Here is a 98,752-nt window from a genome sequence, read left to right as displayed (position 1 = left end):
GCATACGCGCTGCGAGTCCTTGGCCAGTCATACGCCGAGCACCCCGCCTACCAGCAGGAATGGCGCCCATAGCCCTTCAAGGAGACAGGCCCTAGGTGAACGGGGACGAGTTCCGTGTCTTCGGCCAAGACGGCACCGGCGGTTACGCGGCGTTCTGGCTGGTTCGGCCGGGTAGGGAGCTCGCGCAGCAGCCCGTCGTTTTCCTGGGCTCAGAAGGTGAGACAGGAGTCGTCGCCCGCGACATGGGTGCCTTCCTGTGGCTGCTGGCCGACAGCTTCGGTCCATGGGAGGCCGCTACTTCGGATGAGCCCGAGCCCGATTGGGCTCCGCAGGTCAATCGTGACCTGGCTGCTATCGCAGAGCGATTTGCTCCGGGCCACCGTGCGTCGGCCGCAGCGATCATCGCGCAGACTACGGGCGAGTTCCCTGACTTCGATGACACCATCATGAAGCTTTGCCGTTGAACCCGAACTGATGCCCTCGCTGCGGAGCCTGGCGAGGACATCAGACTGGTGTCAGCGGCGTCGGCTGCGCTCTTCGGGCCTCCTGCCCACTGATGTGGCCGCCGGGCGTGGCCTGTCGGACGTGGACATCGTTCCGCTGGTGGTGCTCCGGCTGCGAGCCGCTTGCGTCCGCCGGTTCGGCTGAGCGGTGATGCGCCAGTTGAGGACCTCGGCGGGGCGCTCCGCGCTGTCGAGCTCTCGCTGGGTGCCCACCTCCGCCAGGAGACGTCGGGGATTGTGGCCGGCGGTCTCGGCCTGGGCGAGGGTTGTGGTCAGGACAGTCCAAGTGGGGTCGGCGAGGATTCGGTCGGCGTGATCGGGGAGGGCCGCACGAACGTCCTGCTCGTAGCGGCTGGCAGTCGCGGCTCGTGGTGCACGGCGGGCCAGGTCCGCCAAGACGGGTGCGGCGGCCTGCCGGTAGCCGGCCTGGAGGTGGCGGAAGGCTTTTTCGGCCGCTGCGGCTTGCTGTTGGTGGCCGCGCTGCTCGTGCCACTTAGCGGCGGCGCGGGCCAAGTGCACGGTGGCGAAGAGCAGGGCGATGGCGAGTCCGCCGGGCTCATTGGAGGCGTAGGCGAGTTCCTTGGCGGCCTGGCTCAGGGCGGTAGCGGCCTGGTGATCCGCGCGGGTGGCGGATCGGCGGGCTCGGTTGAACGTCGAGGCGGCTGCGCGTAGCTCTGCTCGATGCGGGCCCGGTGTGGCGCTGGCGATGTTGTAGAGGGTGTCGCCGAAGGCGGCGAGGTGGGCTTGGGCAGCAGCATCATCGTCGGAGTCGAGGACGATGTGCGCCGTCTGTATCGCGGTGATGGTGTGCTGCCACGGCTCGGCAGGATCTGCCGCGACCCCGGGCCGGTCGGTCACCTCCTGGTCGGGGAGTCGTTCGCGGAGGCGGTTGATGGAGAGGTCGGGGGCGAGCTTCGAGCCGCCGTACCAGACGGGTTCGCCGGCGCTGTTGGTGTCGCCGGGTGCGGCAAGGCTGTAGCCGATCACGTCGCCAGTCTCGGGGCCGAGGCGCGTCTTGACCTTGATGCTGAGGGACTGCAGCACGGTGAAGTAGTCGGCCTCGGTGTGTACGGCAGCGGCGACCGAGTATGCCCGCTCGCGCAGCCACTGCCGTGCTGTCACCGTCTGTCCGTGGCGCTCGGCCTTGGCGCGTTCGGCGCCGGTCGGGGTGCGGGGCGCGGTGAGGTCGCCGGACTTCAGGCGGCGTAGGCCGAACTCGGTCTCGATCCTGCGGCACTCGGCCTGGGCTCGTCGGCCGTCCTGGTGGGTGCGTGGGCGGCGTCCGTCGGCGCGGACGGTGGTGGCCATGATGTGGATGTGGTCGTCAGCGTGACGTACCGCGATCCATCGGCATGCCCTCTCGTCGCCTTCGGGGGCGATTCCGGTGGCGTGCACCACGCGGCGGGCGACTTCGGCCCATTCGGTGTCGGTGAGGTAGCGGTCGCCGGGCGCGGTGCGGACCGGGCAGTGCCAGACGTGCTGGGTTGGTTTCTTGCCGCCCAGCTCGCGGGTGCGCAGGTCGACGTGGGCGTCGAGCCGCTTGGCGAGCTGGGAGTAGGTGGCCTCGGGTGCGCGGCCGGGGTCCGGGGCGCCGGCCAAGTCCCATGCGGCGACGATGTGAGGGTCGGTGTGTTCGTCCCGGCGGCCGGGGCCGAAGAGGTAGGCGATCAGCCCGCGGGTGTCGGAGCCGGTGGAGACGTCAGGAACCATGCGCGGTGCCTCCCGCCAAGAGCTGGTCTATCAGCCGGTAGCAGATCTCGGCGGCTTGCTCGACACGGTCCAGCACCGCCTCGGCGCGCTCGGGCACGGTCCCTCGGTGGATGGCCACAGTGATCTGGTTGAGGTTCCTGCCGATGCGGTCGAGTGCGACGGTGTGTGCCTCGACGGCCTCGATCACCGGGCGGAGGGGATCGTCCTCCGGGCTGCCGGCCAGCCCGGCCTTGCCCTGGGCGACGGCGAGGGCAGCGTCGCCGACGAAGCCGGCGAACTTCTGACCGCGCTGGTGAGCGGCGGCGCTGATCACACCGACCGCTGTCCGCGTGAAGCGGATGGTCTTCTCCTGGTCGCGCTTCTCCACCGTGCGCTTGCGGTTCATCAGCGCAGGCAGGACGGGGGCATCGAGATCCCGCCAGGAGGGCTGCTCGACGGGCGTCGGGACGTCGGTCGACGGCTGAGTGCTCGGGGCGACGGAGTCGACTGCCGGCGGGCAGATGGTCTCGGCTGCAGCCTCCTCCAGCTCGGGCGCCCCCTGGCGCCCGGCCTTCTCCTCCGCCACCCCTGGGGCGGGGGCAAGCGCGGACGAAGCCTCGTTAGAGGCTCGTTCGCTCCAGCTTGCTGCTGGTCGTCGGGTGAGCCTGAACAGCTTCCTGCGGCGGCGGGAGGTGGTGTCGTCGTCGTTCGATTCGGGCATGGTGGTGCTCCGTCAGTCGTGAGGGGTGGTGTCGTCGCATCCGTCGCGTGGCTGGTCAGCACAGGTACGGAGAGGGCCGCAGGTACGGATCGATCCGTAACGGCGAGGAGATCCGTCCCCGCGCTGACCTGCGCAGGGACGGATGCGACGGATTGATGCGGACCTGGTGTCAGCGAGTGGTCCTGGGCCCCGCGGGCCCTCCCGGCGGGCCGGTGGGCAGCGTCCCGGACGGAGGGGCGGGTGGCCTGCCCTGGGCCGGACGTGCCGTGATCTCGGCGGTGGGTACCGAGGCGGCGGCAGGGCAGTAGCGGGCCCAGGCATCCACGAACTGGTTACGTGCGTACGCCTTGGCCTGCCTGCCGTTCTCGAACCGTTGGTTGGCCGGGCTGATGCCGAAGTCACGCAGCAGATTCGCCAGGTGGTAAGCGTTGAGCCCCTTCGTGCCGTACTCGGCCCACGGTGCCTCAGCGTCCTGGATGAGCACGGCGAGCAGGTCCTGGCTGCGCAGAGCCTCCCTGCCGCCCTCCTGATCGAAGACACGGCGGATGTCGCGCAACAGTCGCGTCTTCAACGTCGTCTGCTCGTCCTGGACCACCTCGTTGCGCGTCATCGCCAGACAGGCCGCTCGTGCCCGCGCGGGCCAGTGGCCGCCGGCGAGATCGGCGACGATGACGAGCGGCTCCCATGTGTCGGCGGCGCGGTCCTCGACGGGCATCTTCGGCACCGCACCCGCGACGGTGCCGCGCAGCGGGACCAGCCAGTTGGCAAGCCGGTCGCGCAGCGTGTGCAGTGCCGGCACGGAGTACCGCGAGCGGAACGGGGTGATCCGCTCGCCCGGCTTTCGCTTCTGCATGCGGATCACGATCGCGCGGTCCATGATCGTGTCCGGCAGATCGCCGATACCGGCCAACGCGGCCATGGCGAAGGTGGGGAACGCGGTCGGCTTGTGCTCCGGCCCGGAGATCCGCCAAGCGGGTCGGTTTCGCTGGTGCCCGGCGTTCAGCAGGCCGCGCAGGTCCTCCTTGTCGCCCACCTTGGGGCCGAAGATGGTGTCGGCCTCGTCCACCAGCAGCGTCGGCGGATTCTTGCCGATGACTCGGAAGACGACCGCCGGGGAGGTGTTCACCGTCATCATCGGCTGATGGACCGTCTCGTAGAGAACGTCCAGGAGGCGCGACTTGCCGCACCCCTTGGTCGGCCCGACCACCGCCAGCCGTGGCGCGTGCTGGAGGCCAGGCTGGATGTGGGAGGCAGCGACCCAGAGGGTGACGGCGGTCAGGGCCTCGTCGCTCGGCAGCACGACGTACCGACCGATCGCCGTGCGGAGGTCGTCCAGCAGCGCGGTACCTGCACCTGCCGTGCTACCACCGTCAGTGGCTTCTGGTGCGTCGGGAGCGGCGTCGTCTGCGCTGTCGGGCACGATGGCCGGGGTGCTGGCCTCTGCAGACTGCGTATCCAGCGTGTTCCGATTCGGAACGCCGGTTGAGGCGTCGGCAGTGGCTCCTGCGGAGTCGTGTTGCTGTTCCGTCCGCTCACGGTTCCGGGGCAGACCCTGGCCCGGGACTGCGATCGGTGGCCAGACGGCACTGGATGCGTTCGAGGTGGCGGGGGACGTAGGGTCCTTCATAGACGTTCCTCTCGGGTGAGGGGCGAGACGGGCAAGGTCTCGCCCCTCACGGGTTCGTTCGTTCAGGGATGGGCGACGTGCAGGGGAATCTCCGGCCCTCGGCGTTGGCGCGCCGGGGGCCGTTGCTGTGTCTGGGCCCGTCGGTGGCTCATGAGGCCAGGCCCCAGTCCTCTCCGCCGTCGATCAGCGCGCGCTCGTAGCGCAGCAGTTCGGACTCGGGGTAGAGCACCCGCTTACCGATCTTGATGCCGCGCGGCCCCTTCTCCAGATGGCGCCAGTAGCGGACGGTGCTCTCGGCGGTGCGGTAGCGCTCGGCTACCTCGGCGGTGGTCAGGTATCGCATGCGTTCCCATTCGGCTAGGTGTTGATTCGATCTGCATAACCAGTACCTCATGATCGGCGGTTAGCCAAACCGGGAAGGCTATGTTTCAGTTTGGATAGCTACGGTCGCGATGGAGGTTCGATGGCAAGCGAGAAGGCCGGGGGCGGCGAAGTGCCGCTGCTCTACAGCGAAGGCAACGTGGCGGGCCGCGTGGCCCTGGAGCGCGAGGTCAGAGGGTGGAGCACGACCGAACTGGCCGAACGCGTGACCAGAGCCGGCGTGAAGATGAACCAGACGGCCGTGTGGCGCATCGAGAACGGCTCACCCCGCCGTCGGATCAACCTCGACGAGGCGCTCGCCTTCTCCCGCGTCTTCGAACTGCCCCTCGAAGAGCTCATGTCACCGCCCTTGGAAGGGCTCGACATCGACAGCCGACGACTCGTCCAGGAAGCCGTCGAAGCGTTCTACGAAACTCGCGACGCCCGCGACCGCCTGCACCGCGCCGTGGTCGCCGTCGCCGACCACATCAAGGCCCACCCCGACAGCTCACGCGCGATCAACGAACAGTGCCTCCGCCTCATGGGCGACGAGCGGGACGCTCGCACCCTCACCAGCGACATCGAGGACGGCGGCCACTACTGACAACCAGCACAAAGGAGAAGCCACTTGGCGAACATCCAGAAGCGACCCAACGGCAAATGGCGCGCCCGCTACCGCGACCTCGACGGCAAGGAACACGCCCGCCACTTCGACCGCAAGATCGACGCCCAGCGTTGGCTCGACGAGGTCACGACCAGCGTGGTCACCGGGCAGTACGTCGACCCGCGCTCGGCGAAGAAGCCCTTCAAGGAGTACGCGGAAGAGTGGCGGGCCAGCCAGCCGCACCGGCCGTCGACGGCCAAGGCCGTAGCCCAGCACCTGCGTTGCTACGCCTATCCCGTCTGGGAGAAGCGGGCACTCGGCGCGATCAAGCCCGGTGACGTGCAGAGCTGGATCACCAGCCTGACGACCACCCACAAGCTCGCCGCGAGCACTTCCCGCACCGTCTTCAACACGGTCAACGCCGTCTTCCGGGCAGCGGTCCGCGACCGAATGATTCCGCACAACCCCTGCACCGACGCGAAGCTGCCCTCAGTTCCGAGGAAGAAGGTCGTACCCCTGGCCGTCGAGCAGGTGCGGACGCTGGCCGAGGAGATACCCGGCCGCTACAAGGGCCTGGTCCTGCTGGGCGCATGCACGGGGCTCCGCCCCGGCGAGCTCTTCGGCCTCCAGCTCCGGCACCTGGACCTGCTGCACGCCACCGTCTCGGTCGAGCAGCAGATCCAGCAGACCGCCAAGCACGGCGTGTACGTCTGCCCGCCCAAAACCGCTCGCTCGCACCGCACGGTCCCGCTCCCCCGCATAGCGGTGGACGCGATGAAGACCCACCTGCGGCACTTCCCCGCCGATGGGCCCGAGAGCTGGATCTTCACGGCGCCGCAAGGCGGGCCCGTGGTCTACACGCACTTCATGGGCGGGTCCTGGCGGCCCGCCTGCGCGAAGGCCGACATACCGAAGGGCACAGGACCCCACGCCCTCCGGCATCACTACGCCAGCGTGCTGATCAAGCACGGCGAGTCCGTGAAGACGGTCTCCGAGCGTCTCGGCCACACCAACGCGGCCATGACGCTGAACATCTACACCCACCTGTGGCCCGACTCCGAGGAGCGGACTCGGGCCGCCGTCGACAAGGCGTACGCGGGCCAGTCCGCCGACGCCCGACCGCAGGTCGACGAAGCGGCGTAGCCGCTCCCCTGTGTGCCGGATAAATCCAGCACGCTGCGGACTCTGTGCGGACCGCAAAGGCCGCCCAACCCGCTCCGTCGCAGGTCAGACGGCCTTTCGCCGAACGGATTACACGTTGAAGCGGAACTCCACCACGTCGCCGTCCTGCATGACGTACTCCTTGCCCTCCATGCGGGCCTTGCCGGCCGCGCGGGCGTCGGCCACCGAGCCGGTCTCCACCAGGTCGGCGAAGGAGATGACCTCGGCCTTGATGAAGCCCTTCTGGAAGTCGGTGTGGATGACACCGGCCGCCTCGGGGGCCGTCGCGCCCTGCTTGATCGTCCAGGCGCGGGACTCCTTGGGGCCGGCCGTCAGGTAGGTCTGGAGGCCCAGGGTCGCGAAGCCCACGCGGGCGAGGGTCGCCAGGCCCGGCTCCTCGGCGCCGACCGACTGGAGGAGCTCCATGGCGTCCTCCTCGTCCAGCTCTGCCAGGTCCTGCTCCAGCTTCGCGTTCAGGAAGATCGCCTCGGCCGGGGCGACCAGGGCGCTCTGCTCCGCCTTGAACGCGTCGTCCGTCAGCTCGTCCTCGTCCACGTTGAAGACGTAGAGGAACGGCTTGGTGGTGAGCAGGTGCAGGTCGTGGAGGAGCTCCGCCTTCTCCGAGCCCTGCACGATGCCCTGCGAGAAGAGCGTGTCGCCCTTCTCCAGGATCGCCTGCGCGGCCTCGACCGCGGCGACCTTGGGCGCCGTGTCCTTCTTGATCCGCATCTCCTTCTGGAGGCGCGGCAGGACCTTCTCGATCGTCTGGAGGTCCGCGAGGATCAGCTCCGTGTTGATCGTCTCGATGTCGTCCTTCGGCGAGACCTTGCCGTCGACGTGCACGACGTTCTCGTCCTTGAAGGCGCGGATGACCTGGCAGATCGCGTCCGACTCGCGGATGTTCGCGAGGAACTTGTTGCCGAGGCCCTCGCCCTCGCTCGCGCCGCGGACGATGCCCGCGATGTCGACGAAGTCGACCGTGGCCGGGAGGACCCGCTGCGAGGAGAAGATCTCCGCGAGCTTGGTGAGCCGGGAGTCGGGGACGCCGACGACGCCGACGTTGGGCTCGATCGTGGCGAACGGGTAGTTGGCCGCCAGCACGTCGTTCTTGGTCAGGGCGTTGAACAGGGTCGACTTGCCGACATTCGGCAGACCGACGATTCCGATCGTGAGCGACACGGTGGCGACTTCCTGAAGTGTGGATGGTGGGCCGATCCCCCAGTTTACGGGCGGGCCGAACCGGCCAGTGACGCCGACCTTCGGTCGTTCTCGGGGGCAAGGTCACCCAAAGGGCGTGTCCCGGACCCGGTTCCCGCCCCTTCCCGACCTACGTTGGTGGAGTGGAGCAGCACAGGACAAGTCAGCCGCAAGGCCGCCGACGGCCGCAAACCCCCGCCACGCCGCCCGTCGCCCCGCCCGGCGCGCTCGTGGAGGGCGCGGCCGTGTACCGGGTGACCGGCCGGACCCGGAGAGGCCCCGACGGCCCCCGCGTCCAGCGCGCCGGGGCCCCCGGCGATGCTGCCGGGAAGCCCTCGGGCCGGCCCGTGCCGCCCGTCGTCCTCGCGCTGCGGCGCCTGCCCCAGCCGCGGCTGACCGGCCTCGGCGCCGGGCTCTTCGCCTCCGCCGTCATGCTGACGCTCGGCTTCCTCGACCGGCTGCTCCTCGACGGCTCCCCCGTCGTCTACGGGCTGCTGTTCCTGCCGGTCAGCGCCCTGACGGCGCTCTGGGTCCGGACCGCCGACCTGGTCACCGCCCCCATCTGCGTCCCCATCGCCTTCGCCGTCGGCGTCGTCCCCATCGCGGGCGGCACGGGCGGTTTCGGCGGCCAGGCGATGGCCGTCGTGACCGCCCTCGCCGTGCACGCCGGCTGGCTGTACGGCGGCACCCTCGTCGCGGGGCTCATCGCCAGCGTGCGGAAGGTGCGGGAGATGGGCCGCCGCCAGCACCACGTCCGGTCCTCGGGCTCCCCGGCCGGGCCGACCGCCGGAGGCTCCGGGACCCCGTCGGGTGCCGGCGAGGCGCCCGGCCCCGGCGGACGTACCCCCGGCTCGGGCCGGACTCCCCGCCGCCGCCCCGTCGCCTAGGACACGGCCTGCCCGGCCCGTCCCCTACGCCGTGCCCGCCGCCATCCCCGCCCCCACGATGCCCGCGTTGTTCTGGAGTTCCGCCGGGACGATCTCCGCCCTGATGCCGTCGATCAGCGGCAGGAACTTGTCCGCCTTGCGGCTCACCCCGCCGCCGATGATGAAGAGCTCCGGCGAGAACAGCATCTCCACGTGCGCCAGGTACTTCCGTACGCGCTTCGCCCAGTGCTCCCAGCTGAGGTCCTCGTCCTCCTTGGCCTTCGTCGACGCCCTCGTCTCCGCGTCGTGGCCCTTGAGCTCCAGGTGGCCCAGCTCGGTGTTCGGCACGAGGCGGCCGTCGACGAAGAGGGCCGAGCCGATGCCCGTGCCGAGGGTCAGCATGATGACGGTGCCCTTGCGGCCGCGGCCGGCGCCGAAGGTCATCTCGGCGACGCCCGCCGCGTCTGCGTCGTTCAGGACGGTCACCGGGAGGCCGCCGAGGCGCTCGCTCAGGAGGGTGCCCGCGTCCACGTCGATCCACGACTTGTCGACGTTCGCCGCCGTGCGGATCGTCGAGCCGGTGACCACGCCCGGGAAGGTCACGCCCACCGGTCCCGTCCAGCCGAAGTGCTCCACGACCTCCGCGACGCACCCCGCCACACCGTCCGGTGTGGCGGGGTGCGGGGTCAGTACCTTGTGGCGCTCCTCGGTGAGCGCGCCCCGTTCCAGGTCCACGGGGGCGCCCTTGATGCCCGAACCGCCGATGTCCACTCCGAAGACGTTCATGGAATCCACGGTACGGGCTGGGGTGCCCGGTTACTCCTTGGCGGACGCGGCGGGCTCGGTGGGCTCGCCCGCGCCGAGCTTCTCGGCCACGGCCCGCAGGTCCTTGTTGCGGAGTTCCTTGGGCAGCGAGAAGGTCAGGGACTCGTCGGCCGTCTTGACGATCTCCACGTCGGCGTAGCCGCGCTCGGCGAGCCACTCCAGGACCTCCTGCACGAGGACGTCCGGGACGGAGGCGCCGGAGGAGAGGCCGACGCTCGTGACGCCCTCCAGCCAGGCCTCGTCGATCTCGCTGGCGAAGTCGACCAGGTGGGCGGCGGGGACGCCGGCCTGCTTGGCGACCTCGACCATGCGGATCGAGTTCGAGGAGTTCTTCGAGCCGACGACGATGACGAGCTCGGCCTGACCGGCCAGCTCCTTGATCGCGATCTGACGGTTCTGCGTGGCGTAGCAGATGTCGTCCGACGGCGGGGAGATCAGCTGCGGGAACTTCTCCTTCAGCGCGTCGACCGTCTCCATCGTCTCGTCGACCGAGAGCGTGGTCTGGGAGAGCCAGACGACGCGGGACGGGTCGCGGACCTCGATCTTGGCGACGTCGCCGGGGCCGTCGACCAGCTGGATGTGGTCGGGGGCCTCGCCGGAGGTGCCGATGACCTCCTCGTGGCCCTCGTGGCCGATGAGGAGGATGTCGAAGTCCTCGTTGGCGAAGCGGACGGCTTCCTTGTGGACCTTGGTGACCAGCGGGCAGGTGGCGTCGATGGTCGCGAGCCGGCCCTGGCGGGCCTCCTCGTGGACGGTCGGGGCGACGCCGTGCGCGGAGAACATCACGATGTTGCCCGGCGGCACCTCGGTCGCCTGGTCGACGAAGATGGCGCCCTTCCGCTCCAGGGTCTGGACGACGTACTTGTTGTGGACGATCTCGTGCCGTACGTAGATCGGGGCCCCGTACTGCTCCAGGGCCTTCTCCACCGCGATCACGGCACGGTCCACGCCCGCGCAGTAGCCGCGGGGAGCGGCGAGCAGGACACGCTTCGGGCGGTTCGTCGCGGAGGCGGAATCGGGCGTCGACGCGGGCGTTGCAGTCATGCGTCCCATCGTAAGGCCGCGTCGGTGAGCGGTTTGATCGGTGCCGTGGCCGAAACTGTCGCCATGGCCGAGGAATCGCAGGTGGCGGCGCGCGGGGAAGACGCGGAACACACGGGACTCCGACGGAACCTCGGGTTCCGGGACCTCGTCGTCTACGGACTGCTCTTCATCGCCCCCATGGCGCCCGTCGGCGTCTTCGGCACGCTGGACGCGAAGTCCGGCGGCGCGGTCGCGCTCGTGTACGTCGTGGCCACGGTCGCCATGGCGTTCACGGCCTTCAGCTACGCGCAGATGGTCCGGGTCGCGCCCCAGGCCGGGTCCGTCTTCACGTACGCGCGCAAGGGCCTCGGCGAGGGGCCGGGGTTCATCGCCGGCTGGATGGCGATGCTCGACTACCTGCTGATCCCGGCGGTCGCCTACCTCTTCGCGGGCATCGCGATGGAGGCGCTGGTCCCGGAGGTCGACCGGTGGGTGTGGACCGGGATCGCCGTCGTCCTCACGACGCTGCTCAACCTCTGGGGTGTACGGGCGGCGGCCCGGGTCGGCTTCGCCGTGCTGGCGATGGAGATCGTCGTCCTGCTCGTCTTCGTCGTCTCGGCGGTCGTGGCGCTCGCGGAGGACGGGGCGCGGCGGGACTGGTGGTCGCCGGTGACCGGCGACCTGTCGTTCTCCCTGGCCGCCGTGATCGGCGCGGTGTCCGTGGCCGTCCTGTCCTACCTGGGCTTCGACGCGATCGCCTCCTTCGCCGAGGAGGTCACGGGCGGTTCGGCGAAGGTGGCGCGGGCGCTGATGTTCTGCCTGGCCCTCGCGGGTGTCCTGTTCATCGCGCAGACCTGGCTGGTGGCGCTGCTCGAACCGGTCTCCTCGGCCGAGCTCGCGGCCGATCCGGGGAGGCAGGGGTCGGCCTTCTACGACGCCGTCGAGAGCGGGGTGGGCGGCTGGCTGCACGACCTCGTGGCCGTGTCGAAGGCGATCGGCGCGGCGTTCGCCGCGCTCGCGGGGCAGGCGGCGGGCGGCCGGCTCCTCTTCGCGATGGGCCGCGACCGGCGCCTGCCGCATCTGCTCGCGCGGACCGACGGGGGCGTGCCGCGGGTGGCGCTCCTGGTGTCGGCGACGGTGACGATGATCGCGGCGGTGTGGGCGGCGCGCCGGGACGACGGTCTCGACCACCTGGTGTCGGTGGTCGACGTGGGCGCGCTGACGGCCTTCGTCCTGCTGCACGCGAGCGTGGTGGGCTGGTTCGCGGTACGGCGGGCGGAAGGGCCGCCGCACTGGCTGAAGCACGTGGTGCTGCCCGTGGCCGGTGCCGCGATCCTGGTGGCGGTCATCGTGGAGGCCTCGGTGGAGGCGCAGGTGGTGGGTGTCGTGTGGCTGGGCGTGGGACTGGTCGTCCTGGCGGTCCAGGGAGCCACGAGGACCCCGGCGGGACGCTGAGCTGCGGGCGGAGGGCCGTGGTGGGGGGTGTCCTCGGGAGCCTCGGGCGGGGGCGAGCGCGGGGCCGGTGGTGGGGATCGCCGAGCGGTCTCGTCGTACCGAGGTGCCGTGGCGGGCCTGCGAAGCACCGTCCGGAAGCCCACCCGCCCCACCCGGGACGCCCGACGGCGACGCCGTGGCGGGCCGCACGAGGACCCTCCGGAAGCCCACCGCCCCCTCGCCGAAGGGCCGACGGCGGCCCGTCCGGTCGTCCTCGGGCCCGGGTTCCCCGGCTCGCGGCGGCGTACACGCACCCCTGACGTTGTCGTACCGCGCGGCTACGCTCGGTCCATGGCTCTGACTACGTCCGCCGAAGCACCGCTTCCCGTCGGTGAGGTCTCCCGCCTGATCGGGGGCTGGATCGACCGGCTCGGGGCGATCTGGGTCGAGGGGCAGATCACGCAGCTGTCCCGGCGTCCCGGCGCCGGGGTCGTCTTCCTGACCCTGCGCGACCCGTCGCACGACATCTCCATCGGCGTCACCTGCTACCGGCAGGTCTTCGACGCCGTCGCGGACATCGTCTCGGAGGGCGCGCGGGTCGTCGTGCGCGCCAAGCCCGAGTGGTACGCGCCGCGCGGCCAGCTGTCGCTGCGGGCGGCCGAGATCAAGCCCGTCGGGATCGGCGAGCTGCTCGCCCGCTTGGAGCAGCTCAAGCGCAGCCTGGCCTCCGAGGGTCTGTTCGCGCTCGACCGGAAGAAGCCGCTGCCGTTCCTGCCGCACCGCATCGGGCTGGTCTGCGGCCGCGCCTCGGCCGCGGAGCGAGACGTCCTGGAGAACGCGCGCCGGCGCTGGCCCGCCGTCGCCTTCGAGGTGCGGAACGTGGCGGTGCAGGGCGTGAAGGCCGTCCCGCAGGTCGTCCAGGCGGTCAAGGAGCTCGACGCGCACGCGGACGTCGACGTGATCATCGTCGCCCGGGGCGGCGGCAGCGTGGAGGACCTGCTGCCGTTCTCGGACGAGCAGCTCGTCCGCGCCGTCGCCGACTGCCGTACGCCGGTGGTCTCGGCCATCGGGCACGAGCCCGACTCCCCGCTCCTCGACCTGGTGGCCGATCTCCGCGCCTCGACGCCGACGGACGCGGCCAAGAAGGTCGTCCCGGACGTCGGCGAGGAGCTGGACCGGGTGCGGGGGCTGCGGGACCGCGCCCTGCGGACCGTACGGGGACTCCTCGACCGGGAGGAGCGCGGCCTCGCGCACGCCCTCGCCCGGCCCGTGATGGAGCATCCGCAGCGCATGGTCGAGGTCCGCGAGGACGAGGTCGCCGCGCTGCTCGCCCGCAGCCGCCGGGTCCTCGGGCATCTGCTGGACCGGGCGGACTCCGAGCTGTCGCACACCCGGGCGCGGGTCAGGGCGCTCTCGCCCGCCGCGACGATGGAGCGGGGGTACGCGGTGCTCCAGCGGGCGGACGGATCGGTGGTCCGTTCCCCCGAGGAGGTCGCGGCCGACGAGGAGCTGCGGGCCCGCGTCGCGGAGGGCGAGTTCGCGGTGCGGCGCGTGGCCGACCCGGCCTGAGCGGGGCCGGCGGTCCGCCCGGGAGCACGACGGGCAGGCGAGGCCCCGCGGGATGGGCACGGCTCGCGGGACCCACGGCACGCGGACCCCACCGATCGCGCCCGTCGCGCCGATCACGCAGGACACGGAACGCGCGGAACGCGCGGACCACGCAGGATTCGAGAGAACCGGTCACGGAGGGTGGAGCGGCACATGGCAGCGGGAACGGACGAGGCGGCGCTCGGTTACGAGCAGGCGCGGGACGAGCTGATCGAGGTCGTCCGGCGGCTCGAAGCGGGCGGAACGTCCCTGGAGGAGTCCCTGGCGCTCTGGGAGCGTGGCGAGGAGCTGGCGAAGGTCTGCCGGCGCCGGCTGGAGGGCGCGCGGGCCCGGCTGGACGCCTCGCTGGCGGCCGAGCGGGCCGCCGAGGAGGCGGAGGGCGCCCCGGGCGGCGACGAGGACGAGTAGCCCGCCGCCGGGCGCGGCCGCCGGCCCGCGGCGCCGGTCCGCACCCGCCGATCGGGACCGCCGGCCCGCGGCGGCCCGGCGGGAGGCGTAGACTGCGAGTGAAGCGGATCACTATCCGGATGGATTGGTTGAACTTTCACCAATCTTCGGCGTACTGTCGGGACATCGCTTGATTCCCCTACGAGCGAGCCCCCTTTGCAGTCCGGAAGGTACGCAGCATGTCTCTCGTTCTCGACGCCGCCGCTCAGGATCTCCTTTTCCGCGAGGCCCGCACCGCCAACACGTTCACCGACGAGCCGGTGACCGACGAGCAGGTCCAGGCGATCTACGACCTGGTGAAGTACGGCCCGACCGCCTTCAACCAGACCCCGCTGCGCATCACCCTGGTCCGCTCCCCCGAGGCCCGCGAGCGCCTGGTCAAGCACATGGCCGAGGGCAACCGCCCCAAGACCGCCACGGCCCCGCTCGTCGCGATCCTCTCCGCCGACAACGAGTTCCACGAGGACCTCCCGGCCCTGCTCCCGCACTTCCCGCAGGCCAAGGACATGTTCTTCGCCGAGCGTCCGGTCCGCGAGCAGTCCGCCGTCCTGAACGCCGCCCTCCAGGCCGCGTACTTCATCGTGGGCGTCCGCGCCGCCGGTCTGGCCGCGGGCCCGATGACCGGCCTGGACTTCGCCGGCGTCCAGAAGGAGTTCCTGGACGACGACCACACCCCGCTGATGGTCGTCAACATCGGCAAGCCGGGCGAGGACGCCTGGTTCCCGCGCTCCCCGCGCCTCTCCTTCGACGAGGTCATCACCACCGTCTGAGCCCGAAGGCAGCACAGGGAAGGCCCCGCACTCCACGAGTGCGGGGCCTTCCCGACGTTCGCCACGGGGCACGGGTCACGTCCGGACCGGCGCGTCCGGCCCCGGCTCCGGACCGGCATACAGACGTCCGGCCCGGACGGACCGGACGGACGGACCGGACAGACCGGGCCGGTCAGACCTTCTTCGACTGCAGCGAGGCCGCCATCTCCGTGAGGCGCTCGAACGACGCCGTGCCGGTCACCACCGTCGTCGCCCCGCCGTCGACGCGGACGAGCGCGTCGTACTTCGGGCCCTCCCAGCGCTGCCACACCTGGCCGGCCACCGTCTCCGTCTTCCCGGTGTCCTTGGCCCGCTGGGTGACGTCCGGCACGAAGGTCTTAGGCGCCGCCGTCGACTGGTGGATCGCCACGTACTGGGTGTCCGGCGAGAGGAAACCGAGCTGCCAGGCGTCGGAGTTCTCGCGCTTGTACGAGACGACCGTCGCCTTCCAGCCCTCGCCGAGGCCCTCGGGGGCGAGCACCGGGTACGGTGCCGCCCGCTGAGCCGTCAGGAGCTCGACCCGGTAGTCCTTCGCCTTGACCGGTTCGGCGCTCTCATCATGCGGAATGAAGAGATACATCACTCCCGCGGCGACCAAGATCACCCCGAGGGACTGGATCATCCCGCGTACCGTCTGTCTGCCTCGCATACCTGCCACGCGCACCATGGTCGCATCAAGGGTCCGTGCTCATACGTGGGCCCCTCTGCTCATTTTGTCGACGTACCGATAGAGTCGCAGCACCCTCCCTTAACCGGCCGTCGCCGTACAGAAAGGTGCGTTCCGATGACCGAGCAGCAGAATCTGCCGCCCGAGCTCGTGGTCTCCCCCGAGGCTCCCGACCGCAACCTCGCCCTTGAGCTGGTCCGCGTCACCGAGGCCGCCGCCATGGCCGCCGGCCGCTGGGTCGGCCGCGGCGACAAGATCGGCGCGGACGGCGCGGCGGTCAACGCCATGCGCACCCTGATCTCCACCGTCTCGATGAACGGCGTCGTCGTCATCGGCGAGGGCGAGAAGGACGAGGCGCCCATGCTCTTCAACGGCGAGCGGGTCGGCGACGGCACCGGCGCCGAGGTCGACATCGCCGTCGACCCGATCGACGGCACCACGCTGAACGCCAAGGGCATGCCGAACGCGATCGCCGTCCTGGCCGCCGCCGACCGCGGCTCCATGTTCGACCCGTCCGCGGTCTTCTACATGGACAAGCTGGTCACCGGCCCCGAGGCCGCCGACTTCGTCGACATCAACGCCCCCGTCTCGGTCAACATCCGCCGGGTCGCCAAGGCGAAGAACTCCTCGCCCGAGGACATCACGGTCGTGATCCTGGACCGCCCCCGTCACGAGGGCATCGTCAAGGAGATCCGCGAGACCGGCGCCCGCATCAAGTTCATCTCGGACGGCGACGTCGCCGGTTCGATCATGGCCGTCCGCGAGGGCACCGGCGTCGACATGCTCATGGGCATCGGCGGCACCCCCGAGGGCATCATCTCCGCCTGCGCCATCAAGTGCCTCGGCGGTGTCATCCAGGGCAAGCTGTGGCCCAAGGACGACGCGGAGCGCCAGAAGGCGCTCGACGCGGGCCACGACCTCGACCGGGTGCTCTCCACGAACGACCTGGTCGGCGGCGACAACGTCTTCTTCGTCGCGACCGGCATCACCGACGGCGAGCTGCTCCGCGGGGTGCGCTACCGCGCCGAGACCGCGACCACGCAGTCGCTCGTCATGCGCTCGAAGTCCGGCACGATTCGCCAGATCGACTCCACGCACCGGCTCTCGAAGCTGCGCGCCTACAGCAAGATCGACTTCGACCGGGCGAAGTGACCGCCGCCCCACCGGGGGCCGGCACGAAGAGGGGCGCCCCCATGTGCGGTGGGGGCGCCCCTTCCCGTACGGAACGACGGCGGTGTGGACCGGCGGGCGGACCCGCGCTCCCGTCGGGCGCGGAGGCTTTGCTCGCCGTCAGCCCGCCCGTGCGGTGAGGTCGTGCTCGGCGTCGGCCGGCCCGGGTGCGCCCGGCCGTCAGCCGGCCTGGGCGATGCGGTCGGCCGCGGCCGCCTTGCGCAGCTCCACCTCGCGACGCCGGCGGCGGGCCAGGGCGACGCGGCGCTCGGCCGCCGTGAGCCCGCCCCACACTCCGTACGGCTCGGGCTGGAGCAGTGCGTGCTCGCGGCACTCGACCATCACGGGACAGCGGCCGCAGACCCGCTTGGCCGCCGCTTCCCGGGCGAGCCGCGCGGCGGTCGGCTCCTTGGAGGGGGCGAAGAACAGCCCGGCCTCGTCCCGGCGGCACACCGCCTCCGCGTGCCATGGACCGGCCTCGTCCTCCCGTGCAGGGGCGCGCTGGGGGGGCACGGCGGCGACCTGGAGGGGCTGATGCGGCAGTTGCAGCACGGTCTACTCCTGACGACGGCTTCGCGAGCGAGCGGCGATGCACGAGCCCTACCCGCTGTGCGCGCGCCTATGCACTGCGTGCCCCGTCGTTCCCGCTCTCCGGAGACCCGAGGACGAATTCCGGTCACCCCGGGCCGACGGGCCTCTCCGGCGCCCGGTCACCCCCGTCGGCGGGCCTTCCCGTCGTCCGGTCAGCCCACGTCCGCGGGCTTCTCGGGCGCCCGGTCACCCCCTGTCGGCGGGCTTCTCGGGCGCCCGGTCACCCCCTGTCGGCGGGCCTCTTCCGGCGCCCCGGTCCGGGTCAGTGACCGAGGTGTTTGCGCATCCTGTCCTGGAGGTCGGTGATCCACTTTCCGCGCTTGGGCCTCGCCTCGACGTTCCCGAAGACCGAGTAACCGTTGATCACGACGACCGGGGCCTGCGGGTCGACGCCCTCCAGGGTCACGACCTCGAAGTTGCCGAAGATCCCGCTGCCGTTGCCCCGCAGGCTGATGTTCTCCGGGACCCGCACCTCCACGTTCCCGAAGATCGACGTGGCGTTGATGGTGGTCAGCCGCTGCGCGAAGATCGCCTCGGTCAGGTCGATCTCGATGTTCCCGAAGAGCGCGAACGCGTTCGTCCGGCGGCTCACCCGCCAGCGGCCCTTGCGGGTGGTACTGGAGAAGATCGCGACGAGGTTCGCCGGGGGGCCGTCGACGTCGTCCGGGCCGTACCCGTAGTCCGGGGCCGGCTCCTGCCGGGTCCGGGCGCCGGGCAGGTCGCGGACGATCGGCTCCAGCTCCCCGACGGTCTTCGCCCGGTACACCGAGTCGATGCGGTCCGAGTGCTCCTCGGCGTCGATCCGCCCCTCGGCCAGGGCGTCCCTGAGGATGTCCGCGATCCGGTCCCGGTCCGCGTCCGAGGCTCGCAGCGAGCCCTGCGGGTCGGCGAAGGCGGTCTCCGCGGGGGCGGGCTCGGCGGGTGCGGCCTGCCGATGCGGCTCCGGCTGCTTTTCGGGTTCGGGCTTCTTTTCGAGGTCCACGCCGCCAGCCTAGCGAAACGCGATAGATCGCGACCAGAGGGCGGGGCCGTGACCGGTGGACGAAGGCCGCGAACCCGGAAGCGCGAAGGGCCGGTTGGCGCCGCACCCCGGCCACGCCGGGCGGGCCGCCCCCGGCCCCTCCGGCCACCGCCGGGCCACACCCCGAGGCGGCACGGGCACCGCCCCCGCCCCGCGGAGACGCGCCACTCCGGCGGGGTGCCCGCGCCAAGTGAGCCTTACCTCACAGGACCGCGCCGGGGCCCGCGTTCTACGCTGGAGGGCGCACTGCCAACGGAGGCGGTGCGCCGTCTTGCCGAGTGAGGAATGGCCCCCATGCCAGAGTTTGCGTACTCCGATCTGCTCCCCCTGGGAGAGGACACCACGCCCTACCGCCTGGTGACCTCCGAAGGTGTCTCCACCTTCGAGGCCGACGGCCGTACGTTCCTCAAGGTCGAGCCGGAGGCGCTGCGCACGCTGGCCGCCGAGGCGATCCACGACATCCAGCACTTCCTGCGCCCGGCCCACCTGGCCCAGCTGCGCCGGATCATCGACGACCCCGAGGCCTCGTCGAACGACAAGTTCGTCGCGCTCGACCTCCTCAAGAACGCGAACATCGCCGCCGCCGGCGTCCTGCCCATGTGCCAGGACACGGGCACCGCGATCGTCATGGGCAAGCGCGGCCAGAACGTGCTGACCTCCGGCCGCGACGAGGAGGCCCTGTCCAAGGGCATCTACGACGCGTACACCAAGCTCAACCTGCGGTACTCGCAGATGGCCCCGGTCACCATGTGGGAGGAGAAGAACACCGGCTCGAACCTGCCCGCGCAGATCGAGCTGTACGCGACCGACGGCGGCGCGTACAAGTTCCTCTTCATGGCCAAGGGCGGCGGCTCCGCCAACAAGTCCTTCCTCTACCAGGAGACGAAGGCGGTCCTCAACGAGGCCTCCATGATGAAGTTCCTGGAGGAGAAGATCCGCTCGCTGGGCACGGCCGCCTGCCCGCCGTACCACCTGGCGATCGTCGTCGGCGGCACCTCCGCCGAGTTCGCCCTGAAGACCGCGAAGTACGCCTCCGCGCACTACCTGGACGAGCTGCCAGCCGAGGGCGACGCCGTCACCGGCCACGGCTTCCGCGACAAGGAGCTGGAGGAGAAGGTCTTCGAGCTCACCCAGAAGATCGGCATCGGCGCCCAGTTCGGCGGCAAGTACTTCTGCCACGACGTGCGCGTCGTCCGCCTCCCCCGCCACGGCGCCTCGCTGCCCGTCGCGATCGCCGTGTCCTGCTCGGCCGACCGCCAGGCCGTCGCGAAGATCACCGCCGAGGGCGTCTTCCTGGAGCAGCTGGAGACCGACCCGGCGCGCTTCCTGCCGGAGACCGAGGACTCCCACCTGGACGAGGCCGGCGACGTCGTCACCATCGACCTCAACCAGCCGATGGACGACATCCTCGCCGAACTGACCAAGTACCCGGTGAAGACCCGCCTCTCGCTCAACGGCCCGCTGGTCGTGGCGCGCGACATCGCGCACGCCAAGATCAAGGAGCGCCTGGACGCGGGCGAGGAGATGCCGCAGTACCTGAAGGACCACCCGGTCTACTACGCGGGCCCGGCGAAGACCCCCGAGGGCTACGCCTCCGGCTCCTTCGGCCCGACGACGGCCGGCCGGATGGACTCCTACGTGGAGCAGTTCCAGGCGGCGGGCGGTTCGAAGGTGATGCTGGCCAAGGGCAACCGCTCGCAGCAGGTCACGAACGCCTGCGGCAGCCACGGCGGCTTCTACCTCGGCTCGATCGGCGGCCCGGCGGCCCGGCTCGCGCAGGACTGCATCAAGAAGGTCGAGGTCGTCGAGTACGAGGAGCTCGGCATGGAGGCCGTCTGGAAGATCGAGGTCGAGGACTTCCCGGCGTTCATCGTGGTGGACGACAAGGGCAACGACTTCTTCCAGAACCCGGCCCCCGAGCCGACGTTCACCCACATCCCGGTGCGGGGTCCCGGCCTGGGCTGACCGGCCGGTCCGCGGGGTTCCGGCCCCCTCCCGCCCGCCGACATGTGACGCGCCCTCCGGTCCTCGCGGACCGGGGGGCTTCGTCGCCCGCTCAGAAAGTCGCTACCGACCGGTAGCCATCTCGTTGCCTACTGTCCAGTATTGAGCGCGAGCATGCCAAAGTCCTGAGCTGGTCGACCAAGGAGCCCCCCATGCCGCTCACGCCCGTCCGCAGGCGCGCCGCCGCCGGAACCACCGCCACGCTCGCCCTGACCGCCCTCCTCGTCGTCGGCCCCGCGCCCGCCGCCTCCGCCTCCGACCCGGACGGCCACAGCACGTCGACCGCGGCGCTCAAGGACGTCGACTACACGACCTGGCGCCGGGACGTGGCGGCCGTGGTGGCGCAGGCCCGCCCGTACATCCAGGAGCGGTCCGAGGACGTCGGCGAGGAGCGGCAGGCGATCGTCCTCGACATCGACAACAGCTCGCTGGAGACGGACTTCCACCCCTTCTGGGAGCTGCCGACCCCGGCCATCCCCGAGGTGCGGACCCTCGTCCGCGAGGCCCACGACCGCGGCGTCGACGTCTTCTTCGTCACCGCCCGCCCGGGGATCATCCACTCCCTCACCGACTGGAACCTCAAGCAGGCCGGCTACCCGGTCGACGGACTGTACGTGCGCTCGATCCCCGACCTGTTCGCCGAGGTCGGCGCGTACAAGACGGCGCAGCGTGCCAAGATCGAGGCCAAGGGGTACACGATCATCGCGAACATCGGCAACAACACCACCGACCTGGTCGGCGGCCACGCCGAGCGCACCTACAAGCTCCCGGACTACGGCGGCAAGCTCTCCTGACCCGGCGGTCGCCGCCGCCCCCGCCGGACGGGACCCCCGGCGGGGGCGGCCGTCCGGGCGGCCTCCGGCCCGCAACTACCCTGACGTGTATGAGACATCCCGTCCGGCCCCCGGCCGCGGCGACCCTGGCGGCGGCGCTGCTGCTCGCCGGCTGCGCCGACGCGGAGCCGATGCCCGAGATCGCACAGGGCCCCCGCCCCACCGCCGCACCCGCGACGAAGGCGCCCGCGGCCGCCCCGACACGGACCGTTGGCGGTCCCGGCTCCGCCTGCGCCCTGCCCGTCTCCTTCGCGGTGGCGGCGCAGTGGGCGCCGGAGGCGGTCGAGGCCCCCGAGGACTCGGAGTTCGCGGCGCTCACCCGGCAGGGACCGGCCACCGTGCGCTGCGAGGTGGACGCCAAGCCGGCCGGCCACGTGGGGTTCCTGCGGGTGTGGACGGCCGGAAAGGGGTCGGCCAGGGCCGCCCTCGAAGGATTCGTGGCGGCGGAGCGGAGCGCCTCCGCGGTCGCCTACCGGGAGAGCCGGTCCGGCGCGGGCCCCGTCACCGAGGTGACGTACACCGTCCGTGACGAGACGGCGGAGGAGTCGAAGGAGGAGCGCGCCTTCGCCGTCCCGACGCCTGGGGGGACGGTGTTCGTGCACCTCGGCGGGCTCGACACCGAGGAGCACCGGGCGATGCTCCCCGCCTACGAACTGGCCATGACCACGCTCAAGCCCCTCTGATCCCGCACCCGTCGGGCCGGGGCGGACGCGCCGGTCGGCAGGTCGTCGCGTACCTGCGCCGCGGCCCCCGTCCGGGTCGGCGGACGGGGGCCGCGGTCCTCGCGGGCGGTGCGCCGGCTACGCGAACTTCTGGTTCGCCGAGCCGTCGCAGTTCTGGAGCCTGATCGGCTGCTTCGCCGCGCTCTGGGTGAGGCAGAGGCCGGTCGCCTCGGCCGGGCGGATCGTGGCGCCGTCGCGCACGAACCGCTGGTTGGCGCCGCCGTGGCAGTTCCACAGGGCCAGCGCCCTGCCCGCCTGGTAGCCGGACCCGGGGACGTCGAGGCAGCGGTCCTGGGTCAGCTCGGTGTGGACGGTGCGGCGGGTGGAGTCGTACCACCAGCCCTGGTTGCGGCCGCCGTGGCAGTCCCAGCCGAGGACGGCGGTGCCGTTGGACGAGGTGGCCGCGTCGACGTCGAGGCAGTTGCCCGTCGCCCCGTTCCTCAGCGGCTTGTAGGCGTCGTCCCAGGCGAGCGGGAAGAGCGTCGGGGTGCCCGAGGAGTTCACGTCCGCGCAGCTTCCCTCACGCAGGCCGGAGGCGTAGATCTGGGTGAGGCAGGAGGCGAAGGCGGCGTGGCCGCGCGCGTTGGGGTGGAAGGACTGCCGTACGGAGTTCTCGTCCGGGGTCCCGGGCTTGGAGAGGTCGATGTAGAGGCCGCGGGCCCAGGCGTCCTCCATGCAGACCTCGTGGCCGTGGAAGAGCCGCGAGTTGTCGAGGTAGACGGCGCCGGTGGAGGCGGCGGCCGCGCGCATCCCGCGCTCGAAGGCGGGGACGGCGGTGTTGCGGCCCCAGACGGTGTCGGAGTCGTAGCCGAGTCCGCCGCAGATCAGCTTCCCGGGGAAGTTCGGGTTGTCGCGGAAGTCGGGGCCGATGGGGCTGGGGTAGCCCATGAGGACGAGCTTGTAGTCGCCGTCGGCGTACCCGGCGTCGCGCATCACGGTCCTGAGGTCGCGGACGGTCTGCTCGACCTTGGGGACGAGCGCGTCGACGCGGGCCTGCCAGCCGCCCGCGTACTTGGGCTCGCAGGCGCCCTGGAGCAGCAGGTAGCGCGTGACGCAGTCGGTCATGACCGGCCCGAACTGCAGGTCGTCGTTGGCGCCGGCGACGAGTGTGATCATCTTGATCCGGGTGTTGCGCGCCTTGACGGCCAGGTTGTCGCTCTGGACGAGCTCGTCGGCGTACTGCTTCGAGCCGCCGATCCGGATGTTTCCGGTGTACGCGCCGGAGCAGGACACGTTGAACGTGAGGTCCGCGGGGATTCCGGTGCGGTGGATGGCGGCCTCGGGCGAGCGGTGGCACCAGTTGGTGGGACCGTTGGTCGGGGACTCGTAGGTGCCGACGCCCTCGCCGGAGATCTCGCTGTCGCCGAGCGAGATCAGGCCGGTCTTCCGCTGGGCGGGCGGGCGCTCCTCGGGGCTGCCGTAGATCTTGACGGCCTCGGCGGCGCGGACGGCTTCGAGGGCGGGCGGGAGCGGGACGGCGGCGGTCACCGCCGCGGTGCCGGCGGCCGGGCCGGCCGCTCCGGCGGGTGCGGCGGCGGTCATCGTGCCGAGCGCGGCGGCGGCCGCGGCGACGACGGCCATGGGCCACCGGAGTCTGTACCTGGTGCGCGTCATTGCGCCTCCTGGAAGTGGGGTTACCCACGGTTTTTACTGGCCGGTACGCCCGATGGGAATACATCGAACAAGACAAGTGCTCATCTTTTATAGGAGGTTGAGGAACATGAACGACACAGACCAGGCCGGCGGCCACCGGATCGAACACGACTCGATGGGCGAGGTGCGGGTGCCCGCGCACGCCAAGTGGCGGGCCCAGACCCAGCGGGCCGTGGAGAACTTCCCGGTCTCCGGGCAGCGCCTGGAGCGCGCCCACATCGAGGCCCTCGCCCTGATCAAGGCCGCCGCCGCCCGGGTCAACGCCGAGCTCGGCGTGATCGACGGGGACCGCGCCGAGGCGATCGCCTCGGCTGCCGCCGAGGTCGCGGAGGGGCGCTGGGACGAGCACTTCCCGGTGGACGTCTTCCAGACCGGCTCCGGCACCTCGTCCAACATGAACACCAACGAGGTGATCGCCACCCTCGCCACCGAGCGGCTCCCCGAGGGCCGCGAGGTGCACCCCAACGACCACGTGAACGCCTCGCAGTCCTCCAACGATGTCTTCCCGTCCTCGATCCACATCGCGGCCACCGGAGCCGTCACCCGCGACCTGATCCCCGCCCTGGAGCACCTGGCCGCCTCCCTTGAGCGAAAATCGGCCGAATTCGCGTCGGTGGTGAAGTCCGGCCGCACCCACCTCATGGACGCCACGCCGGTCACCCTCGGCCAGGAGTTCGGCGGCTACGCCGCCCAGGTCGCGTACGGCGTCGAGCGGCTGCGGTCGGCGCTCCCCCGGCTCGCCGAACTCCCGCTGGGCGGTACAGCGGTGGGCACCGGCATCAACACCCCGGCCGGCTTCTCCGCGGCCGTCATCGCGGAGGTCGCCCGCACCACCGGACTGCCGCTGACCGAGGCCCGCGACCACTTCGAGGCGCAGGGCGCCCGGGACGCCCTGGTGGAGACGTCCGGGCAGCTCCGGACGATCGCGGTCTCCCTCACCAAGATCTCCAACGATCTGCGCTGGATGGCCAGCGGCCCCCGCACGGGCCTCGCCGAGATCAACCTCCCCGACCTCCAGCCCGGCTCGTCGATCATGCCGGGCAAGGTCAACCCGGTGATCCCCGAGGCGGTCCTCATGGTCGCCGCGCAGGTGACCGGAAACGACACCACGGTCGCGGTCGCGGGCGCGGCCGGGAACTTCGAGCTCAACGTGATGCTCCCGGTGATGGCCAAGAACCTCCTGGAGTCCGTCCGGCTCCTCGCCAACGCCTCCCGGCTGCTCGCCGACCGCACGGTCGACGGGATCACGGCCAACGCCGAGCGGGCCCGCGAGTACGCCGAGTCGTCGCCGTCCGTGGTCACCCCGCTGAACAAGTACATCGGGTACGAGGAGGCCGCCAAGGTCGCGAAGAGGTCGCTGGCCGAGCGCAGGACCATCCGCGAGGTGGTGCTGGACTCCGGGTACGTGGAGCGCGGCGACCTGACCGTGGCGCAGCTGGACGAGGCCCTGGACGTGCTGCGGATGACCCGCCCGTGAGGTCCCGCGCGGGGCACGCGCGCGCGTGTCCCGCGTACCCGGGTGACTCATCCGTGATCCAGGCCGCTGCGGCCGTGGGAGCGCGCCCCTAAGATCTGCGCATGACAGGATCGGTCGGCTCCCAGCATTGGGCGCCGGGGGAGCACATCCTCTGGCGCTACCGCGGCAACGGCACCGGAGAGGTGCACATCTGCCGGCCGGTGACGGTCGTCCAGGACACCCCTGACCTCCTCGCGGTCTGGATGGCCCCCGGCACGGAGTGCGTCCGCCCGGTGCTCGCCGACGGCACGGCCGTCCACGAGGAGCCGCTCGCCACCCGCTACACCGCGCCGCGCACCACGGAGCGCGCGCGGTGGTCCGGCAGCGGCGTCCTGAAGCTGGCGAGACCCGGCGAGGCCTGGTCGGTGTGGCTGTTCTGGGAGCGCGGCTGGCGCTTCCGCAGCTGGTACGTGAACCTGGAGGAGCCCCGGGTCCGGTGGTCCGGCGGCATCGACTCCGAGGACCACTTCCTCGACATCTCCGTCTACCCGGACCGCAGCTGGCTGTGGCGGGACGAGGACGAGTTCGCGCAGGCGCAGCGCTCCGGGCTGATGGGCCCGGAGCAGGCCGCCCGGGTGCGCGGCGCCGGGCGCCGGGCGGTGGACCGCATCAGGGCGTGGGGGGCGCCGTTCTCGGACGGCTGGGAGGACTGGCGGCCGGATCCGGGATGGCGGGTTCCGGAGCTGCCGGCCGACTGGGACCGCACTCCGGCGCACACGGCACCGTGAGACCCTTGATGCGCCCCCGGGGTTCAAACGTAGGATCGTCCTCCGCACGGCAGAGGCGGACCGGACGGCACGTCAGACCGCCCGAGCGGCACATCAACGACCGAACGCAGCGCAGGACCTGACCAGAAGTCATCCACGAGGGGGAGAGCAGTGCCGGACGTCTGCCCGGGTGTTCCGACCCCCGCTGGTGCCGCCGCTCGCGGAGCCCGCAGATCCGCCGCGCACAAGGGGTTTAGCCCCGCCGAAGGCGCGGCATCGGCGAGAAGAGCGAGTGCATCGCACCACCGGCCCGGACGGACGGAACCCCACGCGTGACGGAGCATCCCACCTCCCACGAAGGCCGGCAGCCCCTGGCTGCCCGGTCGCAGGAACGCGCGCGCCCTCGCCAGGAGGCAGCGGCCGGCCTGCCCTCCGACGTGCCCGCCCAGCCCGGCGGGCCGGCGGTCCCGGCCGCGGCGGGCCCCGGCGCGGACGCGCCCGTGCCGCCGCCGACCGCCCCGCCGGGCGGTCCTGGCACGATGGCCCTCGCCGTGTCGGCGCAGCTTCCGGGCGGCGGCCGCGGCGGGGACACCGTCGCGCGGCGCGAGGGCGAGAAGCTCCGGTTCGTCGGGGCGGCGACACGGCGGATCGCGCGCGGCATCGACCTGGACGAGATCGTGCTCGGCCTGTGCCGGGCGACCGTGCCGACCTTCTCGGACGAGATCCTGGTGTACCTCCGCGACCCGCTGCCGGTGGGCGACGAGCGTCCGGTGGCGCCGTTCGTGCTGCGGCTGCGCCGTACGGACCGGCTGCGGTTAAGCGATCTGGAGGGCGAGGAGCTCGTGCTCGTGCCCGATCCGGACCCGACCCCCGCGGCCGAACTCTGCGAGGTGCGGTCCGGTGGGGCGCTGGCCGAGGTGCTGCGCGGGGTGCGGCCGGTGTTCGGCGACTCCGCGGCCGCCAAGACGGCGCTGACCGAACTGCTCGGCCCGGAGCATCCGTTGCCCGGCGGGCTGCGGGCGGTCCTCGCGCCGCTGCGCGGCCGGCGCCGGGTGATCGGCGCCGCCGTGTTCCTGCGGCGGCCGGAGCGGGCCGGTTTCGAGCCGAACGACCTTCTCGTCGCGGCGCAGTTGGCCACGCACACGGCGCTCGGCATCGACAAGGCCGTCCTGTACGGGCGTGAGGCGTACATCGCGGACGAGCTCCAGCGGACGATGCTGCCGGACTCGCTGCCGCAGCCGACCGGCGTCAAGCTCGCCTCGCGCTACCTGCCGGCGGCCGAGACGGCCCGGGTGGGCGGCGACTGGTACGACGCGATCCCGCTGCCGGGCAGCCGGGTGGCGCTGGTCGTCGGCGACGTCATGGGCCACTCGATGACCTCGGCGGCGATCATGGGGCAGCTGCGCACGACCGCGCAGACCCTGGCAGGGCTCGACCTGCCGCCGCAGGAGGTCCTGCACCATCTGGACGAGCAGGCGCAGCGGCTCGGCGAGAACCGGATGGCGACCTGCATGTACGCGGTGTACGACCCGGTCTCGCACCGGATCACCGTGGCGAACGCCGGCCATCCGCCGCCGATACTGCTGCACCTGGGCGGCCGCGCCGAGGTCCTGCGGGTGCCTCCGGGCGCCCCGATCGGGGTGGGCGGGGTGGACTTCGAGGCGGTCGAGCTGGACGCCCCGGCCGGTGCCACGCTGCTGCTGTACACGGACGGTCTGGTGGAGTCCCGGCTGCGGGACGTGTGGACCGGGATCGAGCAGCTGCGGGAGCGCCTCGCGGCGACCGCGCAGCTGACCGGGCCGGACCACTCGCCGCCGCTGGAGGCGCTCTGCGACGACGTCCTGGACATGCTGGGGCCCGGCGACCGGGACGACGACATCGCGCTGCTGGCGGCGCGGTTCGACGGGATCGCGCCGAGCGACGTGGCGTACTGGTTCCTCGACCCGGAGGACGCGGCTCCGGGGCGGGCCCGGAGGCTCGCCCGGCGGGCGCTCGCGCGCTGGGGCCTGGAGGAGCTGACGGACTCGGTCGAGCTGCTGATCAGCGAGGTCGTGACCAACGCCGTGCGGTACGCGGAGCGGCCGGTGACGCTGCGGCTGCTGCGGACGGACGTGCTGCGCTGCGAGGTCGGCGACGACTCGCCGCAGCTGCCGCGGCAGCGGCGGGCGCGGGAGACCGACGAGGGCGGGCGCGGCCTGTTCCTGGTGAACCGGCTGGCGCGGCGGTGGGGGGCGACCCGGCTCTCGGGCGGCAAGGTGGTCTGGTTCGAGCTGGCCACGCCGAGCCACTCGTAGCGGCGCCGGGCGGTAGGCAGCCCGCCGGGCCGTTCGCGGCGGCCCCGGGCGGTACGTGGCAGACCCGGGCCGTTCGCGGCGCCGGGTCGTACGCAGCCCGCCGGGCCGTTCGTAGCGGCCCCGGGCGGTCCTCGGCCCGTCGGGCCGCGGCGGACGTGCGGAAGGGCCGGACCCCTGAGGGGGTCCGGCCCTTCGCCGGTCGGTGGCCGCGGTGCTACCGCCGCGGGCCGTCGGTGCCCTGGCTGCCGCCCGGGTCGGGCGGTTCGATGGACGGCGGCGGTGACGGCTCGTCGGTGACCGGCGGGGCGGTCGTGGGCTCCGGCGGCGTCGTGGCCGGGTCGCGCGTCGGCTCGGCCGGCGTGGTGGCCGTGGAGGTCGGCGGGGGCGTCGGGTCCGGGGACCGCGTCGTCGGCTCCTCCGTGGGCTCCTCGGTCGGCTCCTCGGTCGGCTCGGTGCTGCCGCTGGGCGACGGATCCGGGCCGATGTCGCCCGCGCCCTCGGTCTCCAGGTCGAAGGAGGCGTCGGAGCCGCCGCCGAGGGCGCGCTCGGTGTAGTCGCCCCAGATCTGGGCCGGCGTGCGTCCGCCGTTGGCGCGGCCCTCGTTGATGGTGTTGGTGAGGGTGACCTGGTTGCCCTTGGCGTCCTCGCCGAAGAGAGCGACCGCGGTGACGAGTTCGGGGGTGTAGCCGACGAACCAGGCGGAGCGGTTGTTCTCGGAGGTGCCGGTCTTGCCCGCGGCCTCGTAGTCGCCGGCGGCACGGAAGCCGGAGCCGTTCTGGACGACGCCCGTCATGGCCTTGGTGACGGTGTCGGCCGCCTTGCGGCTGATGACCTGTTCGCCGATCCCCTTGGCGGGGGAGAGCGTGCGGTCCCGGTGCTCGGCGGCCTTCACGAGGGTCGGAATGACCTTCTTGCCGTGGTTGTCGAGGGTGGCGTAGACGCCGGCCATGTCCATCGTGGAGGCGCCCATGGTGCCGAGCGACATGGCGGGGGTCTCGCCGAAGTCCGCGCCGTCCTTCATGCCGAGGGAGAGGGCGGTCTTCTTGGTCCTGGCGGGGCCGACGTCGACGATCATCTGCGCGAAGACGGAGTTGATCGAGCTGTTGGTGCCCTTCTGGACGGTGACGGGGCCGTAGCTCCGGTCGTCCTCGTTCTCCGGGGAGAAGGGGATGTCGCTGCCGACGACCTCGCGCCGGCTGGTGCCGTCGTAGACCGTGCCGAGGGCGATCTCCCGGCCGTCCTGGGTGACGGAGCGGTTGTCGAGCGCGGAGGCGAGGACGATCGGCTTGAAGGTGGAGGCGGGCTGGTAGTCGCGGCGGGTCGCGTTGGACGTCCAGTGCTCGGTGGCGCCGACGCCGCCGTACAGGGCGACGACGTCCCCGGTCTTGGGGTCGACGGAGGTGGCGCCCGCCTGGACGGTCGCGTCCTTCTTGTCGCCCTTGCGGTCGAGCTTGGCCTCCAGCTGCCGGTCGACGGCCTTGACGAGGGCCTTCTGCCGCTTCTCGTCGATGGAGAGCGTGATGGTCCAGCCGCCGGCCTTGATGTCCTCCTCGCTGACGCCCTGGCGCATCAGCTCCTGGTTGGCGGCCTCGACGATGTAGCCGGTCTGGCCCTCCATGCCGGGGAGCGGCTTGGGCTTCTGCGGGACGGGGAACTTCATGCCGGCCCGCTCGGACGGGGAGAGCCAGCCCTCGCCGACCATGTTGTCGAGGACGTAGTTCCACCGCTCCTCGACGAGCTTGCGGCCGGTGCTGCTGGCGGAGGTCCAGTCGTACTGGTTGGGCGCCTGGAGCAGCGAGGCGAGGTAGGCGCCCTGGGCGGTGGTGAGGCGGGTGGCGTCGACGCCGTAGTACGAGCGGGCCGCCGCCTGTATGCCGTAGGCGCTGCGGCCGTAGTAGCTGGTGTTCATGTACCCGGCGAGGATCTCGCTCTTGGTCGACTGCCGGTCGACCTTGATGGCGATGACCATCTCCTTGAGCTTGCGCGTCGCGGTCTGGTCCTGGCTCAGGTAGAAGTTCTTGACGTACTGCTGGGTGATGGTCGAACCACCCTGCTTGCCCTTGCCGGTGATGGTGGACCAGGCGGCGCGCGTGGTGCCCTTGATGTCGACGCCGTTGTCCTTGTAGAAGGTCTTGTTCTCCGCGGCGACGAAGGCCTTCTGGACCTGCGCGGGGATCCGGTCGAGGCCGACGATCTCGCGGTTGATCCGGCCGGTGCGGGCGAGGACCTTGCCGTTGGAGTACTTGTAGATGTTGCTCTGCATCGTCGCCTCGGCGTTGGCCGTCGGCACCGGGACCATGAGGTAGACGACGTACAGGGCGCCCATGGCGAGCAGGCAGGCCACGAAGAAGGTGCCCAGGAGCTTCTTCCAGGTGAAGAGGCGGCGCAGGCCGCGTTTCTTCGCCTTGCTCTTGTCCGGTCCGCCCATGTGTCGTGTCGCTCCGCTCGTCGTGTGTCCCGGCGTGCCTCGGCCCGTGTCCCCGCGCCGGATCGGGTCAGCTAGCCAGCTAACACCGACGATGCAGACAAAGAACAACCGATCACGCCTTTTCCGGACGTGAGAATCAGCACCCATGCCCAGAGGAACCGACGCGCGGACGGGGCCGATGGTTGCGTGAGGGGATGGTTCCGCTTCGTGTCGGGTTCTCCCCGGCGCACGACACACGGCTATACACCGTAGGTATACATCCCGTGTACAGTGGCCGCCATGTCCATCGGTCACACCCTCCTGGGGCTCCTGGAGTCCGGCCCGCGCCACGGTTACGACCTCAAGCGCGCCTTCGACGAGAAGTTCGGCCACGACCGGCCGCTGCACTACGGCCAGGTCTACTCGACCATGTCCCGGCTCCTGAAGAACGGCCTCGTCGTCGTCGACGGCATCGAGGCGGGCGGCGGCCCGGAGCGGAAGCGGTACGCCATCACCGAGGCGGGCATCACCGATGTCGCCCAGTGGCTCGCCACCCCCGAGAAGCCCGAGCCCTACCTCCAGTCGACGCTCTACACCAAGGTCGTCCTGGCCCTGCTCACCGGCCGCGGCGCCGAAGGGCTCCTCGACACCCAGCGGGCCGAGCACCTGCGCCTGATGCGCGAGCTCACCCGGCGCAAGCGGGACGGCGACCTCGCCGACCAGCTCATCTGCGACCACGCCCTCTTCCACCTGGAGGCGGACCTGCGCTGGCTGGAGCTGACCGCCGCCCGCCTCGACCGGCTCGCCGAGGAGGTCCGCCGATGACCTCCGCCCCGCTCCTCACGGCCACCGGCCTCGACAAGGCCTACGGCCCCACCACGGCACTGGCCGGCGCCTCCTTCGCGCTCCGGGCCGGCGAGGTCGTGGCCGTCATGGGCCCCTCGGGCTCCGGGAAGTCGACCCTGCTGCACTGCCTCGCCGGAATCGTGCGCCCCGACGCGGGCGTCATCACCTACGACGGACGCGAGCTGACCGCCCTGTCCGACACGGCACGCAGCTCCCTGCGCCGCACCGACTTCGGATTCGTCTTCCAGTTCGGCCAGCTCGTCCCCGAGCTGACCTGCGTCGAGAACGTCGCCCTCCCCCTCCGCCTCAACGGCGAGAAGCGCAGGGCAGCCGAGGCGCGGGCCACCGAGTGGCTGGCCCGCCTGGAGATCGACGACACCGCGCACAAGCGCCCCGGCGAGATATCCGGCGGTCAGGGCCAGCGCGTCGCCGTCGCCCGCGCGCTCGTCACCGCCCCGCGGGTGATCTTCGCCGACGAACCGACCGGCGCCCTCGACTCCCTCAACGGCGAGCGGGTCATGCGACTCCTCACCGACGCCTCCCGGGACACCGGCGCCGCCGTCGTCCTCGTCACCCACGAGGCCCGCGTCGCCGCCTACTCGGACCGCGAGATCGTCGTGCGCGACGGAGCGGTGCGGGACGCGGAGTGGGCGGCATGACGCTCCGCACCCGGCTCCGCGACCTGGCGCTCGGCGCGCGGTTCTCGGTCGCCGGAGGCCGGTCGGGCCGCCTGCGCACCCTGCTCACCGCGACCGGGGTCGGCTTCGGCGTGGCCCTGCTGCTGCTCGCCTCCTCCCTGCCGAACATGCTCTTCCAGCGGGAGGTCCGCGAGTCCGTCCGCGCCGTCGACGGCAGCGGGCGGGTCGACGCGCCGCGCCCCGACTCCTTCCTCCACCTCGGCAGGACCACGATCTACCGCGACGACGTGGTCAGCGGCCTGCTGCTGCGGCCGGAGGGCGACCGCCCGGCGGTCCCGCCGGGCGCCGCGGCGTTCCCCGCGCGCGGCGAGATGCTGGTCTCCCCCGCGCTCCGCGAGCTGCTCGACTCCCCCGAGGGCGCCCTCCTCAAGGAGCGCCTCCCCTACCGGATCGGCGGGACCATCGGACCGGAGGGCCTCATCGGGCCCGCCGAGCTGCGGTACGTCGCCCACGTCGGCTTCCTCACCACCGACAACTACGACGGGCGCGGCGTGCGCTACGGCTGGTCGGTGCCCGAGGAACCGATGAACGCGTTCCTGATCCTGCTCGTCGTCGTCGCCTGCGTCGTCCTGCTGCTACCGGTCCTCGTCTTCATCGCCACCGCCGTCCGCTTCGGCGGCGAGCAGCGCGACCGGCGCCTCGCGGCCCTCCGCCTCGTCGGCGCCGACACCGCCATGATCCGGCGGATCGCGGCCGGCGAGTCCCTCGCGGGCTCGCTGCTGGGCCTCCTCGTGGGCATCGGACTGTTCGCGGCGGCCCGCCGGTTCGCCGGGGCGTTCACCATCTGGGACGTCAACGCGTACCCCGCCGACGTCGTGCCGATGACCGCGCTCGCCGCGCTCGCCCTCGTCGCCGTCCCGGTCTCCTCCGTGGTGGTCACCCTCGTCGCGATGCGCGGAGTGGTCGTCGAGCCGCTCGGGGTGGTCCGGACCTCCACCCCCCGCCGCCGGCGCCTCTGGTGGCGCCTGCTGCTCCTCGCGGCGGGCGCCGCCCTGCTCGTCCCGCTCATGGGCGACGTGCGGGTGACCGAGGCGAGCATCGACACCGTGGGCGTGGCGGCCGGCACCACCCTCGCCCTGATCGGCCTGACGACGCTGCTCCCGTGGCTCGTGGAGGCCGGGGTGAAGCGGCTGCACGCCGGACCCGTGGCCTGGCAGCTGGCCGTCCGCCGGCTCCAGCTGAGCAGCGGCACGGCGGCCCGCGCCGTCAGCGGCATCGTCGTCGCGGCGACGGGCGCGATCGCGCTCCAGATGCTCTTCCAGGCGATGGAGAACGACTTCACCCGGGGCACGGGCCAGGACGTGTCCCGCGCGGAGATCGTCGTCGGTGTCGACGCCGGATCCGCCGACGCGGCGCGCGGGACGATCGCCCGCTTCGAGCGGACCGAGGGCGTCCGGGACGTCGTCGGGATCGTCGAGTCGCACGTGTGGCGCCCCGGGCCCCTCAAGCAGGGCGAGGGGTACGCCCCGATGAGCGCGCTCAGGGTCGGCGACTGCGCCTCCCTCGCCGAGTTCGCCACACTGCCCTCCTGCAAGGACGGCGACGTGTTCGTCCTCCTGGCGCACGGCGCACAGGGCAGCCCCGACGACTCCTTCGTCACGAGGGCGGCCCGACCGGGCGCCGCGGTCGCGCTGCGCGACCCGCATCCGCACCCGAGCGAGCCGCAGCGCGCCGGGGACGGCCCGCCGCCGCAGTGGCGGATCCCTGCCACGGCGCGGGTCGTGGACTCCCGCCCGGACCCGACAGGCATGCACCAGTACGGGGTCCTCGCCACCCCGACGGCGATCGACGCCGCCCGGCTCGACGATCCCGACGCGCAGGCCATGGTCCGGCTCGACCCCGCCGTGCCCGACGCCGCCGACCACGTGCGGAACACCGCGGAGGAGATCGACCCGACGTCCTGGGTCCGCACCCTCGCGGAGACCGAGCGGGACGCCGCGTTCGGCAGCGTCCGCACCGGCATCCTGGTCGGCTCCACCCTGACGATGCTGCTGGTGGCGGCCTCCCTGCTGGTCGCGACCCTGGAGCAGCTCAGGGACCGCAGGCGGCTGCTGTCCTCGCTGGTCGCCTTCGGCACCCGGCGGTCCACCCTGAGCTGGTCGGTGCTCTGGCAGACGGCGGTGCCGATCACCGTCGGCCTGGTCCTGTCGGTCGTGGGCGGGACCGGCCTGGGGGTGGTGCTGCTGGGGATGGGCGGTCAGCAGGTCCGGGACTGGTGGGCCTTCCTGCCCGTCGTCGGGATCGGTCTCGGTCTGATCGCGGCCGTGACGCTGCTGAGCATGCCCGTCCTCTGGCGCCTGATGCGGGCGGACGGGCTGCGCACGGAGTAACCCTCCGGGCGGATGTACGAGCAGGGGGCGGCGGTTCCCGATACCGGGGGGTATCGGGAGCCGCCGTCCGCCGTGCCGGCCCGGCGCGCGGGCGGGTTCCCGGGAACCGCCCCGCGCGTACGGGCGCTCAGCCGTCGCCGTCCAGCACCCGTACGGGCAGTCCGCGCATCGCCCCGCGCAGTTCCGTCGCGAGTTCCTCGAACTCGGCGTGCCGGGCCGCGCCGGTGCGCATGGCGAGGGCGATCCGCCGGGCGGGCGCCGGTTCGGTGAAGAGCCCCGTCCACAGGGCGTTGTTGCGGGCGGTCTCGACGGTGACCGCGGTGCGCGGCAGCAGGGTCACCCCCAGTCCGCCGGCCACCAGCTGCACGAGGGTGGAGAGCCCCGCCGCGGTGGTGGTGACCTCGGCGCCGTCCGCGCGCCCGGCCTCGCGGCAGATGTCGAGCGCCTGGTCGCGCAGGCAGTGCCCCTCGTCGAGGAGCAGCAGCCGCAGTTCCCTGAGGGCCTCGCGCGGGATGTCGTCCCGGCCGGCGAGCGGATGGCCCTGCGGGGTGACCAGGACGAAGTCCTCGTCGAAGAGGGGCAGTTCGGTGACCCCGGGGACGCCGAGGGGCACGGCGAGGAGCAGCAGGTCGAGGCGTCCGGCCGCCAGCCCCTCCAGCAGCGAGGAGGTCTGCTCCTCGTGGACCTGGAGGTCGAGGTCCGGGTAGCGGCGGTGGACCAGCCGCAGCACCGTGGGCAGCAGGTAGGGGGCGACCGTCGGGATCACCCCGAGCCGCAGCACCCCGGTGAACGGGGCCTGGGCCGCCTCCGCCTCCTCCATCAGCTCCGAGACCGCGCCGAGGACCCCCCGGGCGCGGACGGCGAGCCGCTCCCCCGCCGGCGAGAGCAGCACCTTCCGCGTCGTACGCTCGAGGAGTTGGACACCGAGTGCCTCTTCGAGTGCCGAAACCGCGCCCGAGAGGGCGGGTTGGCTCATGCCGATGGCGGCCGCCGCGTCGCGGAAGTGCAGATGCTCGGCCACCGCCGCGAAGGCTCTGAGCTGGGAGAGGCTGGGTTGTTTCACACGTCGTGCCGGGATCACTGATAACCACCTTCGATCAACACGACCCACTCTAGCTATTTCACTGATCAATGCACTCCGTGCCATGCTGTGAGCCGTCCAACCCCCACGGAAGACCTCAAAAGGGACCCTTCCTGTTCGCAAGGAGAGCGCGTGCTCACTGTCGGTGACAAGTTCCCCGCCTACGACCTGACCGCCTGCGTGTCGCTGGAGAGCGGCAAGGAGTTCGAGCAGATCGACCACAAGGCCTACGAGGGCAAGTGGCGCGTGGTGTTCTTCTGGCCGAAGGACTTCACCTTCGTCTGCCCCACCGAGATCGCCGCGTTCGGCAAGCTGAACGACGAGTTCGCGGACCGCGACGCCCAGATCCTCGGCGTCTCCGGCGACTCCGAGTTCGTCCACCACGCCTGGCGCAAGGACCACGCCGACCTGCGTGACCTGCCCTTCCCGATGCTGGCCGACTCGAAGCACGAGCTCATGAGCGACTGCGGCGTCCGCGGCGAGGACGGCTTCGCCCAGCGTGCCGTCTTCATCGTCGACCCGAACAACGAGATCCAGTTCACCATGGTGACCGCCGGCTCCGTCGGCCGTAACCCCAAGGAGGTCCTGCGGGTCCTCGACGCCCTGCAGACCGACGAGCTGTGCCCCTGCAACTGGAACAAGGGCGAGGGCACCCTCGACGCGGCCGCGCTCCTGTCGGGCGAGTGATCTGACATGGCTCTCGACGAACTGAAGTCCGCCATACCGGACTTCGCCAAGGACCTGAAGCTGAACCTCGGTTCGGTCATCGGCAACAGCGAGCTGCCCCAGCAGCAGCTCTGGGGCACCGTCCTCGCCTGCGCGATCGCCTCGCGCTCGCCGAAGGTCCTCAAGGAGCTGGAGCCCGAGGCCCAGGCCAACCTGAAGCCCGAGGCGTACCAGGCGGCCAAGTCCGCCGCCGCGATCATGGCGATGAACAACGTCTTCTACCGGACCCGTCACCTGCTGTCGGACCCCGAGTACGGGACGATGCGCGCCGGTCTGCGGATGAACGTCATCGGCAACCCGGGCGTCGAGAAGGTCGACTTCGAGCTGTGGTCGCTGGCGGTGTCCGCGATCAACGGCTGCGGCCAGTGCCTCGACTCGCACGAGCAGGTGCTGCGCCAGGCCGGTGTCGACCGCGCCACGATCCAGGAGGCCGTCAAGATCGCCGCGGTGATCCAGGCGGTCGGCGTCACCCTCGACGCGGAAGCGGTCCTCGCCTCCGCCGAGTAGGACGTCACGGTACGGAGAAGGGCCCCGGGGCTGCGCGCCCCGGGGCCCTTCCGGCGTGTCCGGGGGGTCGCTCCCCCAGCGCGGTCACTCCTTGAGCCGGGCCATGAGGGCGAGCGCGTCCTGGGACATCGGGACGTCGATCCCGGACAGGTCGGGCTGCTCGACGGCGCCGCGCACCGGGTTCCCGTTCTCGTCGTAGGGCACCTGCCAGAACAGCTGCAACCGGATCTCGGCCTGGCCGTCGAGGACCCAGAGCGTCCCGCCCTGCTCGCTCGCGTCGTCGAACCAGGCCTGTTCGCCGATCCCGTCGATCCTCCGCAGGACGCCGGCCTGCCGGGCCCTGGCCTCGAACTCGTGGCCGGGGTCGATCACCTTGTGCAGGGTGTACGTCACCTCGACGGTCTGGCTGGCCTCCTCCGGGCCGAAGGTGGCCGAGCAGGAGCCCTCGCTGATGGCCGGCTCGTCCATCGGCGGTCCGTATCCGTCCACGGTCCGCTTGCCCAGGATGGCGCCCAGCGCCTTGAGCTCCGCGCGCTTGCAGAGTCCCAGCTCCCCCTCCACGGGCGCGTACCCGCCGAGGTCGGGTCCCGGCTCCTTCCGCTGCTCGTAGGCGTAGAGCCCGCCGCCCCACACCGCCGACGCCAGCACCGCGCCGCCGACCGCCCACAGCCACGGGCGGCGGGGGCCGGGCGTGCGCCGGGCCTGTTCCTCCGTCAGGACCTCCGTGGTGTCGTACGAGGTGTCGCCGTCGAGCTCCGGTTCCGAGATCACGGGCGCTTCTCCGCCTTGCCCGCGAGCGTGCCGGGGGCGGGGGTCGGCGCGACCTCGTAGGCGGTCGCCCCGCGGGGCTCGGGGGCGCTGCGCAGGGCCTGCTCCGTGCTGTACGCGCGGAGGTAGCCGACCACCGTGTTGACGACGGCGACCAGGGGGACGGCGACCACGGCGCCGCCGATGCCGGCGGTCAGGCCGCCGGCCGCGACCGCGAGGACGACGGCCAGCGGGTGGACCCGCACCGCGCGCCCGAGGATGAAGGGCTGGAGGACGTGGCCCTCGATCTGCTGCACGGCGAGGACGACGACCAGCACCATGAGCGCGGTGAACGGGCCGTTGGTGACCAGGGCGACCACGACGGCGAGGGCGCCGGAGACGACGGCGCCGACCAGCGGGATGAACGCGAAGAGGAAGATGAAGACGGCCAGCGGCACGGCCATCGGGACTTCGAGGAACCAGAGTCCGAGGCCGATGAAGACCGCGTCGATCAGGGCGACGAGCACCGTGCCGCGCACATAGGCGGTGAGGGTGCGCCAGGCGCGCGGCCCCGCACCGGCGACGCCGGGCCGGGCCTGGGCGGGCACCAGCTTGAGCGTCCACTCCCAGACCTTCTTCCCGTCGTACAGCAGGAAGAGCGTCGAGAACATGGCGAGCAGGATGCCGGTCATCGCCTCGACGAAGACGGCGACGCCCTGGAGTCCCACGGAGGTGATCTGCTCGGCGTTGGCGCCGATGGTGTCGCTGAGGTTCTTCGCGATCTCGTTGATCTGGCGCTCGGTCACGTGGAACGGGCTGTCCAGGGCCCAGCGCTTGAGCTCCTCGATGCCGTCCTTGACGCGATCGGTCAGGTTGTCGATGTTGTCCATCACCTGCCACACCACGAACCAGCCGACCAGGCCCATCACCACGAAGCCGGAGACGGCGGTGACGGCCGTCGCGAGCCCGCGGGGCAGGCCCCTCCTGCGGAGCATGGCCACGGTGGGCTGGAGCAGGGCGGTGACGAGCAGCGCGGCGACGAAGGCGAGGACGACCAGCTGGACGGAGCTGATCACCTTCATCAGCACCCAGACGGTGCCGGCGAAGACGAGCAGGCGCCAGCTCGCCTCGGCGGCGACCCGCATGCCCCACGGGATCGCGGCGACGGGGTCGGGCCGGGCGGCGACGGCGGGGGCGTACGAGGGGGGCGCGGGCACGGAGGCCGGGGCGGCGGCCGCCTCCGGGAGGGGTGCGGCGGTGTCCGGGTCGGCGTCCGGGGCGTCGGCGTCTCCGGTGCGGGCGCCGCCCGGGGTCCCGGCCGTCTGCCCGGCCTCCGGGGGCGCGTCGGCCGTCCGCCGCCGCTGCGGCTCCTCGTACGACGGGTCCAGCGGATCGTCGCGCTCCGCCTCGGCCCGCCGCTCGTCGAGGCGTTCACCCATACGGCTCAGGCTCGCGCCCAGCCGACCCAGCCACCCTGGCACTCTCGACATCGCTTTCCTCATCCCCCGCTCGCTTTTTCCCACTCGTTCCCCGGCGTTCCCCCCGGAATCCGTGGAGTTGTGAACCTACACGCGGGGAGCCCCCCACCGTTGGACGGTGGGGGGCTCCCCGAAGTCGAGCACGCCGTTCTAGTACCAGCGGTGGGACTGCCAGAACGACCAGGCGCCGCAGGGGCTGCCGTAGCGGCTGTTCATGTAGTTGAGGCCCCACTTGATCTGGGTGGCCGGGTTGGTCTGCCAGTCGGCGCCCGCGCTGGCCATCTTGCTGCCGGGGAGCGCCTGGACGAGACCGTAGGCACCCGAACCCGGGTTGACGGCCTTGTAGTTCCAGGTGGACTCGTGGTCCACGATGTTGCTGAAGCACTGGAACTGCGAGGCCGGGATCATCTGGCGGGCGATCGCCTTGACCTCGGCCACGGAGTACGAGCCCTGCGCGCTGAAGGTCGAGGCGTCGCGGACCGCGGAACGGCTGGCGCGCTCCTCGGCCTCCTTGCGCTCCTTCTCGGCCTTCTCCTCGGCGGCGACCTTGTCGGCGGCCTCCTTCTTCGCCTCGGCGTCCTTGGCGGCGCGGAGACGGGCCGTCTCCTCCGCGGACTTCTTGGCGAGGGAGTCGGCAGCGGCGGCCTGGACGTCGGCCTGCTCCGAGAGGGACGAGACCTGTACCTGGGCCTGTTCGCCCACGGGGATGTCCGCGAGCAGCGTGGTGTCGGCCGCGGTGGCCTCGAAGTTGTCGTCCGAGGACTGGGCGGCGTTACCCGACGCAACGCCCATGACGGCGCCGACGGTGGTGACCGCAGTGGCCGAAGCCACCGCGAATCCCCGGACCGAGATCCGGCTCACACGGTTTCCTTCCAGCACGCCCGCACAGGTGACCACGCGGGCGAAATCGTGCCCCTGGCGCTGGTCTCCGACGTACACGGTCACAGAAGACACGGGCCCGTGGTGCTGTGGGCGGCATACGGCGAACGACTGTGGAGTTATGTGGTGCTGGTGCGCCTGAAGGTGCACGGGTGCCGTATGCGGGGCCTGACGGAAGCAAGACTCTGCCGGACGGCGACACCGCAAGGCAATTCTGCGTTGCGTGTGAAAGCTCACACCTGGGCGGGGGTAGGTGTTTTCGCAGATAAGGCGGACATGGGGGCGCCGCCCGGCTAAGCTCCTGCGCTCTGCCGGGCGGCGCCAACTTCCGTACGGGGACGGACCCGTACCGATCGGGTCAGATCTGACCGTCCTCCAGCATCTCCGTCACGAGCGCCGCGATCTGGGAGCGCTCGGAGCGGGTGAGGGTGACGTGGGCGAAGAGCGGATGCCCCTTCAGCTTCTCGACCACGGCGACGACTCCGTCGTACCGGCCGACCCTGAGGTTGTCGCGCTGGGCGACGTCATGGGTCAGAACGACCCGCGAATTCGCCCCGATTCGGGACAGAACGGTCAGGAGGACGTTCCGCTCCAGGGACTGGGCCTCGTCCACGATGACGAACGCGTCGTGGAGCGAACGGCCGCGGATGTGGGTGAGCGGCAGGACCTCCAGCATCCCGCGGCCGAGGACCTCCTCCACCACCTCGCGGCTCGCGACCGAGGACAGCGTGTCGAAGACGGCCTGAGCCCAGGGGCTCATCTTCTCCGCCTCGCTGCCCGGCAGGTAGCCGAGCTCCTGGCCGCCGACCGCGTACAGCGGACGGAAGACCATCACCTTCTGGTGCTGACGGCGCTCCAGGACCGCCTCCAGGCCCGCGCAGAGCGCGAGCGCGGACTTGCCGGTGCCGGCCCGCCCGCCCATGGAGATGATGCCGACGTCCGGGTCGAGGAGCAGGTCCAGCGCGATCCGCTGCTCCGCGCTGCGGCCGCGGAGCCCGAAGGCCTCCCGGTCGCCGCGGACCAGCCGCACGTTCCCCTCGGCGGTGACCCGGCCGAGCGCCTTGCCCCGCTCGGACTGGAGCACCAGGCCCGTGTGGACCGGAAGCTCGGCGGCCTCCGGCACGTACAGCGACTCCTGGTCGTAGAGCAGGTCGACCTGCTCGCCGGAGAGCGCCAGGTCGGACATCCCGGTCCAGCCGTTGGCGTCCGTGATGGCCAGTTCGGCCCGGTACTCCTCGGCGAGGAGCCCGACCGACGAGGCCTTGATGCGCAGCGGCAGGTCCTTGGAGACGACCGTGACGTCGTACCCCTCCGCCTGGAGGTTGCGCGCGACCGCGAGGATCCGTGAGTCGTTGTCCCCCAACCTGTAGCCGGCGGGCAGGATGCCGGGGTCGGAATGGTTGAGTTCGACACGCAGGGTGCCGCCCAGGTCCCCCACGGGGAGCGGGGCGTCCAGGCGTCCGTACCGGACCCGGAAGTCGTCCAGGAGGCGCAGGGCCTGCCGGGCGAAGTAGCCGAGCTCGGGATGGTGCCGCTTGGCCTCAAGCTCCGTCACCACGACGATCGGGAGCACGACCTCGTGCTCCTCGAACCGGGAGACGGCGTTGGGGTCGGCCAGCAGGACGCTGGTGTCGAGAACATAGGTGCGCCGGTCGGAAAGGCGGCGCTTCGTGCTGGTCACCACGGATGGACAGACCCCCTCGGAAGACCCCTGTGAGGTCGGGGTGCGACGGAACCGGTGTCGCTGCGGATTGGGACCGGGTTCGGGCCACCGTGCACGGGCCGAACCACGGCCCTCCGCTTCTCCCGTACGTGTCCCGCACGGTCGTCCTGGTGCAAGGGGCCTCCCGGGTGGCGGTCTCCGTGCCGCTCACTTCACCAGGGATATGCCCTCGAACAGGCTCAGCCATGCCATGGCATATGACGACGTGTTCGTGAACACGAGGTGATCGGTTCCGACCGGGTCACCGGGCCCCCGCGGGGCCCGTCCGGATCCGGGGATCAGGTCCCGTAGCGCCGGTGCCGCGCGGCGTAGTCGCGCAGCGCCCGCAGGAAGTCGACCTTCCGGAAGGCCGGCCAGTGGACCTCACAGAAGTAGTACTCGGAATGGGCGCTCTGCCACAGCATGAATCCGGACAGCCGCTGCTCGCCGCTGGTGCGGATCACCAGGTCCGGGTCGGGCTGGCCGCGGGTGTAGAGGTGCTCCGAGATGTGCTCGACGTCGACGATCTCGGCGAGCTCCTCGAAGCTCGTGCCGCGCTCCGCGTGCTCCAGGAGCAGCGAGCGGACCGCGTCGGCGATCTCCTGACGGCCGCCGTAGCCCACGGCCACGTTCACGAGTATCCCCGTGTTGTCGTGGGTGGACTGCTCGGCCTCCTTGAGCACCGACTGCGTACGGGCGGGGAGCAGGTCCATCGTGCCGACGTGGTGGACGCGCCAGCGGCCGTCGGCGGCCAGCGCCCGCACGGCGTTCTCGATGATGCCGAGCAGCGGGACGAGCTGCTCCTCCGGCCGGTTCAGGTTGTCCGTGGAGAGCATCCAGAGCGTGACGACCTCGACGTCGGTCTCGGCGCACCAGCCGAGCAGCTCCTGGATCTTGTCCGCGCCGGCCTTGTGGCCCTGCTCGGGCGTCCCGCCGGAGGCCTTGGCCCAGCGGCGGTTCCCGTCGAGGATGACCCCGATGTGCTTGGGCACCTGGTCATGGTCGAGGCGGCCTTCCACCCGGCGTGCGTAGAGCCCGTACACCAGGTCGCGCAGGTTCACTGTTCTTTACCTCTCCATGCAGCGGCAGGCCCGCCGTGCCGCGGCGGTCCGCAAGCCGCCACACTACTGCGCACGGGCGACAGGCTCCCAGCCCGGGACTGTCACAAGTCCGTGATAAGCAGAGATACGTGACTGATTCCCCCCTGTACCGCGCCGCAGCAGACCGCTACGACTCCATGGAGTACCGCCGCTCGGGCCGCAGCGGCCTCAAGCTCCCCGCCGTCTCCCTCGGCCTCTGGCACAACTTCGGCGACGACCGCGCCCTCGACACCCAGCGCGCGATCCTGCGCCGCGCCTTCGACCTCGGCGTCACCCACTTCGACCTGGCGAACAACTACGGGCCGCCGCCCGGCTCCGCCGAGCTGAACTTCGGCAAGCTCTTCGCCCAGGACTTCGCGCCGTACCGCGACGAGCTGATCATCTCCACCAAGGCCGGGTACGAGATGCACCCCGGCCCGTACGGCGAGTGGGGCTCCCGCAAGTACCTGCTGTCCTCGCTCGACGCCTCCCTGAACCGGATGGGCCTCGACCACGTCGACATCTTCTACTCGCACCGCTTCGACCCGCACACCCCGCTGGAGGAGACGATGGGGGCCCTGGCCTCCGCCGTCCAGCAGGGCAAGGCGCTGTACGTGGGCGTCTCCTCGTACAACAGCGAGCAGACCGCAGAGGCCGCGCGGATCCTGCGCGAGATGGGCGTCCGTCCGCTCATCCACCAGCCCTCTTACTCGATGATCAACCGCTGGACCGAGGAGGACGGCCTCCTCGACACGCTGGAGGCGGCCGGCATGGGCTGCATCTCCTTCGTGCCGCTGGCGCAGGGCCTGCTCACCGGCAAGTACCTGAAGGGCATCCCGGAGGGCTCGCGGGCCACCCAGGGCAAGTCCCTCGACCCGAACCTGCTCTCCGAAGAGGTGCTGCGGCGGCTGCGCGGCCTCGCGGAGATCGCGGGGCGGCGCGGGCAGACGCTGGCGCAGCTGGCGCTGTCGTGGGTGCTGCGCGACGAGCGGATGACCTCGGCGCTGATCGGCGCGTCCAGCGTCGCCCAGCTGGAGGAGAACGTGGCCGCCCTCGCGTCCGCGCCGCTGACCGCCGACGAGCTCGTGGAGATCGACTCGTTCGCCGTGGACACCGCGGGCACGAACATCTGGGCCGGCCGGGGCTGACGCGCTCCGGGTGACGGTGTGGCCCCGAGGGGATCCGGGGCGGGCCCCTGCCGGTGTCCGGGCAAGAAAAACGGGCCGGTCCGTGGGGGGGATACGGACCGGCCCGAGGGGGGGTTTCCACCATAACCCTTCGTTAGTCGTCTTGCGCGCCAGGTACGCCGAACGAACCCCGCCGAATTCCCCGGATCCCAGTCGGGACAAGGGGTTCAAGCCCCGGTGGCGGGTTTGCGCCCCGGCGCGGCGGCGGACTTCCGTCCCTCCCACGGGGGACCGCCCGGACCGGTCGCCGCGTTGACGGGACTCCCGCCGCGGACCCGCTCCCGGGCAGCTCGGAGCCCGTGCGCGGCAGGCCGCCCGCCACGGCCGTCACCGCGGGCGACGGGCCGGTGACCGGCGGGCACGAACCCTCAGGGCAGGGCGGTGAAGGCGCCGAGGAGCAGTCCCAGCAGCCCGCCCGCGAGCATGAAGGGCCCGAACGGGATCGCCGAGGAGCGGTCGGCGCGGCGCAGGACCATGAGTCCGATCCCGTACGCCGACCCCAGCAGGAACCCGGCGAAGGCCCCGAAGAACAGGACGTCCCAGCCGTACCACCCGAGCGCCGCGCCCAGCGGCATCGCCAGCTTGGCGTCGCCGAGCCCGAAGCCGTCGCGGTTGATCTCGTGGAGCACCCGGTAGGCGCCGCCGAGGACGAGCGCGCCGAGCACGCTGTGGAGCCAGGAGCCCATGGCGTACGGGAGGAGCGCGGCGAGCCCCAGGAGCAGCGGCACCGCGGCCGCCAGCGGCAGGGTGAGGACGTCGGGGAGCCGGCCCACGCGCGCGTCGACGCCGGCGAGGACGACGGCGAACGGCGCGCCGAGCAGCCAGACCGCGAGCTCGGGCCGGGGGCCGCCGGTGGCGGCGGCCAGCGCGGCGCAGGCGAGCGCGGTCAGCAGGGGCGCCGTGAAGGGCCCGCCGGGCGTCGCGCACTCCTGCCGTCCGGGCCCGCCGAGCCAGCCGCGCGCGGGCCCCGCGAAGACGTGCCCGGCGGGGCAGCGGTCGCGCCAGGGCTCCTCGGGTGCCACGGAGAGCCGGTACGCGGCGCGCGGCACGAGCAGCCCGACGGCGGCGCCCCAGAGGGCGGCGAGGGTGATCGTCGTGACGTACACGGACCGACCCTAGGGTCGCCGGACCGCTACGGTCTGGCGCATGGGGAAATGGGCGGACGGCACGGGGACGCTGACGGTCGGTTCGGGGGCGCCGGTGCGGCTGGAGGTGGCGGCCTCGTACCGGGCACGGCGGCGGGGGCTGCTGGGGCGGGACGGGATCGCGGGGGCGCTGCTCATCGTCCGGACGAACAGCGTCCACACCTTCGGGATGCGGTTCCCGATCGACGTGGCGTATCTCGACGGCTCGTTCACGGTCCGGTCCGTCGTCACGATGCGTCCGGGGCGGCTCGGCATGCTCCGGCCGCGCGGCCGGCACGTCCTGGAGGCGGAGGCGGGCGCGATGGCGGGCTGGGGGCTGCGGCCGGGGGTACGCGTGCGCGTGGAGACGGCATAGGGCATGTCCTGTCGGTCGAGCCCGCCTGATCGACAGGGCACCCCCTGCGACGTCACGGCGGGCCCGGCCCCAGGAGGGTGAAGGCGCCGTATCCGGCGGAGGCGAGGGCGAGCCCGGTGAGGACCGGTGCGGCGGTCCTGGCGCGGAGCCGGGCGAGGGCCGCGGCGGGCGGGAGCAGCAGCCCGAACGCGGGCATCATCAGCCGCGGCCGGGAGCCGAAGTACGCGGCGCCCACGAGGGAGACGCCCACGACCCCGACCGTGTAGACGAGCAGCGGCAGCGGCTGGCGCTGCCGCACGCAGAGGACGACCAGCAGGCCGAGCAGGGCGAGCGCCGCGCAGAGCCCGAGGGCCGCGGGCCAGGGCAGACCGGCGATGAACCGGGCGAGGGCGACCCCGCCGTCGATCGAGTTGCCCCAGGCGGCCTGGACCTCGAAGTAGGCGGTCGCGCTGTCCCGGCGGACGCCGACGTACGCGACGTACCCGAGCCAGCCGAGCGGCGCGATCAGGACCCCGAGGAGCGTCCGCGCGGGCAGCCGACGGTCGCGTACGAGTGCGGCGAGGGCGGTCAGCCCGAGGGCGGCGATCAGCGCGACGGCCGTCGGGCGGGTGAGCCCGGCGGCCGCGCACAGGACTCCGGCCAGGATCCAGCGCCCGCGCAGGACCGCGAGGAGCGACCAGGCGGCCAGGGCCGTGAAGAGCGTCTCCGTGTACGCCATCGACTGGACGAACGCGGTCGGGTACACGCCCCAGAGGACGGCGAGCAGCACGCCGGTCCGGGGGCCGAAGGCATGCGCGCCGCACCGGTACATCCCCCAGGCGGCGGCGAGCCCGGCGGTCCAGGAGACGAGCAGCCCGGCACCGGCCGCGTCCAGCGGGAGGACGGCGGAGAGGCCGCGCTCCAGGGCCGGGAAGAGCGGGAAGAACGCCAGGTCGGGGTGGACGTCCCCGTTGGGCAGGGTGGACTGGTACCCGTAGCCGTTCTCGGCGATCCGCACGTACCAGACGGAGTCCCAGCGGCCCTTGAGCCGGTGCAGCCCGTCCTCGCCGGTGACGGCGGAGGCGATCGCCAGGACCGCGAGGCCGACGAGGCGGGTGAGGGCGTACCCGCCGACGGCCAGGACCGCGGGGTCGAGGGCGCGGAAGCGGCCGGCGAGACGGGCGGTGCGGCTGTGGCCGGTGAGGGCGGGCGGGGACTGCGGGGACATGCGCCCGATTATCCCGGCGGTGCCGAGGGCTCAGCCCCGGGGCACCGTCCCGGCGGTGCCGAGGGCTCAGCCCCGCGGCCTTATCCGGACGAACTTCGCGGCCATGACCGGACCGAGCTGCTGGACGATGGCGTGCCCCGGCTCGTGCGGCGAGGGCAGGTCGCCGAGGAAGGAGGTGACGATCACCTCGTCGACGCCCAGGACGCCGCGGCAGCTCTGCTCCTCCAGGAAGGCGAGGGTGCGGCGCCAGTCGGCCGCGCACGGGGTCTCGCCGAGGAAGGAGCGGACGGTGTCCTGGACCACGTCCCAGAAGAACACGTGCGGCTGCACGCCGCCCTGGTGGAAGACGTGGTTGTCGTACACGCCCCGGAACTCGGGGATCCGGGCGACGAGGTCGCTGACCAACTGCACGCTCTGCGTACTCCGCGCGCCCTGCGTCCTCCGCGGTCTCTGCGCGGATCTCTGCGCGCTCTGCGGACTCGGGACCGCGCCCGGGGTGTCGCCCGTCGTCGTCATCCGTCCAGAATGCTCCTGCCCGGCGGGCTTGTCCCGCCACCTTTGCGCTTTCCTGACGTCGGCTTTCGGCAGGTTTTCCACAGGGGGTGCGAAGTGTCCCTCTTCCGTGGATCGTTGGGCGTATGTACGAGTTGGCGATCCTCGCGAGGGGCGGGATCCTCCTGACGATCCGGGCGCTCGCGGCGGGCTGGCCGCCGGGGCGGCTCGCCGGCCGGCTTCGCCGGGACGGCTGGCAGCGGATCTGCCGGGGCGCGTGGGCGGCCCCGGGCAAGGAGGTGGACTGGCGGGTGCGGGCGACGGCGCTCCAGCTCCTGCGCCCGGAGTGGGTGTGCAGCCACGGGACGGCCGCGCGGCTGCACCGCATCGAGCGACTGGGAGCGGGAGGGGGCGCGGAACCGCTGGAGTTCACCGCCCCGGCACCGTCCCGCTCGCCGTCCGGACCCGCGGCGGGCGGGGGGACACCGGTGCGCGTCCACGGCACGAGATTCCTCACGGCGGCGGACCGGTCGATGCGGCGGGGCCTGCGGACGACGACACCGGCGCGGACGGTCGGCGACCTGATACGGGCGGCGGGCGGCCGGGAGGAGGCCGTGGTGGTCGCCGACTCGGCGCTCGCCCGCCGGGCGGTCGAGGGGGTGCGGCGCGAGGCGCTCGTCCGGTACGAGGACCTCGCCGCCGAACTCGCGGCGCCCCGGCGCGGATCGCCCCGCGCCCGTGCCTGGCTCCGGCTGGCCGAGCCGGCCTCCGGTTCCCCGGCGGAGACGGTGGCGAGGCTGCGGATGGGGGACGCCGGCCTCTTCCCGGAGTCCCAGCCGATCCTGCGCCCGGCCTCGGGACCGCCGCTGCGCCCGGACTTCCTGTTCCGCGCGGAGGGCCTGGCCGTGGAGGTCGAGGGCTACGCCTTCCACGGCACCCGCAGGGCCCACGAGCGGGACGCGGCCCGCTTCAACGCCCTGCAGTCCTGCCCCGAGGTCCGCCGGGTGCTGCGGTTCACGGCGGGCGAGGTCTTCCGCCGCCCCGACCGCGTGACGGCCGTGATCAGGGCGGCGCTGGCGTTCTGACAAGGACGTCAGGGGGCGGCGGGCGGGCTGGTCCGGGGGAAGGAGATCTCGACCCGGCGGTTCTTCTTGCGGCCCTCCTCGGAGCCGTTGTCGGCGATCGGGTAGTCCTCGCTGTAGCCCCGGATGTCGAAGGTCGTGCCCGGGTCGAGGCTCCGCGCCAGCACCTGCTGCACGGCGACGGCCCGCTCCTTCGACAGCTTGAGCCCGTGCTCGTACGTCCCGAGGTTGTCGGTGAACCCGAAGACGCGGACGCGACCGGACCCGAGTCTGTTGATCTCGGCGGCGATCGCGGCGATACGGGCGTTGGCGGCGGCGCCGAGCTTGGCGCTGTTCTTGGGGAACAGGACCTCGGCCTGCAACGCGAACGTCACGTCCACGTTGGTGTCCTGGCGCCGCTGCTCACCGCTTTCGTCCTCGACGATCTGCTTGATGTCGAGCACCTTGGCGGCGGCGAGGGTGGCCCCGTCGGGAAGCATGAGCCCCGGGGCGTTCGGATCGATGGCCGGCGGCGGCGAGGCACTGGCGGCGGCCCCGGGCGGATCGTCGGCGTACGCGACGGGCACGAGAAGGGGCCCCAGCGCGACGGAGGCGACCAGAAGCACGGCGAGGCGGCGGGATGTCGTCGTCATGGCGTCGCCTCAGGAGAGTTTGAGGGTGGCGGGTTCGAAGGTGGGGAGTTGGAAGGAGACGGCTGCGGTGCCGGCCGGGGGCGCGGGGAATTGCAGGAACACCGGAATCCCCTGTCCGGCGCCGATGTTGGAGAGCCCTGATGTGGTCAGCGGACGGCCGTCGGTGTCCCTCAGCACGTAGTACCGCTTCTTCCCCACCGCATCGACCAGGGTGGCTCCTCCGAGGGAGTTGCCGTGCTTCACGACCTCCGTCTCATCACCGCTGAGGCGGGACGGAACGATGGTTCCCGTGTCCGAGGTGTTCTTCAGCTGCCCCTTGACCGTGAGGAATCCGCCGGCGTCACGCTCCGCCAGGTTGATGGCCAGCTCAAGCCCCTTCTGCCCCTTGAGCGTGACCAGCACCTCCGTGGGCGTCTCCGCGCTCGGCTGCTCCGACCCTGCCTGGGTCGTCGACTGAGACGGAGTGGCGGTCGCGGCCGGCTTGTTCGCCAGCGGCTTGTCCTCGGCCCCGCAGCCGACCGCAAGGAGAGCCACCGATGCGACGGCGAGGGCGGCCAGCCCCGTTCGTGCGTACCGAACATTCATGAAGCGCGCTTCCTTTACTCGTCGTCGCCGGCCAGTCGGACGGTGAAGAGTTCTGCGGCACTGGGAAGTACCGGGTCGTCGGGGTCGATCGTCCAGTCCTTCTCGCCGCAGGTGAGCCCGGTGATCGGCTCCGGTTCCGGCTCGGGTTCCGGTTCCGGCTCCTCCCCCGGTTCCGAGGGATCGGGCGACGGCTCCGTCTCCTCCGGCTCGGGCTTCTCCGCCGTGAAAGAGCATTGCGGCTCGATCAGGGCGGTCGCCGACGCGACGGCGTGCTGCGCTTTCGCCCCCGGGAGACCCACGGTCTCCTGGGACTCCACGGTGGCGCTGAAGCCCTGAGGATCCGACAGGGGGACACAGCCGTCCCCCGACAGCGCCGCGGCGTTCTTGGCCGCGAACGAAGCCGCCTGCTGGCACGCGGAGGAGGGATCGTACGCCTCCCCGCGGACGAAGGCGTCCCACGCCTCAGGGTCGAGGATCACCTCGATCCACCCCCGGCGCAGCTGGTCCCGGGCGTCCTCCGCCGCGGCCAGAGCCGCGGCATCGGCCGCGGTCTGGGCGCCGTTACGCGTAGCCGCGGCCTGCCCGACCACGAAGTAGACGAACGCGAGGAACAGCAGCCCCCCGACGGCGCCGATGTATACCGGGAACGCCTGCCCCGCATCACCCCGCCGGCGACGCGAGCCCGTCAGCCGCCCGTCAGTTCGCTGATCTTCGTGGCGATGGCATCCTTGATCGACTGTCCGAGATCCGTGCCGGTGATCGCCACCACGATCGCCACCACCACCACGATGATCCCCAGATACTCGACCGCCGTCTGCCCGCGGTCCCTGTCCCGGTGTTCCGGGTTCGTTCGGGTCGTCAGTTCGAGCATGGCCTTGGTCAGGGCCTTCAGCATCGCGTCGTTCATCGTGGTCCCCTCCGCGTTCAGACGCCTGCGCACCGCCACGGTACGCCGACCCCTCGGTCGGCGCACTGGGCCCGTGGGCCTCTCTGTGGGCCCTGGTCATCGGGTGGGCCTGGAGCCCAGCCATGAGGCTATGGCCTCGGTACGGGTGCGGGTGCGGAGTTCGGCGAAGATGCGGCCGGCGCGGCCGGACGGATCGCCCCCGCCCCTGACCGGCGCCCTCGTGATCACGCAAGTCGTCCCGCTTCCACGGGTCTTCACGGTCGTCATCTCCACCCCCCTCACACTCCGTCCCCACTGTTCCACATTCCGTTGCATCAGCGAAGGGGTTGTCTCACACTGCGGCCGACTTCCCGTCCCGGCCTCACTCCCCCGTCACCGACCCGAAGTCCGTTCCCGTGCCCAGGAAGAGGCCCGCGCCCAGCAGGATCATCGTCGCCGGGACCATCAGCGTCGTGATGACCATCGTCGCCTTCGGGACCGCCTTCGCCGCCTTCCTGCGCGCGTTCTGCGCGTCCGTGCGCCGCATGTCGTTGGCGATCTGTATGAGCGTCTCCACGATCGGCGCGCCCAGCTCCTCGCCCTGCTGCAGCGCCGTCACGAACTGCGCGACCTGCTCGGAGTCGTTCCGGCGGCGCAGTTCGTCGAAGGCCTGACGGCGGCTGACGCCCATGTCCATCTGCCGGAGCGTGATGCGGAGTTCGTCTGCCCACGGGCCTTCGTACTTCTCCGCGACGCGTTCCAGCGCCTGGCGAAAGCCCAGGCCCGCCGAGACCACGACGGCCAGCACGTCCAGGAAGTCCGGCAGGGTGCGTTCGATCTGGTCCTTGCGGATGCGGACCGCCGACCAGATGCCGACCTCCGTCCAGAACGCCCCGAAGGCGAAGAGCAGGACGGCGACCAGGAAGGATCCCCTGCTGAGCATCAGCAGCCCGCCGAGGCCGCCCAGGAAGCCGTAGACGGCCCGCCGCGCCCCGTACCGGTCGATCGTCAGGCCGCCGGGGTTCCCGGCGAGGTCGATGCGGCGCCGTACGGCGCCGACGCGCTTGGGGCCCATGAGCCGCAGCACCGCCGGCGACCAGCGCATGCCCAGGCGGTCGACGGCCGAGTCGACGGCCCCGGTGCGGGTCGCGCCCACCTCCAGGGCGAGGCGGAGGTCGTCGGGCAGCTTGGCGTCCGCGCGGTAGAGGCGGACGCCGTAGAAGACGCCGGCGACGGCGAGGCCGGCGAGCAGGGCGAGGAGGAGTTCCACGGTGGCGGTCCCGTCCCTACACGTCGATCTTCGAGAAGCGGCGGATGGCGATGAAGCCCACGACGTACAGCGCGAACGCGGCGACGACGGCGAACTGGCCGAGGCCCGAGCCGGTCATCCGGTCCAGCGCCCCGGGCTGCATGTTGTCGATGAGCAGGAGCGAACCGACGCCGATGACGGGGACGGAGTACGCGGTCATGCTCACCTGGGAGAGCTGGGTGCGGACCTCGCGCCGGGTCTCCTTGCGCTCCTCCAGGGTCTCGGTGAGGTTCCGCAGGGAGGAGACGACGGTGCCGCCGGCCCGGTTGGCGAGGACGAGGGTGGTGACGAGGACGACGAGCTCCCGGGACGGGAGGCGTTCGGCGAGTTCGCCCAGGGCGTCGTCGAGCGAGCTGCCGACGGCGAGCTGCTGGGCGACCTTCTCCAGTTCGTCCCCGGCCGGCGCCTCCATCTCGTCGGCGGCCAGGCTGAGGGCCATCCGGAGCGCGAGTCCGGCCTGGGTGGCGTTCGCCAGGATGCGGGAGAGCTCCGGCAGCTGGTTGATGAACCGCTCGATGCGCTTCTGCCGCTGCCAGCCGAGGTAGCCCATGGCGACCCAGATGCCCAGGAGTCCGCAGATCGGGCCGAAGAACGGCGAGAGGGCGGCCTGGCCGACGGTCCACAGGACGGCCACGGTGGCGGTGAGGGCCACGGTGAACTCGCCGGGGGTGATGTCGAGGCCGGTGGCCGCGATCCTCAGCTCCAGTCGCCGGCCGAGGGCCGTCCGGCGCACGCGCCGGTCGACGCCCTGGAAGCGGCGCCTGCGGCGGCCGCCGGCCTCGGGGACGCCGGACTCGTCGAGCCGGGCGACGAGCGCCGCGTGGCGGCGGGCCCCGCTCGCGTAGAGCTGGACGCCGACGATGCCCAGCACGCAGGCGAGCAGGGTCACGCCCGTGGTCAGCCAGAAGGGGTCGGTCATCGTCACTTCGCCTCGCGGGTGGTCAGGTGGGCGTCCGTCACGGCCACGCCGAAGGCCTGCGGAATGGGCTGTCCCGCCAGGTAGAGCCGTTCCGCGACCCGCCGCGGCAGCGGGTGGTACGTGAACTGCCCGTAGACCCGGCCGTCGGCCGCCACCGGCTGCGCCTGGAAGCGGCACACCGTGGCGAGCAGGAACCGCTCCCGTCCGTGGGAGGCGAGGACGGATATCTCGGTGATCCTGCGGGTGCCGTCGGGGTGCCGGGTGAGCTGGACGAGGACGTCGACGGCGCTGTTGATCTGGTCGCGCAGGGCCTCGAACGGGACCTTGACCTCCGACATCGACGCGAGGGTCTGGAGCCGCATGAGGGCGTCCTCGGCCGAGTTGGCGTGGACGGTGGCGAGGGAGCCGTCGTGGCCGGTGGACATCGCCTGGAGCATGTCGAGGGTCTCGCCGCCGCGGACCTCTCCGACGATGATCCGGTCGGGCCGCATGCGGAGGGAGTTGCGGACGAGGTCGCGGATGGAGACGGCGCCGCGGCCCTCGATGTTCGGCGGGCGGGCCTCCAGCCGGATCACATGGGACTGCTGGAGCTGGAGTTCGGCGGAGTCCTCGATGGTGATGATGCGCTCGCCGTCGGGCACGAGGCCGGAGAGGGCGTTGAGGAGGGTGGTCTTCCCGGTGCCGGTGGCGCCCGAGACGATCAGGTTGAACTTGGCCTGAACCAGTCCCGACAGCAGGAGCAGCATCTGCTCGTCGAGGGAGCCGAGGCCGATCATCTCGTGGAGTGTGTAGGCCCGGGGGAAGCGGCGGATGGTGAGGGTGGCGCCGGTGAGCGAGAGCGGCGGGATGATGACGTTGACGCGCTCGCCGGACGGCAGCCGGGCGTCGACCATCGGGTTCGACTCGTCCACGCGGCGGTTCACGGTCGAGACGATGCGCTCGATGGTCTGCATCAGCTGGTCGTGCGAGGCGAAGCGGAGCGGCAGCAGTTCGACGCGGCCGGCCCGCTCGATGAAGATCTGGTCGGGGCCGTTGACCATGATCTCGGTGATCGAGGCGTCTTCGAGGAGCGGTTCGAGCACGCCGAGGCCGAGGGCCTCGTCGACGACGCGGCGGATCAGCTGGGACCGCTCGGCGGTGGAGAGCACGGGACCCTCGCGGCTGATGATGTGGCCGAGGACGCGTTCGAGGCGGGCACGGCGCTCGGCGGCCGCGAGCGCGGACATCTCCGTGAGGTCGATCTCCTCCAGGAGCTTGGCGCGGAAGGCGGCGACCAGGTGGCCGTCCTCCCTGGCGGCCGCGCCGCCGCCGTGGTCCTCGGGGGCGTTGATCCGGGCGCGCAGGCTCATGATTCGTCGTCCCTTCTCACTCGTCCTCCTCGTCGGACAGGGGCATGGTGGCGGTCTTCGTCACATCGCCGAAGTCGTCCACGAAGGGCATGACGGAGGGGATGGTGACGGTGACGGTCACGGTGACCTCGCCGCCGCCCGCGCCGCCCACGGAGGCGCGGGGGCGGACCCAGCCGCTCACGGCGGAGGTGGCGGCCGCCTGGGCGTCCGGCCCGTCCTCCGCGTCGCTGCTCTCCGCCCGCGCGGCCGCGCGTGCCGCAGTGCCCGCCTGCTGGGCGGCGTACGCGGCGATGCCGAGCTGGAGTCCGGCGAGGCCGACGATCAGCAGGATCGGCAGGAAGCCGAGGTATTCGAGGGCGGCCTGCCCCCGGTCGCGCAGCCCGTTCCGCCCGGCCGCCGCACCGCCCGTACGCCGAGCCCGCGCACCGCCCCGAGTCCCACCCGTACGCGGCGCCGCCGCACCGCCCGCACACCGGCCCCTCCGCCCGGCCATCGCCGCGTCGACGCGCCCGCCCTCGCTCATCGCGCCAGGTCCTCCTCGTACACGGCCCCCGCCTCGCCCTTCACCGGGAAGAAGCCGCCCAGGCCGGGGACGAGGACGGGGACCTCGACGGAGACCTCGACGTGCACCATGCCGCCGCTCACGTCGCCGCAGCCGCCGCCGAGAACGCTCCACGCGCCGTCGATGTGGCGGCGGGCGGCCGCCGCCCCGTCGTCGCCGACGGCGCACGCGCGGGCCGCCTCGTCCGCCGCGTTCCCGGCCAGGGTGTACGTGTAGCCGACCAGGACGACCTGCCAGAGCAGGGCCAGGGTGAGCAGGATCAGCGGCACCATGCCGAGGAACTCGACCGCCACCTGCCCCCTGTCGTCCCGGTGGGTGCGCATGGTTCAGCGTCCTCCGGTGCGGCGCCGCAGGCCGAGCGAGCCGCGGTCGCCCGCCCGGGCGAGCTGCTTGCCGGGCTGTCCGGCCCCGGGCGCGGCCGCGGCGGGCGCCTGGATCAGGCCCAGTTCGCCCGCGAGGGCCCACAGCGCCTGCTTCACCGTCGACTTGGCGTCGAGTTCGTGGAGCCGGCCCGCGTCGACGACCGCCTGGAGTTCCTTGAAGTGGGCGGGGACGGCGACGCCGGCGACCCGGGTGCCGGTGATCTTCTGGACGAGGGGGGGCTGGATCTCGGTGGATCGGTGGTGGCGGTTGACCAGGGTCACGGTCTCCTCGGCCTTGCGGACCTGGAGCCGTTCCCACATGCGGACGGTCCGCTTGGCGGCCCGTACGGCGACGACGTCGGGCGTGGTGACGAGGACGGCGGTGTCGGCCATCTCGATCGCGGCGGCGTTGGCGCTGTCGAGCCGGGAGCCGCAGTCGACGACGACGACCTCGTGGCGGCCGCGGAGGGCGCTGACGATCTGGCGGGCGGCGCGGTCGGTGACCTCCTCTCCGCGCTCGCCCTCGGCGGGGGCGAGGAGCAGGGAGAGGCCGGTCTCGTGGACGAAGACGGCGTCCTGGAGGACCCGGGGGGAGATGTCGTTGATGGCGGCCAGGTCGGCGACGGAGCGCCGGAACTGGACGTCGAGGTAGGAGGCGACGTCGCCGCTCTGCAGGTCCATGTCGACGAGGGCGACGGAGCGCCCGGAGGCGCGGGCCGCGAGGGCGAGGTGGACGGCGGTGACGGTGGTGCCGACGCCGCCCTTGGCGCCGCTGACGGTGACGACGGTGCCGCCGGGGCCGGTGATCTGCTCGGCTCCGGCGCCGAGGTGACGGCGGACGCCGACGGACCACTGGGCGGCGGCCTGGACGCGGCTGGCGAGTTCCTCGTATCCGAGGGGCAGGGTGACCAGGCCCCGCGCGCCGGAGTCCATGGCGGCGGAGAAGAGGACGGGGCTGGCGTCGGCGGTGATGAGGACGACGCCGACCGCGGGGAAGCGGAGGGCGACCTCGCGGACGAGTTCGAGTGCGGGGACGGGTCCGATCCGCTCGTGGACCAGGACGACCTCGGGGAGTTCGTCGAGGGAGGCGGCGGCGAGCCGGGCGAGGGTGTCGACGAGCTGGGTGGAGTCCGTGACGGGGAGGGCGGGTTCGGCGTCGGGGAGCTGGCCGATGAGGGTGGTGACGGACCGGGCCGCGTCGGGGTCGCCGACGGCCGGCAGGATCCTGGTGGTCATACCGGCCTCACTTGTCCTTTTCGAGCGTGTAGGTGCGGTCGCGCTGGTCGGCGGGGGCGCCGCCGGTGGTGGGGGCGACCAGGGCGAGGCGTACGTGCTCGGCGAAGGACTCGGCGTACGCGACGCGCTGGGCGTCGAGGGTGGAGAGGGCGAAGGAGATCGGCACGGCCTCGTTGGCGCGCGCGGAGCCCTGGGACCGGTCCCTGATCGGGGTGAGCTTGCCGACGTCGAGGACGCGGGCGCCGGCGACGATCATCCGGGACTGGGAGGGCTCGCCCTTCTGGTCGCCGGCGAAGGTGGCGTAGATGTTGACGGTGGCGCCCGCGGTGATCTTCCCGGCGACCCCGGTGGCGGCGTCGATCATGATCGCGATCTCCTGCTGGCCCGGCCTGAGTTCGGGCTGCTCGACGATCATGTCGGACTGGAGGAGGGAGCCGGCCCTGAGCTGGGTGACGGCGATCCGGCCCTCGATCTGGCGGAGGTCGGTGACGGCGGTCTCCGAGAGCCAGCGCTCGGGCATGGAGATCTTCTCGAACTGGTTCGCCCTCAGGGGGGTGTACGGGGCCACGTTCTCCTTGATCCGGTACGCGGTGGTCTCCGGGCCGACCTTGGAGTTCACGTCGCTGATGACGGCGAGGACACCGGCGAAGGCGCCGATCGCGCACAGGACGGACAGCAGCAGCAGGATGACGCCGCGGCGCTGGCGGGAGTTCATGGCCGTACTACCTCGATCGGAGACGTGGGTCCGGGGTGGACGGGAGCGGACGGTCGGGGGCGGGCGACGGGGGCGCCGGGCGGCGCGAGGCCCTGCTCACGGCAGGGCACGGTGGGGGTTCACCTGCACGTTCACGGGGGTGAGCTCGGTGTACGCGGTGGGGTGCGGGGCCGGGTCCGGCGCGGGCTGCCGCCCCGGGTGCGGGTCCGGCCGCGCGCCCTGCCGGTCCGGCGGGTTCGCCCCGGCCGCCTCGACGGCGTGGGCGCCGGTCCGCCGGTCCGGGGAGGCGGCCTGTGCGGATCCGGGCCCGAGCGCGCGGGTGCCGCCCTCGCGCCGGTTCCCGTCCGGGGCGTCCAGGGCGCGCCCTCCGGGCTCCGGCGCCGCCGCCGTGTGGAGGGGTGCCCCGCAGAAGCCGCAGCGGTCTCCGATGAGCTCCATCGCGCACCAGTGGCAGGTCTCGCGCCGTACGGAGGAGACCAGTTGGTAGAGGACGGACAGGTCGGGCAGGTACGCGGCGAACTCGACCAGCTTGCCCGTGCCCCACCAGCGGGGCGAGGCCTCCGGCAGCGGGGTCTCCTGGACGGCGCCCTGGATCCGCCAGCCGGGCACGAGGGTGGTGGCGGGCCAGTCGGTCTGCAGCTGGCCGCGGGCGAGGAGGAGTTCGGTGCCGAACTCCGGCCCGGGGAGGGCGGTCTCGCCGGCGCCGCCGACGCGGGTGATCCGGGCGGTGGGCCCGGCGAGGACGGCGAAGTGGGCGCCGGGGAGCCAGCCCTTGAGGTGGGAGCCGAGGCTGACGGGGACGCGGTCGAGCCGGGAGACGGAGCCGAGGACGGCGCCGGCGTAGATGTAGTGGGCGAGCAGCCGGGCGGCGGAGGCGAGGACTCCGGGGCTGAACTCGCAGCCGGCCAGTTGGCGCAGCTGGCGGACGAGGACGGCCGCGCCCAGGGGCGGCAGGTCGGTCCTGACCAGGGCGATCCGGTCGCTTTCCAGCAGGGAGCGGACGGCGCGCAGCCGCTGCTCGACGGCGGGCGGGGCCGAGGCGGGGCAGACGACGACCACGTGCCCGAACCGGGCGATCAGCTGCTGCATGTCGGCGATCGAGGCGTCGAGCGACTGGGTGTCGGGGGCCGGCAGGACGGTGGCGTGCGGGGTTCCGGGGTCGGTCGGCGGCAGTGCCAGATCGGCACTGGTGACCGCGATCGCTGTCGGCACGCCGGACCCCCCGTCCCCTCCGGCCTCCGGTGTCCCGGGGGCCGCGGATCACTTACCGCGTTCACGGCGTCACCGCAGGGTGCTGCCGCCTCTGCACCTTATCCGCGCGGCCCGGGGTGGTGAACACACAATCCGCCAAGCCGTCCGGCTTTCTCGGGGGTCGCGGGGGCCGGGACCTGCCGTCCCGTGCCGGGCCGTCGCCACCCGCTCCCAACAGGGCTTGCTGCCAGAGGTCTTGACAACGCGATTGGTCTGGACCAACTTGTCCCCACAGCGGTGGCCACCGTCGCACTCCCCGCACTGCCCGTACGTCCGTACTGCTCCGTACCTCCCGTACCCCGCATCACCGCCCGTACCCCCGCACGGCCCGCACCACCCGTACCGGCACGCCCCGGCACGGCCTCGTACCCCCGTACGAGCCCCTCCGTACGACGACGTACGGCACCTCCACCTCCCCCACCTCCCCAACTCCCACCGGAGGATGCACGTGGACCGCACCACCACCCGCCCGCACGGTCGCCGCTGGCTCGGCGGAGCCCTCGCGCTCGCCGTCGGCTCCGGGCTCGTCCTCGTCGGCGGAGCCGGCACCGCGCAGGCGGCCGACGTCAACGTCGCCAAGAACGCCGGCTTCGAGAACGGCCTCGCCAACTGGTCCTGTTCCGCCGGGAGCGGCGCAGCCGTCTCCTCCCCGGTCCGCACCGGCGCCGGCGCGCTCCGGGCGACCCCGGCCGGCCTCGACAACGCCAAGTGCGTGCAGACCGTGGCCGTGAAGCCCAACTCGACCTACACGCTGAGCGCCTGGGTCCAGGGCGGCTACGCCTACCTCGGCGCGAGCAACACCGGCACCGGATCCGGCAGCGTCTCCACCTGGACGCCCGACAGCCCGTCCTGGAAGCAGCTCACCACCACGTTCACCACCGGGGCGAGCACCACCTCGGTCGAGATCTACACCCACGGCTGGTACGGGACCTCCCCGTACTCCGTCGACGACGTCAGCGTCTTCGGTCCCGACGGGGGCGGCGGCCAGGACCCCGACCCGGTGGTCCCGTCCACCCCGGCCGGTCTCGCCGCGGGCTCCGTCACCTCCTCCTCGGTCGACCTGAGCTGGGGCGCGGTCTCCGGCGCCACCGGCTACAAGGTCTACCGGGACGGCGGCACCCCGCAGACGGTGAGCGGCACCTCGGCCACGATCACCGGGCTGACGGCCGACACGGCGTACCAGTTCCAGGTCTCTGCGACGAACGCGGCGGGCGAGTCCGCGAAGTCCGGCGCCGTCTCGGCCAGGACCGCGAAGGTCACCGACCCGGGCCCCGGCCCGGCCGTGCCCAAGCACGCGCTGACCGGCTACTGGCAGAACTTCAACAACGGCGCCACGGTCCAGAAGCTGCGGGACGTGCAGTCGCAGTACGACATCATCGCCGTGTCGTTCGCCGACTCGACGGCCACGCCGGGCCAGATCGTCTTCAACCTCGACCCGGCCGTCGGCTACGCCTCGGTCGCCGACTTCAAGGCGGACGTCGCCGCGAAGAAGGCCGCCGGCAAGTCCGTCATCATCTCGGTCGGCGGCGAGAAGGGGAACGTCACGATCAACAGTGACGCCTCCGCGACCGCCTTCGCGAACAGCGCGTACGCCCTCATGCAGGAGTACGGCTTCAACGGCGTCGACATCGACCTCGAGCACGGCATCAACTCGACCTACCTGACCAAGGCGCTGCGCCAGCTGTCCGCCAAGGCCGGTTCGTCGATGGTCCTGACGATGGCTCCGCAGACGATCGACATGCAGAACACGGGCACGGAGTACTTCAAGACCGCGCTCGCGGTGAAGGACATCCTCACCGTCGTCAACATGCAGTACTACAACAGCGGTTCGATGCTCGGCTGCGACGGCAAGGTCTACAGCCAGGGCTCGGTGGACTTCCTCACCGCGCTCGCCTGCATCCAGATCCAGGGCGGTCTGGCCCCGTCGCAGGTCGGCCTGGGCGTCCCCGCCTCCACCCGGGGCGCGGGCAGCGGCTACGTCGACCCGCAGATCGTGAAGAACGCGCTCGACTGCCTGACGAAGCTCACCGGCTGCGGCACCTTCAAGCCGGCCCAGGCCTGGCCGACGCTCCGCGGCGCCATGACCTGGTCGACCAACTGGGACGCGACGGCCGGCAACGCCTGGTCGAACGCGGTGGGCCCGCACGTCCACAACCTGCCGTAACGCACGACTCCCCATCCCCGCACCACCCGCGGCGCCGCCGGTCCTCCGGCGGCGCCGCGCTCGTCGCCGGGCGACCCGCACGGGCGGCGGGCGGCGGCGCGGGGCGGCGCGGGCTCAGCCGGGCAGGTACCGCGCGAGCGCCCGGTCGAGTGCGGTGGCCCACTCCTCGACCCGCGCCGCCCGGCGGCCGTCGATCTCGCACAGATAGCTGGAGCCGTCGTAGAGGTCGACGGTGATCCGCAGGCCGCGGCCGCGCCGGGTCCGCTCGTACCGTACGGCTCCGATCTCGGACCAGGTGAACTCGGCCTCGTCGTCGAGGAGCTGGAGGCAGACCCCGGATCCGTCCACGACGATCCCGTAGACCTGGTCGGCGGCGACGAAGTCCGGCGCGGGCTGCGGCGGCGCGGCGGGCGGCGGCGGGAAGCCCGGGCCGGGGGCCGGCGGCCCGAACCCCGGCGGGGCCGCGTCGAGCCGGGTCGGGGCGTACGGCGACGGCGCCGCGGTCGGCGCGGGAACGGGTGCGGAGGACGGCGGGATCGCGTCCCGCGGCGGCGGATACGGCGAGGGGATCGCGTCCTGCGGCGCTCCGTACCCGGGCGGGATCGAGTCCTGCGGCGGCCCGAAGCCCGGCGGGACCGGGCGGGGCGGTGTGGCGGGCGCGTCGAGGACCGTCGGCGGCGGCGCCCCGGGCCCCGGGGCCCCCTCCCCCAGCGCGTCCAGGATCTCCTCGGGCGTCGGGCGGGCGGCCGGGTCCTTCGCGAGGCAGCGGCCCACCAGGTCCCGCAGCGCCCCCGGTACGGCGGCGAGGTCGGCCTCCTCGTGGACCGCGCGGTACATCAGGCCCATCGGGGTGCCCTGCCCGAAGGGGCGGCCGCCCGCCGCGGCGACCAGCACCGCGCCCAGCGCGAACACGTCCGCCGCGCCGGTGACCGCCTCGCCGAGGGCCTGTTCGGGGGCGAGGTAGCCGGGTGTGCCGAAGGCGGAGCCGGTGGCGGTGAGCCGGGTCGACTCCAGCGCGCGGGCGATGCCGAAGTCGAGGACGCGGGGCCCGTCGGGGGCCATGACGATGTTGCCGGGCTTCAGGTCGCGGTGGACGAGACCGCAGGCGTGGATGGCCTCCAGGGCCTCGGCGAGGGCGGCGCCGAGCGAGCGCAGCCGCGGCTCGTCCATCGGGCCGTCCGCGGTGACGAGCGCGGCGAGGGTGGGTCCGGGGATGTAGGCGGTGGCGAGCCAGGGCGCCTCGGCGTCGGGGTCGGCGTCGACGACCTGGGCGGTGTGGAATCCGCCGACCCGGCGGGCGGCGGCGACCTCGGCGCGGAACCGGGCGCGGAAGGAGGGATCGGCGGCGAGTTCCGGCCGGGCCACCTTGACGGCCACGGCACGCCCGCCGCGCGATCGGGCCAGATAGACGGTGCCCATGCCGCCTTCGCCTAGCTTGTGCTCGATGACGTATCTACCGATGAGGGTCCCCACGCGGGACAGTATGGCCGAACTCCCCATCTTGACCGGTCCATGACACAGGCTCACCATGTGGCCCAACACCGCACCACCGCACGTGCTGGTCGCACCCCCCACCCTCCCCACCCAGGAGACAGCATGCGACGTCCCCTCCGCGGCAGAAGGTCCGCCACCCTCGCGGCCCTCGTGGCGCTCGCCCTCGCGGCGCCCTTCTCCGCCCTCACGACACCCGCCGGGGCCGACCCTTCGTCGGCCGCCGCCCGGCTCGCCGTCGGCGCCGACGAGGTGATCCGGCAGTACGAGGTGGCCGGACCCTCCACCCCGGCCGCCCGCAGCGCGCTCACCGCCACCGGCGTCTCGATCGACGAGGTCGACGCCCGGTCGGTCGTGGTCAGCGCCAACACCGAGCAGCTCGTGCGCCTCAAGGCGCTCGGCTACCGGCCGATCGCGCTCCCCGGCCCGCCGGACCGGTCCGCCGAGGGCGGCAAGGCGGCCGCTCCGATGGACTTCCCGTCCGCCGACGCGAGGTACCACAACTACGCGGAGATGAACGCGGAGATCGACCAGCGGCTCGCCGCGTACCCCTCGATCATGCGCAAGCAGGTGATCGGGAAGTCGTACCAGGGCCGGGACATCGTCGCCATCAAGATCAGCGACAACGTCGGCACCGACGAGGCCGAGCCCGAGGTCCTCTTCACCCACCACCAGCACGCCCGCGAGCACCTCACCGTCGAGATGGCGCTCTACCTCCTCCGCGAGTTCGGCGCCGGGTACGGCAGCGACTCCCGGATCACCAGCGCCGTGAACGGACGCGAGATCTGGATCGTCCCGGACCTCAACCCGGACGGCGGCGAGTACGACATCGCGAGCGGCTCCTACCGCAGCTGGCGCAAGAACCGCCAGCCCAACTCCGGCTCCTCGTACATCGGCACCGACATGAACCGGAACTGGAACTACAAGTGGGGCTGCTGCGGCGGCTCCTCCGGCTCCAAGAGCTCCGAGACCTACCGGGGAGCCGCCCCCGAGTCCGCCCCCGAGGTCAAGGTCGTCGCCGACTTCGTCCGCTCCCGGGTCGTCGGCGGCAAGCAGCAGATCACCGCGGCCATCGACTTCCACACGTACAGCGAGCTGGTCCTCTGGCCCTTCGGCTGGACCACGGCCAACACCGCCCCGGGCATGACCCTCGACGACCGGAACGCCTTCGCGGCGGTCGGCGGCAAGATGGCGGCCAGCAACGGCTACACGGCCGAGCAGTCCAGCGACCTGTACATCACGGACGGCTCGATCGACGACTACCTGTGGGGCGCGCAGCGGATCTTCGCGTACACCTTCGAGATGTACCCGTCCTCCTCCGGCGGCGGCGGCTTCTACCCGCCCGACGAGGTCATCGAGCGCGAGACGAGCCGCAACCGCGACGCCGTCCTGCAGCTCCTGGAGAACGCGGACTGCATGTACCGGTCGATCGGCAAGCAGGCGCAGTACTGCGCGGCCTGACGGCCCCGCGGTCCCGCGCCCGAAGGGAGCCCCGGCGGATCTCCGCCGGGGCTCCCCCGCGTCCCGGCCCGCCGCGCGGACGGCGGCTCAGACGAACAGGCTCAGCACCGCGGCCGCCGCGAAGCCGGCCAGGGAGAGCACCGACTCCAGCACCGTCCAGGACTTGAGGGTGTCCCGCTCGGTGATGCCGAAGTACTTGGAGACGATCCAGAAGCCGCCGTCGTTGACGTGCGAGGCGAAGATCGAGCCGGCCGAGATGGCCATGATGACGAGGGCGAGGAAGGCCTGCGAGTGGTCGCCGCCCTCCACCAGGGGCAGCACGATGCCGGCCGTGGTGACGATGGCGACCGTCGCCGAGCCCTGGGCGACGCGCAGCACCAGGGAGATGAGGTAGGCGAGCACGAGGACGGGCAGACCGACGTCGTGGAAGGTGTCGGAGAGGGCCTGGGCGACGCCGCTCACCTTGAGGACGGCGCCGAAGACCCCGCCCGCGCCGACCACGAGCAGGATGTTGCCGACCGGCTTGAGGGAGGAGGTGGACACCTGCTCCAGGGACGTGCGGGACCAGCCGCGCCGGATGCCGAGCAGCCAGTAGGCGAGGAGGAGCGCGATCGTCAGCGCGACGAAGGGGCTGCCGAAGAACTCGATGACGGAGCGGAGGGTGGACTCGTCCAGGGCGATCGAGGAGAAGGTCGCGGCGAGGATGAGCGCCAGCGGCGTGCCGATGATGAGGAGCACGGTGGAGAGCGCCACCGGCGCCTCGCTGTGGCCGGACCGCTCGGCGGCGACCTTGGCCCGGGCCTCGTCGGCCGCCTCGACCATGTCCTGGGGTACGGGGACGAAGAGCCGGCGGCCGATCCAGCCGGCGTACGCCCAGGCGGCGAGCACGGCGGGGACGCCGACCAGGATGCCCATCAGGAGGACCCAGCCGAGCGAGACGTGCAGCAGCCCGGCCGCGGCCACCGGGCCGGGGTGCGGCGGCAGGAAGGCGTGGGTCATGGAGAGGCCGGCGAGCAGCGGCATGGCGTACAGCAGGATCGACCTGCCGGAGCGCTTGGCGGCGGCGTAGACGATCGGCGCGAGGACGAAGATGCCGACGTCGAAGAAGACCGGGATGCCGAAGATGAGGCCGGTGAGACCCATCGCGAGGGGGGCGCGCTTCTCCCCGAAGAGGCCGAGGAGGCGGCTGCTCAGTACCTCGGCGCCGCCCGAGACCTCCAGGATCGCGCCGAGCATGGTGCCGAGGCCGATGATGATGGCGACGTGGCCGAGGATGCCGCCCATGCCGCTCTCGATGACGGAGGTGGCGGCGGACTTCTGGACGGTGCCGAAGAGTTCGGTGACGGAGAGGCCTGCGGCGAGGCCGACGCCGAGGGAGACGGCGAGCAGCGCGACGAAGGGCTGGAGCCGGACCTTGATGATCAGCAGGAGCAGGACGGCGATGCCGAGGGCGGCGACGGTCAGCAGCCCGGCGGTGCCGGGTATGAGGAGGAGCAGTCCACCGGTGTGCGGGGGCGTGGCGGGGTTCATGACGGGGGGAGGCCTCGCTTTCGGGCAGGGGGGAGCGCGGCACGGCGTTCCGGGGGCGAACGCCGTTCCGTGGAGCGGCTGGTGCGGGTGAATCGGTTCAGGTCCGTTCGGGCGGGTGGGCGGGGGGTGCCGTCCGGCCGGGCGTCGTGCGCCCGGTCCGGCCGGCGGGGCACCCCCGGGGTGCCGGGTGCTCGGCTCAGCCGAGGACGGCGAGGGCGTCGATCTCGATGAGGAGGCCCGGGGGCAGCCCGACGTAGACGGTGGTGCGGGCGGAGGCGGGGGCCTTGAGGCCCTGCTCCTCGAAGTACTGGTTGTAGAGCGCGTTCATCTCGGCGAAGTGGTCCACGTCCGTGAGGTAGACGCGCATCATCATCACGTCGTCCCAGCTCGCGCCGCCCTCCTCTAGGATCGCCTTGACGTTGGCGAAGGTCTGGAGGGTCTGCTCGCGCAGGGTGGGGCCGGCCACCGTGGGGGCCTGGCCCTCGACGGCGGGCAGGAAGCCGACCTGCCCGGCGACCTGGAGGATGTTCCCCTTCTTCACGCCGTGCGAGAACTTCGCGGGCGGGGCGGTGTGGGTGGCGGGGGTGAGGGCGGTCTTCTCGACGGGCTGGGCGGGGTTCTGGTCGGTCATGCGCTGTCCTTGCTCGGGGTGGTGCCGGAGAACTCCCGGCTGATGGCGTCCGCGGTGCGGCGCACCTGCGGGAGGAGGGAGAGGAGTTCCTCGGCCGTGACCACCACGTTGGGCGCCGAGACGGACATGGCGGCGACGACGCGCCCGTCGGCGCCGCGGATGGGCGCGCCGACGCAGTTGATGGACTCCTCGTGGCCGCCGAGGTCGGTGGCCCAGCCCTGTTCGCGCACGGTGGCCAGCTCCTTGAGGAAGGCGGCGGCGTTCGGGGTCGAACGGGGCGTGTACGGGGGGTATTCGAGCTTGCCCGCGAGGGTGCGGCGCTCGGGTTCGGGCAGGTCGGCGAGGAGCAGTTTGGCGACGGCCGCGACGGTGATCGCGACGGGCTTGCCGATGCGCGAGTACATGCGGACGGGGTAGCGGCTCTCGACCTTGTCGATGTAGAGGACCTCGCCCTCCTCGTAGACGGCGAGGTGGATGGTGTGCCCGATGCGCTCGTTGAGGGCGGCGAGGTGGGGGTGCGCGATCTCCCGGATGTCGAGGTTCTCGACGGCCTCCTGCGCGAGCGCGAAGAGGCGGGCGCCGAGCCGGTACCGCTGGTCCTGCTGACGGTAGACGAGGCCGTGCTCGTGCAGGGTGCGCAGCAGCCGGAGGGCGGTGGACTTGTGGACGCCGAGCCGGTCGGCGACCTGTCCGAGGTCGGCGGGGCCCTGCGCGAGCAGGGGCAGGATGCTGAGCGCCCGGTCGACGGTCTGGCTCATGGTGTACGTCCCTCCTGGTCGTCCCCCGTCCAGCCGGGGCCGAGCTGAAGTGTGCCCCAGGCGGTCGGGGCGAGGGCGGCGAGGCGGTCGGCGTGGGCGCGGCGGGGCGGGGCGGCCAGGTCGCCGGCGACGGTGAGGGCGGCGGCGGCGAGCAGGTGTCCGTGCCGGAGGCGGGCGGTGGTGTCGAGTCCGCGGAGGGTGGCGGAGAGGAAGCCGGCGGCGAAGGCGTCTCCGGCGCCCACGGCGGCGACGACGTCGACGCGGGGGGCGGGTACGTGCACGACGGTGTCCGTGCCGGGGCCGGTGCGTTCGTGGACGGTGGCGCCGTCGGCGCCGTGCTTGACGACGAGGACGGCGGGTTCGGGGAGGGCGGCGCGGATCGCGGCGGGGTCGCCGAGGCCCCAGGCCTGTTCGGCCTCGTCGGCGCCGACGAAGACGAGGTCGGCCCGGCGGGCGAGTTCGAGGAGGACGGGGCCGGCGGTGGCGGCGCCGTCGCGCCACAGCCCGGGGCGGCAGTTGACGTCGAAGGAGACGAGGGGGCGGCCGGGCCGGGGGGCGGTGAGGGCGCGCATGAGGGCGAGGCAGTCGTCGGAGAGGGCGGCGGTGATGCCGGTGAGGTGCAGGACGCGGGCGTCGGCGACGGTGTCGTAGGGCACGGTCGCGGGGGACATCGCGGAGGCGGCCGAGCCGGCGCGGTAGTAGACGACCTCGTGGGCGTCGGTGGCGCGGTCGGCGGCGGTGCGGAAGTAGACGCCGGTGGGCCGTCGCGGGTCGCGCTGGACGGCGCCGACGTCGACGCCGTGGGCGGCGATGGTCTCGACGAGGTGGTCGCCGAATCCGTCCCGGCCGACCCGGCCGACCCAGCGGGTGCGGTGGCCGGCGGCGGCGAGGGCGCAGGCGACGTTGGACTCGGCGCCGCCGATCGCGCGCTCGAAGGCCGGGACGTCGGCGAGGCGGCCCGGTCGGGAGGGGAGGAAGGTGACCATGGACTCGCCGAGGCACACGACGTCCACGGGCGGTTCTCCGGCCACTCTGGCGCTCCCTTGCGTGTCCTGCGGGTCCATTGACCCGGCCTTGGCCCGGATGCTAGACAGCATTGAGCGACATACGCAATGACTGTTGCATTCTCCGCAACGCTTCGATGAGGAGGCCTCATGCCCGACCTGGCGAACGAGCGCGTCGACCACCGCTTCAAGGCCCTGCCCCCGGACGCCGAGGGCCTGACCGTCGGCGAGCTCGCCGCCCAGCGGCGCAACCTCTTCACCGGCGGCTTCACCACCCCGGTCCTCGCCCTGTCCGCCGAGTCCGTCGAGCACAACCTCCGCCTCCTGGAGACGTACGCCGAGCGGCACGGCCTCGCGTTCGCCCCGCACGGCAAGACCTCCATGGCCCCGCAGCTCTTCGCCCGGCAGCTGGAGCACGGCGCCTGGGGCATCACCGCCGCCGTGCCCCACCAGGCCCGCGTCTACCGGGCGCACGGCGTCTCCCGGATCTTCCTCGCGAACGAGCTCGTCGACCCGGTCGCCCTGCGCTGGGTCGCCGGCGAGCTGGACGCCGACCCGGAGTTCCGCTTCCTCTGCTACGTCGACTCCGTGCGCGGCGTCGAGCTGATGGACGGGGCCCTGCGCGCCGCGGGCGCCACCCGCCCGCTGGACGTCGTGGTCGAACTGGCCGCCGGGGCGACCGGGCGCACGGGCGCGCGGACCGAGGCCGAGTGCGCGGCCGTCGCCGACGCGGTCGCGGACACCGCGACCCTGCGGCTGGTGGGCGTCGCCGGCTATGAGGGGACGATGCCGGGGGCCGACGGCACCCGGGTCAGGGAGTGGCTGCACCGGCTCGTCGGTCTCGCGGCCGACTTCGACAAGGCGGGCCGCTTCGACCCGTCCGTCGGCGAGATCGTGGTGAGCGCGGGCGGCAGCGAGTGGTTCGACGCGGTCGCGGACGTCTTCGCGGAGGTCCCCGCGCTCTCCCTGCCCGTCCTGAAGCTGCTGCGCTCCGGCGCGTACGTCTCGCACGACGACGGGCAGTACCGCGAGCGGACCCCCTTCAACCGGGTCCCGGAGGAGGGCGCCCTGGAGCCGGCGTTCCGCCTCTGGTCGCAGGTCGTGTCCCGGCCGACGCCCGAGCAGGCCTTCACCAACGCCGGCAAGCGCGACGCCGCCCACGACCTGCACCTCCCCGAGGCGCAGGTGGTCCGCGACGCCCGCACCGGCGAGATCCGCCCCGCCGACGGACTGACCGTCACCGGCCTCTCCGACCAGCACGCCTGGGTGGCCACCGAGGAGGGCGCCGACCTGGAGGTCGGCGACTGGCTCGGCATGGGCCTGTCCCACCCGTGCACGATCTTCGACAAGTGGCAGCTGATCCCGCTGGTCGAGGCGGACGGCACGGTCGTCGACTACGTCCGCACGTTCTTCTAGACACCCGCGGAACGCCCGACCGTTCCCCGGACCGCCCCACCGCTCCCGACCGCCCGACCGCGCGTCCCCGCCGGCCGGGCCCACCCCCGCACGCTCTCCCGTAAGGAGTCGGTATGGACCTCGTCTTCCGCGACGCGGAGGTCGTCGACGGCACCGGCGGCGCCTCGTACCGCGCCGACGTGGCGGTCGAGGGCGGCCGGATCGCCGCGATCGTGAAGGAGGGTGCGGCGGCCGGCTGCCTGCGGCCCACCGCCCGCCGCGTCGTGGACGCCGAGGGCCTGGTCCTCTCCCCCGGCTTCATCGACATGCACGCCCACAGCGACCTCGCGCTGCTCCGCGACCCGGACCACAGCGCCAAGGCGGCGCAGGGCGTGACACTGGAGGTCCTGGGCCAGGACGGCCTGTCGTACGCCCCGGTGGACGACCGGACCCTGGCCGAGGTGCGGAGGGCGATCACCGGCTGGAACGGGTCGGGCGACGACATCGACTTCGACTGGCGCACGGTCGGCGAGTACCTGGACCGCCTGGACCGGGGCATCGCGGTGAACGCCGCGTACCTGGTCCCCCAGGGCACCGTGCGGATGTACGCGGTCGGCTGGGAGGACCGCCCGGCGACGGAGTCCGAGCTGGACCACATGCGTCGGCTGGTCGCCGAGGGCATGGAGCAGGGCGCGGTCGGCATGTCCTCCGGCCTGACGTACACGCCGGGGATGTACGCGAAGGACGCCGAGCTCACCGAGCTGTGCCGGGTGGTCGCCGGGTACGGCGGCTACTACTGCCCGCACCACCGCTCCTACGGCGCCGGGGCCCTGGAGGCGTACGAGGAGATGGTGCGGCTGACCCGGGACGCGGGCTGCGCGCTCCACCTCGCGCACGCCACGATGAACTTCGGCGTGAACGAGGGCCGGGCCCCCGAGCTGCTGGCCCTCCTCGACGAGGCCCTGGACGCGGGCGCGGACATCAGCCTCGACACGTACCCGTACACGCCGGGCTGTACGACGCTGGTGGCGGTGCTGCCGAGCTGGGCGGGCGAAGGCGGCCCGGAGGCGGTCCTCGCCCGGCTCCGGGACGACGCGACGGCGGAGCGGATCCGCCACCACCTGGAGGTCGTCGGCTCGGACGGCTGCCACGGGGTACCGGTGGACTGGGACACGATCGAGATCTCGGGGGTGTCGCACGGGTCGCTCGCGGACTGGGTGGGGCGCCGGGTGGACGGCTGGGACACGGCCCGCCGGCTGCTGCTGGAGGACCGGCTGGGCACGACGATCCTCCAGCACGTGGGCCACGAGGAGAACGTCCGGACGATCATGCGGCACCGGGTGCACACGGGCGGCTCGGACGGCATCCTCCAGGGCACGAAGCCGCACCCTCGGGCGTACGGCACCTTCCCGCAGTACCTGGGCCGGTACGCGCGGGACCTGGGCGTCCTGTCCCTGGAGGAGTGCGTGGCCCACCTGACCTCCCGCCCGGCGGCCCGGCTCGGGCTGCGGGACCGCGGCGTGGTCCGGGAGGGCTGTGTGGCGGACCTGGTCCTCTTCGACCCGGACACGGTGGCGGCGGGCTCGACGTACGAGTCCCCCCGCACGCTGCCCACCGGGATCCCGCACGTCCTCGTCGGCGGCACCTTCGTGATCGAGGACGGCCGCCGCACCGACGCCCTGCCGGGCCGGTCGGTCCGCAGGGGCCGCTAGGGGGCCGGATCCACCGCCGGCGCGGGCGGCCGCCGGAGTTCCGACGGCTGTTCACCCCACGGCTCCCGCCGTACCCACAGGAGTCCCGGCAGCAGCAACAGGCCCGCCACCACGAATCCGTACCAGGGCGTGCGCCCGTCCGGTGCCGTCTCGTAGACCAGCGCCGCCGAGAGGACCGCCAGGACCTGCCCGGCCCGGCTCCGCCACGCCGCGGCCGCGACGGCCGCCGTCCCCCACAGCAGGTACCAGGGCTGCACCATCGGCGACAGCGCGACGAGCGCGACCAGCGAGAGCCCCAGCCCGAGCACCGGGTCGAGCCGCCCCCGCCAGGCCCGCCACACGAGCACCAGGACGAGGACCGCGGCGGCGAGCAGCCCGAGGTTCTGCACGGCCGCCTTGACCGGGTCGGGGTCGTCCCCGAGGAGCAGTCCGAGCCCCAGGCCGAGATCACTGCTCACGGACAGCGCCGTGTGGATGGTCCCCGCGACGCTCTGCGTCCGCAGCCACCCGAACCCGGTCCCGGCGAGCACCGTCGCCACCGCCGCCACGGCGCCGGCCACGAGCCCCGGCAGCACGAGCCCCTTCGCCAGGCCCCGCGCACCGCCGTCCCGCCGCGCGACCATCACCCCGATGAACGGCAGCGCGACGGCCGCCGGCGACTTGACCATCATCGCGAGGCCCACGAGGACGCAGCCGAGCACCCACCGGTCCCGCACGGCGAGCAGGACGCCCGCCAGCATGAGCCCGATCATCAGGCCGTCGTTGTGCATGCCGCCGACGACGTGGATGAGCAGCAGCGGGTTGAGGGCGGCCAGCCACACGGCCCCGTCGGGTCCGCCGCGCCCGCCGCCCAGCCCCCGGACGGCCCACACGATCAGCGCGAGCGCGCCGACCGCGAGCAGACGCGTCCCGAGCACGGCGGGGATGATCGCGCCGCCGGTGAGCCCGACGACGAGCTGGGCGAGGACGAGGAAGGCGGGTCCGTACGGCGCGGGGGTGTCGGTCCAGTGGCCGCCGACGCTGGCGGCCGCGTCCCAGCCGAGTTCGCCGGGCGAGAGGACGGCGGGCCCGCCGCCGTACACGTCGTGCCCTTCGAGGACCATGGCCCCCTGCGCGATGTAGCTGTAGACGTCGGCGCTGTAGAGGGGCGGGGCGAACAGCAGGGGCGCCGCCCACCAGACGAGGGTGGTGCGCACCCGGTCGCCCTCGCCCCGGGCGAGGAGCACGCCGTACCGCCACCAGGCGGCGACGAGCAGGGTCAGTCCCAGGTACGCGAGGAGGGCGCCGGCCAGGGTGAGCGCGGAGCCGCGCGGCTCCCAGAGGCCCCAGCCGCCGCGCACGGGCAGCGTTCCGCCGGCCCACCCGCCCAGGGTGACGGCGAGCGATCCCGCCGCACCCAGTCGGCGGCATCCGGAGGCACGGAAATCCCACATGACGGGCCAACCTATCCCGCCGGGCGGAGGAGCCCTATTCGGCCGCGGCCGTCCCCGGGGCCTGTCCGACGTGTCCCAAAACACGAAGCGTCCCGGGCGCCCCCGCCGTAAGCTCTCGTCATGCAGGTGATCCAGTCCACGAAGCTCGCCAACGTCTGTTACGAAATCCGGGGTCCGGTGCTCGAAGAGGCGATGCGGCTCGAAGCCGCGGGTCACCGCATCCTCAAGCTCAACACGGGGAACCCGGCGGCGTTCGGCTTCGAGTGCCCGCCGGCCATCCTGGAGGACGTGCTCCGCAACCTCTCCGAGGCGCACGGCTACGGCGACGCGAAGGGGCTGCTGTCGGCCCGGCGCGCGGTGATGAGCCACTACGAGACCAAGGGCATCCCGCTCTCCGTCGAGGACATCTACCTCGGCAACGGCGTCTCGGAGCTGATCCAGATGTCGATGCAGGCGCTGCTGGACGACGGCGACGAGGTCCTCGTCCCGGCCCCGGACTACCCGCTGTGGACGGCGTCGGTCTCGCTCGCGGGCGGCACGGCCGTGCACTACCGCTGCGACGAGCAGGCGGACTGGATGCCGGACCTCGCGGACATCGAGCGGAAGATCACCGACCGCACCAAGGCGATCGTGATCATCAACCCGAACAACCCGACGGGCGCCGTCTACGACGACGAGATGCTCCGCTCGCTCACGGAGATCGCCCGCCGCCACAACCTGGTCGTCTGCTCGGACGAGATCTACGACAAGATCCTGTACGACGGGACCACGCACACCCCGACCGCCGCCCTCGCCCCCGACCTGCTCGTGCTGACGTTCAACGGGATGAGCAAGAACTACCGGGTGGCCGGCTTCCGCTCGGGCTGGCTGGCGGTCTGCGGCCCGAAGCACCACGCGACCTCGTACATCGAGGGGCTGACGATCCTCGCCAACATGCGCCTCTGCGCGAACATGCCGGCGCAGCACGCGGTGGCCGCCGCCCTCCAGGGCAGGCAGTCGATCGAGGACCTGGTCCTGCCGGGCGGCCGGCTCCTGGAGCAGCGGGACACGGCGTACGAGCTGCTCACCCAGATCCCCGGGGTGACCTGTGTGAAGCCCAAGGGGGCGCTGTACCTGTTCCCGCGCCTCGACCCGAACGTCTACAAGATCAAGGACGACCGGCAGATGGTCCTGGACCTGCTGCGGGCGGAGAAGATCATGGTGGTCCACGGGACGGGCTTCAACTGGCACGAGCCGGACCACTTCCGGATCGTCACGCTGCCGGCGGCCGCGGACCTGGCGGACGCGGTGACCCGGATCGGCCGCTTCCTGGACGGCTACAGCCAGCCCTGAGCCTTCGGCCGGACCTCACTCAACTTTAGACTGAATCTAAGATAGGATGGCCCCAGACACTCAGGAGGCCGTCCCATGTACGAACCGATCCGCACCAAGTCGGTCCACCGGATGGCCGACGACGCCCACGACGCGTATCCGCACCACTCCCGCGAGGAGGAGCTGGACATCCAGCTCGCCGGGCACCTCTCCGCCCTGCTCGCCGTCACGGACGAGCTCGGCGACACCGAGGCGGGCGACGTGATCGCCCGGCAGGTCGCGCGGCTGCGCGGCGCCCCGCCCGCGCGGCACGCGGGTCTCCGGGGCGCGTCCGCGCCGGACCTGCACCGCCGGGCCCACGCCCTCGCGGGCCGCGCCCTGGTCGTCGCCGCCTCACGGGCCGACACGACCGCCGCGATCCTCGCCGCCGAGCGCATGGACGCGCACACCGCCGCACTGGCCGGGGCGACCGCCCTGGCCACGGCCGGCACCCCCTGACGGCCCCGGTCCGCGTGGCACGAACCGCGCGGACCGGGCGCCACACGTCCCCGCCCGCCGGGGCGACCGCGTCCGGGCATGCGCCGGCCCCCGGAGCCTGAGGGGGCTCCGGGGGCCGGTTGCGTCGTGGTGGGCCGTCGTGACCCCACTGGTCAGGGCGGTATCTCGGGGCAACCCACCACGAGTCTGCGGTGCGGGATCAGCCCAGGCGCTCGACGAGCGCGTGGTACTGGTCCCACAGCTCCTTCGGCGTGTGGTCGCCGAAGGTGTTGAGGTGGTCGGGGACGAGGGCGGCCTCCTCGCGCCACACGTCACGGTCGACCTTGAGGAGGAACTCCAGGTCCTCGGCCGGCAGGTCGAGGCCCTCGGTGTCGAGGGACTCCGCGGTCGGCAGGACGCCGATCGGGGTCTCGACGCCCTCGGCCCTGCCCTCCAGGCGCTCGACGATCCACTTGAGGACGCGGCTGTTCTCGCCGAAGCCGGGCCAGACGAACTGGCCGGCGTCGTTCTTGCGGAACCAGTTCACGTAGTAGATCTTCGGCAGCTTGGCCGCGTCCGCGGTGGCGCCGACCTTGACCCAGTGGGCCATGTAGTCGCCCATGTTGTAGCCGCAGAAGGGCAGCATGGCGAAGGGGTCGCGGCGCAGCTCGCCGACCTTGCCCTCGGCGGCGGCGGTCTTCTCGGAGGCGACGTTCGCGCCGAGGAAGACGCCGTGGTTCCAGTCGAAGGACTCGGTGACCAGCGGGACGGCGGAGGCGCGGCGGCCGCCGAAGAGGATCGCCGAGATCGGGACGCCCTTGGTGTCCTCCCACTCGGGGGCGATCGTCGGGCACTGGCCGGCCGGGACGGTGAAGCGGGCGTTCGGGTGGGCGGCCGGCGTCTCGGACTCCGGCGTCCAGTCGTTGCCCTTCCAGTCCGTGAGGTGCGCGGGGGCCGTCTCGGTCATCCCCTCCCACCACACGTCGTTGTCGTCGGTGAGCGCGACGTTGGTGAAGACGGAGTTGCCCCAGAGGGTCTTCATGGCGTTGGCGTTGGTGTGCTCGCCGGTGCCGGGGGCGACGCCGAAGAAGCCGGCCTCGGGGTTGATCGCGTACAGGCGACCGTCCTCACCGAAGCGCATCCAGGCGATGTCGTCGCCGATGGTCTCGACGGTCCAGCCGGAGATCGTGGGCTCCAGCATGGCCAGGTTCGTCTTGCCGCAGGCCGACGGGAACGCGGCCGCGACGTACTTCGCCTCACCCTGCGGCGGGGTCAGCTTGAGGATCAGCATGTGCTCGGCGAGCCAGCCCTCGTCGCGGGCCATGACGGAGGCGATGCGGAGCGCGTAGCACTTCTTGCCGAGCAGGGCGTTGCCGCCGTAGCCGGAGCCGTACGACCAGATCTCGCGGGTCTCGGGGAAGTGCGAGATGTACTTGGTGGAGTTGCAGGGCCACGGCACGTCCTCCTGACCCTCCGCGAGGGGGGCGCCGAGGGTGTGGACGGCCTTGACGAAGAAGCCGTCGGTGCCGAGCTCGTCGAGGACGGGCTGTCCCATGCGGGTCATGGTGCGCATGGAGACGGCGACGTAGGCGGAGTCGGTGATCTCGACGCCGATGGCGGAGAGCGGGGAGCCGACCGGGCCCATGCAGAAGGGCACGACGTACATGGTGCGGCCGCGCATCGAGCCGCGGAAGATGCCCTCGGAGCCCGCGAAGAGCTCCTTCATCTCGGCGGGAGCCTTCCAGTGGTTGGTCGGGCCCGCGTCCTCCTCCTTCTCGGAGCAGATGAAGGTCCGGTCCTCGACGCGCGCGACGTCGGTCGGGTCGGAGGCGGCGTAGTACGAGTTCGGGCGCTTCACCGGGTCGAGCTTGGTGAAGGTCCCCTTGGCGACGAGCTCCTCGCACAGGCGCTCGTACTCGGCCTCGGAACCGTCGCACCAGACGATGCTGTCCGGCTGGGTGATCTCGGCGATCTCGTTCACCCAGGAGACGAGCTCCTGGTGCTGGGTCGGAAGGGTCTGGGGAGCCGCGTTGTCGCGCGCCACGATTGCTCCTTGTAGAGGGGTTTGTTGAGGTGTGCCCCGTGGGGGCCGCGACCCGGATGCTTCGTAGCTGCTCATCCGGTGCCGACCGCACTCATTTGATCATCCGACGGATCCGCCCATATGTCCAGGGGCCCGCCCACGTGAGCATCGCCACTCGTCTTCGCGACCTACGGGGGCGTAGGTACGATTCCGTTCCATGACTGCAGCCACGCCGGAAGTGCCCCCGATCGCACCGGATCCGATCGGGCAGGCCCCGTCGGTCCCGCTGAAGCCCCGGCTCCGGGGGTGGCTGCACGCGGGCATGTTCCCCGCCGTGATCGTGGCCGGTCTGGTCCTGGTCGCCCTCTCCGACTCGCCCCGCGCCCGCATCGCCTGCGGGATCTACGTCCTGACCGCCTGCCTGCTCTTCGGCATCAGCGCGCTCTACCACCGGGGCGACTGGGGGCCGCGCGGCGAGGCCGTGCTCCGGCGCCTCGACCACGCCAACATCTTCCTGATCATCGCGGGCACCTACACCCCGCTCACCCTGCTGCTGCTCCCCGACTCCACCGGCCGGCCGCTCATGTGGGCGGTCTGGGCGGCGGCGCTCGCCGGCATCGCCTTCCGGGTCTTCTGGGTCGGCGCCCCGCGCTGGCTCTACACCCCCTGCTACATCGCGATGGGCTGGGCCGCGGTCTTCTTCCTGCCCGACTTCATGCGCGCGGGCGGCATCGCCGTCCTCGTCCTCGTCATCGTCGGCGGACTGCTCTACAGCGCGGGCGGCGTCATCTACGGCATCAAGCGCCCGAACCCCTCGCCCCGCTACTTCGGCTTCCACGAGGTCTTCCACTCGCTGACGCTGGCCGCCTTCATCGTCCACTACGTCGGCATCTCGCTGGTGGCCTACCAGCACGCCTGACCCGACACCGGACGGACCCCGGCGGCGGCCGGCCCTCTCAGGGACCGGCCGGGCCGCCCAGCGCCCCCCGCACCACCCGCGCCGACTCGGGGTTGTCGGCGCACTCCCAGACGCCGTGCGGGCAGTAGTCGGTGACGGTCTGGTAGACGGGCCGGTGGGCCGCGAACCAGTCCAGCATCCCCCGCACGTACGCCGGGTTGTCGCCGTTCCGGAAGAGCCCCCACTCGGGGTACGAGACCGGCTTGCCGTGGGCGGCGGCGAACCGCACGTGGTGGGCGAGCCCGTACTCCTCGGCGACCTGCTCCTCGAAGGAGAGCCCCGCGGGCTGGTCGTACGCGTCCATCCCGATGATGTCGACGACGTCGTCCCCCGGATAGCAGCGCGGCCACTCCACGGCGTCCCGCCCCCGGCTCGGGGTGAAGTCGAAGCGGAACCGCTGCCCCGGCACCCCGCGCAGCACCTCGACGACCCGCCGCCAGTACGCCTTCCAGGCCTCCGGGTCCGGACCGCAGCGATGGCTGTACGTCGTGCCGTTCATCTCCCAGCCGAGCACCAGGACGGCGTCCCCGAGCCGGTGCGCCACCAGCCGCTCCCCCAGCGTCCGGAAGTGCCCGTCGAAGGCGCCGGACGCCCCGCTCCGCAGCCCCGCCCGCACCTCGGCGTCCGGCAGCCCCGCCTCGCTGCGGTCCATCATCGGCACGTTGAGCACGAAGAGGCGCCCCGGCCGCGCCTCCTTCCAGCGCGCCCAGGGCTCGAAGAGGGCCGGATGGCCCTCGATGTTGGACCAGCGGTCGCCCGGCAGATAGGTGTGCCCCACGGTCAGCGCCCCGCCGCCGAGCCAGGCCTGCACCTGGGCGATCCGGCGCACGCCCGCCTCGTCGGAGCCCGTGAAGAAGCCGGACGGCACCCCGGGCAGCGGCACCGGATCCGGCTCGGGCGCCGCCCGGGTCCCGGCGTGCCGGTCGCCGGGGGCGATCCGGTCGTACGGCAGCAGGAGCACGAGAACGGCCGCGAGCAGCACGACGAGTGCGGCCCGCGGCCCGGGGAGGAGACGGTTCACGTCAGCTCGTCCAGAAGTCCCACCACCGGGTCAGGATCAGCATCCCGATGATCCCGATGTGCAGCACGGGCAGGGCGAAGGTGAACTCGCCGAGGAAGGTCCGCACGCCCGCCGGCGCGGGCATCACGCCGTGCCGCACGTTGTGCGCGGTGACGTACCAGAACATGACGATGGTGGCGACCCAGGCCAGGCAGCACCACAGGCAGAGCGAGTTGATCTCGTACAGCGACTGGTACATCAGCCAGGTGCAGAAGCCGACACCGAAGAGCATGCCGGCGTCGAGGCCGAGCCAGAGCCACGGCCGGTAGCGGGCCCCGGCGAGGAGCCCCGCGCCGAGGGCCACGACGACGGCGTACGTGACGAGGCCGAGCATCGGGTTGGGGAAGCCGAAGACACCCGCCTGCTCGCTCTTCATGATGTTGCCGCAGGACACGACCGGGTTCAGGCTGCACCCCGGCTGGAAGCCGGGATCCTCCAGCAGCTTGAACTTGTCGATCGTGATCACCCAGCCGGACAGCACGCCCGCCGCTCCGGTGATCATCAGCATCCAGGCGAAGGCCCGGCTCGCGCCGACCGTCCCCGCGGTCCCCCGCGCGGACTCCTCACGCTCCTGCCGCTGCTCCGGCACCCCGCCCCGTACGTTCACCGTCGCCATGGCGCGATCCCTTCCCGCTCAGCCCTGCAGACGCCGGACGGGCATCAGGACGTGGGCGCTGTCCTTGAGCATCTCCTCGTCGGAGACGAAGGTCCGCAGCGCGGCCTCGTCGACCGGCTGGCCGGGGACCGCCTCGGGCCACGGACGCACGGAGCAGATCAGGTAGACCTGACCGCGCTCGCGGGCCGCCTCCTGCCACTCGTCGGGCACCGGGCACTGCACCTTCAGGAAGGGCAGGTTGAGGACGGCGGAGCCGCCCTCAACCAGCAGCGAGGCGGTGATCCCGGCGTCCTTCTCCAGATCGAAGAGCCGGTCGCCGACGGAGAGGCCCATGGCCTCCAGGGCGGTCCGCATGGCCTGCTGACCGGCCTCCGGCCCGTCCCGGCCGTCGCCGAGCGAATACGCCATGAGGAACGGCGTCCCGGCCGCGTCGGCGGAGGGCTCGCTGGACCACGGGATCACCGTGAGAGTTCCCAGCGGAGAGGCGCTGCGCGCCGAGGAAACGACGTTGGAAGTGGTCATGAATCGGATGCTAGTGCTCCAACCACCCTTTCCCCGCGCCGAATTCACCCGATCGGCCGACATTCACGCCGCTGGCATTTCCGCCGCAACGAACCCGGGTTTTCATCGTTGTGCCCTGAGGGCTCCCACGACCCCGAGGAGATCACCCATGATCGTCCCCCGCCGCGTCGCACTGCGGTCCCTCTTCGCGCTGGCCGTCACCGCCTTCACGGGGGGCGCCCTGGGCCGTATCGCGAGCCGCCCGCCCTCCGGTCCGCCCGCGGCGGACACGCGCGATCCGCACGCCTTCGACGAGCTGTACCGGGGCCGCCGCATCCTGGGCTTCTCCGGCTCCGAGGGCGAGCCGGCGGCCCTCGTCGACGGTCTGCCGCTGCACCTGATGCGCTGCGCCGACGGCGGCTACGTCACCCCGATCGACCACTACGAGTCCTGCCCGACGCCGCGGGCGGCGGTCCGCGCGGCCGTGGACGAACTGGGCACCGCCCGGCTCTCCCCGCTCGCCGGCGCCCACGGCGTCCCCACCGACCCGACGGGAGGGAGCCCGCGTGGTGTACACGCGTAAGAACCAGCGCGACCTGACCGGCGCCGAGCGCCGGAAGTTCGTCGCCGCCGTCCTGGAGCTCAAGCGGACGGGGGCGTACGACCGCTTCGTCCGCACCCACATCGACCACTACACGGCCGACGGGGAGGGCCGGCTCCGGGTCGCGCACATGACGCCCAGCTTCCTGCCCTGGCACCGCAAGTTCCTGCTGGAGTTCGAGACGGCCCTGCGCCGGATCGATCCGACGGTCTCCGTCCCGTACTGGGACTGGACCCGGGACAACAGTCCGGCGTCCTCGCTCTGGGGCGAGGACTTCCTGGGCGGCAACGGCCGCCGGAGCGACCTCCAGGTGATGACCGGCCCGTTCGCTCACTCCGCCGGACGCTGGACGATCACCCAGTCGATGACCCAGGAACGCTTCCTGACCAGGGACTTCGGCCGCCCGCGGGATCCGATCGCGCTGCCGACGCAGGCGCAGCTCGACGAGGTGATGCGGGAGCGGGTGTACGACGCGACCCCCTGGAACTCCACGAGCTCCTCCGGCTTCCGCAACCGCCTGGAGGGCTGGGCGCCGGGCCGGGGCAACGAGCGGTTCCGGATCCACAACCGGGTGCACCGCTGGGTCGGCGGTCTGATGCTCGGCGGCGGCTCGGTCAACGACCCGGTGTTCTGGCTGCACCACTCGTTCGTCGACCTGGTCTGGTCGCGCTGGCAGCAGCGCAACCCGGGGGCCGCGTACCTCCCGGCGGAACCTCCGCCGCTCGGGGACGGCCAGTACCGCAAGGTCGTCGCCCGGCACGAGCCGATGGCCCCCTGGGGAGTGACGCCCGCCTCGATGCTCGACCACAGCCGGATCTACCGGTACGCCTGAGGGCCGGCGGGCCCGTGCCCCGCACGCACGCGTCCCCCCGATCCGGGCCGGATCGGGGGGACGCGGTCGTTACGGGGGATCAGCCGCCGTAGCCGCCGTCACCGTTGTCGTGACCGTCGGCGTTGATGCAGGTGTTGCCGAACGCCGGGTTCAGCAGACCGATGACGTTGACGGTGTTGCCGCAGAGGTTGACCGGGACGTGGACCGGGACCTGGACGACGTTGCCGGAGGCGACACCGGGCGAGTGGGCGGCGACGGCCTCGGCGCCCGAGTCGGCGACGGCCAGGCCGGCTCCGCTGAGGGCAACGGCACCCGTGCCGGCGAGAACAGCGGCAGCCTTCGCGATGCGAGACATCAAGAACTCCTTGGATGGAAAGCGACCGCAGGAATCACGGCCGTCATTCCCGTTCAACGTCGCACCACGGAGCGGGTCACGGGCGTTGGGCCGAAAGGGAGGAGGGAAAACCGAGAAATGACCCGCGGGACGAGCACCGTCCGCCGCCGGATACGGCGGTACGGGCTCGGCCCGCGGGTCGCGGCCATGCGACAAGCCTCTTCTTGCAACGAACGAAAGCGCTTCCGGTGGCGGGGAAGAATCGTGTCTCCACCCGTGAGGCCGCCGATCGCACAGAGGAACGAGGAGGAAGTCCGCCGCGACCCGCGGGTCAGTGCGCCTCGGGCGCCAGACCGAGCTGCGAGTCGAGCGCCCCGCTCGCCATCGGGGGCAGCAGGCCGACCCGCGGCCGGGCGAGGTCCGGCAGGCCCGCGAGACCGTCGCCCTCGGGGGCGACCACCGGGTTGCCGACGACGGCGCCCGGGGTGGCCGCCGCCATCTCCGAGTGCGGCGTGGCGAGGAGGGCCCGGCCGGGCTCGCTGTCCTTCACGACCTCGGGGAGCGGGGCGGCCACCACGGTCTCGGGGAGGGTGCCGGTGAGCGGCACACTGGGCAGCGTCACGTCGGGCAGCGAGCCGAGGCCCTTCTGGAAGCCGGTGGGGGCGCCGGGCATCGGGACGGGTACGCCGGTGGCCACCGTCGGGGCGTCCATCGGGAGCACCGGGTCGAGCCCCTGGAGGGGGACGACGACCGGCGCCTCGACGGCCGAGGCCGGGGCGGCCAGGGCGGCGGAGGCGAATGCGGTCATGAGGAGTCCCATGCCGGCGTGAGAGCGCAGAGTCATGTTCTGACAACGAGGTCTTCGGGCGAACGTCCCCGGAACTCCCCCATGTGCAGCAACGGGCGAGGCCCTCACCGGTGAAGGTGAGGGCCTCGGGTTGACGCCGGGCGGGTGCCGGGCGTCAGTGGCGGCGTGCGATCCGCCCACCGCGGAGGTACACGACGGTGCCGCCGACGATCAGTGCGGCACTGATCGCGGCCGCGCCCATGAGCGCGGTCTCGCTGCCCGTGTCGGGGAGCTCGGGCGGCGAGGTGGGCGGCTTGGTCGGCCCGCAGCTGGGCTCCGGCTCCTCGCCCGGACCGGGCTTCTCGCACTCGTCGGGCTTCGGCGGGTACGTGGGCGGGGTGGTCGGCGGGTGCGTCGGCGGATGGGTGGTGGGAGGCGTGGTCGGCGGCGTCGTGGGAGGCGTCGTCGGCGGCTTGGTCGGCGGGTGCGTCGGGGGGTGCGTGGGCGGGTGGGTCGGGGGGTGCGTCGGGGGCGTCGTCGGCGGCTTCGTCGGCGGCGTGGTGGGAGGCGTCGTCGGCGGGTGCGTCGGCGGATGGGTGGTGGGGGGCGTGGTCGGCGGCGTCGTCGGCGGCTTGGTCGGCGGGTGGGTCGGGGGGTGCGTCGGCGGGTGCGTGGGCGGCTTCGTCGGTTCACCCGGATGAGTCGGCTCGCCGGGGTGCGTGGGTTCACCCGGCTCGTCGCCGTAACCGCCGGGGTCCTCCTCCTGGGCGCAGAGGTCGCCGACGGCCGCGGCGACGAAGCCGCCGAGATCCATGCTCGTTCCGCAGACGTCCGCGGACAGCGGGGCCTGGGCATGACCGGCGTGGCCCGGGCCCGGACCGTCACCGGTACCGGCGTGGGTGCTCGCGGCCAGGGCGAATCCGCCGCTCAGCGACAGGATGCCGGTCGCTGCCGCCGCGGTGAGTACTTTCCTGCTGATGATGGACCGCATACCGCTCTTCCTCTGGAGAAAGGGAGAGGCCGGCGAGGATCCCCCCTCGCTCCGACCGGCCTCATCCACGCCGACGTTCGCGTGGGACTGGCCAGAGGGTATGGGTCGGCGAACCCCGTGCAACCGGGGCCACACGGCAGCTGATCAGAAAATCATTCGATCAGCCGACCGTGGGGAACGGCGCCTTTACCGGCGCCGCAAGTGCCCTCGAAAAGAGCGTCGCTGATGTGGTGTCAGCCGTGGACGGGAAAGCCGGTGTCAGCCGCCGAGGGGCAGACCGCCGGGGACCGGGAGGCCGCCCAGCAGCGGGGCGCCCTTGGTGGTCTCGTTCAGCTGGGTCGCGGTGTCGGTGACGGTCTTGACCGGGGAGCCGTCGGTGGTGCTGCTCAGGACGTCCGACTTCAGCCCGTTGGCGGCGATCGCTTCGAGGCCGCCGTTCAGGCTGGTGGGGGTGAGCGCCTCCGTGGCCATGGCGGGCGCGGCGGCACCCAGAGCCATCAGCGAACCGGCGACGACCGCGGCGACCTTGGTGGGCTTCATGGGGAGAATCCTTCCTCTGTGCTTTCAAGTCACGTGCTGCACAGGCTTCTTGGCCGAATCCCGTGCGCATTGTTCTGCTTCTGTAACGAACGGCGTGCCGCGCGGAAACTCCGGAAGGAAGGATTTCTCGACACTGCACCCGATCGATGCCGACCGGTGCTATTTGCCGATCGCGCGCCGGAGCGCGCGCCGGTGCCGGCCCGGGCGGTACGCCGGGCCGGCACGGGACCTGCGGACGGCTAACCGGCGGGCAGCCGCGGCGCGACCGGCAGCTCGGGCACGCCCGCCGGGGGCGCCACCGGAGCGTCGACGGGCAGTTCGGGCGCGGGGACCGGGAGCTCCGGCGCGGGGACCGGGAGCGTGGGCGCCGCGGGCAGGCCGCCCCCGAGCAGTGCGCCGAGGACGGTGTCGACCAGCGCGGTCAGGGTGGCCGTGGCCTGCGGTACGACCCCGGCGGTGTCGCCGGAGCCGACCGCGGCGAGCAGGCCCGCGATCGCCTTCTCAACGGTGGCGAGGGCATCGCCGACGAGGTCGGCCGGGGCGGCGGCCCGGTCTGCACCGGCCGCGGGGGGCGTCACGGGGAGGTCCGGCAGCGGGATCCGTGCGGCGGCCTCGGCCTCTTCGACGAACGCCGCGACCTTGGCCCTGAACGCCTCCACGTCGACGGCGGGCGGCCGGCCCGTGTCGGCCTCGAGGGCGGCGGCGACGAGCTCGCTCACCGGGGTGAGCACCCCGTCGAGGTCGCCGAGCTCCTCGGCCTCGGCCGCGAGGGAGGTGCCGTCGGGGACGGGCGCGCGGACGGCCCGGTCGGCCGTGACGGACGGGTGGGGTGCGTCGGCGAGGGCGGGTCCCGCCGTGCCGAGGGAGATGACGGCGGATATCGCCAGGGCGGTGATGCGGCGCGTGGCCAGGGGACGCATATGTGTTCCTTTTCCTTATGCGTCGGACAACTTCCCTCTCACCGTGCCTGCGGGTATAGCGCTCCGCAACCGCAGAACTACTGAGCGCCACGCCCCCGTTCGGGTGAATCCGGTGCTCGAACATGCCCTCCGACGGGGCGTACGCCGTTGCACCGGACGGCGCACGACGGTGCCGCCGAACGAGTACCGAGCCCATGACCGCAAGGAGAAAGCCGGTGCGCCCGCCCCGTCGGGGGCGGGCGCACCGGCTTCGGAAGGACCGATCAGGCGTGCCGGATCAGGCGTTGACGCAGGTGTTGCCGAAGGTCGGGTTCAGCGCGCCGATGACGCTGACCGTGTTGCCGCAGAGGTTGACCGGGATGTGCACCGGGACCTGGACGACGTTGCCGGAGCCGACACCGGGGGACTTCACGGCCGCGCCCTCGGCGCCGGCGTCGGCGGTGGCGGCACCGGCGGCACCGGCGACCGCGGCGGCGGCACCCACGGTCAGGACAACGGCCTTGGCGATACGGGACATGGGGAAGTGCTCCTCGATCGAAATTCAACGTGGACTGCGCGGACTGTTCGGCCCGGCTCCCTCAACAACGCCCCGGCTTTTCATCGGTTGCTCTCCCGAACGGGTGACGTTCAACCGATCTTTGGGCCATAGGAGGGCCATTGGAGGGAGTGGGCGTGGAATGGCGCAACACGCTCAACGAGGAAACAGCCGCGGAGATACGGGAGTTAGCGTTTCCAGGCATCTAATGCGTACTATCGCCCCGCGCCGGGGTTATAACGGATCCGAACGTTGCTTCCGGGCCCGCCGCGCGTTCACCCATTTCGTGCGGACGACACCTTCCCCCTTCCCGGCCTTCACGGGTCTTCCCTCCCTTCTCTCAGCAAAGCGGAGAACCTGTATGCGGAATTCAGCGGTTCTTGCTGTACGTCGCAGCGTGGTGTGCCCCCGGTCGTGTGCGGTGCGGTCCGCCGCGCGCCACGAGTCCGTGCGGCACGGCTTCCGTTCCGCTGATTCCGCGGGCACCGCGAGGAGTTCCGGCGGCGTCGAATTCCCCGGCGCCCGTGGGGTCGGCCGGGCGGGAGGCGGGCGGTTCGCCGTCCGGTCCGGTGCGACCTCCGTCCCGGCGGACGTCCGGCGCTGACGTGCTGCCTCCACGAGACACGGACCCCGGGTCCGTCACCGTCCTGCACGCGGTCCAGCCCGGTGACGGCGGGGTCGCCCGTGTCGTCATCGACCTCGTCCGCGCCCAACTGGCCTCCGGCCTGCGGGTGTCGGTCGCCTGCCCGCCGGACACCCCGCTCGCCGCGGCGGTCCGCGCCGAGGGGGCCGACACCCGTGACTGGCGGGCCGGCCGGAATCCCGGCCCCCGGCTCGTCACCGAGACCCGGGACCTCGCCCGGGTGATCCGCGGCATCCGCCCCGGACTCGTCCACGCGCACAGTGCGAAGGCCGGGCTCTGCGCCCGGCTCGCCGTGCGCGGACGGATTCCGACGGTGTACCAGCCGCACGCCTGGTCCTTCGAGGCCGTCGAGGGGACGACCGCCGCGCTGGCCAGGCGCTGGGAGCGGTTCGGCGCCCGCTGGGCCCACCGGATCGTCTGCGTCAGCGAGGCCGAGCGGCGTACCGGCGAGGCCGCCGGGGTCGCCGCGGACTGGTCCGTCGTCCACAACGGTGTGGACGTGGCCCGGTTCGCGACCGACGGCCCGCCCGGCAACCCGGCGCCGACCGTCGTGTGCGTGGGCCGGCTCTGCCGCCAGAAGGGGCAGGACGTGCTGCTCGCCGCTTGGCCCGCCGTCCTGGCGGAGGTGCCGGCGGCCCGTCTCGTCCTGGTCGGCGACGGGCCCGACGGGGCGCGGCTGCGCGCGGCCGCCGGCCCCTCGGTGCGGTTCACCGGTGCCGTGGACGACACCGTCCCCTGGTTCCGGGCCGCCGACGTGGTCGTCCTGCCGTCCCGCTGGGAGGGCATGGCGCTCGCACCCCTGGAGGCCATGGCGGCCGGCCGGCCGGTCGTCGTCAGCGACGTCGACGGGGCCCGCGAGAGCCTGCCGCCCGCCCATGAACCGCTGTGCCTGGTCCCGCCCGAGGACCCGGCCGCGCTCGCCACCGCTCTCGGCCGCCTCCTCGGCAGGCGGGAGCTCCGGCACCGCCTGGGCCGCGAGGCCCACGAGCACGTACTCAGCAGATTCGATGTCCGGCGCACCGGCGCGGCCGTCGCGGACGTCTACCGCGAACTGGCCGGAGTGCGAGGCACCGAGCACAGAGAGCCGATTGCGCAGTGACCACCGAAAGCACCAGCATCCCTCCCACGCCGGGCCCCTGGCCCACGGCGGGCCAGGCCTTCGGCCTCGCCTCCCTCGCCCAGCGCCGCCGTCCGACCGGCCGGCCCGTCCTCCCGTTCCGCCCCGAGCGGCCTCGGTCCGGCGTGCTGCCGCTCGTCGTCGTCGACTGCCTGGCCGTCCTCGCCGGGGCCGCGTTCCTGAGCGCGGCCCACCACGACCCGCGGCTGCTGCTGCCGGTCGTGGCCCTCGTCCTCGTCCTCGACGGGAGGGCGGGGCTGCACCGGCCGGCGCCGCACACCCGGGCCCTCGACGAGCTGCCCGCGCTCGCCTCCCGCGCCGGCGTCGCCTGGTGCCTGGCGGCGGCCGGGGTGGCCGCGTACTCCCCGACCCTGGCGATCGGGCCGCTGCGGCTCCTCGCCGCGTACGCCACGCACGTCGGCGTCGTGATCCTGGTGCGCGCGCTGGTGCTCGCCAGGCGGCGCCGGGTCGCCCGCGCCCACCCGCGCTCGGCGCTGGTGGTCGGCGGTGCGGCGGCCGCGCGCAGGTTCGCCGCCGCGGCGGCCCAGCATCCCGAGTACGGGGTGCGGCCGGTCGGCATCGTCGGCGTGCCCGAGCAGGGCGGAGCGCCCCGGTCGCCGGGCGAGGCCGGGCTCCCGGTGCTCACCACGACGGAGGAGATCCACCGGGCCGTCATCCAGAACGCCGTGCGCGACGCGGTGTTCCTCGACGACGACCCGGGGCTCGTGACGCTCTTCCAGCACTACGGCTGCACGACCTGGCGGGCCGGCGGCCCGCAGGACGGCCCGATGGGCGCGCACATGTGGGGGTACGCCTGGCAGCGCGTCGCCCCGCCGGCCGAAGGGCGCGGCCTGCCCGCCAAGCGCGCCCTCGACATCGTGCTCGCCGCGCCCGCGCTGGCGCTCGCGCTGCCGGTGCTGCTGCTCTGCGCCCTGGCCGTGCGGCTCTCGGACGGCCCCGGGGTGCTGTTCCGGCAGGAGCGGGTCGGCCAGCACGGCCGGCTGTTCACGCTGCTCAAGTTCCGTACGCTCCGCCCCTCCGACGACGCCGAGTCGGCGACGCGCTGGAACGTGGCGGGCGACCGGCGGATGAGCGCGGCCGGGAGCTTCCTGCGGAAGACCTCGCTCGACGAGCTGCCGCAGCTGTGGAACGTGCTCCGCGGGGACATGAGCCTGGTCGGCCCCCGCCCCGAACGCCCCTTCTTCGTCGCCCAGTTCAGCAAGATCCACGTGGGGTACGCGGCGCGGCACCGGATGCCGGTGGGGCTGACCGGTCTGGCGCAGGTGCACGGGCTGCGCGGCGACACCTCGATCGAGGACCGCTGCCGCTTCGACAACCACTACATCGACCACTGGTCACTCTGGCAGGACGTCTGCATCCTGCTGCGCACGGCCGCCGGGCTCGTCCGACCCACGGGGAGCTGAGGATGGCCGCGGCCGTGACGGCGCCGGCGCTCGCCCCCGGGGAGGTCCGGGACTGGGCGCGCCGGGCCGGGACCCTCTCCCCGGTCCTCGCCGTGATCGCCCTGCTGCTCGTCCCCGGCGAGGGCGGTGCGCAGGGCGGCACCGGCGGTACGGGGACGGTCGCCGACGCGGCCTCCGGTCTGCTCGTGCTGATCTGCCTGGTCCGGGTGGTGCGCGGCGGCGCCCGGCCGCTGACGCGGACGGCGGCGGTCGTCCTCGGCCTGCCGGTGCTCGGCGTCTGCCTCGCCGCGATCACCTCGAACGACCCGGCGGCGAGCCTGCCGGGCGTCGCCCGGTACGTGCAGATCTTCGTGCTCGTGCCGGCCGCGGTGCTCCTGATGATCCGTGACCGGCGGGACTTCGCCGTGATCGCCTGGGGTCTGGTGGGGCTCGCGCTGGTCCAGGGCGCGGTCGGGGTCGTCCAGTACCTGACCGGCACGGGTGCCTCGTACATGGGCGAGGACGTGCGGGCGGTCGGCACCTTCGGGCCGACCGACGTGATGGGCATGGCGACGGTGGTGTCGTACGGGCTCGTCGTGGTGACCGGGATCGCGCTCGGCAGCCGCCCCGGGCGGACCCGGACGGCGGCGCTCGTCTGCGCCGGTCTGCTGTTCGTGCCGCTCGTGCTGTCGTTCAGCCGGGGCGCGTGGATCGCGACCGTGCTCGCCTGCGGCGTCCAGCTGCTGCTCTCGGGTCCCCGGCGGGCCGCGTGCGTGGCGCTGGCGGCCGCCGCCCTCGGGGTAGTCATGGTCGGCGGGCTCGGCATCGGGTCGTCGATGGTGAAGGAGCGGGTCGCGAGCATCTCGCAGGTGGCGGCCGCGCCGGACCAGTCGGTCACGGACCGGTACACGATGTGGGCGGCGGCCGGGCGGATGTGGGCCGCGGAGCCGGTCACCGGCGTCGGGCTCAAGGGCTTCCCGCAGTACCGCGACTCGAACGCCTCGCTCGCCCTGTCCTCCGGCAGCGACACGGCCGGCGCGGGCGCCGCCTTCGCACGGCAGCCGCTGCTGTCCCCGCACAACATGTACCTCCTGGTCCTCAGCGAGCAGGGGCTGTTCGGACTGCTGGCCCTCGCGGGCAGCTGGCTGGCGCTGCTCGTCGGCGCGCTCCGGCGGCGCCGCCTCGGCGCGGACTGCGCGCTGGTCGCGACGGGTCTGATCGGCTGGCAGCTCATCGACTTCTTCTACGCGGACATCGGCGGCCCGTCGACGGTGCTGATGTCGGTCGTGCTGGGCCTCGCGGCCTGGTGGGCCCTCGCGGAGGTCCGGCGTGCGTGACCCGTGGGCCGGGGAACCGGAGCCCACGGACACCCCGCGGGCCGGTGAACCGCGCGCCACGGGCGGTCCGCCCTGCGGCGCCCCGCTGACCGATCCCTGGCCGACCGTGCCTCCGGGCCCCACGGACTCCCCGTGGCCCCCGGGGGCCGTCGTGCTGCCGGGGGCGGGCGGGGGCGCTGCGGCGCCCACGGGCAAGGGCGCCGAGCGGGCCGAACCACCGGCCGCCCCCGGCCGTCCCGCGCGACCCGCGCGCGGCCGCCGTGCCACCCCCGGCCGTCCCGCGCGTCGACGGGTCGTCCCCGCCCGCCCCGCCCCGGCCGCCTCCGTGCCCGCGCCCGCCTCGCCGTCCTCGCCCGCACCCGCCGCTCCGCCCGCCCCCGCCGCCCTCCGGTCGTCCGGCCGCCGGGCCCACGCCCGCGGCAGGACGGCCAGGACCGGGGCGCCCGAGGGCCGCGGGTTCCTCGCGAAGGCCACCGCCGTGACCGCCGGGCTCACCGCGCTCGGTGCGCTGCTCGGGCTCGTCCGGGACCAGATCCTGGCCGGGTACTTCGGCGCCGGCGCGGAGACCGACGCGTTCCTGGTGGCGTGGACGGTGCCCGAGTTCGCCTCGACGCTGCTCATCGAGGACGCGCTGGCGCTGATCCTGGTGCCGGCGTTCTCCCGCGCCCTGGCGCACCGCTCCGGCGGGCCGGGCGAGGACCCGGTGCGCACCCTGGTCCGCGGCACCCTCCCCCGGCTCACCCTGACCGTCGGGGTGGTCGCCGCGGTCCTGGTCGCCGCCGCACCGCTGATCGTCGACGTCCTCGCGCCCGGCCTGCCCGACCCCGGGCTCGCGATCGACTGCACGCGGCTGACCGGGACCTGCGTCCTGACGTTCGCCCTGGTCGGCTACTGCTCGGCGGCGCTCCGCGCGCACGGCTCGTTCCTGCCGCCGGCCACCATCTACGTGGCGTACAACGTCGGCATCATCGGCACCATCCTGCTGCTCCGCGAGCCGTGGGGCGTCCGCTCGGCCGCCGCCGGGGTCGCCGTCGGCGGGATCCTGATGGTCCTCGTCCAGGCCCCCTCGCTCGTCCGGGAACTGCGCGCCCGCCCCGTACCCGTGCGGGAGCCCGAGGCGCTCGCGCCCTCCTCCGGTGCCGAGGGCCGCATCCTGGTCCTCGGACTGATCGCGCCGGTCGTCGCGTTCTCGCTGTCCCGGCAGTCCCAGACGCTGATCGAACGGTTCCTCGCCTCGCCGCTGCCCGCCGGGGCCATCTCGCATCTGAACTACGCGCAGAAGGTCGCGCAGATGCCGATGATCCTCTCCCTGATGCTGTGCACGGTCAGCTTCCCGGTGGTCGCCCGGGCCCTCGCGGCGGGCGACACGGAGGGGGCCCGCCGCCGCGTGGAGCGGGACCTGCTGCTGGCCGCCGTCGTCGTCCTCGTCGGTGCCTCGACGGTGATCGCCGCCGCGCCCCGGATCGTCGAGCTCCTCTTCGAGCGCGGCGAGTTCACCCGTTCCGACACCGTCGCCACCGCGGCCGTCATGCGGGTGTACGCCCTCGGCCTGCTCGGCCAGACCATGGTCGGGGCGCTGGTCCGCTGCTACTTCTCCGCCGCCCGCCCGCTCTGGTACCCGGCGGCCGCGATGGCCGCCGGGCTCGTCGTCACCGCGGTCGCCGGAGTCCCGGGCGCCCGCGCCTGGGGCTCGGTCGGCATCGCCGCCGCCAACGCCCTCGGCATCACCCTGACCGCGGTCCTGCTGCTGCGCGGCGCGCACCGGCAGGCCGTCCCGGTCCGCGTCGGCCGGCTCGGCGAGGGGCTGCTCCGGCTCGCCGTCGCGGGCGCGTGCGCCACCGGTGCCGGCTGGCTGTGCTCGCTCGCGATCGGCCCCGCCGTGCTCGCCGTCGCGGTGGCGGGCCTGGTGGTCGCCGGCGTCTTCCTGCTCTACCTCGCCTGCGCCCCCAGGGCGCCGGAGATCCCACCCCTGCCCCGCTCCGCCTTCCGGAGGACCTCCCATGCCCGCCGCCACCGCGCTGAGTCGTCTGCTGCCGAAGCCTCCCCTGTGGATGAAGCCGCCCCCGTGGGTGGCGATGTACCACTCGATCACGGACCCCGCTGACGATCCGTACCGGGTGACCGTCTCCCCCGTGCGCTTCGCCCGGCAGCTGCACTGGCTGGGCGACCGGGGGCTGCGCGGGGTGTCGGTCGGGGAGCTGCTCACCGCCACGGCGGAGGGCCGCGCCAAGGGGCTCGTGGGCCTGACCTTCGACGACGGCTACGCGGACTTCCTCGACTCGGCGCTCCCGCTGCTCCGCCGGCACGGCTTCACGGCGACGGTGTACGTCCTGCCGGGGCGGCTCGGCGGCGAGAACACCTGGGACGCGGACGGCCCCCGCAAGCCGCTCCTCGACGAGGACGGCATCCGGCGGATCGCGCGGGCGGGCATGGAGATCGGCTCGCACGGACTCACCCACGTCGCGCTCACCGAGGCCGACGACGCGGAACTGGCCGACCAGACCCGGCGGAGCCGCGCGCTCCTGGAGGAGATGACGGGCACGCCCGTCGAGGGCTTCTGCTATCCGTACGGCCGGGTCGACCCGCGCGTGATCCACGCCGTGCGGCGGGCCGGCTACCGCTACGGCTGCGCGATCGACCCGGGCCCGCACACCGGTACGTACGCCCTGCCCCGGGTCCACATCGGCGAGGGCGACACCTCGTGGCGGCTCACCGCGAAGCGGGTCCTGCACCCGCTGCGACGCCGCCGTCCCGCCGACCTGCTCCCCGCGCCGTACGGCCCGGCCGTGGTCGGTGCCTCGTGAGGGTCCTGCACGTCATCACCGGGCTCGGCATCGGCGGCGCCGAGCAGCAGTTGCGGCTGCTGCTGCGCCATCTGCCGGTCCAGGGGCGGGTGGTGACGCTCACCAACCCCGGTGCGGTCGCCACCGGCATCGAGTCCGACGGCACTCCCGTGACCCATCTGGGCATGGCGGGCAACCGTGACGTCGGCGCGGTCCCGCGGCTGGCCCGGATCGTCCGGCAGGGCCGCTACGACCTGGTGCACACCCATCTCTACCGGGCCTGCGTGTACGGCAGGACGGCGGCCCGGCTCGCCGGGGTGCGGCCGGTCATCGCCACCGAGCACTCCCTCGGCGAGACCCAGATCGAGGGCCGCCCGCTCTCGGCGGGCACCCGTGCGCTCTACCTCGCGTCCGAGCGGCTCGGCACCTCGACGGTCGCCGTCTCCCCGAGCGTCGCCCGCCGGCTCGCCGACTGGGGTGTGCCGCGGGACCGCATCAGCATCGTGCCCAACGGCATCGAGACCGACCGCTTCGCCTTCGACGTCCGGGCCCGGCGGCGAGCCCGGGGCGTCCTCGGGCTGCCCGAGGACGCCTACGTCGTCGGCGGGGTGGGCCGACTCACGCCCGGCAAGCGGTTCGAGCGGCTGGTCCGCGCGGTGGCCGGGATCCCCGACGTCCGGCTGCTCCTCGTCGGCGAGGGCGAGCAGCGCGCGGAACTCCTGCGGACGGCCCGCGCGTGCGGGGCCGCCGACCGGGTGCTGCTCGCGGGGGCCTGCGAGGACCCGCCGGGCCCCGGCGCGTCCGGTCCCTCGCTGCCCGAACTCCTCGCCGCCATGGACGTCTTCGTGTCGACGTCCCCCGACGAGACCTTCGGGCTGGCCGTCGTCGAGGCCCTCGCCGCCGGACTGCCCGTCCTGTACGTGGCCTGCCCCGCCGTCGACGACCTGGCCCCGGAGGCGGCACCGGGTGCGCGGCGGATCGGCGGATCCGTCCCCGAGCTGATCTCCGCGCTGCGCGGCGTCCACGGTGCCCGGCCCGCCCGGTTCCCGCCGCCGGCCGCCGCCCGCCGCTACGACATCGCGCACAGCGCACAGCAGTTGATGTCCCTCTACGACCAGGCCGTCCACGGCACCCCCTCCCCCGCGAAGTGAGAGAACCCGTCCCATGAACACCACCCCACGCCGTGCCCTGCTCCCCGCCGGCCTGCGCGCACCGGGCCGCTGGGCGGTCCTGCCCGCCGCCGTCCTCGCCGGAGCCGTCCTCGGCGGCGGCTACGGGGTCCTCCAGACCCCGGAGTACGCGGCGACCAGCTACGTCATCGTCGTCCCCGCGGCGAAGTCCGACCCGGCGGCCGCGATCGGCTTCGCCCAGGCCTACGGCCGGGTCGCGACCGACATCGCGGTCACCGGGGACGCCCAGGTGTGGGCGGGGGTCACCGCCGACACCCTGCGCCGGGACGTGCAGGCGGCGACCTCGCCGGACGCCCCGATGATCTCGATCACCGCCAGGGCCGCGAAGCCCGCGAAGGCCGTGTCCATGGCGGACGGGGTGGCCCGCGCGCTGATCCTCGACAGCACCCACGTCGCGGGCAGTACGGGCGTGAAGGTCGTGCAGTTCTCCCGGGCCACCAAGCCGGTCGCGCCGGTCTCGCCGTCCGCGTCCCTCTCGGCGCTCGTCGGCGCCTGCGGCGGCGGGCTGCTCGGCGGTCTCGCCCTGCTGGTCCGGCCCCGGCGGGCCGCCGCGCGCGGCGAGGCCCGGCACTCCCGGCAGGCCGCGGCCGCCGGGTCGCCGGCCGCGGTGCCCGCCCCGGCCTCCGCGGCGCACCAGCCGGAGGCGGTATGAGCCCGAGAGCCGTGCACGTCCCGTCGGGCCTGCGGACGGAGATCTGCCGTGACGAGGAGGGCTTCGGGCGGCTGGCGGCCGAGTGGACGGCGCTGTACGGCCGCTGTTCCACCGCCACCCCCTTCCAGTCCCACGCCTGGCTGCACTCCTGGTGGCTCTCGTACGGCAGGCCCGGTGCGCTGCGGCTGGTGCTCGTACGGCGGGACGACGGGGAACTCGTCGCCGCCGCTCCCCTGATGCGGGTCCGCGGCCCGCTGCCGGTCCTCGCCCAGCTCGGCGGCTCGATCACCGACTTCACGGACGTGCTCCTCGACGACGGCTGCCCCGAGGCGGCGCCCGCGCTGGCCGCGGGACTCGCCCGGGCCGCCCGCGGCACGGTGGTCGACCTGCGGGAGGTTCGGCCGGGGGCGGCCAGCGAGCGGGTCCTCGTGCACTGGCGGGGGCCGCGCCGGCGGATGCCGGACTCGCTGTGCCTGGAGCTGCCCGCCGTCCCCATGGAGGGGCTCCTGGCCCGCATCCCGTCCGGGAAGGCCCAGCGGGTCCGGGCCAAGCTGCGCAAGCTCGACGCCCTCGGCATCGACACGCACGTGGTCAGCGGTGCCGAGGTGCCCGCCGCCCTCGACCGGCTCCTGAGCCTGCACCGGCTCCAGTGGCAGGGGCGGGGCGTCACCGCGGAGCACACCAGCGAGCGGTTCGCCCAGCACCTCACGCGGGCGGTGCGGCCGATGGTGGAGCGCGGGGACGCGATGGTGACCGAGTTCCGGCTGGCGGGGGACGTGGTGGCCGCCGACCTGACCCTGATGTCCCCGCGGCTCGCCGGCGGCTATCTGTACGGCGCCGACCCGGCGCTGCGGGCCCGCAAGGTCGACGTCGCGACGATGCTGCTGCGGCACGGCGCCGGAGAGGCCGGCACGGGCGGCCGGGCCACGCTGAGCATGCTGCGGGGCACCGAGGCGTACAAGCACCACTGGCGGCCCGAGACCGTCGGCAACCAGCGGCTCATGCTGGCGGGCCGGGGTACGGCCCCGTTGCTGTGGCTCCGTGCGGCCGCCGCGGACGCGCGCCGCTGGGCGGCCCGCCAGGCGCGGGAGCGCGCCTGGGTGGGCCGCGCGCTCGGCCGGCTGCCCGGCCGGACGCCGAACGGCGGCGGCTGATCGCCGCCGCCGTCAGGGGGTCAGAAGGGCCAGACGCCCTCCAGCGCGCTCTTCCAGTCGAGGTCGACCTCGTCCTTCCAGGAGTCCTTGGGGACGCAGACGGGCCCGCCGATCCAGTTCTCCACCCATGAACCGAGGTCCACGGTCCAACAGACGGACTGAGGCTCGGGCTTGGGCTCCGGCTTGGGCTCAGGCTTCGGTTCCGGCTTGGGTTCCGGCTTGGGTTCCGGCTTGGGCTCGGGCTTGGGTTCCGGCTTGGGCTCAGGCTTGGGCTCAGGCTTGGGCTCAGGCTTCGGTTCCGGCTTGGGCTCAGGCTTCGGTTCCGGCTTGGGCTCAGGCTTCGGTTCCGGCTTGGGCTCAGGCTTCGGTTCCGGCTTGGGCTCAGGCTTCGGCTCGGGCTTCGGCTCGGGCTTCGGCTCGGGCTTCGGTTCCGGCTTCGGCTCGGGCTTCGGTTCCGGCTTCGGCTCGGGCTTGGGCTCCGGCTTCGGCTCGGGAAGCGTCGGGTCCACCGGATCCGTGGGATCCGTGGGCCAGGTCGGGTCCGTCGGGTCCGTCGGGTCCGTCGGCTGGGTCGGGAGCTCCGGCTCCGTGCCGTAGAGCATCTGCCGGAAGGTCTGCGACGACTGCGGATTGTCGTCGCACTGCCAGACGCCGTGCGGGCAGTAATCCGTGATCGTGTGGTACAGCGGCTTGTGCTGCTTCATCCATTCCAGCATGCGCCGCATGTATTCGGGATTGTCACCGTTGCGGAAGAGCCCCCATTCCGGATAGGAGATCGGCTTTCCGTGCTCGGCGGCGAAATCGACCTGCTTCTGCAGGCCGTACGGTTCGCTGACGTGCTCGTCGAACCGGGAGCCGCGGGGCTGGTCGTACGAATCCATCCCGATGATGTCGACGACGTCGTCGCCCGGATAGCACTCGGTCCACGGGACGGCGTCGCGGCCGCGGCTCGGGTTGAAGTCGAAGCGGAACTTCTGGCCGGGTACGGCCCGCATCGCGGTGACGATCCGGTTCCAGTACTTCTTCCACGCGGTCGGGTCGGGAGCGCACCGGTGGGTGTACGTCGTCCCGTTCATCTCCCAGCCGAGGACGACGACGGTGTCGAGCGCCCGCAGCCGGACCAGCCGCTCGGCGAGGGCGGTGAAGTGGTGGTCGTAGTAGCCGGCGGCTCCGAGCTGGAGCTGGCGGCGGACCTCGGCGTCGGAGACGCCGGCCTCGTTGCGCTCCAGCATGGGCACGTTGAGCACGAACAGGCGGTCGGCCTTGGCGTTGCGCCAGTTCGCCCAGGCGTCGAGGAAGCCGGGCGGGCCCTCGATGTTCTTCCAGAGGTCGCCGGGGAGGTAGGTGTGGCCGACCCGGAGTTCGCGTCCGCCGAGCCACTGCTGGAGCTGCTGGATGCGGGCGACGCCGGGGGCGCCCGAGTCGAGGAAGGCTCCCATGGCGCTGGAGAGCGAGGGTCCGGGGTCGCTCGCCGCCGCCGGTGCGGAGGCGTGCGCGGGGGACGACAGCACGACGGAGCCCGAGGCGAGGAGACCGGCGGTGAGCACCCCCAGCCACACGCTCGATGTTCTCCGGTGTGTCGCCGCCATGGCCGCTCCTTCGCGTGGTACGCACTTTGATGATCCGTCAATCCGATGTTCCGAAAGTATTCCTATTGAGCCGACCGTGAACGCGACTTTCCTCTGATCAGTAGTCCATTAGAGGATTTCATCGCCCAGTTGGGGCACCCGGAAGGCAGGGTGATGCCGTGCCGCGCCGACAGAGTTTCGACACCAGCGTTCCCACCGTTCTTGTGCGCCTCGACCGGAACCCCTTCCACCACGGCACGCTGGGCGCCGCCCGATCGCTGGGAAGAGCGGGAATTCCGGTCCACGCGGTCATCGAATCCGGCACCAGCCCGGTCGCCCGCTCCCGTTATCTCCGGTCGGCGCGCGCGAGCCCCGGGCCGGTCTCCACCGCCGAGTTGGTCACGCTCCTCCACCGGTACGCGGACGAGATCGGGGGCGCGGCGGACGGCTCGCCCGACACTGCGTCAGCTCCCCTGCTCGTCCTCCCCCTGGACGACGTGAGCGCCCTGGGCCTGGCACGTCGCCGCGCCGAGCTCTCCCCCCGCTTCCTGCTCCCCGAGCAGACCGAGGAGCAGCTGCTGCGCGTCGCGGACAAGGCGGCGCTCGCCGAGACCTGCGCGTCCCTGGGCCTGCCCCATCCCCGTACCGAACTGCCCACGGGGACCGACGAGGCCGCCGCCATGGCCTGGTCGATCGGCCTGCCGGTGGTCGCGAAGTGGAGCAGGCCATGGCTGCTGCCGGCCGGCGGCGGGCTGCGCAGCACCTCGATCGTGCGGTCCCTCGCGGAGGTGCGGGAGCTGTACGCGCGGACCCCCGAGGCGGGCAGCCGGCTGCTGCTCCAGGAACTCCTGCCGTCGGGACGCGACCTGGACTGGTTCTTCCACGGGTACGTGGACGCGGACGGCGGCTGTACGACGGGGGCGACGGGCCGCAAGGAGAGGTCGTGGCCGGACGGGGCGGGGCTCACCGCCGTGGGCCGCTGGACGGCGAACCCCGCGGTGGACCGCACGGCCCGCGACCTCTTCCGCGCGCTCGGCTACCGGGGGGTGTGCGACCTGGACTTCCGGCTGAACCCGTCGACCGGCGCGTACCACCTGCTCGACTTCAACCCCCGGCCCGGCGCGCAGTTCCGGCTCTTCGCCGACCCGGACGGCCTGGACGTGGTCCGGGCGCTCCACCTGGACCTCACCGGGTGCCGCGTCCCCCCGCACGCCCCGGTGCACGGCCGCCGGTTCGTGGTCGAGAACTACGCGGCCCTGTCGTACCTCACCGCTCCGCGCCGCGACCCCGCGGACGGGCCCGCGAGCCGGCACGGCACGGGGGACGCGGAGGAGCCGCTGCCGACCGAGTACGCCTGGTGCGCGGCGGACGACCCCGCGCCGGCCCTCGCGATGGGCCTCGCCTGGTGCGGCCACCTGCTGCGCCGGGCGATCACCGCGGCGCGCCGTTACCTGACGGGCCGTCGGGCGCGTCCGGCGCTGTCCGCGCGGGCGCCGCGGGCCCGCAGCTCCTCGCGCCAGCTCACCCCCCGATGAAGGCGGAGGACCGGATGCCGAAGTCGTCGAGGTCGCCGTACGACCTGGTGGTCGTCGGGGCCGGGCCGTACGGTCTGTCCACGGCCGCGCACGCCGCCGCCCACGGGCTGCACCTGCGGGTCTTCGGCCGCTCCATGGAGTCCTGGCACGCCATGCCCCCGGGCATGTTCCTGAAGTCGGAGCCCTGGGCCTCCCACCTCTCCGACCCGGCGGGCGCGTACGGCCTCGACGCCTACGCCGCGACGCGGGGCGTCCGCGCCGAGCACGGGGTGCCGCTGCCGGTGGACTTCTTCGCCGCGTACGGCGACTGGTTCGCCCGGCAGGCGGTGCCCCCGGTCGACGGACGGCTGATCGACTCGGTCGTGCCCTGCGCGGACGGCTTCGTCCTGCGCACCGAGGACGGCGAGCCGCTGCGGGCCAGGACGGTGGCCCTGGCCGTCGGCGTCCTGCCGTTCGCCGAGGTCCCGGGACCGCTGCGGGCCCTGCCCCGGCGGTACGTCACCCACTCCAGCCACCACGGCGGGCTGCACCGCTTCGCCGGCCTGGACGTCACCGTCGTCGGAGCCGGGCAGGCCGCCCTGGAGACGGCGGTGCTGCTCGTCGAGGGAGGCGCCGCGTCGGTGCGGATCGTCGCGCGCGCGGACCGGCTGCGCTGGAACGCCCTGCCGCCGGCGCTCGACCGGGGCCCGTGGCCGGCCGTCCGCGCGCCGCACACGGGACTCGGCTGCGGCTGGCGGAACAAGGCGTACGCGGACGCCCCGGGGGCCTTCCGGCGACTGCCGGCCGCGACCCGCGAGCGGGTCTTCGCGTCGGCGCTGGGACCGGCCGGGGCCTGGTGGCTGCGCGAGCGGTTCGCGGCGGTCGGGGACGTGCGCCTCGGGCAGCGGATCAGCTCGGCGGCGGTGACCGGGGAGGGGCGGCTGCGGCTCGTCGTGAGCGGGCCGGGGGGCGCGGAGGTGCTGGAGACCGACCACGTCGTCGCGGCCACCGGCTTCACCCCGAGCCTGGACCGGGCGGAGGTCCTCAGCGCCGGGCTGCGCGGCGCGCTGCGGAGGGTCGGTGCGGGCGGTGCTCCGGAGGTCGGGGGTCTCTTCGAGTCCTCGTGGCCGGGGCTGTTCCTCGCCGGCCTGCTCACCGCCCCCTCGTACGGTCCGTCGATGCGGTTCGTCCTGGGCGCCGAGTACACGGCGGGGCGGCTGGTGCGCGGGGTGCGGCGGCGGCTGCGGGCGGGTGCCCGGGGCGGCACGGCGGGCCGGGCGCGTACGGACGGGAGGGCACCGGTCTCGGCGTGAGGGGGGCCGGCCCCCGGGGAGCGGAGGCTCTCCGAGGGCCGGACCGTGCCTGCGGGCCGCCGAGGGCTCAGGCGTTGATGCAGGTGTTGAACGCGGCCGGGTTCAGCGCGCCGATGACGTTCACGCTGTTGCCGCAGGCGTTGATCGGGATGTGGATCGGGATCTGGACGACGTTGCCCGAGAGGACGCCCGGGGAACCGACGGCCA

Annotated in this window: 93 protein-coding genes and 1 pseudogene (1 of these 94 cut by a window edge); 43 read left to right on the top strand and 51 right to left on the bottom strand. The window is 72.8% G+C overall.

What is annotated here, in order from left to right:
* The first annotated feature begins 9 nt into the window (after window positions 1-9).
* Both ACF09E_RS28305 and ACF09E_RS28300 read left to right on the top strand, forming a co-directional pair.
* Window positions 10-72: a hypothetical protein gene (locus ACF09E_RS28305; protein WP_392206104.1), complete on the top strand. Its 63-nt coding sequence runs from the start codon at window positions 10-12 to the stop codon at window positions 70-72.
* A 23-nt stretch (window positions 73-95) separates the two neighbouring features.
* Entirely contained in the window at window positions 96-464 is a 369-nt protein-coding gene (locus tag ACF09E_RS28300) for an SMI1/KNR4 family protein (RefSeq protein WP_392208106.1), read from the top strand.
* A gap of 51 nt (window positions 465-515) precedes the next feature.
* On the opposite strand, the gene ACF09E_RS28295 is transcribed toward ACF09E_RS28300, so the two are convergent.
* From ACF09E_RS28295 to ACF09E_RS28280, 4 genes are all read right to left on the bottom strand, one after another.
* Window positions 516-2,213, bottom strand: a complete 1,698-nt coding sequence (locus ACF09E_RS28295; protein WP_392208104.1) for a relaxase/mobilization nuclease domain-containing protein — start codon at window positions 2,211-2,213, stop codon at window positions 516-518.
* The gene (locus ACF09E_RS28290; RefSeq protein ID WP_392208128.1) at window positions 2,203-2,778 is read right to left on the bottom strand and encodes a hypothetical protein; all 576 of its coding nucleotides are present in this window, start codon (window positions 2,776-2,778) and stop codon (window positions 2,203-2,205) included. Before ACF09E_RS28290 ends, ACF09E_RS28295 begins: the two co-directional genes overlap by 11 nt.
* A 304-nt stretch (window positions 2,779-3,082) precedes the next feature.
* Complete coding sequence (locus ACF09E_RS28285; RefSeq protein WP_392208102.1) at window positions 3,083-4,540, bottom strand: DUF3631 domain-containing protein; 1,458 nt, start codon at window positions 4,538-4,540, stop codon at window positions 3,083-3,085.
* A 148-nt stretch (window positions 4,541-4,688) separates the two neighbouring features.
* Complete coding sequence (locus ACF09E_RS28280; protein ID WP_392208100.1) at window positions 4,689-4,883, bottom strand: helix-turn-helix transcriptional regulator; 195 nt, start codon at window positions 4,881-4,883, stop codon at window positions 4,689-4,691.
* Between the two features lie 120 nt (window positions 4,884-5,003).
* On the opposite strand from ACF09E_RS28280, the gene ACF09E_RS28275 reads away from it, so the two are divergent.
* Window positions 5,004-5,504: a helix-turn-helix transcriptional regulator gene (locus ACF09E_RS28275; protein WP_392208098.1), complete on the top strand. Its 501-nt coding sequence runs from the start codon at window positions 5,004-5,006 to the stop codon at window positions 5,502-5,504.
* Window positions 5,505-5,528: 24 nt separating this feature from the next.
* Window positions 5,529-6,647, top strand: coding sequence for a tyrosine-type recombinase/integrase (locus tag ACF09E_RS28270; protein WP_392208096.1), 1,119 nt, complete (start codon window positions 5,529-5,531; stop codon window positions 6,645-6,647).
* 108 nt (window positions 6,648-6,755) lie between these two features.
* Here the strand turns inward: ACF09E_RS28270 and ychF are convergent, their stop codons facing one another.
* On the bottom strand, window positions 6,756-7,844 hold the full coding sequence (gene ychF / locus ACF09E_RS28265; protein ID WP_392208094.1) for a redox-regulated ATPase YchF: 1,089 nt from the start codon (window positions 7,842-7,844) through the stop codon (window positions 6,756-6,758).
* Between the two features lie 365 nt (window positions 7,845-8,209).
* On the opposite strand from ychF, the gene ACF09E_RS28260 reads away from it, so the two are divergent.
* A complete protein-coding gene (locus tag ACF09E_RS28260; protein WP_392208127.1) occupies window positions 8,210-8,749 on the top strand; it encodes a DUF6542 domain-containing protein in 540 nt (179 codons plus the stop codon).
* A gap of 24 nt (window positions 8,750-8,773) precedes the next feature.
* Here the strand turns inward: ACF09E_RS28260 and ppgK are convergent, their stop codons facing one another.
* Window positions 8,774-9,514: a polyphosphate--glucose phosphotransferase gene (ppgK, locus tag ACF09E_RS28255; RefSeq protein WP_392208092.1), complete on the bottom strand. Its 741-nt coding sequence runs from the start codon at window positions 9,512-9,514 to the stop codon at window positions 8,774-8,776.
* A 30-nt stretch (window positions 9,515-9,544) separates the two neighbouring features.
* Complete coding sequence (locus ACF09E_RS28250) at window positions 9,545-10,606, bottom strand: 4-hydroxy-3-methylbut-2-enyl diphosphate reductase (protein WP_392208090.1); 1,062 nt, start codon at window positions 10,604-10,606, stop codon at window positions 9,545-9,547.
* A 54-nt stretch (window positions 10,607-10,660) separates the two neighbouring features.
* On the opposite strand from ACF09E_RS28250, the gene ACF09E_RS28245 reads away from it, so the two are divergent.
* The 4 genes from ACF09E_RS28245 (at window position 10,661) to ACF09E_RS28230 (ending at window position 14,835) form a co-directional block, all read left to right on the top strand.
* Window positions 10,661-12,031 (top strand): APC family permease, encoded by a 1,371-nt coding sequence (locus ACF09E_RS28245; RefSeq protein ID WP_392208089.1) that lies wholly within the window; start codon window positions 10,661-10,663, stop codon window positions 12,029-12,031.
* A gap of 330 nt (window positions 12,032-12,361) precedes the next feature.
* Window positions 12,362-13,579, top strand: coding sequence for an exodeoxyribonuclease VII large subunit (gene xseA, locus ACF09E_RS28240; RefSeq protein ID WP_392208087.1), 1,218 nt, complete (start codon window positions 12,362-12,364; stop codon window positions 13,577-13,579).
* A 192-nt stretch (window positions 13,580-13,771) separates the two neighbouring features.
* Window positions 13,772-14,026 carry an exodeoxyribonuclease VII small subunit gene (locus ACF09E_RS28235; protein ID WP_388793145.1) on the top strand — a complete coding sequence of 85 codons (255 nt, stop codon included), beginning with the start codon at window positions 13,772-13,774 and terminating at the stop codon, window positions 14,024-14,026.
* Between the two features lie 218 nt (window positions 14,027-14,244).
* Window positions 14,245-14,835 carry a malonic semialdehyde reductase gene (locus ACF09E_RS28230; RefSeq protein WP_388793143.1) on the top strand — a complete coding sequence of 197 codons (591 nt, stop codon included), beginning with the start codon at window positions 14,245-14,247 and terminating at the stop codon, window positions 14,833-14,835.
* A 172-nt stretch (window positions 14,836-15,007) separates the two neighbouring features.
* Here the strand turns inward: ACF09E_RS28230 and ACF09E_RS28225 are convergent, their stop codons facing one another.
* On the bottom strand, window positions 15,008-15,541 hold the full coding sequence (locus tag ACF09E_RS28225) for a DUF4245 domain-containing protein (RefSeq protein WP_392208084.1): 534 nt from the start codon (window positions 15,539-15,541) through the stop codon (window positions 15,008-15,010).
* Window positions 15,542-15,658: 117 nt separating this feature from the next.
* Here ACF09E_RS28225 and glpX point away from each other — a divergent pair, with 117 nt between their 5' ends.
* Entirely contained in the window at window positions 15,659-16,693 is a 1,035-nt protein-coding gene (gene glpX / locus ACF09E_RS28220) for a class II fructose-bisphosphatase (RefSeq protein WP_392208082.1), read from the top strand.
* A 198-nt stretch (window positions 16,694-16,891) separates the two neighbouring features.
* Here the strand turns inward: glpX and ACF09E_RS28215 are convergent, their stop codons facing one another.
* Both ACF09E_RS28215 and ACF09E_RS28210 read right to left on the bottom strand, forming a co-directional pair.
* Window positions 16,892-17,263 (bottom strand): WhiB family transcriptional regulator, encoded by a 372-nt coding sequence (locus tag ACF09E_RS28215; protein WP_073909733.1) that lies wholly within the window; start codon window positions 17,261-17,263, stop codon window positions 16,892-16,894.
* A 301-nt stretch (window positions 17,264-17,564) separates the two neighbouring features.
* Window positions 17,565-18,284, bottom strand: a complete 720-nt coding sequence (locus tag ACF09E_RS28210; RefSeq protein WP_392208080.1) for a DUF1707 domain-containing protein — start codon at window positions 18,282-18,284, stop codon at window positions 17,565-17,567.
* A gap of 333 nt (window positions 18,285-18,617) precedes the next feature.
* Here ACF09E_RS28210 and ACF09E_RS28205 point away from each other — a divergent pair, with 333 nt between their 5' ends.
* The 3 genes from ACF09E_RS28205 to ACF09E_RS28195 all read left to right on the top strand — a co-directional run bounded on the left by ACF09E_RS28205 (window position 18,618) and on the right by ACF09E_RS28195 (window position 21,843).
* The gene (locus ACF09E_RS28205; RefSeq protein WP_361863197.1) at window positions 18,618-20,288 is read left to right on the top strand and encodes a fumarate hydratase; all 1,671 of its coding nucleotides are present in this window, start codon (window positions 18,618-18,620) and stop codon (window positions 20,286-20,288) included.
* A gap of 191 nt (window positions 20,289-20,479) precedes the next feature.
* The gene (locus tag ACF09E_RS28200; protein ID WP_392208078.1) at window positions 20,480-21,121 is read left to right on the top strand and encodes an HAD family acid phosphatase; all 642 of its coding nucleotides are present in this window, start codon (window positions 20,480-20,482) and stop codon (window positions 21,119-21,121) included.
* Window positions 21,122-21,210: 89 nt separating this feature from the next.
* A complete protein-coding gene (locus tag ACF09E_RS28195) occupies window positions 21,211-21,843 on the top strand; it encodes a lipoprotein (protein ID WP_392208076.1) in 633 nt (210 codons plus the stop codon).
* A gap of 117 nt (window positions 21,844-21,960) precedes the next feature.
* Here ACF09E_RS28195 and ACF09E_RS28190 read toward each other — a convergent pair whose 3' ends face one another.
* Entirely contained in the window at window positions 21,961-23,496 is a 1,536-nt protein-coding gene (locus ACF09E_RS28190) for a ricin-type beta-trefoil lectin domain protein (RefSeq protein WP_392208074.1), read from the bottom strand.
* A gap of 106 nt (window positions 23,497-23,602) precedes the next feature.
* Here ACF09E_RS28190 and ACF09E_RS28185 point away from each other — a divergent pair, with 106 nt between their 5' ends.
* The 3 genes from ACF09E_RS28185 to ACF09E_RS28175 all read left to right on the top strand — a co-directional run bounded on the left by ACF09E_RS28185 (window position 23,603) and on the right by ACF09E_RS28175 (window position 28,052).
* The gene (locus ACF09E_RS28185) at window positions 23,603-25,012 is read left to right on the top strand and encodes a class II fumarate hydratase (protein ID WP_392208072.1); all 1,410 of its coding nucleotides are present in this window, start codon (window positions 23,603-23,605) and stop codon (window positions 25,010-25,012) included.
* A 101-nt stretch (window positions 25,013-25,113) separates the two neighbouring features.
* Complete coding sequence (locus tag ACF09E_RS28180; protein WP_392208070.1) at window positions 25,114-25,779, top strand: DUF402 domain-containing protein; 666 nt, start codon at window positions 25,114-25,116, stop codon at window positions 25,777-25,779.
* 311 nt (window positions 25,780-26,090) lie between these two features.
* Complete coding sequence (locus ACF09E_RS28175; RefSeq protein WP_392208068.1) at window positions 26,091-28,052, top strand: SpoIIE family protein phosphatase; 1,962 nt, start codon at window positions 26,091-26,093, stop codon at window positions 28,050-28,052.
* A 214-nt stretch (window positions 28,053-28,266) separates the two neighbouring features.
* Here ACF09E_RS28175 and ACF09E_RS28170 read toward each other — a convergent pair whose 3' ends face one another.
* Window positions 28,267-30,480, bottom strand: coding sequence for a transglycosylase domain-containing protein (locus ACF09E_RS28170; RefSeq protein ID WP_392208066.1), 2,214 nt, complete (start codon window positions 30,478-30,480; stop codon window positions 28,267-28,269).
* Between the two features lie 279 nt (window positions 30,481-30,759).
* Between ACF09E_RS28170 and ACF09E_RS28165 the strand changes: the two genes are divergently transcribed.
* From ACF09E_RS28165 to ACF09E_RS28155, 3 genes are read left to right on the top strand one after another with little or no spacing between them, the layout of a single operon-like run.
* Entirely contained in the window at window positions 30,760-31,284 is a 525-nt protein-coding gene (locus ACF09E_RS28165) for a PadR family transcriptional regulator (protein ID WP_392208064.1), read from the top strand.
* Window positions 31,281-31,964 carry an ABC transporter ATP-binding protein gene (locus ACF09E_RS28160; protein ID WP_392208062.1) on the top strand — a complete coding sequence of 228 codons (684 nt, stop codon included), beginning with the start codon at window positions 31,281-31,283 and terminating at the stop codon, window positions 31,962-31,964. The genes ACF09E_RS28165 and ACF09E_RS28160 overlap by 4 nt, the downstream gene beginning before the upstream one ends.
* Window positions 31,961-34,333 (top strand): FtsX-like permease family protein, encoded by a 2,373-nt coding sequence (locus ACF09E_RS28155; RefSeq protein WP_392208060.1) that lies wholly within the window; start codon window positions 31,961-31,963, stop codon window positions 34,331-34,333. The genes ACF09E_RS28160 and ACF09E_RS28155 overlap by 4 nt, the downstream gene beginning before the upstream one ends.
* Window positions 34,334-34,460: 127 nt before the next feature.
* On the opposite strand, the gene ACF09E_RS28150 is transcribed toward ACF09E_RS28155, so the two are convergent.
* The gene (locus ACF09E_RS28150) at window positions 34,461-35,396 is read right to left on the bottom strand and encodes a LysR substrate-binding domain-containing protein (RefSeq protein ID WP_392208058.1); all 936 of its coding nucleotides are present in this window, start codon (window positions 35,394-35,396) and stop codon (window positions 34,461-34,463) included.
* 150 nt (window positions 35,397-35,546) lie between these two features.
* Between ACF09E_RS28150 and ACF09E_RS28145 the strand changes: the two genes are divergently transcribed.
* Window positions 35,547-36,101, top strand: coding sequence for a peroxiredoxin (locus ACF09E_RS28145; protein WP_073809243.1), 555 nt, complete (start codon window positions 35,547-35,549; stop codon window positions 36,099-36,101).
* Window positions 36,102-36,107: 6 nt separating this feature from the next.
* Window positions 36,108-36,647, top strand: coding sequence for an alkyl hydroperoxide reductase (locus tag ACF09E_RS28140; protein ID WP_015035886.1), 540 nt, complete (start codon window positions 36,108-36,110; stop codon window positions 36,645-36,647).
* A gap of 84 nt (window positions 36,648-36,731) precedes the next feature.
* Here ACF09E_RS28140 and ACF09E_RS28135 read toward each other — a convergent pair whose 3' ends face one another.
* The 5 genes from ACF09E_RS28135 to ACF09E_RS28115 all read right to left on the bottom strand — a co-directional run bounded on the left by ACF09E_RS28135 (window position 36,732) and on the right by ACF09E_RS28115 (window position 42,514).
* Window positions 36,732-37,418: a hypothetical protein gene (locus ACF09E_RS28135; protein ID WP_392208056.1), complete on the bottom strand. Its 687-nt coding sequence runs from the start codon at window positions 37,416-37,418 to the stop codon at window positions 36,732-36,734.
* Window positions 37,415-38,884, bottom strand: coding sequence for an AI-2E family transporter (locus ACF09E_RS28130; protein WP_392208054.1), 1,470 nt, complete (start codon window positions 38,882-38,884; stop codon window positions 37,415-37,417). Before ACF09E_RS28130 ends, ACF09E_RS28135 begins: the two co-directional genes overlap by 4 nt.
* A 138-nt stretch (window positions 38,885-39,022) precedes the next feature.
* Entirely contained in the window at window positions 39,023-39,733 is a 711-nt protein-coding gene (locus ACF09E_RS28125; RefSeq protein ID WP_361861611.1) for a transglycosylase SLT domain-containing protein, read from the bottom strand.
* Between the two features lie 376 nt (window positions 39,734-40,109).
* Window positions 40,110-41,435, bottom strand: coding sequence for a PhoH family protein (locus ACF09E_RS28120; protein ID WP_073909792.1), 1,326 nt, complete (start codon window positions 41,433-41,435; stop codon window positions 40,110-40,112).
* A 317-nt stretch (window positions 41,436-41,752) separates the two neighbouring features.
* Complete coding sequence (locus tag ACF09E_RS28115; protein WP_073909796.1) at window positions 41,753-42,514, bottom strand: isoprenyl transferase; 762 nt, start codon at window positions 42,512-42,514, stop codon at window positions 41,753-41,755.
* Window positions 42,515-42,642: 128 nt separating this feature from the next.
* Between ACF09E_RS28115 and mgrA the strand changes: the two genes are divergently transcribed.
* Window positions 42,643-43,680: an L-glyceraldehyde 3-phosphate reductase gene (mgrA, locus tag ACF09E_RS28110; protein ID WP_392208052.1), complete on the top strand. Its 1,038-nt coding sequence runs from the start codon at window positions 42,643-42,645 to the stop codon at window positions 43,678-43,680.
* Window positions 43,681-44,087: 407 nt separating this feature from the next.
* On the opposite strand, the gene ACF09E_RS28105 is transcribed toward mgrA, so the two are convergent.
* Window positions 44,088-44,825 carry a prepilin peptidase gene (locus tag ACF09E_RS28105; RefSeq protein WP_392208050.1) on the bottom strand — a complete coding sequence of 246 codons (738 nt, stop codon included), beginning with the start codon at window positions 44,823-44,825 and terminating at the stop codon, window positions 44,088-44,090.
* 40 nt (window positions 44,826-44,865) lie between these two features.
* On the opposite strand from ACF09E_RS28105, the gene ACF09E_RS28100 reads away from it, so the two are divergent.
* Window positions 44,866-45,219 carry a DUF192 domain-containing protein gene (locus ACF09E_RS28100; protein ID WP_361859614.1) on the top strand — a complete coding sequence of 118 codons (354 nt, stop codon included), beginning with the start codon at window positions 44,866-44,868 and terminating at the stop codon, window positions 45,217-45,219.
* Between the two features lie 52 nt (window positions 45,220-45,271).
* On the opposite strand, the gene ACF09E_RS28095 is transcribed toward ACF09E_RS28100, so the two are convergent.
* Together ACF09E_RS28095 and ACF09E_RS28090 are read right to left on the bottom strand one after the other, a co-directional pair.
* The gene (locus tag ACF09E_RS28095) at window positions 45,272-46,426 is read right to left on the bottom strand and encodes a hypothetical protein (protein ID WP_392208048.1); all 1,155 of its coding nucleotides are present in this window, start codon (window positions 46,424-46,426) and stop codon (window positions 45,272-45,274) included.
* Between the two features lie 66 nt (window positions 46,427-46,492).
* Window positions 46,493-46,837, bottom strand: a complete 345-nt coding sequence (locus ACF09E_RS28090) for a hypothetical protein (protein ID WP_361859608.1) — start codon at window positions 46,835-46,837, stop codon at window positions 46,493-46,495.
* A 227-nt stretch (window positions 46,838-47,064) separates the two neighbouring features.
* Between ACF09E_RS28090 and ACF09E_RS28085 the strand changes: the two genes are divergently transcribed.
* Complete coding sequence (locus ACF09E_RS28085; RefSeq protein ID WP_392208046.1) at window positions 47,065-48,003, top strand: hypothetical protein; 939 nt, start codon at window positions 47,065-47,067, stop codon at window positions 48,001-48,003.
* Between the two features lie 8 nt (window positions 48,004-48,011).
* Here ACF09E_RS28085 and ACF09E_RS28080 read toward each other — a convergent pair whose 3' ends face one another.
* The 12 genes and pseudogenes from ACF09E_RS28080 to ACF09E_RS28025 form a co-directional block, all read right to left on the bottom strand.
* Window positions 48,012-48,632, bottom strand: a complete 621-nt coding sequence (locus ACF09E_RS28080; RefSeq protein ID WP_392208044.1) for an OmpA family protein — start codon at window positions 48,630-48,632, stop codon at window positions 48,012-48,014.
* A 9-nt stretch (window positions 48,633-48,641) separates the two neighbouring features.
* A complete protein-coding gene (locus ACF09E_RS28075) occupies window positions 48,642-49,217 on the bottom strand; it encodes a hypothetical protein (protein ID WP_392208042.1) in 576 nt (191 codons plus the stop codon).
* Between the two features lie 14 nt (window positions 49,218-49,231).
* A complete protein-coding gene (locus ACF09E_RS28070; protein ID WP_392208125.1) occupies window positions 49,232-49,906 on the bottom strand; it encodes a pilus assembly protein TadG-related protein in 675 nt (224 codons plus the stop codon).
* On the bottom strand, window positions 49,903-50,088 hold the full coding sequence (locus ACF09E_RS28065; RefSeq protein WP_392208123.1) for a hypothetical protein: 186 nt from the start codon (window positions 50,086-50,088) through the stop codon (window positions 49,903-49,905). The genes ACF09E_RS28070 and ACF09E_RS28065 overlap by 4 nt, the downstream gene beginning before the upstream one ends.
* Before the next feature lie 397 nt (window positions 50,089-50,485).
* Complete coding sequence (locus ACF09E_RS28060) at window positions 50,486-51,373, bottom strand: DUF5936 domain-containing protein (protein WP_361859595.1); 888 nt, start codon at window positions 51,371-51,373, stop codon at window positions 50,486-50,488.
* A 16-nt stretch (window positions 51,374-51,389) separates the two neighbouring features.
* A complete protein-coding gene (locus ACF09E_RS28055; RefSeq protein ID WP_392208040.1) occupies window positions 51,390-52,331 on the bottom strand; it encodes a type II secretion system F family protein in 942 nt (313 codons plus the stop codon).
* Between the two features lie 2 nt (window positions 52,332-52,333).
* Window positions 52,334-53,680: a CpaF family protein gene (locus ACF09E_RS28050; protein ID WP_361859589.1), complete on the bottom strand. Its 1,347-nt coding sequence runs from the start codon at window positions 53,678-53,680 to the stop codon at window positions 52,334-52,336.
* A gap of 16 nt (window positions 53,681-53,696) precedes the next feature.
* On the bottom strand, window positions 53,697-54,203 hold the full coding sequence (locus ACF09E_RS28045; RefSeq protein WP_392208038.1) for a TadE/TadG family type IV pilus assembly protein: 507 nt from the start codon (window positions 54,201-54,203) through the stop codon (window positions 53,697-53,699).
* Window positions 54,200-54,565 carry a TadE/TadG family type IV pilus assembly protein gene (locus ACF09E_RS28040; RefSeq protein ID WP_392208036.1) on the bottom strand — a complete coding sequence of 122 codons (366 nt, stop codon included), beginning with the start codon at window positions 54,563-54,565 and terminating at the stop codon, window positions 54,200-54,202. Before ACF09E_RS28040 ends, ACF09E_RS28045 begins: the two co-directional genes overlap by 4 nt.
* A gap of 3 nt (window positions 54,566-54,568) precedes the next feature.
* Window positions 54,569-55,840 (bottom strand): CpaE family protein, encoded by a 1,272-nt coding sequence (locus ACF09E_RS28035; protein ID WP_392208034.1) that lies wholly within the window; start codon window positions 55,838-55,840, stop codon window positions 54,569-54,571.
* Between the two features lie 7 nt (window positions 55,841-55,847).
* Entirely contained in the window at window positions 55,848-56,555 is a 708-nt protein-coding gene (cpaB, locus tag ACF09E_RS28030) for a Flp pilus assembly protein CpaB (RefSeq protein WP_392208032.1), read from the bottom strand.
* 303 nt (window positions 56,556-56,858) lie between these two features.
* A pseudogene (locus ACF09E_RS28025) lies at window positions 56,859-57,767 on the bottom strand (hypothetical protein); the annotation flags it as partial.
* Window positions 57,768-58,248: 481 nt separating this feature from the next.
* Here ACF09E_RS28025 and ACF09E_RS28020 point away from each other — a divergent pair.
* A complete protein-coding gene (locus tag ACF09E_RS28020) occupies window positions 58,249-59,970 on the top strand; it encodes a chitinase (protein WP_392208030.1) in 1,722 nt (573 codons plus the stop codon).
* 114 nt (window positions 59,971-60,084) lie between these two features.
* Here ACF09E_RS28020 and ACF09E_RS28015 read toward each other — a convergent pair whose 3' ends face one another.
* Entirely contained in the window at window positions 60,085-61,470 is a 1,386-nt protein-coding gene (locus ACF09E_RS28015; RefSeq protein ID WP_392208028.1) for a serine/threonine-protein kinase, read from the bottom strand.
* Window positions 61,471-61,566: 96 nt separating this feature from the next.
* Between ACF09E_RS28015 and ACF09E_RS28010 the strand changes: the two genes are divergently transcribed.
* Window positions 61,567-62,922, top strand: coding sequence for a M14 family metallopeptidase (locus tag ACF09E_RS28010; RefSeq protein WP_392208026.1), 1,356 nt, complete (start codon window positions 61,567-61,569; stop codon window positions 62,920-62,922).
* Between the two features lie 87 nt (window positions 62,923-63,009).
* On the opposite strand, the gene ACF09E_RS28005 is transcribed toward ACF09E_RS28010, so the two are convergent.
* From ACF09E_RS28005 to ACF09E_RS27990, 4 genes are all read right to left on the bottom strand, one after another.
* Entirely contained in the window at window positions 63,010-64,452 is a 1,443-nt protein-coding gene (locus tag ACF09E_RS28005; protein ID WP_392208024.1) for a GntP family permease, read from the bottom strand.
* Between the two features lie 196 nt (window positions 64,453-64,648).
* A complete protein-coding gene (locus tag ACF09E_RS28000) occupies window positions 64,649-65,083 on the bottom strand; it encodes a RidA family protein (RefSeq protein ID WP_392208022.1) in 435 nt (144 codons plus the stop codon).
* Complete coding sequence (locus ACF09E_RS27995) at window positions 65,080-65,841, bottom strand: IclR family transcriptional regulator (protein ID WP_392208020.1); 762 nt, start codon at window positions 65,839-65,841, stop codon at window positions 65,080-65,082. The genes ACF09E_RS28000 and ACF09E_RS27995 overlap by 4 nt, the downstream gene beginning before the upstream one ends.
* Window positions 65,838-66,905 carry a sugar kinase gene (locus ACF09E_RS27990; RefSeq protein WP_392208018.1) on the bottom strand — a complete coding sequence of 356 codons (1,068 nt, stop codon included), beginning with the start codon at window positions 66,903-66,905 and terminating at the stop codon, window positions 65,838-65,840. Before ACF09E_RS27990 ends, ACF09E_RS27995 begins: the two co-directional genes overlap by 4 nt.
* A gap of 90 nt (window positions 66,906-66,995) precedes the next feature.
* On the opposite strand from ACF09E_RS27990, the gene ACF09E_RS27985 reads away from it, so the two are divergent.
* The gene (locus ACF09E_RS27985) at window positions 66,996-68,261 is read left to right on the top strand and encodes an alanine racemase (protein WP_392208016.1); all 1,266 of its coding nucleotides are present in this window, start codon (window positions 66,996-66,998) and stop codon (window positions 68,259-68,261) included.
* Window positions 68,262-68,374: 113 nt separating this feature from the next.
* Window positions 68,375-69,952, top strand: coding sequence for an amidohydrolase family protein (locus ACF09E_RS27980; protein ID WP_392208014.1), 1,578 nt, complete (start codon window positions 68,375-68,377; stop codon window positions 69,950-69,952).
* Here ACF09E_RS27980 and mptB read toward each other — a convergent pair.
* A complete protein-coding gene (mptB, locus tag ACF09E_RS27975) occupies window positions 69,949-71,385 on the bottom strand; it encodes a polyprenol phosphomannose-dependent alpha 1,6 mannosyltransferase MptB (RefSeq protein ID WP_392208012.1) in 1,437 nt (478 codons plus the stop codon). The two genes, ACF09E_RS27980 and mptB, sit on opposite strands and share 4 nt — an antisense overlap.
* 120 nt (window positions 71,386-71,505) lie before the next feature.
* Between mptB and ACF09E_RS27970 the strand changes: the two genes are divergently transcribed.
* Window positions 71,506-72,717 carry a pyridoxal phosphate-dependent aminotransferase gene (locus tag ACF09E_RS27970; protein WP_392208010.1) on the top strand — a complete coding sequence of 404 codons (1,212 nt, stop codon included), beginning with the start codon at window positions 71,506-71,508 and terminating at the stop codon, window positions 72,715-72,717.
* Window positions 72,718-72,792: 75 nt separating this feature from the next.
* Complete coding sequence (locus ACF09E_RS27965; protein WP_392208008.1) at window positions 72,793-73,194, top strand: hypothetical protein; 402 nt, start codon at window positions 72,793-72,795, stop codon at window positions 73,192-73,194.
* 199 nt (window positions 73,195-73,393) lie between these two features.
* Here ACF09E_RS27965 and ACF09E_RS27960 read toward each other — a convergent pair whose 3' ends face one another.
* Window positions 73,394-75,217 carry a phosphoenolpyruvate carboxykinase (GTP) gene (locus ACF09E_RS27960; RefSeq protein WP_392208006.1) on the bottom strand — a complete coding sequence of 608 codons (1,824 nt, stop codon included), beginning with the start codon at window positions 75,215-75,217 and terminating at the stop codon, window positions 73,394-73,396.
* A gap of 196 nt (window positions 75,218-75,413) precedes the next feature.
* Here ACF09E_RS27960 and ACF09E_RS27955 point away from each other — a divergent pair, with 196 nt between their 5' ends.
* Window positions 75,414-76,115, top strand: coding sequence for a hemolysin III family protein (locus tag ACF09E_RS27955; protein WP_361857856.1), 702 nt, complete (start codon window positions 75,414-75,416; stop codon window positions 76,113-76,115).
* Window positions 76,116-76,152: 37 nt separating this feature from the next.
* On the opposite strand, the gene ACF09E_RS27950 is transcribed toward ACF09E_RS27955, so the two are convergent.
* The 3 genes from ACF09E_RS27950 to ACF09E_RS27940 are packed head-to-tail and all read right to left on the bottom strand — an operon-like array spanning window position 76,153 to window position 78,352.
* Window positions 76,153-77,175, bottom strand: coding sequence for a glycoside hydrolase family 26 protein (locus ACF09E_RS27950; protein WP_392208004.1), 1,023 nt, complete (start codon window positions 77,173-77,175; stop codon window positions 76,153-76,155).
* A 1-nt stretch (window position 77,176) separates the two neighbouring features.
* Complete coding sequence (locus ACF09E_RS27945) at window positions 77,177-77,830, bottom strand: vitamin K epoxide reductase family protein (protein ID WP_392208002.1); 654 nt, start codon at window positions 77,828-77,830, stop codon at window positions 77,177-77,179.
* Window positions 77,831-77,848: 18 nt separating this feature from the next.
* Window positions 77,849-78,352, bottom strand: a complete 504-nt coding sequence (locus ACF09E_RS27940; RefSeq protein ID WP_361857865.1) for a DUF5949 family protein — start codon at window positions 78,350-78,352, stop codon at window positions 77,849-77,851.
* 148 nt (window positions 78,353-78,500) lie between these two features.
* Here ACF09E_RS27940 and ACF09E_RS27935 point away from each other — a divergent pair, with 148 nt between their 5' ends.
* Window positions 78,501-78,914, top strand: a complete 414-nt coding sequence (locus tag ACF09E_RS27935) for a tyrosinase family oxidase copper chaperone (protein ID WP_392208000.1) — start codon at window positions 78,501-78,503, stop codon at window positions 78,912-78,914.
* On the top strand, window positions 78,898-79,764 hold the full coding sequence (locus ACF09E_RS27930) for a tyrosinase family protein (RefSeq protein ID WP_361857870.1): 867 nt from the start codon (window positions 78,898-78,900) through the stop codon (window positions 79,762-79,764). The genes ACF09E_RS27935 and ACF09E_RS27930 overlap by 17 nt, the downstream gene beginning before the upstream one ends.
* A gap of 79 nt (window positions 79,765-79,843) precedes the next feature.
* Here the strand turns inward: ACF09E_RS27930 and ACF09E_RS27925 are convergent, their stop codons facing one another.
* The 6 genes from ACF09E_RS27925 to ACF09E_RS27900 all read right to left on the bottom strand — a co-directional run bounded on the left by ACF09E_RS27925 (window position 79,844) and on the right by ACF09E_RS27900 (window position 83,853).
* On the bottom strand, window positions 79,844-80,119 hold the full coding sequence (locus ACF09E_RS27925) for a chaplin (RefSeq protein WP_030324043.1): 276 nt from the start codon (window positions 80,117-80,119) through the stop codon (window positions 79,844-79,846).
* Between the two features lie 310 nt (window positions 80,120-80,429).
* The gene (locus tag ACF09E_RS27920) at window positions 80,430-80,906 is read right to left on the bottom strand and encodes a hypothetical protein (protein ID WP_392207998.1); all 477 of its coding nucleotides are present in this window, start codon (window positions 80,904-80,906) and stop codon (window positions 80,430-80,432) included.
* A gap of 154 nt (window positions 80,907-81,060) precedes the next feature.
* Window positions 81,061-81,876: a hypothetical protein gene (locus ACF09E_RS27915; RefSeq protein ID WP_392207996.1), complete on the bottom strand. Its 816-nt coding sequence runs from the start codon at window positions 81,874-81,876 to the stop codon at window positions 81,061-81,063.
* A 258-nt stretch (window positions 81,877-82,134) separates the two neighbouring features.
* Entirely contained in the window at window positions 82,135-82,416 is a 282-nt protein-coding gene (locus tag ACF09E_RS27910; RefSeq protein ID WP_329282458.1) for a hypothetical protein, read from the bottom strand.
* A gap of 239 nt (window positions 82,417-82,655) precedes the next feature.
* Window positions 82,656-83,336, bottom strand: coding sequence for a hypothetical protein (locus ACF09E_RS27905; RefSeq protein WP_392207994.1), 681 nt, complete (start codon window positions 83,334-83,336; stop codon window positions 82,656-82,658).
* A gap of 277 nt (window positions 83,337-83,613) precedes the next feature.
* Entirely contained in the window at window positions 83,614-83,853 is a 240-nt protein-coding gene (locus ACF09E_RS27900) for a chaplin (RefSeq protein WP_030324034.1), read from the bottom strand.
* Between the two features lie 623 nt (window positions 83,854-84,476).
* Between ACF09E_RS27900 and ACF09E_RS27895 the strand changes: the two genes are divergently transcribed.
* The 8 genes from ACF09E_RS27895 to ACF09E_RS27860 are packed head-to-tail and all read left to right on the top strand — an operon-like array spanning window position 84,477 to window position 94,150.
* Window positions 84,477-85,613 carry a glycosyltransferase gene (locus tag ACF09E_RS27895; protein WP_392207992.1) on the top strand — a complete coding sequence of 379 codons (1,137 nt, stop codon included), beginning with the start codon at window positions 84,477-84,479 and terminating at the stop codon, window positions 85,611-85,613.
* Window positions 85,610-87,055: a sugar transferase gene (locus ACF09E_RS27890; protein ID WP_392207990.1), complete on the top strand. Its 1,446-nt coding sequence runs from the start codon at window positions 85,610-85,612 to the stop codon at window positions 87,053-87,055. Before ACF09E_RS27895 ends, ACF09E_RS27890 begins: the two co-directional genes overlap by 4 nt.
* Before the next feature lie 2 nt (window positions 87,056-87,057).
* On the top strand, window positions 87,058-88,371 hold the full coding sequence (locus ACF09E_RS27885) for an O-antigen ligase family protein (protein WP_392207988.1): 1,314 nt from the start codon (window positions 87,058-87,060) through the stop codon (window positions 88,369-88,371).
* The gene (gene murJ, locus ACF09E_RS27880; RefSeq protein WP_392207986.1) at window positions 88,364-90,475 is read left to right on the top strand and encodes a murein biosynthesis integral membrane protein MurJ; all 2,112 of its coding nucleotides are present in this window, start codon (window positions 88,364-88,366) and stop codon (window positions 90,473-90,475) included. The genes ACF09E_RS27885 and murJ overlap by 8 nt, the downstream gene beginning before the upstream one ends.
* Window positions 90,372-91,175 (top strand): polysaccharide deacetylase family protein, encoded by an 804-nt coding sequence (locus tag ACF09E_RS27875; RefSeq protein WP_388793033.1) that lies wholly within the window; start codon window positions 90,372-90,374, stop codon window positions 91,173-91,175. Before murJ ends, ACF09E_RS27875 begins: the two co-directional genes overlap by 104 nt.
* Window positions 91,172-92,305, top strand: a complete 1,134-nt coding sequence (locus ACF09E_RS27870) for a glycosyltransferase (RefSeq protein WP_392207984.1) — start codon at window positions 91,172-91,174, stop codon at window positions 92,303-92,305. Before ACF09E_RS27875 ends, ACF09E_RS27870 begins: the two co-directional genes overlap by 4 nt.
* Window positions 92,306-92,318: 13 nt before the next feature.
* Window positions 92,319-92,996 carry a lipopolysaccharide biosynthesis protein gene (locus ACF09E_RS27865; RefSeq protein ID WP_361862001.1) on the top strand — a complete coding sequence of 226 codons (678 nt, stop codon included), beginning with the start codon at window positions 92,319-92,321 and terminating at the stop codon, window positions 92,994-92,996.
* Window positions 92,993-94,150 (top strand): GNAT family N-acetyltransferase, encoded by a 1,158-nt coding sequence (locus ACF09E_RS27860; protein ID WP_392207982.1) that lies wholly within the window; start codon window positions 92,993-92,995, stop codon window positions 94,148-94,150. Before ACF09E_RS27865 ends, ACF09E_RS27860 begins: the two co-directional genes overlap by 4 nt.
* 20 nt (window positions 94,151-94,170) lie before the next feature.
* Here the strand turns inward: ACF09E_RS27860 and ACF09E_RS27855 are convergent, their stop codons facing one another.
* Complete coding sequence (locus ACF09E_RS27855; RefSeq protein WP_392207980.1) at window positions 94,171-95,739, bottom strand: glycoside hydrolase family 26 protein; 1,569 nt, start codon at window positions 95,737-95,739, stop codon at window positions 94,171-94,173.
* Between the two features lie 158 nt (window positions 95,740-95,897).
* Between ACF09E_RS27855 and ACF09E_RS27850 the strand changes: the two genes are divergently transcribed.
* A complete protein-coding gene (locus tag ACF09E_RS27850) occupies window positions 95,898-97,253 on the top strand; it encodes an ATP-grasp domain-containing protein (protein WP_392207978.1) in 1,356 nt (451 codons plus the stop codon).
* A gap of 14 nt (window positions 97,254-97,267) precedes the next feature.
* The gene (locus tag ACF09E_RS27845; protein ID WP_392207976.1) at window positions 97,268-98,545 is read left to right on the top strand and encodes an FAD-dependent oxidoreductase; all 1,278 of its coding nucleotides are present in this window, start codon (window positions 97,268-97,270) and stop codon (window positions 98,543-98,545) included.
* Between the two features lie 67 nt (window positions 98,546-98,612).
* Here ACF09E_RS27845 and ACF09E_RS27840 read toward each other — a convergent pair whose 3' ends face one another.
* Window positions 98,613-98,752, bottom strand: the 3' portion of a protein-coding gene (locus ACF09E_RS27840; RefSeq protein ID WP_392207974.1) for a chaplin. It continues 94 nt past the right edge of the window; the window shows 140 of its 234 coding nt (coding positions 95-234); its start codon lies beyond the right edge, outside the window; it ends in the stop codon at window positions 98,613-98,615.

It is taken from the genome of Streptomyces sp. NPDC014891 (genome assembly GCF_043081085.1).
In the GTDB taxonomy this organism is placed as follows: Bacteria; Actinomycetota; Actinomycetes; order Streptomycetales; family Streptomycetaceae; genus Streptomyces.
This window is presented reverse-complemented; position numbering and strand designations above follow the sequence as displayed.

What these genes read in the sequence shown, in the direction of transcription:
- ACF09E_RS28295 (WP_392208104.1), bottom strand. Translation starts at nt 2,213, where the DNA reads ATGGTTCCTGACGTCTCCACCGGCTCCGACACCCGCGGGCTGATCGCC.
- ACF09E_RS28285 (WP_392208102.1), bottom strand. Translation starts at nt 4,540, where the DNA reads ATGAAGGACCCTACGTCCCCCGCCACCTCGAACGCATCCAGTGCCGTC.
- ACF09E_RS28280 (WP_392208100.1), bottom strand. Translation starts at nt 4,883, where the DNA reads ATGCGATACCTGACCACCGCCGAGGTAGCCGAGCGCTACCGCACCGCC.
- ACF09E_RS28275 (WP_392208098.1), top strand. Translation starts at nt 5,004, where the DNA reads ATGGCAAGCGAGAAGGCCGGGGGCGGCGAAGTGCCGCTGCTCTACAGC.
- ppgK (WP_392208092.1), bottom strand. Translation starts at nt 9,514, where the DNA reads ATGAACGTCTTCGGAGTGGACATCGGCGGTTCGGGCATCAAGGGCGCC.
- ACF09E_RS28250 (WP_392208090.1), bottom strand. Translation starts at nt 10,606, where the DNA reads ATGGGACGCATGACTGCAACGCCCGCGTCGACGCCCGATTCCGCCTCC.
- ACF09E_RS28245 (WP_392208089.1), top strand. Translation starts at nt 10,661, where the DNA reads ATGGCCGAGGAATCGCAGGTGGCGGCGCGCGGGGAAGACGCGGAACAC.
- xseA (WP_392208087.1), top strand. Translation starts at nt 12,362, where the DNA reads ATGGCTCTGACTACGTCCGCCGAAGCACCGCTTCCCGTCGGTGAGGTC.
- ACF09E_RS28235 (WP_388793145.1), top strand. Translation starts at nt 13,772, where the DNA reads ATGGCAGCGGGAACGGACGAGGCGGCGCTCGGTTACGAGCAGGCGCGG.
- ACF09E_RS28230 (WP_388793143.1), top strand. Translation starts at nt 14,245, where the DNA reads ATGTCTCTCGTTCTCGACGCCGCCGCTCAGGATCTCCTTTTCCGCGAG.
- ACF09E_RS28225 (WP_392208084.1), bottom strand. Translation starts at nt 15,541, where the DNA reads ATGGTGCGCGTGGCAGGTATGCGAGGCAGACAGACGGTACGCGGGATG.
- glpX (WP_392208082.1), top strand. Translation starts at nt 15,659, where the DNA reads ATGACCGAGCAGCAGAATCTGCCGCCCGAGCTCGTGGTCTCCCCCGAG.
- ACF09E_RS28205 (WP_361863197.1), top strand. Translation starts at nt 18,618, where the DNA reads ATGCCAGAGTTTGCGTACTCCGATCTGCTCCCCCTGGGAGAGGACACC.
- ACF09E_RS28200 (WP_392208078.1), top strand. Translation starts at nt 20,480, where the DNA reads ATGCCGCTCACGCCCGTCCGCAGGCGCGCCGCCGCCGGAACCACCGCC.
- ACF09E_RS28195 (WP_392208076.1), top strand. Translation starts at nt 21,211, where the DNA reads ATGAGACATCCCGTCCGGCCCCCGGCCGCGGCGACCCTGGCGGCGGCG.
- ACF09E_RS28190 (WP_392208074.1), bottom strand. Translation starts at nt 23,496, where the DNA reads ATGACGCGCACCAGGTACAGACTCCGGTGGCCCATGGCCGTCGTCGCC.
- ACF09E_RS28185 (WP_392208072.1), top strand. Translation starts at nt 23,603, where the DNA reads ATGAACGACACAGACCAGGCCGGCGGCCACCGGATCGAACACGACTCG.
- ACF09E_RS28180 (WP_392208070.1), top strand. Translation starts at nt 25,114, where the DNA reads ATGACAGGATCGGTCGGCTCCCAGCATTGGGCGCCGGGGGAGCACATC.
- ACF09E_RS28170 (WP_392208066.1), bottom strand. Translation starts at nt 30,480, where the DNA reads ATGGGCGGACCGGACAAGAGCAAGGCGAAGAAACGCGGCCTGCGCCGC.
- ACF09E_RS28165 (WP_392208064.1), top strand. Translation starts at nt 30,760, where the DNA reads ATGTCCATCGGTCACACCCTCCTGGGGCTCCTGGAGTCCGGCCCGCGC.
- ACF09E_RS28160 (WP_392208062.1), top strand. Translation starts at nt 31,281, where the DNA reads ATGACCTCCGCCCCGCTCCTCACGGCCACCGGCCTCGACAAGGCCTAC.
- ACF09E_RS28155 (WP_392208060.1), top strand. Translation starts at nt 31,961, where the DNA reads ATGACGCTCCGCACCCGGCTCCGCGACCTGGCGCTCGGCGCGCGGTTC.
- ACF09E_RS28140 (WP_015035886.1), top strand. Translation starts at nt 36,108, where the DNA reads ATGGCTCTCGACGAACTGAAGTCCGCCATACCGGACTTCGCCAAGGAC.
- ACF09E_RS28130 (WP_392208054.1), bottom strand. Translation starts at nt 38,884, where the DNA reads ATGTCGAGAGTGCCAGGGTGGCTGGGTCGGCTGGGCGCGAGCCTGAGC.
- ACF09E_RS28100 (WP_361859614.1), top strand. Translation starts at nt 44,866, where the DNA reads ATGGGGAAATGGGCGGACGGCACGGGGACGCTGACGGTCGGTTCGGGG.
- ACF09E_RS28095 (WP_392208048.1), bottom strand. Translation starts at nt 46,426, where the DNA reads ATGTCCCCGCAGTCCCCGCCCGCCCTCACCGGCCACAGCCGCACCGCC.
- ACF09E_RS28085 (WP_392208046.1), top strand. Translation starts at nt 47,065, where the DNA reads ATGTACGAGTTGGCGATCCTCGCGAGGGGCGGGATCCTCCTGACGATC.
- ACF09E_RS28080 (WP_392208044.1), bottom strand. Translation starts at nt 48,632, where the DNA reads ATGACGACGACATCCCGCCGCCTCGCCGTGCTTCTGGTCGCCTCCGTC.
- ACF09E_RS28075 (WP_392208042.1), bottom strand. Translation starts at nt 49,217, where the DNA reads ATGAATGTTCGGTACGCACGAACGGGGCTGGCCGCCCTCGCCGTCGCA.
- ACF09E_RS28065 (WP_392208123.1), bottom strand. Translation starts at nt 50,088, where the DNA reads ATGCTCGAACTGACGACCCGAACGAACCCGGAACACCGGGACAGGGAC.
- ACF09E_RS28055 (WP_392208040.1), bottom strand. Translation starts at nt 52,331, where the DNA reads ATGACCGACCCCTTCTGGCTGACCACGGGCGTGACCCTGCTCGCCTGC.
- ACF09E_RS28050 (WP_361859589.1), bottom strand. Translation starts at nt 53,680, where the DNA reads ATGAGCCTGCGCGCCCGGATCAACGCCCCCGAGGACCACGGCGGCGGC.
- ACF09E_RS28045 (WP_392208038.1), bottom strand. Translation starts at nt 54,203, where the DNA reads ATGAGCGAGGGCGGGCGCGTCGACGCGGCGATGGCCGGGCGGAGGGGC.
- ACF09E_RS28040 (WP_392208036.1), bottom strand. Translation starts at nt 54,565, where the DNA reads ATGCGCACCCACCGGGACGACAGGGGGCAGGTGGCGGTCGAGTTCCTC.
- ACF09E_RS28035 (WP_392208034.1), bottom strand. Translation starts at nt 55,840, where the DNA reads ATGACCACCAGGATCCTGCCGGCCGTCGGCGACCCCGACGCGGCCCGG.
- cpaB (WP_392208032.1), bottom strand. Translation starts at nt 56,555, where the DNA reads ATGAACTCCCGCCAGCGCCGCGGCGTCATCCTGCTGCTGCTGTCCGTC.
- ACF09E_RS28020 (WP_392208030.1), top strand. Translation starts at nt 58,249, where the DNA reads ATGCACGTGGACCGCACCACCACCCGCCCGCACGGTCGCCGCTGGCTC.
- ACF09E_RS28015 (WP_392208028.1), bottom strand. Translation starts at nt 61,470, where the DNA reads ATGGGGAGTTCGGCCATACTGTCCCGCGTGGGGACCCTCATCGGTAGA.
- ACF09E_RS28010 (WP_392208026.1), top strand. Translation starts at nt 61,567, where the DNA reads ATGCGACGTCCCCTCCGCGGCAGAAGGTCCGCCACCCTCGCGGCCCTC.
- ACF09E_RS28005 (WP_392208024.1), bottom strand. Translation starts at nt 64,452, where the DNA reads ATGAACCCCGCCACGCCCCCGCACACCGGTGGACTGCTCCTCCTCATA.
- ACF09E_RS28000 (WP_392208022.1), bottom strand. Translation starts at nt 65,083, where the DNA reads ATGACCGACCAGAACCCCGCCCAGCCCGTCGAGAAGACCGCCCTCACC.
- ACF09E_RS27995 (WP_392208020.1), bottom strand. Translation starts at nt 65,841, where the DNA reads ATGAGCCAGACCGTCGACCGGGCGCTCAGCATCCTGCCCCTGCTCGCG.
- ACF09E_RS27990 (WP_392208018.1), bottom strand. Translation starts at nt 66,905, where the DNA reads ATGGACCCGCAGGACACGCAAGGGAGCGCCAGAGTGGCCGGAGAACCG.
- ACF09E_RS27985 (WP_392208016.1), top strand. Translation starts at nt 66,996, where the DNA reads ATGCCCGACCTGGCGAACGAGCGCGTCGACCACCGCTTCAAGGCCCTG.
- ACF09E_RS27980 (WP_392208014.1), top strand. Translation starts at nt 68,375, where the DNA reads ATGGACCTCGTCTTCCGCGACGCGGAGGTCGTCGACGGCACCGGCGGC.
- mptB (WP_392208012.1), bottom strand. Translation starts at nt 71,385, where the DNA reads ATGTGGGATTTCCGTGCCTCCGGATGCCGCCGACTGGGTGCGGCGGGA.
- ACF09E_RS27970 (WP_392208010.1), top strand. Translation starts at nt 71,506, where the DNA reads ATGCAGGTGATCCAGTCCACGAAGCTCGCCAACGTCTGTTACGAAATC.
- ACF09E_RS27965 (WP_392208008.1), top strand. Translation starts at nt 72,793, where the DNA reads ATGTACGAACCGATCCGCACCAAGTCGGTCCACCGGATGGCCGACGAC.
- ACF09E_RS27955 (WP_361857856.1), top strand. Translation starts at nt 75,414, where the DNA reads ATGACTGCAGCCACGCCGGAAGTGCCCCCGATCGCACCGGATCCGATC.
- ACF09E_RS27945 (WP_392208002.1), bottom strand. Translation starts at nt 77,830, where the DNA reads ATGGCGACGGTGAACGTACGGGGCGGGGTGCCGGAGCAGCGGCAGGAG.
- ACF09E_RS27940 (WP_361857865.1), bottom strand. Translation starts at nt 78,352, where the DNA reads ATGACCACTTCCAACGTCGTTTCCTCGGCGCGCAGCGCCTCTCCGCTG.
- ACF09E_RS27935 (WP_392208000.1), top strand. Translation starts at nt 78,501, where the DNA reads ATGATCGTCCCCCGCCGCGTCGCACTGCGGTCCCTCTTCGCGCTGGCC.
- ACF09E_RS27925 (WP_030324043.1), bottom strand. Translation starts at nt 80,119, where the DNA reads ATGTCTCGCATCGCGAAGGCTGCCGCTGTTCTCGCCGGCACGGGTGCC.
- ACF09E_RS27920 (WP_392207998.1), bottom strand. Translation starts at nt 80,906, where the DNA reads ATGACCGCATTCGCCTCCGCCGCCCTGGCCGCCCCGGCCTCGGCCGTC.
- ACF09E_RS27915 (WP_392207996.1), bottom strand. Translation starts at nt 81,876, where the DNA reads ATGCGGTCCATCATCAGCAGGAAAGTACTCACCGCGGCGGCAGCGACC.
- ACF09E_RS27910 (WP_329282458.1), bottom strand. Translation starts at nt 82,416, where the DNA reads ATGAAGCCCACCAAGGTCGCCGCGGTCGTCGCCGGTTCGCTGATGGCT.
- ACF09E_RS27905 (WP_392207994.1), bottom strand. Translation starts at nt 83,336, where the DNA reads ATGCGTCCCCTGGCCACGCGCCGCATCACCGCCCTGGCGATATCCGCC.
- ACF09E_RS27900 (WP_030324034.1), bottom strand. Translation starts at nt 83,853, where the DNA reads ATGTCCCGTATCGCCAAGGCCGTTGTCCTGACCGTGGGTGCCGCCGCC.
- ACF09E_RS27885 (WP_392207988.1), top strand. Translation starts at nt 87,058, where the DNA reads ATGGCCGCGGCCGTGACGGCGCCGGCGCTCGCCCCCGGGGAGGTCCGG.
- ACF09E_RS27875 (WP_388793033.1), top strand. Translation starts at nt 90,372, where the DNA reads ATGCCCGCCGCCACCGCGCTGAGTCGTCTGCTGCCGAAGCCTCCCCTG.
- ACF09E_RS27865 (WP_361862001.1), top strand. Translation starts at nt 92,319, where the DNA reads ATGAACACCACCCCACGCCGTGCCCTGCTCCCCGCCGGCCTGCGCGCA.
- ACF09E_RS27860 (WP_392207982.1), top strand. Translation starts at nt 92,993, where the DNA reads ATGAGCCCGAGAGCCGTGCACGTCCCGTCGGGCCTGCGGACGGAGATC.
- ACF09E_RS27855 (WP_392207980.1), bottom strand. Translation starts at nt 95,739, where the DNA reads ATGGCGGCGACACACCGGAGAACATCGAGCGTGTGGCTGGGGGTGCTC.
- ACF09E_RS27845 (WP_392207976.1), top strand. Translation starts at nt 97,268, where the DNA reads ATGCCGAAGTCGTCGAGGTCGCCGTACGACCTGGTGGTCGTCGGGGCC.